Here is a 115,343-nt window from a genome sequence, read left to right as displayed (position 1 = left end):
GGTAAATGGGTCGCTTCTTCAAATAGTTTCGAAATAGCCTTAAAGCCGGATACTTACTTTTTTCAGTTTTACGATCCGATGACTCGCACTTTTGATATAGGAGGAAAGAAATATGGAAGCTATGATTATTGGCCTGCTTGGCCTCTCAAGGAGGGAACGCCATTTCCCTGCATCTCAGCCTCACCAAATTATGAGTTTTGCTTGAAGCGCCAGCCTTAGAAAAATTAAACAGAAAAGATTGAATCGAGGATATCAATTATGAAAGGGCACCAAAAACAAACACTCAAACTATGGGCGCTCACCTCATTGTAACTCCAATTCATTGATTTTATGCTGTTACATCTCTACCTGCGAAACAAAATAGTTTACCTTCCAACAGTGGCTCAGACCGAAGCCGGTTTCTACATTGATATCGAGCCGGTTAAGGTCGTTCCTGCCGCAGAATCTCAAGCCTTGCAAAACGCAATCCTGGAAATTATGGCCAAAGGAAATCCTGTGGTTCCGACGCCCACGCGTGCGGCATTTTCAAAGCCAGTATTGCTCAACTATGCAAAAGTTAAATCATGGTCTGCTTTCGAGAAAAATACATCGGTTTGGACAATAGATAAAAAAGGTGGGAAATATTACATAACACCGGGACGATCTCGTGCAGACAAGGGGTGGGAAGACGATTTACCACAAATGGAGTCGTTGCCTCTAAACGCTCCACTCGATACGGTTGCTCAAAGAGTTGCTTATCTAGTATTGGACCGTTCGAGGAAATTAAAGAGGACAGGAGGGGCGCAGTCCTGATATTGACATGCTTTGGCGGGTCAATAGTCTTTTCATATACCGAGGCAGTTGCGGACGGAATATCCGAGAACCATTTTTCACAAGTATGACTAACTGTGCGTGTTTACCATGATCACGTCCGTCGCGTTGTTCTGCGGCTGCCGCACGCATTCAAGCCTCGCGAACCAAAGCTACACGACCAGCTTTTCAACCTTGGAAGCAACCATTAACTCAAGAGATTCTGACAGAACCAGAGCTGAGTTGCAACTGGCATCCGACCTGAGAGGAAGCCCCCGCGATGCCACCCAAGCCTCTATTCAGGAAGACTATCCGAAATTTTTTGTACCGGACAGGCAGGCGAATCGTTCCAAAAAGAATTTGATGCCTATTGTCAAACCCCGATCGAGCGCCACCAAAGCCTCTTCCCAATCTGTGTTTGATCCCCGTCCATCCATGGCCCCTATTTCCCACTAAAATCCCCTTGCATCCCGCCCCATTTAAGCTATTCTACCCCTTGCCTGAACGCCGTTTTGCGGCTGTTCATTATAGGCTGAGAAAAAAAAGTTAACCGGTAACCTAACCCTCAACCTCCGTTGCCACGCAACGTCTGGTCAGTTAGGCAATGGAGTCTTCGCCAGCGCTCACGCGCTCACAAGCCTCCCTCTGTTAGTTCAACGTACATATTATGCTCACCATGGAAGAAGCCATGAAGCAAAGCGAAATGCGCTTTGCCGCTGGCGAAATTGTCAAAGGCACCATCATCGAAGTCCGTCCCAAGGAAGTCCTCGTGGACATCGGCTACAAAAGCGAAGGTGTCATCCCCGCCAATGAATTCGACGACGTCAAAACCCTGAAGATCGGCGACGAAATTGACGTCCTCATCGAGAAGCTCGAAGACAAGGACGGCATGGTCGTCCTCTCCAAGGAAAAAGCCGAATTCAAGCAGAACTGGGACAAGATCCTCACCATCTGCAATGAAGGCGGAACCATCATGGGCAAAGTCAAAGCCGTGGTCAAAGGCGGCCTGCTCGTCAACATCGGCGTCGAGGCCTTCCTGCCCGCGTCGCAGATTGACGTCACCACCACCAAGAATCTCGCCGCGTTCGTCGGTAATTCCTACGAATTTAAAGTCGTCAAGATCAACCAGGAACGCCAGAACATCGTGCTTTCCCGCCGCGAACTCATCGAGCAGGAACGCAACGATCGCCGCTCCAAACTCCTCGGCGAAATGACCCCGGGCGATATCCGCAAAGGCACCGTCAAGAACATCACCGACTTCGGCGCATTCATTGACCTCAATGGCATTGATGGCTTGCTCCACATCACCGACATGAGCTGGGGCCGCATCGGTCATCCCTCGGAAATCCTCAAAGTCGGCCAGGACCTCGACGTCGTTGTCCTCGACATCAACAAGGAAAAAGAGCGCGTCAGCCTCGGCCTCAAGCAGAAGCTCGCCAACCCCTGGGACACCATCGAAGCCAAGTACCCCATCGGCGCCAAGGTCAAAGGCAAAGTCGTCAACCTCGTGCCCTACGGCGCGTTTGTGGAACTCGAACCCGGCGTCGAAGGCCTCGTGCACGTCACCGAACTTTCCTGGACCAAGCGCATCGCCAAACCGAGCGATGTCCTCAAGCCGGAGCAGGAACTCGAAGCCGTCGTGCTCGGCATCAACCGCGAGGAGCAGAAAATCTCCCTCGGCGTCCGCCAGCTCGAGACCAATCCGTGGGACAAAGCCATGGAGAAATATCCTCCCGGAACTAAGGTCAAAGGCAAGATTCGCAACCTCACCAGCTACGGCGCTTTCATCGAACTGGAAGAAGGCCTGGACGGCATGATCCACGTCTCGGACATCTCCTGGACGCGCAAAATCAACCATCCTTCCGAAGTCCTCAAAAAGGGCGACGAAGTCGAGGCGGTTGTGCTCGAAATTGACAAGTCCAACCAGCGCATCGCCGTCGGCATCAAGCAACTCAGCGTGGATCCCTGGAGCAACATTGATCAGTACTACAAAGTCGGCGACCTCGTCACCGGCAACGTCACCAAGCTCGCAAGCTTCGGTGCGTTCATCGGATTGCAGCATGAAATTGACGGCCTCGTGCACATCTCGCAAGTCAGCGAAGAGCGCATCGAGAAAATCAAGAACGTGCTCAAGGTCGGCCAGGAAGTCACCGCGCGCGTCATCAAGATTGACAAGTCGGATCGCCGCATCGGTCTCTCCATCAAAGCCGCGACCTACTCGCCGGAACAACTCCAGGCCGAGCAGGCCGTTCTCGACGCGTTGAAACCCGGCGAAGACCTCGTCGCGCTCCAACACGCCTTCGACGCCGCCGACGAATCCAAGCAGGACTAATCGCGCCTCGAAAATCGAACAACTTCACCAGACGGGCGGACCTAAAAAGTCCGCCCGTTTTTTTGCAGTCCCTCTTTTCCAAAAATTTATTTCCAATTCCTCTCTGCGTCTCTGCGCCTCTGCGTCAAAAAAAATTCAACTCCAAAGCGCCATCCCATCCGCAGTTCTTTCTCCCCGTGGCCGTCCGCAAGGACCTCCGCAGTTTAACCTCGCCACGATAACTTGCATTCCTCCGCCAGTTGACTTAAAAGGTTCACAGGAACTTCAGACACGACCACCATGTATAAAATAATTGGAGCGAATCAAGTTGAGTACGGCCCGGTAACCGCCGAGCAGTTGCGCCAGTGGATTTCCGAAGGCCGCGTCAATGCGCAAACCCAGGCCCAGGCCATCGGCGAAACCAATTGGAGACCCATCTCCACCTTTCCCGAATTCGCCACCAGCTTTCCCGGCAACGCCACGCCGCCGCCATTATCTTCCTCCCCGCCCGTGCCGCCGCTGTCCACGCCGCCCTCACCGCCTTCATTCGGCGCCGGCCTGCCGAACGATGCCGGTCGCGCCGTCGCCCTGAGCGAAGTCAGCGGCCCCGCCATCGGCCTGATGGTCACCGCCATTCTCGGCGCCTTCGCCGCCCTCTGCCGTATCTTTGCCAACGCAGTCGGTTTTCCCATGAATGGATTCAACAATTTCAATAACTTCAACAACATGCCGCCGGAAGCCCAACAGTGGATGCGCATGATGCAATCCACCAGCGGCACGGTGGGCATTTTTTTTTCCATTCTGGGAATCGCGATCGCGATCTTCATTTTTTTCGGCGCGTTGAAAATGAAAAAGCTTGAGAACCACACCTTCTGCGTGATCGCAAGCATCATCGCCATGATCCCCTGCATCTCGCCGTGCTGCTGCGTGGGCTTGCCGCTCGGCATCTGGGCGCTCGTCGTCCTCAACAAATCCGAAGTCCGCGCTTACTTCAGTTAATTCATGGAAGCCCCGCCCATTATCGCGCCCGCGCCATCACCGTCCCGTTCGTGGTGGTGGCTCGCGCTCGCATTTCCCGCGCTCGCCGTGGCAGGGGTGCTGTTTTATTTCAACCCGTCGCAAAATAGTTTCTATCCCCGCTGCTCGCTCTACGTGACCACGGGAATTTTTTGCCCCGGCTGCGGTTCCTCCCGCGCCGCGTTCGCACTTCTGCATGGTCATCTGCTCACCGCTATGCACGACAATCTCCTGTTCGTGCTCGCCATGCCGATCATCGCCGCTTATCTGTTCCTATCCGCAAAACGCTGGCTGAAATACGAGCCATTGCCGCGCCTCATCCTTTCACCGCTCATGTTAAAACTTCTGATCGCCATCACCGTGCTCTTCACCGTCCTGCGAAATATTCCCGCCGCGCCGTTCAACTGGCTCGCTCCCTTGTGAGTATGTTCATCATCATCGGAGCCGACCAAAAGGAATACGGCCCCTCCACCGCCGACGAAATCCGTGAATGGATCCAGGCTGGCCGCGCCGATGGCCGCACGCTCGCCAAGCTCGAAGGCACCAGCGAATGGAAACCGCTCGCCGCCTTCCCCGAATTTGCCGGAGCCGGCGTCGTCGGTTCCGCGCCGCCCAGAATTTCACCGAACTATTCCAACGATCCCAACACCCCCGTCCTCGCGCTCGAACCGAATTTAAACATCGGCGAATGCCTGCGCCGCGGCGTTTCATTGCTCGGCAATAATTTCGGCACGCTCTTTACCGGCACTTTTTTGATCTGGCTGATTGGCCTGTTGCGCTACGCACCGCCCGGCGTGGATTTTATTTATATCATTATTGAAGGCGTGTTTTACGGCGGCCTGTACATGCTTTTTCTCAAGTGCCTTCGCGGACAACCGGCGCGCGTCACCGAAATCTTCAGCGGCTTCGGCGTGCCGTTCGTGCAGTTGCTCCTCACTGGTTTCCTGACCATGTTCATCAGCGGGCTCGGCTACTTTGCCTGCGTCCTGCCCTACATCTATTTGAAAATCGCATGGATATTTGCGCTGCCGCTAGTGATTGACAAGCGGCTCGAATTTTGGACCGCCATGCAACTCAGCCGCCGCGTCGTTACCCGCGTTTGGTTCAAGGTTTTCATCCTCACCCTCGTCGCATTCGCGCCCTATATTCTTTTTGAAACCTTTCTCTATCTCAAATTGTGGCTTTCGCTCTACGTCAAATTCCAGGCCATCATCGGCCCCGGCGTGATTGATTACACAAAATTCATGGCCGCCATGACGGACTTTCAAAAAGTCGTGGAGGAAGCTTCGAAGACGCCCGCGTTCTTGAAGCTTCAGGGCGCCGCCGAAATTATTCTCCTGTTGAACCTCCCTTTCGCCACGGCCGTGCTAATGTATGCCTATGAAGCTCTCTTTGGCCCTCGGCCCGCGCCGGCCGCCTAGCCGCGAAACCGCTTGGGGTTGCCTCACGACCAACCTCGCGATGCCCGGCTTCGGCACGATCCTCGCCGGACGCAAAGTCGGTTACCTCCAGATTGTGGTCACGGCGGCGGGATTCGCACTCACGCTCATAGGCGGCGTCCCCGCGATCAAATGGGGCTTCGCGCACATGGCCAACATGTCGGACGCGGAAGACCCCACAGAAAATCTGCGCCAACTCTGGATTCACATGCGCTGGCCGCTCGTCGGCATTGCCCTCTTTGTGTTTGCGATTTTATGGGCCTTGACCAGCAGCCTGAGCATCCTCGCCGAAGCCCGCAAAGCCGAAGTCATGCGCCCCCTCCCGCCCAAAATAAATCCCGGCGCGTAAATTTCGCAAGTATAGGTAGCAGGGCGGAGTTGCCGCTCCGCCGCAGTCCCGCCAGGGACGGCAGAAATTTGCCCAGCCATTTATGGCTGGGTTTAGGCCCTCGTAAACCAAGTCCCGCAGGGACGAAAGAATTCCCCATCTGTAACCAGCACTCACGCTCTCGCCCACCACTTCTCATTGACCTCCAACTTCAACCAGGAGAAAACTCGGCGCGTGACCGAGAAACGATTTTCAACCGTTTCTTAAATATGTGTAGAGTGGAGGACACTCTCGAAATCAAGTCATGGCGAGACGGTCATCACACCGTCCGCATCTGCACCGCATCCACAATCTGATTCGTCGCCTGAATGGAACTCACCACCACCACATTATTTCCCGGCTTCAACATTTTTTTCTCAACCAAAGTCTTCAACGCCAATTCGATATTCCCGTCCAAATCAAACGGATCGAACGGAATCACCACCGGCGTCACCGCCCAGTTCAGCGTCAGTTGTTCCGCGATGTCCTGCCGCGGCCCCAGCGCGTAGATCAGCGAATATTTTGGCCGCAACCACGACAGATAACGCGTCATGCTCCCGCCGCGGATCATCGAAATAATCGCCTGCGCGCGCAATTCATTCGCCATCACCACCGCGCTCTTGGCCATCTTTTCGCGCGGGTCCGTCAGGTCCGCGTTCTCCCAATAATTCGCGCCGCCACTCTGCTCGATTCGTTGCGCGATGCGGTCGAACACTTCCATGCATTTCAACGGATATTTTCCCACTGTGGTTTCGCCGCTCAACATGATCGCATCCGCCTGCTCGAACACCGCATTCGCCACATCCGTCACCTCGGCGCGCGTCGGCACCGGTGAGTGGATCATGCTCTCGAGCATGTGCGTCGCCACGATCACTGGACGCCCGATGCGCAAACATATCTTCACGATGCGCCGCTGAATGATCGGCAATTCTTCGTACGGCACTTCAATACCCAAATCCCCGCGCGCCACCATGATCGCATCCGCGTCGTGAATGATCGCCTCGATATTTTTAACGGCTTGCTGGTCCTCGATCTTCGCCACGATCAATGGGCGACGCCGATTTTCCCGCGTCACCAGCTTTTTCAATTCCCGGATGTCCCGCGCCGCGCGCACGAACGACAACGCGATAAAATCCACGCCCAATTCCATCCCCAGCTCGATGTCGGCCAGATCTTTTTCCGTCAGCGCCGGCAAACTCACCTTCACACCTGGCAAATTGATGTGTCGGCGGCTGCCAAGATCGCCTTCCGTCAGGACTTCGCATTCCACCTCGTCACCCGCCTTCTTAAGCACCTTCATGTGCATCGCGCCGTTGTCCACGAGCACGGTGTTGCCTTCCGTGATGTCGTCAATGAACTCGGGATAATTCACGCTCGTCGAATACGCCGCCGAACTTTTCGCGCCGCGCACGGTGAAGGTGAATCGGTCGCCCACTTTCAGGCGGATCGTCGCGGGCAAATCTCCCGTGCGGATCGCCGGCCCCTGGGTGTCCATCAAAATGCCGACCGTGACGCCACGCTTGGCGGCCTCGGCGCGAATATCCTTCACCACGCGACGCGTCCAGTCGTGCGGCGCATGAGACATGTTCAACCGAAAAATATTAAGGCCCGAATCAATGAGCCGCCCGAGCATTTCGGGTGAATCAGTGGCCGGCCCGAGAGTGGCGATGATTTTCGTTTTACGCATGGCAGGGGAGCCGCGGGAATTGCGGCAAGCCCATGATAAGATAGATTATCTTTTCGCGTAAAGAAAAGAAGCCGCGATGAAATGCAGATAAATGCTCTTGATATTTCGCTCCACCGGTAGCATATATTTAACCCTATGGCAGACATGGCAAACAGATACGCAGAAAACGTAGCCGGTAAATTTTACGTGGATAATCAGTGCATTGATTGTGACCTGTGCCGCGAAACGGCCCCGGACAATTTCACCCGCAGCGATGACGGCGGATATTCCTACGTCTATAAGCAGCCTGGCACACCGGAAGAAGAAGCCCGTTGCAAGGAGGCCATGGAAGGCTGCCCCGTCGAAGCCATCGGCAACAACGGCGAATAGTCGCGCCCCGATATTTTCCAGCCCGCCAGCGCAAGCTCGCGGGTTTTTTATTTCTTCACCGCCGCTGCCAGCAACGCACGACGCAACAATTCCAGCGCCTGCCGGCACGTAATATCTTTGAATGTCGGCCGATCGTACCGATTGATCGCTTTCATCGAAAAGGAATGGTGGTTCATCGCCAGCGCCATGAAGACCGTTCCCACCGGTTTTTCCGTCGTCCCGCCGGACGGCCCCGCGATGCCCGTGATCGAAATCGCGTAGTCCGCCATATAACGCATCCGCGCGCCCTCCGCCATTTCGCGCGCCGTTTCCTGGCTCACCGCCCCATGCTTCGCCAGCGTCTCCGCCTTCACGCCGAGCAGTTGACGCTTCGCCTCGTTTGAATAAGTCACCAGTCCGCATAAAAAAACCGCCGACGCGCCCGGCACGTCCGTGATGCGATTCGCCACATACCCGCCCGTGCACGATTCCGCTAGCACCAGCGTCTCCTTCCGCTCCGTCAACAGGCGCACGACCACATCGCTGAGTTCCTCGTCGCCCGTGCCGAAAACATGCGCATCCAGTTTCTCGCGAATGATGGCTTCGCCATCGCTCACCATCGTATTCGCATTCGTGCCCCGCGCCACGAGCCGCACATCCACCGCCCCGTGATGCGCGCAATAACCCAACCCAAGTCCGTCTACCATCAGCGGCTTGAGCGCGTCCGCAATTTTTTCTTCAACAAACGATTCCCCCATGCCCGTTGTGCGCAACGTGCGGCAAACAAAAATATCGCTCAGCGGAAGTTTCTCGCGCAGCAACGGCAGCGCTTGGTCTGTGAACATTGGCCGCAACTCGCGCGGCGGCCCCGGCAGCATCACCAACCAGCTCGCCTTGCCGTCAGCGCGAAATGGATTCGGGCTGATCTCCATTGCCAGCCCCGGCGCCGTGCCATGCGCATTCGGCAGCACGATCGCGCCCTCGGGAACTTGTGCCTGCACTTTGGTGTTTGCGGGCATCGGACGTTTGCGCTCCGCGAAAAAATTTTCCAGTTTTGTGAGAATATCCGCATCAAGCTGCAACTTTTTACCGAGCAATTCCGCGATTAAATCCCGCGTGATATCATCCGAAGTCGGCCCCAGTCCGCCCGTTACAATCGCAAAATCCGCGCGTCCCAAAGCTTCACGCACCGCCTGTTGAATCGCCCTGCCCGTGTCCGCAATCGCCACCTGCCGCGTGACATCATAACCCGCGTCAGAAAGCTTCCGGCAAAGCCACTGCTGATGCGTGTTCAAAACAAACCCCAGCATCAACTCACTCCCCGTATTAATGATCTCAATATTCACGCATCCTAACTTGCTGGCACATCCATAAAATTCCAACCCCATTTTTTGACGGTCCTTGCGGACGGCCACCGGGAAAAACCACGGATGGACACGGTTTAAACACGATTTGAAAAAGTCTTTCAGTATTTAACCCGTGGCTGATTTCTTCTCCTCTCTGCGCCTCCGCGCCTCTGCGTCAAAAAGAACATCTCCAGACACGACTTCACGCCCGGCGAAACCGTTGACTTGCCGCACCGCTGTTTTATACTGACTGGATGTCAGTTGCCGTCAAAAATGCCGCCAAGGAGAAGTTCATGCACTTCCTCGCGCATAAGCATCTCCGCATCACTTCACAGCGGCAGGCGATCGTGGACACCGTTTTCGGCACCGAAGAACATTTCACAGCGGAACAACTTCTCGAATGGTCACGGCGCAAGGACAAATCGGTTTCCCGCGCCACCGTCTATCGCACCCTGCCCCTGCTCACCGAGAGCGGACTCGTGCGCGAAATGGATTTCGGCAAGGACTATAAATTTTACGATCCCAACTACGCCGAGCATCCCAACCACAATCACATCATCTGCAACGATTGTGAAAAAATCGTGGAATTCGAGAGCGACAAGATCGAAAAACTTGAAGGCGAAATCACCCGCCGCCTCGGTTTCTCCATCAAGACCCAGCGCTTGCAGATCACCGGCAGTTGCGAAGAGCTAAAGAAGCTCGGCGCCTGCAAAAAAAAGAGCGGCTGCTGATTTCGCACGCCGCCGTTTCAAACTCAGCTATCCCGTTTGCGCCGTCTCGGCGGCTCACCCGGCGCCGCCGCCGCGCCCGGCTGGCCCGCGGCCTTCTTCGATCCGATTTCAAAAGTTCCCGCGACAAAACTTTGTTCCGTGTCCGGCAATGCGAGATAAATTTTGCCAGGAATGCTTCCATCCGGCGTCGCCGTGCCGAATTCCAATTTCATCGCATATCCCTTCGTGAAGGTTTGCGCGCCCGGGGGCTGCCCCGAATCCGATTTCCAATTCAACCCGATTCGCGGTTGTGAAATAGTGTTCGTCGAATAAACTTCAAGCGATTTTCCCGGCAGCATCTCACCCGATTTGAGTGGAACTGAAATGACGAACTGCCGCGCCAGCCCCGAGTCCTGCCGCAGCGTCAGAAAATCATTCTGAAACAAAACCATCTCCGCCTTGAAATCCACCCCGTGCAGTTTGCCCTTCGCTGGCGCATCGGGAATGACCGCTTCCGCCAGATTTAATTTCCAGACCGCCTTGGGCCGCGCGGCTTCCTCGGCGGCCAATCGTTGGGCTTCTTCCTGGGCTTTCGCCTGTGCTGCCGCTTCTGCATCCGCTTGTTTTTTCTTCTCGGCCTGCGCCTTGAAATAAGGCGCGCCGAAAGCGAACCACGCAATCGCCCCCGCGACCGCCAATGCGAAGATTGACCCCAGCGCCGGTCCAAAATTAAATTTCCGCTTCTTTTTTTGCGGCGGCGGTTTTGTGCCCCATGCCGCCGGTTGCTGCGGCGCGGAAGCCCCACCGGCAGGAGGAGTGGCCGCGGGTTTGTGATGCACCGCCTTATTGATGGAAAGTTTGCCGGGCGCGGCGGGCGGCGGTGGCGGTGGCGGTGGAACGGTTAAAGTTGTCTGACAGGCCGGGCAGGCGATTTGCATGCCTGCGTTGCTGGCGTCGCAGAGGATGTTCTGCCCGCATTTCGGGCACGGAAATTTAAATTCGCTCATGTGCTTTGCTTGCCTATTCTTTCTAGTATGTGAAATGGAACCGGCCCATTTGGCACTAGGCGAAATGTTACGTCAAGTCGCGGTGTTTTCGGCCGAAACCACCACGCGCGCCGTTGTGGCATTATTTAACGCAACTTCGCCGCTAAAAACATTCTGCGAACTGAACTTGAACCCGCCCCGTATTGTCAATTTTTGGCAGTGTTTCAGGGACGGCACGCCCTCCACGAGCGCGGCATCCAACTGATCCACCATCTTATAATTGTCATCCAGATCAATCGTCGGCGGCACACCATTGCAACTCGGCGAGAGCACCAAACGCCAGTCTTCCGTGATTTCATAAGCATCCGACCGCAATGCCAGCAGATCTGCGGTGGTCTTCACCGGCGCAAATCGCGTGCGCGGCACGACAATGGCTCCCGTCCGCTCGAAACATTCAATCGCCGCGCCCATCGCCGTTTCCAGTTGAAAAACTTTCGGCGAAGTCTTGTCGCGCGGGTCCACCGTCTTCGCATTCTTGATGATCGGCAGCGGAATAAAACCGCCGCTGACATCGAGTAATTTCTTGAGCCGGTCGAGCCGCACCCAAAGATTGTTCGTGTTGAAAAACCGATGCCTCCCGATGTCCTGGAACGATGCCGCATCTGCTTCCGGACATTGCGCGGATTCGCGCAAAAGCAATTTCCCGCCGCGTTGCGCCAGATGCCCGCCCTTGCGGTCCGACGCCGTGCGTTCGCACACTTCCATGAGAAAATCCTGATCGCTCGTCGCGAAATAATTCAGCAGCTTTAAATCCAAACTCGCGCCGAGATTATCGGAATTGGAAACGAACAAATATTTCACGCCCACGCCGAGCAGTTGCTCCAGCAACCCCGAACCGAGCAGCGACGGATACAAATCCCCATGCCCCGGCGGACACCATTCCATTTCAGGATGCCTCGGCCAGACAATCGGGCGAAGCGATTGCGCATCCACCTTCGGCACCGCGCTCTGCATCAACTCAAGCTGCGCGGACTCGCCCAGCGCGGGATATTTCTTCAAAAAATCCAGCGTGTCCCGGCTCGTGCTGAAACTGTTCATCAACAAAAAGCGCAACGGCGATTTGTGTTTCTCGCGCAAATGTAAAATCTGCCGCGCGATGAAATCCAGAAATGTCAGGTCGTCTTTGATGCGCAACAGCGACTTGGCTTTCTCCAAACCCATGCCCGTGCCCAGGCCGCCGTTCAGTTTCAAAACCACCACTTGCGCGAGCAACGCACCATCCGAAGAAGTGGAATCCAATTTTTCAAAACTCGGCAAACTCGCGACGGGTTCGATTTCTGATTCGGGCAGCAATCCGGTTTTGCCCGCGGCAAGATTTTCGTAGCTGTGGCGAAACGCGCGAATGGCCGCCTCGCTCACGCGGGCTGCGCGCATTTTATTTTCAAACTCAGCAATGGCATTGGCTTGGCTCATAAATAACGACGTCAGGATTCTTCACGCGAAGCCCGCGTTTGTCCATAGGCCAAAACCGATTGGCAAATTACTCGCGCCTAACATGGGTTTCTGCTACATTGCCCGCATGAGTGCCATAGCCAGTTCGACAGTGCCCGACGCCCAGGGACATTTCGGTCCTTACGGCGGGCGTTACGTGCCCGAGACTTTGATGCATCCACTCCAGGAGTTGGAGCAGGAATATTTTCGCTCGCAGCATGACCCGGAATTCCAGCGCGAATTGCAATATTACCTGCGCGAATTTTGCGGACGCCCCACCCCGCTCTACTTTGCCGAACGCCTCACGCGCGAACTCGGCGGCGCGAAAATTTATCTCAAGCGCGAAGACTTGCTGCATACCGGCGCGCACAAGATCAACAACGCTATGGGCCAAATCCTTTTGGCCAAGCGCATGGGCAAAACCCGCATCATCGCCGAGACCGGCGCAGGCCAGCATGGCGTGGCCACCGCGACCGTTAGCGCCATGTTCGGCTTGAAGTGCGTCATCTACATGGGCGAAGTGGATTGCCAGCGTCAATCGCTCAATGTCTATCGCATGAAAATGCTCGGCGCGGAAGTCGTCTCAGTGAAGGCCGGGCAAAAAACTTTAAAGGAAGCCGTCAACGAAGCCATGCGCGACTGGGTTACGAATGTGCGCTCGACGCATTACATTCTCGGCACGGCGTATGGCGCGCATCCCTATCCGGTGATGGTGCGAAATTTTCAGCGCGTCATCGGCGACGAAGCACGCCGGCAAATCCTCGAACAGGAAGAGCGCTTGCCGGACTTGCTCATCGCGTGCGTCGGTGGCGGCTCGAATGCCATCGGCCTTTTCTATCCGTTCCTCGACGACGCTTCCGTTAAAATGGTTGGCGTGGAGGCGGGCGGCCTCGGTATCCAACCGGAAAAACACGCGGCCAGATTTCAAGGGGGTTCGCTCGGCGTCCTTCAAGGCACGCGCTCGTATATTTTGCAGGATGAAAACGGCCAAATCCAACTCACCCACAGCGTTTCCGCCGGCTTGGATTACGCCGCCGTCGGCCCTGAACACGCCTGGCTGCGCGATGCCAACCGCGTTGAATACACTTACGCCACCGACGCCAAAGCGCTCGAAGCTTTTCAAAAATTGGCGCGACTCGAAGGCATCATTCCCGCGCTCGAATCCTCCCACGCCGTTGCCGAAGTCATCGCGCGCGCGCCAAAGATGCGTCCCGACAATTTGATCATCGTCAACCTCTCCGGCCGCGGCGACAAAGATGTTGCCCAAGCGGCGGATAAGATTGGTTTGAAGATGCCGGAGTGATTGGCTAGGATGTTTTCTATGTTAGCGCAAACGACACATCGTTTCAGCGTGACGAATTACCACCGCATGGCGGAAATAGGCGTCTTGTCGCCAGAGGCGCGAGTCGAATTGATTGAGGGAGAAATCATTGATATGTCACCAATAGGCCAATTTCATCGCGGTATCGTTGCCAGAATGGCTCACTTGTTCATGAAGCTATCGAGTGACCGCTGGCTGGTTTGGCCTCAAAATTCGATTCGTTTGGATGAATACTCCGAACCTGAGCCGGATATTGCATTACTTTAACCTTCGCTAAACTACTATACCACCAGCGATCCCACTCCCAGCGAAGTTTTTTTGATCGTCGAAGTCGCGGATAGCTCACTCAATTTTGATCGCAGCACGAAACTTCCCTTGTATGGCCGCGCCGGCATCAATGAAGTCTGGATTATAAATCTAATCGAATCCGTCGTTGAAATTTATCGCGAACCCAATTTCACCGGCTACGGCAGCAAAACTATTTTGCGTGCTGGCGGCAAAGCCACTGTGCTGGCCTTCCCCGATGTCAGCGTGGACGTCGGCGATTTGTTGAGGCGCTAATTTCTCCCGGCCGTGACCGTCGAGTGATAGGGCCTTTCCCTTGGCGCATCATACACCGCCGCCGAGGATGGCGATTCCGCTGCTCTGCCGTTCTAACCATGATGCCCTCCGATCAGATCCACGACTTGCGCACGAGAAACGTCTTGATGACCTGAGTGAGCGCCACGTAGCAGACCAGCGTCAATGCGAGGAACGGCCAGAACTGCCACGGCAGCGGCACGAAGCCCAAGTATCTCGCCAGCGGCGAAAACGGCAGCGCCGCGCCGACGCCCATGATGGTCACGGTCGTCAAAGTGAGTTGCCAGCTCGCGCGCGATTGGATGAATGGAATCAAGTTCGTGCGGATGACGTGGACGATGAGCGTTTGCGTCATCAATGATTCCACGAACCAGCCGGTGCTGAACAGCGCGGCGGCATAAGTATGATCGGCGTCGGGTGCATGCGCAAAACGCGCGGCCAATTCCGGCGGAGCCGCGAGCGCAAGATTCCCGCACTTGAAAAAGAACCACATCAAAAAATACGTCGTGTAATCGAAGATCGAACTGATCGGCCCGATGAAAATAATGAACTTCGCGATTTCGCCCATGTGCCATGGACGCGGCTTGGCCGTGAATTGTTCGCCGACGTTGTCCGTCGGAATCGGCACCTGCGAAAAATCATAGAGCAGATTGTTCGTGAGCACCTGGATCGGTTGCATCGGCAAAAACGGCAGCCACGCGCTCGCGCCGAGCACGCTGAACATATTGCCGAAATTCGAACTGGCGCCCATGCGGATGTATTTCAAAATATTCGCGAACACCTTGCGTCCCTCGATCACGCCTTCTTCGAGCACCATCAAATTTTTTTCCAGCAGGATCATGTCCGCCGATTCCTTCGCGATGTCCACGGCGTTGTCCACTGAGAGTCCGACATCCGCCGCGCGCAACGCCGGCGCGTCATTAATGCCATCGCCCATGAAACCCACGACGTGCTTGTTCCGTTGCAACGCCTGGACAACGCGTTTTTTGTGCGCGGGCGAGAGGCGCGCGAAAACGTCCGTGGACTCAACTTCCTTCGCCAACTGTTCGTCGGTTAAATTCTCAACCTGGCTGCCGAGCAAAATCTTTTCCGCGTGAATGCCCACTTCACTGCAAACTTTTCGCGTGACCAAATCATTATCCCCCGTAAGCACTTTCACAGTGACACCGTGTTGGCGCAGCGCTTCGATGGCCTTGGACGCGCTCTCTTTCGGCGGGTCGAGAAACGCGAGATACCCCGTGAGGCACAAATCGCACTCATCGGATTTGGCAAAAGTCGTCTGGCTCGCGCCCAATTTTTTCGTCGCCACGGCGAGCACGCGAAAACCGTCTTCACTCAGCGAATTCACTTGCTCGATCAAATCGCCGACGAGGATGGGTTCCATCGGAAACATTTCATCGTCGCTCAAAAAATGCGTGCACTTGGCAAACACCGCCTCGGGGGCGCCCTTGGTGAGCAACTGCCGGTCGCCGTTCGGGCATCCGATCGCGACGGACATCATGCGGCGCGAAAAATCGAACGGGATTTCGTCCACCATTTTGTATTTCTCGATGCCATGTTCGCCGTGCAATTCCTTGTGATGAAGCACTGCGCGGTCGAGCACGTTTTTCAATCCCGTCTGGAAATGGCTGATGAGATACGCGTCGCGCAACACCGCTTCGCTCTCGTTTTTGAAAACATCGCAATGCAATTCCAGGATGACGCGGTCAATGGTGAGCGTGCCGGTCTTGTCGGTGCACAGCACGTCCATCGCGCCGAAGTTCTGGATCGAATTAAGTTTTTTGACGATGACTTTTTTCTTCGACATCGCGAGCGCGCCCTTGGAGAGGCAGACGGAAACAATCATCGGCAGCATTTCCGGCGTGAGTCCCACCGCGACGGCCATCGCGAAGAAAAAGGCGTCCCTCCAGTTATGCTTCATGATGCCGTTGATGAGAAACACCATCGGTACCATTATCAGCATGAACGTGAGCATCAGCCACACGAAGCGTTTCACGCCCTTGTCGAACGCGGTATCGGGATGCTGCCCGGCAAGGCTGCTGGCCATCTTGCCGAAATAAGTTTGCGTGCCGGTCGCCACGATGACGCCCGTCGCCGCGCCGCTCTCCACGCTCGTGCCGAGAAAGCAAAGGTTCGTGCGCTCGATATTGGAAATATTTTCGCGCGCGTCGCGGGCATCGGTTTTTTCCACCGGCAACGATTCGCCGGTGAGCGTCGCCTGGATGATGAACAAATCCTTCGCCGTCACGAGCCGCACGTCGCCGGGGATCATGTCGCCGGCGGAGAGTTTGATGATGTCGCCCGGAACGAGTTGTTGCAGCGGAATTTCCTTTTGCTTGCCGTCGCGCAAAACCGTGGCGGTGACGGTGATCATCGCCTTGAGTTTCGCCGCTGCGTTGCCTGCCTTGGTTTCCTGGATGAAACGCAGCGAAACGCCAAGGATCACCATCACCATCATCACCGTGCCGCCGGCGATGTCATCCGTGAGAAAAGAAAGCGTGGCCAGCACCGTCAGCAAAATCACCAGCGGATTGCGCACCGCCACCCACAAGCGATGCAGCCATTCGTGCTTCCGCTCCTGTGCGACTTCGTTGGGGCCAAAAACTTCCAACCGCTCCGCCGCCTCCTCTTCGCTCAAGCCTTCCACCGCCGTGCCGAGCCGTTGCAAAGTCTCGGAAACGTCCTTCATGGCCGCGTCGCGCACGAGATCCGCAGTGCGCTGGGCATTGAGATTTTCGGCTGGCATAACGGATTGGACTAAGCGACGTAGCGTTCCAGAACGGTGAGCAACGATCGCAGGCTGGCGCGCCCTTCAGTTGGGCTGGCCGCCTGTTCAATGCACGAGTGCATGTGCGATTCGAGAATTTCCTCGCTGAACGATTTCAACGCCCGCCGCGCGGCGACGACTTGCATCAGCAAATCGGAACAATCAGTGTCGGCTTCGACCATTTTTTCAATGGCTTCAATCTGCCCCTTGATTCTTCGCAGACGGACCACGAGAGCCCTCTTTTCCAATCCCGGACGGTTATGCGTGCGTTTCATAAAAATTTGAGTCTATCATCGCATCAAATGATCAGCGCATAGGGTGAGGGGGTATGCGCCGGGTTGTCAAGCGCTGCCGCATCCAGTTTTGCGCCACGTCGGATTATTTGTTTGCGCGGCGCAAACTCCAGGATTGATAAAATGCGCCGTCCGGCTAGCCTCTAAGCGTTCCATCAAGCCCCTTGTCAAAGAGCGGAACAATAGTAAAAAACGAACGCGCCATGGAAGTCATTCATCCTTGAGCTATGAAACAATGTACTTATTGCGGCCGGGAATATCCCGATGACGCGGTTGTTTGCGCCATTGATGGCTACGCGCTTCGCAACCCGGCAACTGCGCCCCTGTCTCAACCCATTGCACCATTGAATGACCGGCAGCAAATCATAGACGGCGAACATATCCGACTGCTCTCCTTTTTTCATTTTATCGTCGCCGGACTGGCGTTGGTCGGCATGGGGTTTTTGTGTTTGCACTTCCTCTTCATACGCACCTTTTTCGCAAATCCGCAACTTTGGGCTCCTTCGAGAAATGCGCCTCCGCCGATGCCGGCAAACATCATGGTCTTTCTCAATGGATTTTATCTATTTTTTGGATTTGTTCTGGCGACCGCTTGCGTCCTCAATGTGTTTGCGGGCCTGTTTCTTCGCCAAAGAAACCATCGCATTTTTTGCATGGTGGTGGCCGGGTTGAACTGTCTTCAAATTCCTTTTGGCACCGCGCTCGGGATTTTCACGCTAATGGTTTTATCCCGCAACTCCGTTCGCGAAAGCTTTCCGGACTGAGGCCGTGCTGGAAAATTGGAGACGCCGCGGTTGATGCGCCAGATGATTCACTAGCGAAAACTTGCGCGATCGCGGACTTGGTTATTCTCACGCGATGCCCGCAAACTCAACGACTCTGCTCTCCCCGCGACAATGCGGGGAGAGCCGGAGCGGTTCCGGCGTGAACCCTCGAAACGCCCTTACTTCTTTGGCTTCGCTGACGACGCCGCGGTATTCTGCTTTTTCTTTTGGTTCGCCGCGCTGGTTTTCAAGGCGTGCTGTGAGGTCTTTTTCTGATTTGCTTTGGGGGATTTATCGCCCATGATTTTTTCTTTCGCTGAATGGTTGACTCGCTCTCGGTATGTTGGTTTCCCCGCAAGCGTTACGCAAGGTAGGCGCACGCCCCGTTTACGTAAACAACCAAAGTGATGTGAGATCACAGTCCGGCAAATCGAATGCTTTTGACACGGCGCGAAATTGCGTCTTGGCTCACTTCAATATGAATCAAATCCCAGGGCTCCTCAAATGCCGCGCTGTGGCGCTATTGATAATATTTTCGATGACGTTACTTACCTTCACGGTAAACGGCCAGACCGAAGAGGCTGGCGATCGCACGCTTAAAAATTGGATTGAGCAGGGAAGAAAATTGCGCCGGGACTACGTCATCGAATCGGCGGTCATGAACGTCAAACTGGACCCGGTCGTTTCCACGAACATCCCCAGGGTCGTTGATGTTCAGGTCACCTATACGATCTTCGCACTGAATCTCACCACAAATTTTGACGAAGAATATAATAGCGTGCCGGGCGCGAATGCCGAGGTCATGCGCATTCCCGGCTCGCATCCCGAATCAGCTTACACCGAAAATGCCTATGGCCGCAAAGCCTGGAATGTCCTGATTCATGTCGCTCCGGGCGAACGCGAGACCATCGTCACCGAGGCGAAATATTTTTATAAATCCGGCGTGGCGCAAACTCGCACCATCCGCGATTTTACCAACCTTCGCTCAAATGAAGATGTTTATTGTTACCCCAACACCGAGGACGTGATCGGAGAATTGATTCTCCGAATCGAATCACCGATTCCAATTCACCCGCCCCGGGATGGCGATGCCTTGTTGGTCACTAAAAGTGGTGCTTCTTCCGATTCTGTCCAGCGTTCGACACCTTCGTTATTTGCGGCGGATAAAAACTTTTCATCATCGTCCGTAATCGTTGCGAAATGGAAAAACCTCACGCCCGGCATGGCTGTGGAATTAAAGTTGGCTAGGTAAGCAAAATTAATTTGGCCGGGCGGCAGTTCGTCCCGGCGGTTTCCGGGGATGCTTGTTTCTTTCCTCCCTAAAAAAGATTGGCTGGCGCGGGGACATTCCCCATAGTGTGCCGACGCATGAAATCCATGACAGGTTACGGGCGTGGCGAATGCGCCCGCGACGGCATCAAAATCACGGTCGAACTTAGCTCGGTTAATCGCAAGCAAAGCGAAATTTCCGTGGTCCTGCCGCGCGAACTCGAAGTGCTCGAGGCCCAGATTCGCGACCTCATCAACCGCTCCATCGCCCGTGGCCGCCTCACGGCGCGCATCGCCATTCATGCCGGTGAGAGCCGCGGCTCCAGCCATGTGCGCGTCAATATTCCGCTCGCCAAGGCTTATCTGCGCGAACTCAATCACCTCGCCAAGGATCTGAAATTGGCCGGCCCGGTCACGATTGATTTGATCGCGCGCGTTCCCGGCGTTCTGCAAACCGACGAGGAACCCGCCGACGCCGAAGATTTCTGGCCCGCAGTTGAAAAGGCCTTGCAACAGGCGCTCACCACCCTGCTCAAGATGCGTGAACGCGAAGGCGCACACCTCGCCAAAGATTTGGCCGCGCGCATCGGCATCATGCGCAAGTCCGCCGCCCAAGTGCTCAAGCAGGCGCCCGAAGTGCAGCTTCGCTATCGCGACCAGCTCATCCAGCGCATCAAAAATGCCGGCGTGGAAACGCCCGGCGTCGAGGACGAACGCCTGTTGAAAGAAGTCGTTTACTTTGCGGATCGCTCCGACATTTCCGAAGAACTGACCCGTCTTCAAAGTCATTTCCAACAGTTCGACGATTGTCTAAATTCCAAGGAACCGGTCGGCCGCACCTTGGATTTTTTGGCGCAGGAAATGAATCGCGAAATCAATACCATCGGCTCGAAGGCCAACGACAGCGTCATCTCGCGCGCCGTGGTGACGCTCAAGGCCGAGTTGGAAAAATTTCGCGAACAGGCGCAGAACGTCGAATAATTTTCGCATGTCCGAAACCACCGCACATTCCAATCCGCTGTTGATCGTCATCTCCGCGCCGTCGGGCGGCGGCAAGACCACGTTGTGCAAGCAGCTGCTCGCCGCCAATCCACAGATGGCCCGCGCCGTCACCTGCACAACGCGCCTGCCGCGCGAGACGGAACACGATGGTGTGGATTATTATTTTCTCGATGCCACGTCATTTCTCAAACGCGTTCAGGCCGGGAATTTTCTCGAGCACGCCACCGTCTTCGGCAATAGCTATGGCATCCTAAAGTCGGAAGTCCTGAGCAAGCTGCGCCAGGGTCGCGATGTTTTGCTGAACGTGGATGTGCAAGGCGCGGCGACTATCCGTGAGCGGGCGAAGGAAGACCCCGAGTTGCGGCAGGCGCTCGTGCAGGTATTTCTCACGCCGCCATCGCTGGCCATTCTCGAAGAGCGCTTGAAGCGGCGCGGGACGGATTTGCCGCAAATCATCGCCAAGCGATTGAGCGTGGCGCGGCAGGAAATCGCCCAGTGGAAAAATTTCGATTATCTCATCATCAGCACCACCATCGCCGAGGATTTGCGTCGCATGCAATCCGTCCTCGAAGCGGAAAAAATGCGCGTGGTGCGGTCGCATCCGCCAGAGATTTAATTCTCTTTTTTTCACGTATTTCTAGTGACCCCGCGTCGCTGTCTCAGTGGAATAGACACAATCCACCCCGCTTAATCTCTTTGCATAAATGCCAATTTTAGAGTAACTAAGCGTGGCAGCCGGAAATCGAAATAAATGAAAGCGACGCCAAATATTGTTCTGGGAGTGACCGGCTCGATTGCGGCTTACAAGGCGGCCGACTTGACCAGCCAACTCACCAAGCAGGAATGCGCCGTCCACGTCGTCATGACCGCCGATGCCCAGCGTTTCATCACGCCGCTCGCTTTCAAAACTTTATCGCGCCATCCGGTCGTGACCGATTTGTATGACGAAGAGGAAGGCTGGAAACCCACGCACATCAAACTCGCCGATGAAGCCGACTTGATGCTCATCGCGCCCGCCACGGCGAATGCGCTCGCCAAACTCGCCCACGGCATCGCTGATGACGCGCTCTCGTGCATCGCGCTCGCCCTGAATCCCAAGGCAAAACTTTTGATCGCGCCCGCCATGAACGGCAAGATGTGGCTGCATCCCGCGACCCAGCAAAATGTGGTCACGCTCAAATCGCGCGGCGCGCAATTCATCGGCCCCGAAGAGGGAATGCTTTCGTGCGGCTACGAAGGCATCGGGCGACTGTGGCCGGTTACAGACATCGCCCAACGCGCGCTTGAATTGGTGAGATAGATTTTTGACGGCTCCGCTATGAATCCCATCCGCTGGCAAAAGCCAAAATGGTTGCCCCGGTTTTTGGCGATGCCCGTTCCCGAGCCCGCGCAGCAGGCCTCGCGCATCCTCTCGATGCAGCGCAACATCATCCTGCCCGCGCGCATCATCGTCAGCATCATCGTTTTTTATTATGTGTTCTACGGGCCTGGTTTGCTCGTCGAATCGCCCACCTGGGAAATCGTCGGTGAAACCGTCCGGCGCTTTTTCATCTTTTACATCATCTTCACGACCATCGCCGCGGCCGCGCTGTTGCTGCGGCGGTTTCCTCCGCGACTGGTGCAGTGGGTGGTCTTCGCCGTGGGATTGGTGGATGGGATTTTGCTCGCGGGATTGACGCTGGAGACAAACGGTTTTGAAAGCACACTGTTCTGGGTTTTCCCTGGCCTGATCGTTGTCAACGCCCTCAGTATTCCCCTCGCCACGCCGCAAATCGTCCTCAACCTTTCCTTGAGCGGGCTTTATCTCGCGGCGGGGTTGCTCTACATCACAGTCACCGAAAGTCCCGGGACTATTTATACCACGCCCGCGCTGAAACATTATATCGGCCCGGCGAAATTCGGCACCAGCGATATTCTCGACCTGAAATCCCTGGCCGCCAAATTGAAACAACCCACCAGAGATGATGGCGTGTCCCAATTCCTCGACCGGCAGCTCTCCCCAGAAACCTTGAACCTGCTTGCCGGTTATAACGGCGGCACGAATGTCATGCTCCAGCAATCGCTGGTGGATGACCTCAATCGCATCGTCGGCGGCGGCCCGATTTATAACCCCGAACGATTTGCCGGCGTCAAACTTTCGTCGGAGTCAATCAAATGGCTGGCGCAATCGCCGCAGGACACGGAACAGTTGCGGCTCAATCGCAAACTATTGCAGGACGCCTATCCGCACGAAATTTCCACCAAGAAACAATTCATGCTGTCCGAAGAAAGGAAATCGCTCGCCAACGAATCCATCCTCGAAGGCATGGTGGTTGAAGGCGGCACCGAGTCCTTCATCCTGCGGCTGATCATTCTCTGGCTGATGACGGCCTCGTGTTATGGCGTGCAGTTGCTTTTGTTTCGCGAGCGGGTTTCCGAGGAGGAGGAACGCAAATCAGCCGCGCGCAACGATGAACTCAAAGCCGCGGGTCGCCTCGCCGCCGAGATTGCCCACCAACTCAAGAATCCCCTCGGCATCATCAACAACGCCGTCTTTTCCCTGCAACGCGGGTTGAAGGAAGGCAAAAAAGATTTCACCCAGCAGATCACCATCATCCGCGAGGAGATCGAACGCTCCGATCGCATTCTCACGCAGCTTATGGGTTACGCGCAGTTGAGCGAAGGGCGCGTCGAGAAATTAAATATCGCCGAAGAATTGGACCGCGCCGTGGCCGATGTTTTCCCACCCGGAACCAGCTACGACACTCAGGTTCATCGTGATTATGGCGGCAGCTTGCCGGCTTTGCTCATGCAGCGAACCCATTTGTCCGTCGTCCTCGTCAATCTCCTGCAAAATGCCCGCGAAGCTTTGAACGGGCGCGGAAACATCGAAGTCCATGCGCATTATGGCGATAATAATACCCTGCACATCGTCATCGGCGACGATGGTCCGGGCATTCCCTTCAACAAGCTTGATAAAATTTTTGAAGCCTACGTCACCACCAAGGAAAAAGGCACCGGTCTTGGCCTCGCCATCGTGAAGCACAACGTCGAACTGTATGGGGGCGCCGTGCGGGCTGAATCTGAGCTTGGAAAGGGCGCGCGATTCATATTATTATTTCCGGCGAAAACTTTTATCGTGCCCGGTCCATGAGTGCCTCGATGCCGCCAGTGCTGGTTGTTGATGACGAGAAGAACATGCGTCTCTCGTTGACGACGGTCCTTGCCGACGAGGGCTACAGTGTCCGGTCGGCGGAATCCGCCGAAGAGGCGCTGGTGATGCTGGGGCAGGAGGAGTTTTTCATGGTCATCACCGATGCGCGCCTCGGCGGCATGAGCGGCTATGAATTGCTCAGCAAGGTTCACGCGCGCTGGCCGCAGTTGCCGATCCTGATGATCACGGCCTATGCCACGCCGAAACTTGCGGTCGAAGCCATCAAAAACGGCGCGTTCGATTATCTCGCCAAACCTTTCGCACCCGAGGAATTGCTGCACGCGGTCGAACGCTGTTCCGAACGGCATCGCCTGTTGCATCAAAACGCCGCGTTGCGCGCGCGCGCTAATGAAACGTATCAGCTCGAACAGATTGTCGGCGATTCGCCGAGCGTGCGTGAAATGCGGCAGATGATCCAAACGGTTTCGCCGACGGACGCCCGCGTGTTGATCCTTGGCGAAAGCGGCACCGGCAAGGAACTCGTCGCCGGCGCGCTGCATTGCCTGAGCCAGCGCCGCCAGGCCAGTTACGTGCGAATCAACTGCGCGGCCATCCCCGAAACCTTGCTCGAAAGTGAATTGTTCGGCCACGAGAAGGGCGCTTTCACCGGCGCGTTGAAACAGAAAATGGGCCGCGTCGAAGAAGCCGATGGCGGCAGCATTTTTCTCGACGAAATCGCGGACATGAGTCGTCCGCTGCAAGCGAAGCTGCTGCGCTTTCTCGAAGACGGCACTTTCACCCGAGTGGGTGGAACTCAGGAATTGCGCGTGGACGTGCGGCTCATCGCGGCCACCAATCGTGATATTATTGAAGCCATTCGCGAAAATGAATTCCGCGAGGATTTATTCCACCGCCTCAACGTCGTGCAATTCCGCCTGCCGCCGTTGCGCGAACGCCATCAGGACGTGCTCCTGCTCGCGAACCATTTCCTTAAGCACTTCGCTCCGAGCATCAAAAAGCCCGCGCGAAAGTTTTCCCGCGCGGCGCAGCAAAAATTATTGTCGCATCATTGGCCCGGCAACGTGCGCGAACTGCGCAACGTCATCGAACGCGCGCTGATCCTCGAGACGACCGACGAAATCCAGCCCGGCAACCTGCCGGATTTCCAGATCGAAACCGGCTTGCGCAAAGCCACGACCGCGCACAAGGCCGTGCCCGGCCAGTCGCTCGACGAGATGATGGCGAATTTCGAGCGCGACCTCGTTACTTCGGTGCTCGAACAAAACCATTTCAGCCTCACTCGCACCGCGGAACAATTGAAAATCAGCCGCCATGCGCTACGTTACCGCATGCAACGCCTGAATATCACCGCCGATGCGGAGGGTGAAGAAGAACCGGCGGCTGCCGGATCAAAGGAAGAACCGTCATGAATAAATTTGTCGTAATGCTCGCCGAAATGGATGACCTGCTGGGAGGAGGCCCAAAACCGGGAGGTGCCGGTTCCAGCATGTACGAGGTGCTGATCATGGCCGGCGGATTATTTGTGGCGATTTTGATCGGCACTTTGTGGGCCGTCTATTATTCCAAGAAGAAGAAAAACAACCGCCCGCCGCGCCCGCGCCACAACAAAAGCAAGGACCGCCCGTTGCAATTTCGCGATCCGAACGAACCCCCGCCGGAAGACTCGGAGCGGCGAAAATATCGCAAACAACGCCGCCCGCATCGCCCCATGAACCCCACCCTCGCGGAAACGCGCGGCCTGCCGCCGATGCGCGATAAGGACACGCCGTTGCCGCCCATGCCATGACGCTCACCCACAGCCACGCGCCTCAAATTTTTTCCGGGAAGAACCATTCATTCCGGCGGTAAACTCATTGCCCATGCAAGACAGCCGGACGATCACGCGAAAAAGCGCTTCCAATTTGGCGCTGGCTTTTGTCCTGCTCCCCCGGGAAAAGCGCGACGGCATGTCCGCGCTCTACGCTTTTTGCCGCGAGGTGGATGATGTCGCCGACGACGAATCCGTGCCCACCGAAAAACGCCGCGCCGATCTCGCTGCCTGGCGCGAGGACATCCGCCGCGCCTGCACCGGCGAAGCACCGGAATTTTCCGTCAACCGCGAGTTGCAGCCGTTCATCCAGCGCCATCATTTGCGCTACGAACTGTTTGACGAACTGATCAAGGGCGTCGAGATGGATCTCGACATCAAGCGCTATGCCGGTTACGCCGAACTGGAGGAATATTGCTACCGAGTGGCGTCGGTGGTCGGGCTGTTGAGCATCGAGATTTTCGGCTACAGCAACCCCGCCTGCCGCGATTACGCCATCTATCTCGGCAAGGCGCTCCAACTCACGAATATTTTGCGCGATGTGCGCACCGACGCCGAACGCGGCCGGATTTATTTGCCCATGTCGGAGTTGAATCGTTGCGGTGTGACGCCGGAGGAAATTCTGCGCGGCGAATATTCTCCGCGCTTTCGCGAGGTCGCGGCCAGTGTGGATGAGCGTGCCCGCCATTTTTATTTGCAGGCGCGCCTCACGTTGCCCCCGGCGGATCGCCGCTCGATGGTCGCCGCTGAACTCATGGGATCGGTATATTGGCGGCTGCTGCGGAAATTGGAGCGCAGCGAATTCGATGTCTTCGGCCCCAAGCCCACGCGGTTGAACAAAGGCCAGAAAATTTTGTTGATTCTGCGCACCGGCTTGCGCATCGCGTCCGGCGCCATGACTCCCAACTATGGCACGCCCTGAGACTGTCCGCCGTCTCATCGTCAACGCCGACGATTTTGGCGCTTCCGAGAGCATCAACCAGGCGGTCATTCGTGCGCATCGCGACGGCATCCTCACCACCGCGAGTTTGATGGTGAACGAACCCGCATTCACCGACGCAGTCGCGCTGGCGCGTGAAAATCCGCGCCTTGGCGTCGGACTGCATCTCACGCTCTCCCACGGCCACTCGGCCCTGGCGCATGAAAAAATTCCCGGCCTCGTCAATGCGCGCGGAGAATTCAGCCATGATCCTGTAGCCACCGGCATGCGCTATTTTATGAAGCGAAATCTCCGCGAACAGTTGCGTGCGGAGATCCGGGCGCAATTTGAAAAATTTCGCGCCACGGGCTTGGCGTTCGATCACGTCAACGGCCACCTGCATTTTCATTTACATCCCACCGTGTTTCCACGGGTCATGAAATTCGCGGATGAATTTAAAATCCAACGAGTGCGCCTGACGCGCGATCCGTTTTGGCTGAACGCGCGGATTGCCTCCGGGCAATGGTTTTATCGCGCGAGCCACGCCTTCATTTATTTGTGCCTCTCGGCGAAAGCCCGCGGCGCGTTGTCACGGCGAAACCTCCGCCACACCGATCGTGTTTTCGGTTTGCTGCAAAACGCGCGCGTGGACGAAGCCTACATCGCGGCCCTCCTGCCGCAGTTGCCGCCGGGCGATTCCGAGCTTTACTCGCATCCTTCGCTCGACGAATTTAAGCATGAGTTTGACGCCCTGGTTAGTGAGCGCGTGAAAGAAACCGTGCAGCGCGAAAATATCCAACTCATTCGTTACCAGGATTTGTAAATCGTATGACTAAACTGCTGATCATTTTAATTGTGGGCCTTTTTTGCGAGGCTGTGGGCGTCGTGTATCTCAAAAAAGGCCTCACCGAAATTGGCACAGTCAAAAAAATCAGCGTCAGCGAAGTCTTGCGCGTCATCAAGACCGGCGCGGCCAATCAGCGCATCTGGCTTGGGCTGGCGTTCGAGACAGCTTTCTTCGTCGCCCTGTTGATCATGATGTCCAAGGGTTCGGTAAGCTTTGTCTGGCCGCTGACTTCGTTGAGTTTTGTCTTCACCACGTTTGCGGCGAAGATTTATCTGCACGAACCGGTTTCACCGTTGCGCTGGAGCGGCGTGATGTTGATCATGCTCGGCGCGGGACTCATCAGTTACTCGGAAAAATTGCTGGAACAAAAACCAATGGCCGCGCCGGTCACTCAATCAGAATCCGCGCAGTGATTTTTCAAGAGCTTCACCCAAACGCTGCGAGGCGGCCAGCGTCTGCTTTTGAAAACGCATCAGTTCAGGAATCTTCGCGGGCTGGCTGGCGATACGCAGCGCAAGCTTGACGAAATTGATCCGGTATTTCGCCGTCATCAACTCGTTAAAATCCAACGGAAGATTTTCCTGGGCGGCATCGGAGATCACCCGCACCGTAGCGCTGGGAATTTTATGTTCGCGGCACACTTCACGAATCACCGCCGATTCCATCTCCACCGCATCCGCGCCGGTCAACTGCCAGAGCACTTGTTTTTCGGAGGCGTTCACCGCCACGCAATCGGCGCAATGAAATTTTACCGGTATCGCATCGGCCGCCAAAAGTTTTGTTCCAAGAGTTGATTCAAGTTCGCTGTCGGTGTCGAAGACGATCGTTCCATTCGCAAGCTCAGGATTTAAACCTCCCGCATACCCCGCCGTGATGACCAGCCTCGGATGCAATGCGGCGATAGCCTTGCGAATGCCGTCGGTGGCATTCTGCCCGCCCATGCCGGTGATTCTTTTCTCACAACCGCCGCGCGTGGTTGGCGCAGAAAAATATTTCGCCTCTTCCTTGAGAGCGAAGCATACGAGAATCGGCGCGTCTTTCATTTGATCCCCGCGAGACGTTCTTTCCAAAGTTGGTAAAGCAGCACCGTCGCCTGCACGTCGCGCAAACAGTATTCGGCAATTTCGCGATATTGCCCGGCGGCCAGCATGTCATTGACGTCAAGCCCGCTCACCCCGTGACTTTTGGGCGATTCGATGCCAAATGCCTTGCAATAAAAATCCAGGTTGAAACGGCGACCCGCGCCTTCGCGCCCGCTGACGCCGTAAAAAGTCAGTTGCTCCGCAAGATCACAGTGCGGCTCAGTTTGATAGCGATAGCCCAGCCAGTTCTTTTTTGAGATCGGCACATTCAACAACGCCGACCGCAAATAGAGAAACGGCACGTCGAATCCGCGCCCGTTGAAGGTGACGATGGCATCGTAATGCTGCGCCACATCCCAGAATGCCGTGAGCATTTCCACTTCATCGGCGCAGGGAACAAATTCCACCGGCCCCGCTTCGGCAGTTTCCTCGTCGTAATCTTCGGCGGTAAAGAGCACCTGCCCGCGAACCGTATCGGCATTGAGCATGGCAATGCAGACGATTTGCGCGGTGAAGGGCCAAAGGTTGAATTGCTGGCGGATTTCGGCGCGGCGTGTCTCGCGCGCGGTGTCATCGGGAATTTTTTGAAGCTCTCGAAAGAGATATTCCTGTTGCGCCTCGTCGAAGTTTTCGAGCGGCAGCGAGGAGGTTTCAATGTCAAAAACCAAAGTGGCCATGGGACAAAGAAGGGGGGAACATGGATCAGGAGGGAAAACCCGTCTCACAGACCAGGTTTTCCGTCCTGATGAATCAGGGTGGTGCTATTTCTTTTTCGCTTTCTTAGCTTTTTTCTTGGCTGCCATGAAAATCACCCCCGATCAGGTTTGGTGTTGGATACACTGAAAGTGATTTAAGCGATTAATATCGTGACTGACTAGCATTATTTAAAAAAATTTAAAATGAAAATTTCAAAAAATTATTTTCCGCCGCGCTTTTAAATTTTTTTTATGCGCCGAATTTGTCGAACATTTTTGCGTTCGCCTGCATCAACCGCATCAAAAATTTCGCTTCAAAAATTCCCAGCGAACCGGTGTTCGCACCGGTCTCGGTGAAGCGTTCGAGCTTGTCCCAACCCGACAGCGCGGAGATCAGCAACACCGGTTGCGGATGCCACGAATGGCCTTTCGCCGGACAGGGTGTGGAATGATCGCCGGTGATGGCGAGCACTTCGGGCATCTTACCGGTCAGGATCGGCAGGGCGGCGTCGAGGTCTTCAATCGCTTTTTTCTTCGCCGCGAAATTTCCGTCTTCGCCGTACATGTCAGTGTATTTGTAATGGATGAAAAAATAATCGTAGTTGTCGTACTCGGCCACGTAACGCTGGAATTGCTCGGCGATGGTCTGCGGGCCTTCGAGCTTCGTCATGCCCACGAGTTGCGCGAGGCCTTTATACATTGGGTAAACCGCAATGCAACCGGGCTTGAGCAGATAGCGCTCTTCAAACGTCGGGATATGCGGCTGATGCGCAATGCCGCGCATAAGAAAACCATTCGCCGGTTTTTTCTTCGCAAGGAGCGGAAGTGCGACTTTGTAAAAAGCCTTGATCAATGTGGCGGCTTTGGCGGCTTTGGTTGACTTCGCGTTCACTGGTTTGACCACGGGAATCGGCGCGCCTTCATGATGCGGATCGGCATCGGTGAGCGGACCTTCCAATCCCTTGCCGCGAAACACGACGACGAAACGGTGGCCTTTGCCAGCTTTGATGATGACCTGGGTATCGCCAATCTTTTTAATTTTGCTCGCGAGCAAGGCGCAAAGTTCTTCGCATACTTCGGTCTCGATGCGGCCCGCGCGACGGTCGGTGACGATGCCCTTGGCGTCCAGCGTGCAAAAATTCGCGCGAGCAGCGACATCGCCGCCCTTGAGTTCAATGCCCAGACCGAGCGCCTCGATCACACCGCGACCGACTTGAAATTGCAATGGATCGTAACCGAACAACGCCAAATGACCGGGGCCGCTGCCGGGCGTGATGCCAGGAGCCACGGGAACCATGCGGCCTTGCGCGCCGGAACGGGCGAGCTGGTCGAGGTTCGGCGTGTGCGCGGCTTCAAGCGGCGTCATGTGCCCCTGCTCCGGCGTGGCCAGATCGCCGAGCCCGTCGAGGACGAGCAGCACCATTTTGGTTTTGGTTTTTAAAGTCAGTTCCGAATAAAGCGAATCGAGGTTCATAAATAATTTTCAGTCAAATTGTAAACGACACAGTGAAGCATCGCGCCAAAGCGCAATCACGAAATTATATTGTGAGTAAGCCGCCGCCAGCGTCAACGGGATAATCCACACTCGACATCGGCGGCGGGACGTTGAAAAATTCGGGATGGCACTCGTTGTTGTCGAGAATTTGTCGAAGATTTTCAAAGGCCCGCGCGGAGAAACGATTTCCGCAGTCACCGATGCGAACCTTACCGTGAACGATGGCGAATTGCTGGTGCTGGTCGGGCCGTCGGGTTGCGGCAAATCCACGACGTTGCGGATGATCGCGGGGCTGGAAGAAATTTCTTCGGGAACGATTTCGATTGATGGGCGCGCGGTGAATGGCGTTCCGCCGAAAGACCGCGACATCGCGATGGTGTTCCAAAATTTTGCGCTGTATCCACACATGACGGTGAGGGAGAACCTGGCGTTTGGATTGATGCTGCGTAAAGTGGGAAGCGTAGAAATCCAAGAGAGGGTGAACCGTGCGGCGGAAATGCTTGGATTAAATGCCTGTCTGGACCGGCATCCACAGGAGCTTTCGGGCGGCGAACGGCAACGGGTTTCCTTGGGGCGCGCTATTGTGCGACAGCCAAAATTATTTTTGTTCGACGAACCGTTATCGAATTTGGATGCCCAGATGCGCGTGCAGATGCGGCGGGAGATTGCCACGCTGCACCATCAACTCTCAGCGACGATGGTTTATGTGACGCACGATCAGGTGGAGGCGATGACGCTCGGCGATCGTATCGCGGTGATGCGCGCGGGCGTGATTCAACAAATCGCGGAACCGATGGCGCTTTATCACCAGCCCGCAAATATTTTCGTGGCGGGATTTATTGGTTCGCCGGCGATGAATTTTTTCCAAGGTACGCTCGTAAAAAAAGAAGGGGCGTTTTTATTTCAAGCGGATGCTTTTACGGCGCGCGTGGATGCGGCGATGGAAACCTCGCTGAGTCATTTCAACGACAAAAAAATTGTGCTGGGCCTGCGGCCGGAAAATATTTCGGATGTTCCCGATGGGAGGACAGCGAATGAAAAAGTTTCAGTCGTTGCTGAGATGACCGAACCGTTGGGCGCTGAAACTTATCTTTACGCAAAGACCGGCGGTCACGCATTGGTGGCGCGAATTCATGAACAACAGCGAATCGCCGCCAAAGAGACGATGCCGCTTTATTTTGATATGAAGCACGCGCATTTTTTTGATCCCGTTACGGAAAAGGCGATCGCGTCGCAGTCCGGGGGCTAAATTTTTCTTTGTGTCGCGTGGCGTTGTCGGTGACATTGCGGCGATGACATTGGCATTGCATGAATTTCACGAAGGGTTGAACGCGCGGTTCGCGGAAGTGAACGGCTGCGAAGTGGTGAATGATTATGGCGACTGGCTGGCTGAGCACACGGCGTTGCGCTCGGCGGCGGGAGTGATGGATTTAAGTTTTCGCAGCCGGATTTGTCTGACGGGCGCGGACCGCGTGCGACTTCTCAATGGCCAGGTTACCAATGACGTAAAGCGTTTGCAGGCTGGCGAAGGTTGTTATGCCGCGCTTGTGACGGCCAAGGGGAAACTTCAAAGTGATCTAAATATTTTTGCGCTGGCGGACGAGTTGCTGCTGGATTTCGAGCCCGGCTTTTCGGCGGCGATCGCGGAGCGGTTGGAGAAATATATCATCGCGGATGACGTGCAGGTCGTGGATGCGAGCAGCGCGTATGGATTGCTGAGCGTCCAGGGGCCGAAGGCGGAGACGGTCGTGCGTGGCGTGGGCCTCACTGCGGACATTCCGGCGAAGGCGATGGGTTTTGCCACGATCAAGGACGCGACACTCGGCGAAATTTATTTGGCGAATCACGCGCGAACCGGGAGCGCTGGATTCGATTTGTTTGCGCCGGTGGGTTCGCTGGGTGCGGTGATGGATAAATTAATCGCGGCGGCGAAGGAAATCGGCGGACGCGCGTGCGGCTGGCAGGCTTTGGAGACAGCGCGGATTGAAGCAGGCGTGCCACGATTTGGCGCGGACATGGATGAAACGAACCTTGCGCCCGAAGCGGGAATTGAGGCGCGCGCGATTAGTTATTCCAAGGGTTGTTATATCGGGCAGGAAGTGATTGCGCGGGTGCGGACGTACGGGCAAGTGACGAAGGCGTTGCGCGGACTAAAATTGCCGGACGATCTAAAAAGTTTGCCCGCGCGCGGCGATAAATTATTTCACGACGGCAAGGAGGTCGGTTATGTGACGAGCGCGGCGACTTCGCCCGTGCTGAAGAATATTGCGCTGGGTTATGTTCGCAAAGAGGTGAATCAAATCGGGACCAAGTTGACGGTGCGCGCGGTGGATGGAGAATTGGCAGCGGAAATTGTCGAAACGCCGTTTCGCTAATCAATCCAGCTTGAGAAAATAGCGCGAGCGCGAATGCAGTTGAAAGCCGTGGCGGCGATAGAGCGAGGCGACACGTTGGTGATCTTCGGTAACTTCAAGGTCGAGCGCGCGCCAGCCGCGAGCGCGTGCCAAACGAATGACTTCCTCAATTAGTTTGGAACCCAGTCCTTGCCCACGCCATTCCGGCGTCACGAACAGTTCTTCCAGCCATCCACTCTCGCCGCCGTGTTCGACTCCGAGATACGAGCAGCCCAGCGCGATACCAACCAACATCCCACCGCTGCTCACAACAAGAACAAAACCGCGAGTCTCATCAGCGATGAGTTGTTTTACGACCGCGCGGATTTCGACGGCGTTATTGGGGAGATGATGTTCGCTAAGTTGCGCGCAGAAAAGCGCGACGGCAGCGTCAATCTGTTCGGGCTTGAGCAACGAAATGATGGGCGCGGGAGTTTTCATTTCGTGGTGGCGGGCTCAATGTTTGAAGAGGCGTTGGCGGTTTTGGAAAAGATACCACAACATGAAGATATTCAGCACGAGAATGGCAAAAACGATCCAGGTAAAATCGTGCATCAACTCGGCGATTTCGATGGGGATGAAAAATGCGGATTCACCGATGGTCATCCAGCCAATCCAGGTGACGCGAAAGATCAAACCGATGCCTTCAACCAACGCGAACAAACTGTAGAGAAAAATTCCCAGCGCGGCGCGGAGCATGCCAGCTTCCGTGACCGCGTTGATCTTCCCCGCAAGATCCACCCAAAAACGCCGCTCTGGATCAAGGTGCGTGTAGTGCTTCATCTCCAGCAGGAAACTTTTATATTCCTGCGGAAGATTATTGTCCGACAGGACATACGCCGTCAGCGCGAGGCCCGCGAAGAAAAGACCCTTCGCGAGCTTCATGAAAATGATGACGTACAGCGTGGGCGCGGATTTGACGGGCGCCGGTTTGTGGGAGGACGCGGACATTAACGAATTTTGTCACACAACAATCCCACCAGCTCCGAGATTTTCACGCGGGTCTGCTGCATGGAATCGCGCTCACGCAAGGTGACGGTGTCCAACAACTCCGGTTTTTCGCCGAGCGTATCGAAATCAATCGTCACACAAAACGGCGTGCCCGCTTCGTCCTGGCGGCGATATCGGCGGCCGATGGCCCCGGCTTCGTCGTAAAACATTGTCATGTGTGGGCGCAACATCTCCCGAACTTCATGCGCCTTTTTCACAAGCTCCGGTTTGTTCTTGAGCAGCGGAAACACCGCGACCTTGGTCGGCGCGATGCGCGGATGAAAACGCATGACGATGCGCGTTTCGACTTTGCCTTTTTCGTCGGTGACTTGTTCCTCGGCGTAGGCATTGGAAATAAGCGCGAGGATGAGGCGGTCCACACCGGCAGACGGCTCAATGACATGTGGAATATATTGGCCCTTCGCCAAGCCTTCGGCATCTTCCTTCGCGTCCTGCTCGGCTTGCTCGGGTGCGACGCCGGATTTGACGAGATAATTTTTGCGATGCTCGAAATAGCGCGTGGACAAATCTTTTTTCCTGGCGTCGTCAAGCTTGCCCCACGCGGCGCGAAGTTCTTCGTCGAACACGCTCATCGGTTTGCCCGAGAAACGCTCGTGCTGGCTGAGATCGAAATCGCCACGCGCGGCGATGCCTTCCAATTCGTCGCCGATCAATTCGCCGTTTGCATCGCGTTTGCTGAAAGGGAATTTGTAGAGAATATCCACGCAGGCGCGGGCGTAGTGCGCGAGTTCAGCCGCGGTCTGTCGGTGGAACCCTAGCGTGGTGCGCGAGAGACCGATGCCTTCGTAAAAGCGGACACGTTCCTCAACCCAATAAGTATGCCACGCCTGCCAGCCCCAACTGGAGTGCGGAGCGGGAAGTGGGGAGTGCGGAGTAATTTCGTCCAGCACCGTTACGTGGCCATTGACGGCTTCCACGACTTCATCGGGCTTGATGAAGAACTCGAGTTCCATCTGCTCGAATTCACGCGAGCGAAAAGTGAAATTGCGCGGCGTGACTTCGTTGCGGAAGGCCTTGCCGATTTGCGCGATGCCGAACGGCGGCATCTGGCGTGAAGTCTCGAGGACATTTTTGTATTGCGCAAAAATCGCTTGAGCAGTTTCAGGACGGAGGTACGCGACGCTGTCGGCGCTTTCGAGCGGCCCGACGTAGGTCTTGAACATCAAATTGAACGGGCGGGCTTCGGTAAGCTCAATATTGCTTTCAGGATGAAAATCCACGGAATTTTCCACGCGTTCGCTGCGCTCGCCGAGCAGCACGGGGTTTTTCATGCCGAGTTGGCGATAAAATTCTTCAGCGGTCTTGATGGCGCTTTCGCGAGGTTTGCCCGGCGCGAGCAGGATGCCGAAGGATTGCCATTTGATGGCGGGAGATTCCTTGGTGAGTTCAACCCGAGTCTTGTCACCGGTGAAAGTGGAAAGAAAATGTTTTTGGATGGCTTCGTCGTAGGTTTTATCGCAGCCGATTTTGGGGGCAAAATCAGAAATAAATTTATTGAGTTCCGGCAGATCGGTCGGTTGAAACGCACCGTCGAAACGGATGGCGAGCCCGGATTGCGATTCGACCTGGTCGGCGCGCACGCGTTTTTTGGTCATGGGACATTCGCGCATCAGGTCGGCAAATGTCGCGACGTGGCCGGATGCTTCCCAGATTTTGGGATGCATGATGATGGTGGCTTCGAGGCCCACGACATCATCGCGGAAACGGGTCATGGCGTTCCACCAGAGATATTTGACGTTGCGCTTGAGTTCGGCGCCGAGTGGGCCGTAATCCCAGAAGCCGTTGATGCCGCCGTAAATCTCCGAGGATTGAAAAACGAAGCCCTTGCGCTTGCACAGCGATACGATTTTTTCCATCAACTCATTGACTTTCTGTTCGGCCATAGGGGTGGATTTTTCTTCAAGCGGGGTCGGAAGTCAAGCGGAGCGGCGCAGGGAAACGGCCTGATAGCGCTGGTTTCCAAGGAAAGACCGGATGCCACTCAAAAAAATCAACCGCGCGGGAACAAAAGGAAAGCTGGGGAGTCATAAAGCAGTCAACGACCAAAAACCATAGGAATTTAAGATGAGAAAGACAATTAAAGCCCGTTTGCAGATGTGCCTCGCGCTGGCGGCATCAACCTTGTTCGCCGCCGGGATTTCCCACGCCCAGGATTTTAATGTTTCCACGCCTAACGAAGAGTTCGCTTTTCTGATCAATGGCGTTGATGGCAGTCCCACGATCACTTTGATGCGTGGACATACCTATACCTTCGCCATCAGCACGACCCCGGGGTTTCACCCGTTTGCTCTGGGCACCTCTTTGTTCGGTCCGACACCAGCCGGCGTGGTCAATAATAATATTTCCACCGGGACCATAACCTATACTGTCCCTATCAACGCCCCGAATTGCGTTTATTATTGCTCGATTCACGGGTTCAGCGGACAGGTAGTAATGGTTGATCCCACGCCGCCGCCCACCCCGCCCGCGACGACGATTGTCAATCTGTCCGTTGGAACCAATGTGCAATTCACCGTCCAGCAGTCAACCACCAATGGCTTCGCATTCATTCCCGAGGCCAACACGAATCTCCCCTCGACGAATTGGTTCGCGCTCACGGTTCAGAGCAATGTGTTCGCCAATGGCACCAATAATATATGGTGCGGGAAGCCGGCGGGCAGCAATGTGTTCTTCCGCATTCACGCCAAATAAGCGTTTGGTTGCAGCCTGCAAATGGGTTTGATGCGAAGACGAAAGAATAGCGCCTACTGACCGTCAAACTCCCAGTTGATGTCGGAATCTTTGGGATCAATAACTTTGCCCGCGGCCAGGCCGACCACGTAGCCGTATTTGAAATTGGCCACATGAGCATCGCCGAAAACGATGTTGCCCGTGCCACTGTGGCGGCCGGAAAAACGGTTGCACCAATTATAAGTGCTGCTCAAGTCCGCCGGGCTGGTGCCGTAATAGGGCGTTTCACTGGCATGCACCCGTTGTTCTGAAAACACCACGAATGCGGAGGGATTCGCAGCCTGGGTGATCTTGAACGGAGTTTCAGGCACATTGGCGGGAGCGGGAAGATTAAAGTTGATGCGCTGGTTCATCCCATAATTGAAAGTTGGTCCGGGTCCGACGCCCGGTTGAATCCCCGTCACCGGATCAGGATCGGGCGGAACTGTGCGTATGGCCGCAGCCGTGGGGCAGATGTAGATGGATCGGGAGGAAGTAAAAACATTGTTGCTGATGCTGCTCGCTCCGTATTGCCAGAGTGGAGCGCCGGATACATAAGGCGGCAACGCATTATACCAATCGGAAAGCCCGATGGCGGGTGTAGCGGTGGCGTCCGCATACATCTCAGTCCATACGGGATTGTTGTCGGGCGTGGCGACATAAAGCAGATCGCGCGAGGCCGGATAAAATTGGCTGTTGTCGTCCGCATACATGGACATCGCGAGTCCCCACTGCTTCTGGTTATTTATACAATAGATGCGGCTGGCCTTGGCTTTTGCACTCGCGAGCGCGGGCAAAAGCAAACCCGCCAAAATTGCGATGATGGCAATCACGACGAGCAATTCAATCAGTGTGAATCCAAGATTCGGTTGGTGAGATCGAGAACCCCGCGAAGCGTGCTTGGCGTGAAAATCTTTCATAAAGCAATAACTTAAAATTGCAGGAGTAACTAAGCCCGCTTCGCTTTTTTGGGTCAAGCCTATTGCCGGTTGTCACCAATTTGTCACGGGCCTGTTTCTGATCGGGGGGAGCAGCCCGAACCAACAACGATTTTTGCACGCTATATTTTCCTTCGCTTCTGCGCTGCCCCATCCAATGAATCAACTGGATTATCGAGAAAACGTGGCATATATATATGCAACTATGTTCGAGACGATTAAATCGCAGTTGGTCACGGTGGCGGAGAAGCTGGTCCATTTACGGAGGTTTCTTTGACGTCCCGGGCGCGCAGAAACGCATGGCGGAACTTGACGCCTTGATGGCGGGCGAATCGTTTTGGAACAATCGCGAGCAGGCGCAAAAACTGATTGATGAGTCGAACACTTTTCGCAAGAAGGTGGACCCGCTGCTGAAGGCGGAAGCGCAACTGGACGATTTTCGCGTGATGGTCGAACTCAGCGAAGCCGAGCCGGAAGCTGAACAAATCAAGCAGGAGCAACAACTGACGCGCGACCTGGCGCAATTCTCCAAGGATCTCGAAAATCTCGAACTGAAAGTTTTTCTCAACGGTCTGCACGACAAGAATAATTGCATCCTCAGCATCAACGCCGGCGCGGGCGGCACGGAATCGTGCGACTGGGCAAACATGCTTTTGCGGATGTATCAGCGGTGGGTCGAGAGCCGCGGCTGGACGGCGGAAATCAATGACGCGTTGCCGGGCGAAACCGCGGGCATCAAGAGCGTGACGATGTTGATCACGGGCGAGAACGCCTACGGCTTTTGCAAGGCGGAGCGCGGGGTGCATCGGCTGGTGCGGATTTCGCCATTCGATTCAAACAAGCGGCGGCACACGAGTTTTGCGAGTGTGGATACGATCGCGGAAATTGAGGAGACCGAGGAGATCGCGATTCCACCGGATGAATTTTCCGTGGACACGTTCCGCTCGGGCGGCAAAGGCGGCCAGAACGTGAACAAGGTCGAAACCGCGGTGCGCATCACGCACATCCCGACGGGCTTGGTGGTGGCATCGCAAAGCCAGCGGTCGCAGCATCAAAATCGCGCGACGGCGATGAAGCTGTTGCTCTCGCGTATTTACGCGCAACGACTGGACGCGGCGAAGCAGGAGATGGAACGGTTTTACGGCGAGAAAGGCAGCGTGTCGTGGGGCAACCAGATTCGCAGTTATGTGTTCCAGCCGTATCGCATGGTAAAAGATTTGCGCACGGGCGTGGAGACGAGCGATGTTCAAGGCGTGATGGACGGCGACCTGGATCCGTTCGTGAACGGGTGGCTGCGCGCCGGTTGCCCAATGAAGCGCATGCAAGGCGTGAAAGATGACGAGGAATAAATTTGAATATTCTCGATAAAATTGTAGCGCAGAAAAAAATTGAAATCGCGAAGTTGCCGCCACGCGCAGTATCGCCGGGGGATCTGCAGCATGCGACGCTGGCGCGGGGTGGGATGCTGGATTTTGAAACGGCGTTGCGCAATCCGCGTCAGGGCGGGATGGGATTGATCGCGGAGGTCAAGAAGGCGTCGCCATCGGCAGGAGTCATCTGCGCGGATTTTGATCCGGTGCGAATTGCGCGAACGTATGAAATCGCGGGAGCGGATTGTCTTTCAGTTTTGACGGATGAACAATTTTTTCAAGGGTCGCTGGAATATCTAAAACAAATTCGCGCGGCGGTGCGGCTGCCTTTGTTGCGAAAAGATTTCATCATTGATGAGCGGCAGATTCTCGAAGCGATTGAGTGGGGCGCGGACGCGATTTTATTGATCGTAGCGATTTTGGATGACGCGCGGCTGAAACACTTTCACGAATTGGCGACCGAGGGCGGACTGACCGCGTTGGTGGAGGTACATGACGAAGCGGAACTGGATCGCGCGCTGGCCATCGGCGCGAATGTCATCGGCGTGAATAATCGTGATCTGAAAATTTTCAAGACCGACCTCGGCACGACCGAGCGGCTTGGAGCGAAGTTGCGCGCGGCGAATGATGGCCGGGACAAATTGCTGGTCGCGGAGAGTGGAATTCATTCGCGCGCGGACGTGGAGCGGGTAGCGCAAGGAACGGCCAACGCGATTCTGGTGGGTGAATCACTGATGCGCGAAAAGGATATTCGCGCGAAGGTCGGTGAGTTGCTGGGCGCGCCTCAATGACGTTTTCTTTGAGCACGAACTTGCGTCATTCGTGAAACGCTTTTCCGGATTGATATAGCGCGATCCGCTGTGAGGCTTTGTCGGCGAAATCTTTTTGGTTTTGCGCGGTCGCAAGTTGTCGAACTTGCTGGGCAGTTTTTATCGCATCCTCGAATCTTCCCGCTTCGGCATACGCCACGTCCAGGGTCATCAGGTTCAATAATTGTTTTTGGCCGCTCAAATCGTTGGCGTGCTCGGCGAGTTTGACGGCTTCCGCGCCATTGCGAAATTGCGCGTTGTTGCTCGCCGCCAAAATCCACGCGAGCCCTTGCAAGGCTTTCACCGAATCGGGACGCAGTTGCAAAGCCTTGCGGTAATTCTGGATGGCGGCATCCGTTTTTCCATCGCTTTGCAAAACACCCGCCAGACGGGCATAGGTTTGCGCATCCGGGTTGAGACAGAGCGATTCGCCGAACGCCTGCTCAGCTTCGCCATAGCGTTTCAATGCGGTGTATGCGGCGGCGAGATTGAAGTAGGCGTCGTCGTTAGTCGGCTCAAGTTTGATCGCGGTTTGGAAGCGCGGGATGGCTTCCTGGATATAGTTTTGTTCGGCGAGCGCGAGGCCAAGTTGGAGTTGCGCGTGGGCAAAATCGGGCTTGAGGCGAATGGCAGCTTCGTAATGCAGTTGCGCGACTTCGGGATGGCCGAGCTTCAGAAAAACGCTGCCGAGTTGGTCTTGTGCTTCGGGATAATCCGGTTGAAGACGCAGCGCTTCCTTGAATTGATCGAGCGCCTCAGTCAATCGGCCCAGGCGCAACAGCACCGCGCCGTAATTATTATGCGCGTCCGGCGAGTCGGGCTTCGAGCGGAGCGCTTGTTGATATTGGTCGGCGGCTTCGACGAGCTTGCCTTCGCCGGCGAGAACATTGCCGAGATTATAATGGGCATCGCTTAGGGAGGGGTCTTCGGAAAGAGCATTATTATAAAAAACGGCGGCATTGGTCATCTCCCCTTGCTGCGCATAATGAAGTCCCACGGCGGAAAGCACGAGGCCGGAATGCGGTTGCAAATTCAGCGCGGCGGTAAATTCTCTTTCGGCCTCTTTGGGTTTGTGCGTGTGATCGTAGTAAACGCCCAGGTTCATGTGCGCCGTGGAATTATCGCGAACGACTTCGAGATTGCGGCGAAACAATGTCTCGGTGTTTTTCCAATAGGGAAGATTGTGCGCGGTCAGAACTACACAAGCGGTTAGTGCCGGGATAAGAATTGCCCACGCCGCATTCAGCCGATTAAGGCGTCCGTTGCCCAGCAAATCGGCGAGGCCCCAAACGATGATGATGAAAATGCCGACCAGTGACATGTAGGAATACCGGTCGGCCATGGATTGCGAACCGACCTGCACGAGCCCAATCACCGGCACCAAAACCCCCAGAAACCAGAGCCAACCGAAAAGAAAATAGGGACGCTGGCGAACGAGATAGACGGCAGCCACACTGATTCCAAGCAGGATCAGCACTGCGGCCACAATCTGCGCAACCGGCCGGGCACCGCCGGTCAGTGGATAAAAAATGGTCAAGCCGCTCGGCCAGATCATTTTCTCCAGATAACCGAGGTACGCAAACATCGCGTTGACGATGCGGAAGCTCATCGGAAATTTTTCCACTTCCAAAACCGCGCCGCCCTTTTTTTGCACGAGGTAGGTCACGATGCAGGATCCCAACGTCAGGCAAAACATGGGAATTTTTTCACGCAGCAGTTTCAGCCAGTCCAGTTTGCGAAATGGCGAGGCGGTTGGGATTTCCGCGAAACGCCCGAGTGGCCAATAATCCAGCAGCAGTAAAACGAATGGCAACGTCACCAGCATGGGTTTGGACATCAGGCCGCATGCAAATAAAATGAGTGTTCTCGCGTAATATTTTTTTGCCTGCGGGGATTGCGCGGAAGATTCCTTCACGTAACGATGGTAGGCTAGCAATGTGAGCAGCCAAAAAAATGTGCTCAGGACATCCTTGCGTTCCGCGATCCACGCGACTGATTCGATGTGAATCGGATGCCACGCGAACAGCGCCGCCACGACCGCGCTTCGCCACAGCGCGCCGGTAAAACGCCGCAGCACCACAAAAAGCAGCAGCGCATTGACGATGTGAAACAACACACTGGTCAGGTGATGACCGCCGGGATGCGCTACGCCGTAGATCTGGACGTCGAGCATTCCCGAAAGCCACGCCAGCGGATGCCAGTTGCTGGCTTCACCCGTCGTGAACGCCCAGACCATTCCCGAAGGAGTGAGGCCTTGCAGGACATGGGGATTTTCAGTGATGTACGCCGGATCGTCGAACAGGATGAAATCGTAACCGACGACGGGAAGATAGAGCGCGAGCGTAACCAGCGCGAGGACCACACAGATGATCCGGGCGTGACGTGGCTCTGCCGTGCGTTGCATTTCAGCTTGCTTCAATGCCAGAAATCAACCGGGCATCAAAGAAAAATGCGCGGTGCGTGGGTATTATAACACACGCCGCGCATTGCGAAACGCGGTCAGATTTTTTTCGGCATCGCCGTCCACGCGCCTTTTTTCGCGCTGCTCTTGAGGCAGGTTTCGAGAAAAGCCATGCCGGTCCAGCCGTCTTCAATCGTCGCGTATTTGGAACCGTCGGCCTTGAACTTGCCCGTTGCCTGCCAGTGGCGGACGTCCGCCTCGAAATGGCGATGCAACCGCGCGAAGGCATCGTGGAACGCTTCGGGATGGCCGGGGGGAATCGTCGGCTCGGATAAAAGTTCCGCCGGCGTGTCTTTAGGCAAGAAGCCATCGCCCGCGCTGACCGCGCCGCGCCAGTACGTGCGCTCCGGTTGATCGGGCAAAAGAATTGTCACGCTCTCGGGCTCCTCCGCGCGCCATTTCAAGGTGCCTTTCGTGCCCGCGACGGTGATGCCCAGATCGTTCTTCGAGCCGATGCAAATTTGCGACGCGCGCACGAGCGCTTTCCCGCCATTGCTGAGATTGCAATAAATCGTGAAATGGTCGTCGAGCTTGCGCCCGACGACAAAAGTCTCGAGATGCGCTGAAACCTGCGTGACTTCGAGCCCGGTGACAAAACGCAGTTGCTGAAGCGCGTGCGTGCCGATATCCCCGCCGCAGCCGGAGCCGCCGGCCAATTTCGGATTCGTGCGCCACGTCGCCTGCGTCTGGCCGGTGGCTTCGAGTTTCGTCGCGAGCCAGCCCTGAATGTAAGCCGAATCCACCCAGCGAATTTCACCAAGCAAACCGCTGCGCACGATGTAACGCGAAAGCCAGCTTGTCCAGTTGCCGATATAAGTATGCGCGACGGCAAAAGGCACATTCAATTTGCGCACGGCTTTCACGAGGTCAGCGGCTTCTTTGGTCGTGAGACAAAGCGGCTTCTCGCAGAAAACCGGGATGCCCGCCTTGAGCGCCTTCATCGCCGGGTCGTAATGCGCGAAGTTCGGAGTGACGATGAGGATGTAATCCAGTTGCTGTTCGCGCGGGAGATTTTTTTGCGCGCTGATCATCGCATCGTAGGATGGATAACCCGTGATCGGGAAAGGCCAATTCTCGGCGGATTCCATCGCCGTCTTCGGGTCTGACGACAACGCGCCCGCGACGACTCGCCGCGTGCCATCCATGAAAATTGCCCGCTGTTGGGAATGCACGATAAACGCGCCCTTGCCGCCGCCGATCAAACCGACATTCAATGGTCTTGGAGACATAAAATATTTGATTGATTCAATATGTTGCCGCACCTCTGCCCGCATAACCGCGTGCCAAAAAAATCATGGACGCGCGCGAGATTAATTGTGCAGGAGGTTAAACGATGGCGATGGTGGTTCAAGACTTTTTGCGCTTCGCGCACGACCTATTTGCAAAACTTCAGAAGCGGAGTAACTTCATCGCATGGGTGAATCAAAGAAAAAGTCCTCGTCGCCTTCGAAGGCCGAAAACCCTGCTCCCGAATCCGTCCCGCCGTTGGGCGACATCCTTTCGCACGAGGAGATGGAATCCCTTTCCGCGCTGCAACTGGTGGACCTGATCGCCGGCAAATTGCCGCCGCATCACACGTCCCTCATGGATCTGATTTACCTGCGCGAACGCATCTCCGCCATTGAGGAGATGAATGACCAGGCGCGGCAGGCGCTGGAGAAGCTGGATGAGATCGTCGAGAAACTTCGCTCGCCGGCGTTTCGCGTGGGCACATTTTTGATGGCGGTGGAAAATGACAAGGCACACGTCTGCCTTGGCGGCACGGATTACGTTTGCCGCGTGGACCCGAAGATTCCACTGAACAGTTTGCAGATGGGCCAGCGCGTTTTGTGCAACGAAGCGTTTGCCGTGGTGCAAGGCCTGGGCTTCGACAAGAACGGCCCGATCGTGCGCATTGATGAATTGCTTTCCGACGGACGCCTGCGCATCGGCCAGGAAGCCGGCATGACTTCGCTCGTGTTGCTGCGTTCGGCGCTGCTCGTGAAGGAAAAATTGAAGCCCGGCATGGAAGTCCGTCTCGATGTCAATCAGCGCGTGGCCCTCGAAGTCATCGGCATGGGAAAACGCATCGAGCGTTCGCTGGAATCGGTCACTGAGTTGCCGTGGTCATCCATTGGCGGCCAGGCCGACGCCGTGCAAGCCATTCGCGACACCATCGAACTTCCATTTCTTCATCGCGATCTATTTAAGCGCTTTGAGCACACAGTCCCAAAAGGTTTTCTGCTCTACGGCCCGCCCGGTTGCGGCAAGACGCTGCTCGGCAAAGCCACCGCCTATAATTTGCGCCAGCAGATCAAGGCGCAGACGGGCGTGGATCACCCGGAATTTTTCCTGCACGTCAAAGGCCCGGAAATCCTGAACATGTGGGTCGGCGAATCGGAACGCCAGGTGCGCGATCTGTTTACTCAATGCCGCGAACGCGCGAAAGACGGCGCGCTCGCATTTCTGTTCATTGACGAGGCGGAATCCATTTTGGGCACGCGCCGCTCGGGACGTTTTAACAGCATCTTGAGCACGCTCGTGCCGATGTTCTGCACGGAAATGGATGGCATTGAGCCGCTGCAAAATGTGGTCGTGATTTTGGCCTCCAACCGCGCGGACTTAATTGACCCCGCGATTTTGCGCCCAGGCCGTATTGACCGCAAAATTCGCGTGAAACGTCCCGACCAGATTGGCGCGAAAGCCATCTATGAAATTTATTTGAAGGAATCGCTGCCGCTCGCCGAGCCGCGAACGGAATTGGCCCAGGCGGTCGCCGATGCCCATTACGCGCGCACTCCTGAAAACCAGTTTTTGGAAATCGTGTATCGCAGCGGCAAAAAAGATTTTCTGTATCGTGGCGATCTTGCGAGCGGCGCGATCATCGCGGCGATTGTCGAGCGCGCAAAAAGTTTTGCCATCAAACGCACGATCGAGACCGGCCAGGAAACGCATTTACAACGCGCCGATCTGTTGCTGGCGTTGCAGCGCGAGTATGAAGAAAACGATCTCTTTCCGCCGACCGATGTGACCGAGGATTGGTTGAAGCTGACCGATTTCGATCCCGAAAACGTCATTAAACTCGGCCCTGTGCGTCCTGTCCGCAAAGATGCCACGCACAGCGGAGTTGTTTGACAGGAGACATTTCCTGCGAATTTAGCGTCGCTTCCGTCGCTCTCGCCTTACTTCAAGCCCATCGCCGCAAATTGCGAATGACGCGCCCGGACTTTCGCAAATTGCAATAAAATTCCTTCCACACAATTTTTTCGCTGCGCAAGATTTTTGCATTGCTGCGGCAAAACTCGCGATTGCGCGTTTGCATCGTTTTGGAATTCCAAATGCTAAAGAGATTCGTCGCTGCTCTGAAGCAACGGAGAAACCATTATCCGGCAGAAAACTGAGCCACAGCATTTTAGCTGCTCTTTGCGGTTTTCTAAGATCGCGGCAGGAAAGGCTCGATGCCTCAGATTTTTCACCGACGCACAAATACGATCGCGCGCGCCAGCATCCTCGGGGCGGCGGGACTTTTGTGCTTCAGTGGCTGGCTGCTGCACGCGGTTTATTGGTCGCCCTATACCACGCTTGTGAAAGTGCCCATTCCGCAACCGGTTCCCTTCAGCCATAAACATCATGTCGGCGACATCGGCATTGACTGTCGCTACTGCCATACGTCGGTCGAGAAATCCGCGTTCGCCGGTTTGCCGCCCAGCGAAACCTGCATGACCTGTCACTCGCAACTGTTCACCACCGCGCCTTTGCTCGAACCGGTTCGCCAAAGCCTCGCCACCAGCACGCCGATTCATTGGAAACGCGTCAATTATGTTCCTGATTTTGTGTTCTTCAATCACAGCATTCACGTCAATAAAGGAATCGGTTGCGCCACCTGCCACGGCGCGGTGGATGAGATGCCGCTCACTTGGAAAAATGAAACGCTCTACATGCGCTGGTGCCTGAACTGCCATCGCGATCCGGCGAAGTTCATTCGTCCGCGGACGGAAGTTTTCAATCTTCATTGGCAGCCGCCGGCCAACGAACCCGCTCGCGGCCAATCGCTCGTCGCCGCTTATCACGTGAACACCACGCAAATGACGGATTGCAGCTTGTGTCACCGATGAAACCGCGCGCGACATCTGCTCACGACCTTGCCGCCCTGCGCACGCGCCTGACCGCTGCGCGCGGCTCGGAATATTGGCGAAGCCTCGATGAACTGGCACACACGCCGGAGTTTCAAAACTATCTTCATCGCGAATTTCCCGCGCAAGCGTCCGAATGGCCGGATGGCGCGAGCCGGCGGCAATTTTTGAAATTGATGGGCGCGTCATTTGCCCTCGCCGGACTCACCGCCTGCACGCGCCAGCCGATCAACGAAATCGTGCCTTACGTCAAACAGCCGGAGGAAATCGTTCCCGGCAAACCTTTGTTTTTTGCGACTGCGATTGAGCACGATGGTTTCGCGACCGGCCTGCTCGTCGAAAGCCATGAAGGTCATCCGACCAAAATCGAAGGCAACCCGGATCATCCCACGAGTCTTGGTGCAGCCGGGATTTTTGAGCAGGCTTCCATTCTCGATCTTTACGATCCCGATCGTTCGCAAGCCATTCTCAACGCCGGTGAGATCAGCACGTGGGACGCATTTCTCGGCGCAATCAATTCCGCGCTCGCGGCGCAAAAAACAAACCAGGGCGCGGGTATTCGTGTGCTCACAGAAACGATCACGTCCCCCACCCTCGCCGCACAAATTCAAACGCTGCTGAAAAAGTTTCCTCGCGCCCAATGGCATCAGCATCAAGCCATCTCCCGCGATAATGTGCGCGCTGGTTCGCAACTTGCCTTTGGCGAAATCGTCGAACCGCAATATCACTTTGAAAAGGCCCGCATCATTGTTTCGCTCGATTCCGATTTCCTTTTTTCGCATCCCCAAAAACTTCGCCATGCCCGCGACTTTGCCGCTTCTCGCCGAATAAAAGATGGCCGCGCGGAAATGAGCCGGTTTTATGCTGCCGAAAGTTCGCCGACGATCACCGGTGCCGCCGCAGATCATCGGCTTCCGATCAATTCGTCCGAAATCGAAAATCTCGCACGTCATCTTTTCGCTCAAATCCAAAATCAATCCACGCCCTCATCGCTCGACTCGTCAGCGACACGCTGGCTCAACGCCGTTGCGTCCGACCTCAAACAAAATTCCGGCGCAAACATCATCATCGCTGGCGAGTCTCAACCGCCCGTCGTCCATGCCATCGCCCAAGCGCTTAATGAAGCTCTTGGCAATGTTGGAAACACCATTACTTATACCGCTTCAGCCGAAGCCGCGCCGATTGATCAGCTTGCCTCGCTGAAACAACTTTCGCAGGAAATGTTGGCGGGTCAGGTCGAATTGCTCGTCATCCTCGGCGGAAATCCGGTTTATACCGCGCCCGCAGACATCGCGTTTGTGAATGCGCTCACGCATGTCAAAACCGCGATTCATCTGAGCCCGGATGTCAACGAGACTTCCACGCTCTGCCACTGGCATATTCCGCAAACGCATTTTCTCGAAGCCTGGAGCGACACGCGCGCCAGCGATGGCACCATTTCCATCGTCCAGCCGCTCATCCAGCCGCTTTATGCGGGCCGTTCGGCGCATGAAGTTCTCGCCGCGCTGATTGCGCAACCGGTTACGTCTAACTACGAAATCGTTCGTGAGCATTGGCGGCAGCAAAATATTTGGGGCGACTTTGAAATCGGTTGGCGCAAATCCGTTCATGACGGAGTCATCGCGGATTCTCAGTCGCCGCCGAAATCGGTTCGATTGAAATTTGAATTGCCACCCGCGACGGTTCCTGCGGGAAATTCCGACGCCCTCGAAATTTCTTTCCGCCCCGATCCTTCTTTGTGGGACGGACGTTTCGCGAACAACGGCTGGCTTCAGGAACTGCCCAAGCCCATTACGAAACTTTCGTGGGACAACGCCGCGCTCATCAGTCCCGCGCTGGCCCAAAAGGAAAAACTCGCGAATGGCGATGTTATCGAACTTCTTTTGAACGGACGCACTTTGCGCGCTCCTGTTCTCGTGCAACCTGGCCAGGCGGAAAATTCCATCGCCGTTTATCTGGGTCACGGGCGCGCGCGCGTTGGCCACGTCGGCCAAGGCTCGGGGTTCAATGTGTATCCGCTGCGCGCTTCGACTGCGATGTGGTTTTCGCGAGGTCTGGAGATTTCCAAAACGGGTGAGACGTACGTGCCGGCAACCACGCAACTGCAAAATTCGGTTGAAGGCCGCGATATTTTATTCACGGGCACGGTGGATGACTTGCGCCGCGATTCCCATTTCGTTGAAGCGAAAATCAAATCGGAAGGCTCCGACATTCCCGCGCGCGACGACACGCTCTACCACCCGCACGAGCACGACTACAATGGTTATCGCTGGGGCATGGCGATTGACCTGAACACGTGTATCGGCTGCAACGCCTGTGCCATCGCCTGCCAATCGGAAAATAATATTCCGGTGGTCGGCCGCGAGCAGGTGCGCATCGGCCGCAACATGCTTTGGATTCGCGTGGATAATTATTTCCGCGGCGCGCCGGAAAATCCCGAGGTCAACAACATGCCCGTGCCTTGCATGCATTGTGAGAATGCGCCGTGCGAGTTGGTCTGCCCGGTTGGCGCAACGGTTCACGATCACGAGGGCCTCAATCTCATGGTTTACAACCGGTGCGTCGGCACGCGTTATTGTTCGAATAATTGTCCCTACAAAGTTCGCCGGTTCAACTTCCTGCAATTTTCCGATTACCACACGCCGAGCTTGAAGCTGATGCGCAATCCGAACGTGACCGTCCGTTCGCGCGGCGTGATGGAAAAATGCAGCTACTGTGTGCAACGTATCAGCGCGGCGCGCATCAACGCGGAAATTCAAAATCGTCCCCTGCGCGATGGCGAAGTTGTCACCGCATGCCAGCAGGCTTGCCCCGCCGAGGCCATTGTCTTCGGCAACATTGCCGATCCCAACAGCGCCGTTTCCAAAACCAAGGCGAGCGCGCTGGATTATCAAATGCTCGGCACGTTGAACACGCGCCCGCGCACGACTTACGGCGCGAAATTGCGCAATCCGAATCCGCAACTCGAATCACCCGCGTAATTTCATGCCCGACGAAGAACTTCAACCCAGCCATGTCACCGAGCGCCGGCCCGCGGTCGCGCTGTTGGGTTATCCCACGCAGATCCTCGCGCCGGGCCAGACCTATGCCTCGGTCACGGAGGAAATCAGCTCGATCGTGCTCACGCGAAAACATCCACGCAGTTGGTGGTTCGGTTTCGCCATCGCGTTTGGATTGCTGATGATGTTTTTATTCGCGGTGACGGTGCTGCTGTTTCGCGGCGTTGGCATCTGGGGGATCAATATTCCTGTGGCGTGGGGTTTTGCCATCGTCAATTTCGTGTGGTGGGTCGGTATCGGTCACGCCGGAACTTTCATCTCCGCCATTTTGCTTTTGCTGCTGCAAAAATGGCGCACTGCCATCAATCGCCTGACCGAAGCGATGACTCTTTTCGCCGTGGCTTGCGCCGGTTTATTTCCGCTGCTTCACCTCGGACGTCCCTTCGTTTTCTTCTGGCTGTTTCCGTATCCCGACACGATGGATTTGTGGCCGCAATTTCGCAGTCCGCTGGTCTGGGATGTTTTCGCCGTCAGCACCTATTTCACGGTCTCGTTGATTTTCTGGTATGTCGGTTTGCTTCCCGATCTCGCGACTTTGCGCGACCGCGCTACTACGCGGCCAAAGCAATGGATTTACGGGATGCTCGCGTTGGGCTGGCGCGGCAGCGCGGTCCACTGGCAGCGCCATCAATCGCTTTATCTTTTGCTCGCGGGACTTGCGACGCCGCTGGTGCTTTCCGTGCATAGCGTGGTGAGTTTTGATTTCGCCGTTGCGATGGTTCCGGGATGGCACTCGACGATTTTTCCACCGTACTTTGTGGCAGGCGCGATTTATTCCGGCTTTGCGATGGTACTGAATATTCTCATTCCGATTCGCAAACTTTACGGACTGGAAGGGCTCATCCCCATGCGTTATCTGAACAACATGGCGAACGTCATGCTCGCTACGGGATGGATGGTCACTTACGGCTACATCATGGAGGCGTTCATGGCGTGGTACAGCGGCGATGTCTTTGAACGCTCGATGATGTGGAACCGCGCGTTCGGCCCGTATGGCTGGGTGTTCTGGATGCTGATTCTTTTCAACTGCGTCATCCCGCAACTGCTCTGGTCGCGCCGCGTGCGGACGAATCTGGTTGGCCTTTTCTGCGTGGCGCTTTTCATCAACGTGGGCATGTGGATTGAGCGGTTCGTCATTGTCATTTCCTCGTTGAGCCGCGATTTCACGCCTTCGGCGTGGCATATTTTCATTCCGACGAAGTGGGACTTGATGACGTTGTTCGGCAGCATGGGATTATTTTTCACGCTGCTCTTTTTGTTCATTCGCTTTCTGCCGCTGATGAGCATCAGCGAAGTGCGCAAGCTGGTCTCCGAAGAAAAGGAGGCCAAGCCATGAAGCAGCGCTACGAACTTTATGGCTTGATGGCTGAATTCACCGAGGCGGATGAAGTCCTCGCCGCCGCGCAACGCTGCCGTGAAGCGGGCTATCGGCGCATGGATGCCTTTACTCCGTTTCCTATCGAAGGGCTGGCCGAGGCTGTTGGTCAATCGCGTACGAGGGTTCCGCTGATCGTGCTGCTTTGCGGCATCATTGGCGGGGCGGGTGGATATTTCATGCAATGGTACGCCACGGTGGTTGATTATCCGCTCAATATTGGCGGACGGCCGTTTCATAGCTGGCCTTCCTATATCCCCATCACGTTTGAACTTACGATTCTTTGCGCTTCGATTGGCGGACTTATCGGCATGATCCTGTTGAACCGTTTGCCGCAGCCGTATCATCCCGCTTTCAATGCGCCGGATTTCAACCGCGCGTCGCAGGACCGCTTTTTTCTTTGTGTCGAAGCGGCCGATCCCAAATTTGATTTGCCGGCCACGAAAAGCTTTTTACTGACGCTGCATCCGGAAAGAGTTTCAGAGGTGGAGAAATGAAACGGGTTGCGATCACATTTCTTTTGCTTTCGCTCGGTCTCACCGCCTGCCGCCGCGACATGTTCAATCAACCCCGCAGCAATCCGCTCGCGAGCAGTGATTTCTTTGCCGATGGCGCAGCATCGCGTCCGCTCGTTCCCGGAACTATTCCGCGCGGACATCTGGAAGCTGACGAAGCTTTTTATACCGGCAAAATCGGCACGAATCTGGTGAATCAATTTCCCGTGGCCGTCACGCGCGAATTACTCGAACGCGGGCAGCAGCGTTACGATATTTATTGCGCCGTTTGCCACGATGCCAATGGCGAAGGCCATGGCGTGGTGGTGCAACGCGGTTTTCCCGCGCCGCCTTCGTATCACATTGATCGCTTGCGCCAGGCGCCGCCGGGATATTTTTTCAATGTCATCACGCACGGTTACGGCGTGATGTATAGCTATGCCGCGCGCGTCGAGCCGCCGGATCGCTGGGCCATCGCCGCCTACATCCGCGCGTTGCAACTCAGCCACGACGCCCGACTAAATGATGTTCCGTCGAACGAACGCGCCAATTTATCGGAGGAACACCGATGAACTCAACGCTCGCGGCTCAACTCAATCGCGCGCAGCTTGCCGCCATCGTCGTCGGCTTGATTGGCTTCGCGCTGTGCATTCCGGGTTTCATCGGCGGTTCAACGCAATTTTTTGTTTCGTATCTCTTCGGTTATATTTTTTGGCTTGGGCTTTCCCTTGGCTGCTTGGTCGTGACGATGATTCACGTGCTCGCGGGCGGACGCTGGGGAAATATCACGCGGCGTTTTCTCGAAGCGGGTTTCATGACGCTGCCGGCGATGGCGATTCTTTTTCTCCCGATCTTTGCCGGCATTAAAAAACTTTATCCCTGGGCTTGTTCGCCGATTGTCGCCGCGGACAAGACGCTTCAGAACAAGGCGGCGTATTTGAATATCCCCGGCTTCGTTACGCGCATGGTGATCATATTCGCCATTTGGAGCATCCTTGGATTTCTTTTGCGCAAATGGTCGCTGCAACAGGACACCACCACGGATGTCACTCCGACGAAGCGGATGCGCAAACTGGCGGGGCCGGCAGTCATCATTTATACGCTCACCGTGACGTTCGCGTTCATTGATTGGGTGATGTCGCTTGAACCGGATTGGGATTCCACGATGTTTGCGATCATCATTTGCATCGGACAAATCCTTGTCGCCATCACGTTCGCGGTGCTCATGCTCGCGTGGCTGAAAAATTTCCCGCCCTTCGATTCAGTGGTGACGACGACTCAATTTCACCAATTCGGCAATCTGATGCTGGCGTTTGTGATGTTCTGGACGTACGTCATGTTCGGCCAATTCCTCATCAACTGGTCCGGCAACACGCCCAAGGAAATCATTTGGTATCACCACCGCATCGCGGGCGGTTGGAAATGGCTTATCGCCGCGCTGCTGGCGTTTCATTTCGTGATGCCGTTTTTTCTGCTGCTGTTCCGTTCATCGAAACGCAAACTGCCGCCACTCACCGCGCTCGCCGCGATGATTTTTGCCGCGCACATTCTCGCCGATTACTGGATCGTGGTTCCGGCGATTCACTCCACCGGCCCTCATATTAGCTGGTTTGACTTCACGGCATTTTTTGGCGTCGGCGGCGTTTGGTTCGCCATCTTTATCGCTTTGTTGAAACGCCACGAACTTCTGCCGCGCAACGACCCGCGCATCGAATACGCATGAAACCAGGCAACGATTCGACTTCGGCCAAGCAAGCCGCGCCGGTTCGCTATAACCCGCTGGAGGTGAGCCTCCCGGGAATCGCGCTGTTCGCGGGCCTCGTGGTGTTGATGCTGGTGCTGGTTTTTCCGGCGTCGAAATGGATGTTGCGCCACTTTGAAATGAAGGCTGAACGGGCTGATACAACGGGCTCGCAAGTTTCACCCGCCATTGCCGCGTCGCGCGCCAATTTTCCCGCGCCGCGCGACCAGCTTAAAGCGCCTGAAGATCTCGCTATCTTCAATATGCGCGAACAGGAGGAACTGAATTCCTATGGCTGGGTTGATAAGCGGGCGGGCGTGGTGCGGATTCCGATTTCGCGGGCGATGGATTTATTGGTTGAACGTGAGGCTTCCGCGAGCACCAACATTACGGGGCCGTCCGTGCTCCAAATACAACAACGGCGTCCGCTTGAAACCAATTCGATCACCGGAGGCAGCCAATGAAACGAATTATCTTTGTCATTTTAATTTTTGTGTGCTTCGCCGTTGGAATCACCCGCGCCCAAAATGTGACTGATGATACACTGAAGCGCATTACGTTTACTCAAAAACCGGGTGCGCAAATTTCCCTCGATACCACATTCCGCGATGAAAACGGCAATGCCATCAAGCTCGCCGATTGCTTCCACAAAAAGCCGGTCATTCTCGTGATGGGTTATTACGGCTGCCCGATGCTTTGCACATTTGTCCTGAACGGCCTGATCGGCAGCCTGCAAAATCTCGACCTTAAAATCGGCGATGAATTTGACGTCGTGGATGTGAGCATTGATCCCGGTGAAACGCCCGCGCTCGCGGCTGCCAAGAAAAAATCCTACCTCCGGCGTTATGGCCGCCCGGATGCCGCCGCAAGCTGGCATTTCCTCACCGGTGATGAACCCGCGATCCGCAAACTCGCGGGCGAAGTCGGATTCAATTATGCCTACGATGCGCGCATCCATCAATACGCGCATCCGAGCGGGCTGGTCATTCTCACGCCGGATGGGAAAGTTTCGCATTATCTGTCAGGCGTCATTTATTCGCCGGAGCGGTTAAAGAACGCCCTGGCCGATGCCTCGGTCAAAAAAATCGGCTCACCGGTGCGCGATCTTTTTCTGCTGTGTTTTCATTACAGTCCGATCACCGGTAAATATGGCGCGCTCATCATGGGCACGGTTCGGGTTTGCGGCGTTGCGGTGCTTGCCGCGCTTGCCATCAGCATCGTCATGATGATCCGGCGCGAAAATAAAACTGCCAAAGCGGCCGGCGACAAAACTGTCTGACATGAAACTGCCCTTCTTCCCCATCGCAGCCTCGCACATGGCGGAGCGGGTGGACCGGCTGTACCTCGGCCTGTTGCTCATCAGCGCATTTTTTCTCGCGCTCATTTTCCTGCCGATGCTTTATTTTCTTTTCAAATATCGCCGCGGCAAGATGCTTTCGCATCGCAAACTTAAATTTGCGACTTGGAAACTTGAAGTCATCTGGACGCTTATTCCCCTTTTCATGCTGCTCTGTTTGTTCGGCTGGGCGGCAACGATTTATTATGACGAAGAACGGCCGCCCGCCCGCACCCTGGAAGCCTTCGTCGTCGCGAAACAATGGATGTGGAAAATCCAGCACGCCGAGGGCAATCGCGAAATCAACGAGCTTCACGTGCCCACCGGCCAAGCCGTCAAACTCACGATGACCTCGGAGGATGTCATCCACAGTTTTTATATTCCCGCGATGCGATTGAAGCAGGACGTCGTGCCGGGGCGTTACGTGACGGAGTGGTTCGAGCCGACGCGGCCCGGCACGTATCATTTGTTCTGCGCGGAATTTTGCGGCGCCGACCATTCGCTGATGGGCGGCAATATTGTGGTGATGAAACCCGCCGATTATCAGGCGTGGCTGAACGCGGGCCGGCCGGTGGATAATCTGGCCGCCACAGGCGAACATCTTTTTCGCGAGTTTGGTTGCAGCGGCTGTCATCAGAACAGCACGGTCGTTCACGCGCCGAGACTGGAGGGAGTTTTCGGAAAGCCGGTGCCGTTGCAGGGCGGCGCGATTACCACCGCTGATGAACAATACATTCGCGATTCGATTCTTTTGCCCGCCTCGCAAATCGCCGTGGGTTATTCGAATGTCATGCCCTCCTATACGGGCCGCGTTTCCGAGGAGCAACTGATTCAACTCATCGCTTACATCAAAAGCCTCGGCAACCAGACGCCGCCGGAGGAAACCAAATGAACGAACTCGCCCCCGCAACTCACACTCACACAAGCGCCCCGGCTGAATCGTATCTGGACGAACATACGGTGCGCTCGTGGTTGTTGACCACCGACCACAAACGCATCGGCGTGTTGTATCTCATTTCCATCGTGTTTTATTTTCTCGTGGCGGCGGTGGCGGTGGGAATCATGCGCATCGAATTGCTGCATCCGCATGGCACGCTTTTGCTCAACGAAACTTATAATAAACTTTTCACGCTTCACGGCGTCCTGATGGTTTGGTTTTTTCTCATTCCGTCCATTCCTTCCGCGTTGGGAAATTTCATCATCCCGATCATGATCGGGGCGCGCGACGTCGCGTTTCCAAAACTCAATCTGCTGAGCTGGTATTTATTCATGATCGGCGGCGGGTTCGTGCTTTACTCGATCATGATCGGCGGGGTGGATACGGGCTGGACTTTTTACACGCCGTTCAGCAGCACGTATTCGAACACGCACGTGCTGACGATGGTCTTCGGCGTTTTCATCGCGGGCTTCAGTTCCATTCTCACGGGCCTGAATTTCATCATCACGATTCACAAAATGCGCGCGCCGGGAATGCGCTGGTTTCGCATGCCGCTGTTTTTATGGTCGCTTTATTCGACGAGCATCATTCTTGTTCTCGCGACGCCTGTGCTCGCGATCACGCTTTTGCTGATGGCGGTCGAACGCGTTTGGGGCATCGGTATTTTTGATCCGCGACTCGGCGGCGATCCAATTTTATTTCAACACTTGTTTTGGTTTTATTCGCATCCGGCGGTTTACATCATGGTGCTGCCGTCCATGGGGGTGGTGAGCGAATTGATGGCGGCGTTCACACGCAAGGAGGTTTTTGGATACGAATGGGTCGCGGGCGCGAGCGTGGCCATCGCAGTGGTCGGCTTTCTCGTGTGGGGCCATCACATGTTCGTAAGCAGCCAATCCATTTATGCGGGCATGGTGTTTTCCATTTTGAGTTTTATCGTGGCGGTGCCTTCGGGGATCAAGGTCTTCAACTGGACCGCCACGCTTTATCAAGGCTCGATTTCGTTTGAGACACCGATGATTTATGCGCTGGGTTTTATTGGGCTGTTCGCCATCGGCGGATTGACGGGACTTTTTCTCGCGGCGCTGGCGGTGGATGTACATGTGACGGACACCTATTTCGTCGTAGCGCATTTTCATTACATCATGGTCGGCGGGGCGGTGATGGGCTTCATGGGCGGGCTGCATTATTGGTGGCCGAAAATCACCGGGCGGCTTTATCCCGAGGCGTTTGGGCGGCTCGCGGCGATCGTGACGTTCATCGGTTTCAATTTCACTTTCTTTCCGCAATTCGTCATGGGCTATCTCGGCATGCCGCGGCGCTATCACAATTATGCGCCGGAATTTCAAGTGTATCACGTGCTCTCCACCGCCGGCGCGTCCATCCTGGGCATCGGATATTTATTGCCGGTGATTTATTTGCTGTGGTCGTTGCGCTACGGAAAAAAAGCGCCGGCGAATCCCTGGCACGCGACGGGTCTCGAATGGCAAACCACTTCGCCGCCGCCCAAGCATAATTTTGACGAGACGCCGGTGGTCACGGGACCGCCGTACGATTACACCGAAGATTTTGAACCGAAACCGTCGGGGGTGCTCCATGCCTGACGCCCGGCAACCGCTCGCGGAACAGTTCGCGACGCTTCCGCAACAGGCCGAAGCTTCGCGCCTGGGCATGTGGGCGTTTCTGTGCTCGGAGGTGATGTTCTTTGGCGGATTATTTTTAGGTTACATCATTTATCGGCATGCGTACCCGCACGCCTTCGCCGTGGCCAGCCGTGAGACCGATGTGCTTTATGGCACGCTCAACACGGCGATTCTGCTTACGAGCAGCCTGACGATGGCGCTGGCAGTTTTCGCTTCAAAGGAGGGACAGTTCAAGGAAGTCCGACACTTTCTTATCGCCACGATTTTGCTCGCGATTGCATTTCTTGGAGTGAAGGCGCTGGAATACACGGACGATTTTCACAAGCACCTTTTTCCGGGACCGATGTTTGCCGATGCGGGCGAGCCGAAGACACAATTATTTTTTATGTTCTATTGGATGATGACGTCGCTGCACGCGCTACATGTCATCATCGGCATTGGCCTGCTCTCGGCGATGACGGTGCGTTCCGCGAAGAATCATTTTTCCGCCGAGTATCATAATCCCATCGAAATCACCGGCCTGTATTGGCACTTCGTGGACATCGTTTGGATTTTTCTCTATCCGCTTTTGTATCTCATCAATCGCCATTCGTGATATGAACTCAAAAGAATCTCGCAAACCGTTGTTCATCGTTTGGGCCGCGCTGATGCTGCTGCTCTTTTTGACGTGGGGATTTGCGCGCTTCGATTTGGGCGCGGCCAATACGCCTATCGCGCTTATGATTTCCGGCCTGAAGATGTCGCTGGTGATTCTTATTTTCATGGAGGTGCGCAAGCACAGTCATTCGGTATGGATCTTTGCGGCTGCGGGATTTTTTTGGTTTCTCATCATGGTCGCGCTGACTAGCAGCGATTACATCACCCGCGGACGCGTGCGTTCGGCCTCGCCGCCGACCGCCGATTATCCCGCTCAACCACTGGTTAAATGAATGAACACCTTGCTTAAATCCGCGCTGACTTTTTTATTGTCCTGCGCCTGCCTGGAAAATGCTTTTGCACAATCCAATCTGCGGCTTGACGATTTTGCCTACCCGTTTCCCGTCCACGAATTTTCATTCATGAGCCAGGGTGAGAGTTATGAAATGGCCTACATGGACGTGCCGGCGAACACGAACGAAGCAGGAACGATCGTGCTGCTGCACGGGAAAAATTTTTCGGGGGCGTATTGGGGCGACACGGCGAAGGCGCTTGCCGATGCGGGTTATCATGTGATCATTCCTGACCAGCTTGGCTTCGGCAAATCCGCCAAGCCGCGGCATTATCAATTCAGCTTCGAGCAACTGGCGCTGAACACCCACGCGTTGTTGGAACATTTGGGCATTACAAATGTGAATGTTTTTGGCCACTCGATGGGCGGGATGCTGGCCGTTCGTTACGCGCTGATGTATCCCGGCGCTACGCGCAATCTTTTGCTGGTGGACCCGCTCGGATTGGAAGATTGGCAGGCCAAAGGTGTGCCCTATGTGTCCGTGGATTTTCAATATGCAAAAGAATTGAAACAAACGGCGGAAAAACTTCATCAATACGAACAGGAAAATTATTATCACGGCACGTGGAAACACGATTACGACCGCTGGGTGGATATGCTGGACCGGTTTATTAGAAACCCGGATTACCCGGTCATGGCGTGGGATCAGGCGCTTACCTCGGACATGATTTTCACGCAGCCGGTTTGCCGCGAATTTGCGGATTTGAAAATGCCGGTTCTGTTGATTGTGGGTTCGGAGGATCGCACGGCGATTGGCAGGGATTTGGCCACGCCGGAAAATGCGCAGCAGCTTGGCCATTATCCTGAACTCGCGCGCGCCGCCGTGGCGCAGATTAAAAATGCGAAGCTGGTCATCGTTCCCGGCTCGGGACATTTGCCGCAGCTTGAGGATTTTCCGCACTTCATCCAGCCGGTAAAAGAATTTTTGCGCACGCATCAACCGACCATGCCTTGATCCACTCAAACATTTTAAAAAATATGAACGTCATCTCTCTCACCACCGGGACCAAAAATATTCGCCTCGCGCAACGTGACGAACCCAAGCTTACCATTCCGGACGGCGTCAAATTGCGCGTCATCCGCGTGGGTATTTGCGGGACTGACCGCGAAGAAGCGGAAGGCGGGCGTTGCAAGCCGCCGGCGGGGCAAACGGAGTTAGTCATTGGGCATGAGATGTTTGGGCAGGTCGTGGAAATCGGAAGCGCGGTGGTGCGCGTGAATGTGGGCGATTATGCGGTGTTTACGGTGCGGCGCGGCTGCGGCAAATGTGTTCCTTGCGAAATGAATCGTCCCGACATGTGTCACACGGGAGAATTCACCGAGCGCGGCATTTGGGGCGCGGATGGTTATCAGGCGGAGTTCGTCGTGGACAAGGAACAATATATCGTGCGCGTGCCGCCGGAATTGGAATCCGTCGGCGTGCTGGCTGAGCCATTGTCGGTCGCGGAAAAAGCGGTGGACGAAGCCGTGCGCATTCAGGTCGCGCGTTTGCCCGACGCGCCGGCGACGCCGAACTGGTTGTTTGGGCGGCGTTGTCTCGTGGCGGGGATTGGGCCCATCGGTTTGCTGGGCGCGCTGGTGTTGCGTTTGCGCGGCGCAGAGGTGTTCGGATTGGATATCGTTGACGCCGGCACAGCGCGTCCGGCGTGGCTCGAGAAAATCGGCGGCAAATATATTAATTCGAAACAACTTTCACCGGACAAGATCGTCAGCACCTTGGGACCGATGGATTTGCTTTTTGAATCCACGGGCGTAGCGGGCCTAGCGTTCAATCTGCTTGATGTGCTTGGGTGGAATGGGGTTTATGTGCTCACCGGAATTCCGGGTGGAGATCGTCCGCTGGAAATTCCCGGCGCGCAACTGATCCGCCAGCTGGTGTTGGATAATCAGGCGATGGTGGGCAGCGTGAATGCCGCGCGGGACCATTATCAAATGGGCGTGGATGATCTCAGGCAAGCCCATGCGCTTTGGCCGGGCCATATTGACAAATTGATCACCAATCGTTTTCCGGCGAAAGATTTCATGAAGGCGTTCGATGCGCATCCGGTGAATGACATTAAATCTGTGATCGAATGGAAGTAGAGAGCGGCCCTTTACTTAATGTTCAAACTCGACGGCAGGTTAGTCATCATCGTCTGTTCAGCTTTTTTCGGCAGGTTCAATTTGATGTTAGGCTGCCATGACTTCCATTTTTCTTCGGACTTCTCGTTCAGGACAAAGACGGCGCCGTTCGTTACCGGGTCTCCTTGATAATCCGGCGGTGTGGCGAATTCGACACCACCGCTCAACAGTGTCTTGGGAGATTCCGCGCTGATCTGCGCGCCTTTGAAAAGTCCGAAGTGAAAATCTATTCCGCCGGCGTTCCAGAATTTCGTGTCCGCGCGCACGAGCGGCGCGTAATCGGGGTGTATGCGCGCATGAATGATCACGTCGCGCGAATCCTCGCCGAGTTGAAAATAAAGCGTCTCGCCCACTTGAATGCCGCGATAAAAGATCGGCGAGAGTTCCTGGAGCGAACTTAAATTCGGCGCGCGCAATATAATATGGAGTGCGCCTGGTTCCGGCGTGATGGGTTCTTTTTCCGCGCCAATAAATATATTCGTGGCCGGGCCATTGCCAGGTTTTACGCCGATGTATTCGCCGGAAACAATCGTGCCGAGCCCGCTTACGTTGCCCACGCTCAATTCCGGTTGCACGATCCAAAAGATGGAACCTTGTTTTGCAATTTTGGAAGCCGAGCCCGTCAGCCGCGCGGTGACTTTGACCCATTGCTGGTCTTTGGTCAGTTCGAGTCCACGCACTTCACCGATGACCGCGCCGCGATATTTTATCGTCGTGTTCTTTTCCTGCAAACCGTCAGCATCCTTGAACAAAATTGAAATCGTCGGGCCGGAAGCGATGACATCGCGATAAAAAAACCAGCCGCAGATTCCCAGCGCGGCCACCGGGAACAGCCAATAAAGCCACGCCCAACGTCCGGTCTTTTGGATTTTCGCCTGCGGCAATCCATTTCGGGTTTTCCGTTCCTCGACGATTCTATTCATAATATTATATGTCATCCCAAAGAAGACGCGGGTCAAAACTCAAGGTCGCCAGAAGTGTCAGCACGACGACGGCCGCGAAAGAAAAAACTCCCGGCCCCGGATGCACGGTCGCGATGCGCCCGAGTTCCGCCATGGAAACGACGATGGCGAGCAGGAAAACCTCGAGCATATTCCAAGGGTCTATGATGCGGATGATTTGATAAGTCCACGTGCGTACTTTTTTTCCACGGCTCCAATTCAGCGTGAGCGGAATAAAAAGCAACGCGACGATTTTGATCGCAGGCGTCAGCAAACTCGTGACGAACACGAGGCAGCCGATGAAATATTGATGATGCGTAAACAAACCTTTAATGCCTTCAAAGATAGTCGTCTCGGTGCGCTGGCCGTGATATTCGGCGGTGATGACGGGATAATAATTGGACGGGATGTAAAGAATCAGCGCGGCGAGAGAAAAGGCGAGCGTCCGCACGCGGCTGTTTGGTCGGCGTCCGAATAATTTAAAATTGCAGCGCGCGCAAACCGCTTTGGCATTTTGGGGCACGTGCCCGACATGCTGGACGAGCCCGCAAGTCTCGCAGGCCACAATCGTATTCGCGTCGAGTTCCATAAGGTTCAGAAGCGGAACCTTTTGAGCTAGAGCGAGGCCAAACGGGATGGATTGCGTAAATGGCTAATAGAACGGTGAGTCGGCCGGATAAAAGACGTGAGAATGTTGCAAAGTGCAAGTGGCGTGGATGACCGAGTTGCAAGTTGCGGGTGTGGCTTTGGACTTGGTTTTACAGTGAGTTGGCCAACTCTTTCAATTTCTTTTGCGCGAGACCGCTTTGCAAAATCTCGGTGGCGAGGTCCCAGCCTTCGCTGACGGATTTGGTTTGGTTGGCGACGAACAGGGCGGCACCGGCATTGAGGAGGACGGCATCGCGCTTGGGGCCGCGGTCTTCATTGCGAAGAAGGCGGCGGATGATTTCGGCGTTGGCGTCGCGATTGCCGCCGCCGAGGTCGGCGAGCACGGCGGGTTGAACGGGGAAATGCGCGGGAGAAATCACGGACGCGGTAAATCCCCGATCATGATAAAATTCGGCGACGGTGTTCTCGCCTAGGGTGGAAAGCTCGTCGAGCCAGGCATCGCCAACGCGCCCACTCACGACCATGCCGCGGCGCACGCCAAGACTTTGCAGAACATTGGCGAGAGTTTCGCACAATTCAGGACGCGCGACGCCGACGAGCTGGGCGGTGGGACGCGCGGGGTTGAGCAGCGGGCCGAGGAAATTGAAGATGGTCCGCTGGCCGCGCTGGGCGCAAATCTTTCGCGCGGCGGCGAGATGCCGAAACGCGGGATGAAAGTGCGGGGCGAAGAAAAACGCGAACTGATGGTCGCGAAGGGAATCTGAGGCAGCCTGGGGCGAAAGCTCAACGGGAATGCCGAGCGCCTCGAGAACATCCGCACTGCCGGCTTGCGAAGTTACCGCGCGATTGCCATGCTTGGCGACTGTGACTCCCGCCGCGGCACAAATCAGCGCCACGGTTGTCGAGATGTTGAAGGTATTGAGGCGATCCCCGCCAGTGCCGCAAACATCGAGGATCTCGCGCGAGCGGGTCTGGGCATCGAGCGGCGGAGTGATGGAATGAGCGCGAAGTTCGCGCGCGAAGGCGGCAATTTCCGTCGGCGTCTCGATTTTTTGGGCTAGACTGCAAAGAAAATCGGCTTTGAGTTCTGCCGGGACTGACTCGTCAAGGAGTTGTCCCACGGCGGTGGCGGTTTGTTCGTCACTCAAAGGAACGCATTTTGCGAGTTGATTTTTAAATAAATTCAACACGAACGCAGTCTAATCGCGGATTGGCCAGAGGCCAATGTGGAAAGTGCAATATATTATGGTAAAAGAAAAAGGATTCAGCGTAGTGGCGTTGATCATCGTAATCATGTTGATCGGTGCGGCTGCGGCGGGCGTATGGTATTGGAAACATCCCCGGGAAAAGGCCCCGGAATATAAAACGGCCGAGATCACGCGGGGAGATTTGATCCAACTGGTGACGGCCACCGGCCAGGTGAATCCCAAGACCAACGTGGATGTGGGCAGTCAGGTTTCGGGTATCATCAGCAAATTGCTGGTGGATTATAATTCGCCCGTGACCAATGGCCAGATCATCGCCCAGCTTGACCCGGCCACCTATAAAGCCATCGTGGCGGGCGCTTCCGCAGATGTCGCCAATGCCAAGGCCGGGCTCGAACTCGCGCAAGCGGAGGAGGAGCGGTCGAGCGCACTCTACAACAGCAAGATCGTGGCACAATCCGATTATGATACGGCGGTCGCGGCATTTCATCAGGCGCAAGCGCAAGTCCTGATAAAAGAAGCGGCATTGCAGCAGGCGCAAGTGAATCTTGCCTACACCACTATTTATGCGCCGGTGGACGGCGTGGTGATTTCGCGCAACGTGGATGTCGGGCAAACCGTGGCGGCGAGCCTCAGCGCCCCGACGATTTACATGATCGCCAACGATTTGACCAAAATGCAGATTGACGCGCTCGTTTCCGAGGCGGACATCGGCGGCGTCGAGACAAACCAAAATGTGAATTTCACGGTGGACGCATTTCCATCGCGCATCTTCCAAGGCGTCGTTGTGCAAATCCGCAATGCGCCGCAGACCAATCAAAACGTCATTACTTACGACACGGTGATTGGCGTGGACAATTCCGATTTGAAATTGCGGCCCGGCATGACGGCGAATGTTTCCATCATCACGGCGCAACGGACCAATGTCCTGAGAATCCCGAATAGCGCATTGCGATTCCACCCGCCGGAACCCGAGGAACTGCGCAAGGAAAAAGCCGTGGCGGCGGTGAGCAATAATTACCCGGTGGTGACCGGCACGGCGGCCAAGAGCAGCGGTGGGGCGGCCAAATCGGGCGGACATTCGCATGAGCCAAAACCGACGCATACGATTTATGTTTTAGCCAAGGGCGCGGATGGCAAAGAAGACGTGCTCAAGCCGGTGCAGATCCGCACGGGCATTAACGATGGCGTTTACACGCAAGTCGTGGAAGGTTTGAACGAAGGCGACGAAGTCGTGGCCGGCCAAAATATCACGGGTGATACCCGGACTGCCGAGTCGAATCCGTTTAACGGCGGCGGCCGCCGGCGGTATTAATGCGATGAGTGCGATCGTTCAACTGCAAAATATCCACAAGATTTATCACACCGGCGAGGTGGACGTCCACGCCGTGCGCGATGTCTCGCTGGAAATTCACCGCGGCGAATTCGTCGCGCTCATGGGCGCGAGCGGTTCGGGCAAGTCCACGATGATGAACACGCTCGGCTGCCTTGACCGGCCGACGAAAGGGCTTTACCTGCTCGATGGCGTGGATGTTTCCAAATTGAACCGCGACGAATTGGCGACAATCCGAAATGAAAAAATCGGGTTCGTGTTTCAGGGATTCAATTTGTTGTCGCGCACGTCGGCCCGTGAAAATGTTGAATTGCCAATGATGTACAAGCAGAAATCGAACAGCTCCCGCGACCAGCACGAGCGCGCCATGCGGGCACTGACGACGGTCGGGCTTGCAGAGCGCGCGGGGCATCATCCCAACCAACTTTCCGGCGGACAGCAACAACGCGTAGCCATCGCGCGCGCGCTGGTCAACGAACCCGCGATCCTGCTCGCGGACGAACCGACGGGGAATTTGGACACGCAAACGAGCATTGAGATCATGGGCGTGTTTCAGAAATTGAACGACCAGGGCATCACCATCGTCATGGTCACACATGAGCTGGACATCGCGACTTACACCCGCCGCAACATCATTATGCGCGACGGAAAAGTGGTCAGCGATCAGCCGGTGGCAAACCGGTTGATGGCCACGGAGGAATTGGAGAAATTAAAAGCGGCGCAGGAAGCCGTGCAACTGGTACCATGAAAATTTTTATCATCTTGCGGGTCGCCTTGCGCGCGCTGCGACGCAACAAATTACGGACCATTCTCACGATGCTGGGCATGATCATCGGCGTGGGCGCGGTGATCGCGACCGTCAGCCTGGGCGACGGCGCGAAATATCAGGTCGAAAAACAGATCGCGAGCCTGGGACAGAATGTGATCCTGATTTACTCCGGCAGCTTCACGCGCGGCGGCGTCAAAAGCGGCTGGAACAATGCGGGCACGTTGACGGTGGACGATGCCTTCGCCATTGAGCGCGAGATTCAGGACGTGACGGTTATCAGCCCGGAATTGCGGTCGGGCGCGCAGATCGCCTCGGGCAATGAAAATTGGTCCACGACCATCCTGGGCGAAGGGCAAGACTATTTGGACATCCGCCAATGGCCGCTCGAAGAAGGCAGCATGTTCACGGCGATGGATGTGCGTTCGGCGGGCAAGGTCGCGGTTATCGGAAAAACCATCGCCGACCAGATCTACCCGGACGGCAATGTTGTCGGGCAGGTTTTGCGCATCAAGAATGTGCCGTTCATCGTGACGGGCGAGTTGATCCCCAAAGGGCTTTCGGTGATGGGTTCGGACCAGGACGATGTAGTGATCGTGCCTTACACGAGCGCAATGAAACGCCTGTTCGGCACTCCGAACATTCGCAGCATCACCGTGCAGGCATCCAGCACGAAGACGCTCGCGGACGTGCAGCAACAAATCGTTGACCTCATGCGCCAGCGGCATCGGATTCGACCGGGACATGACGACGACTTCACCGTGCGCACGCAGGAGGAAATCGCGCAGGCGGCAGACGACGCTTCAGAAACCATGCGCGCGCTGCTGCTGGCGATCGCTTGCGTATCGCTCTTGATCGGCGGCATCGGCATCATGAATATCATGCTGGTGAGTGTGACCGAACGCACGCGGGAGATTGGCATCCGCATGGCGGTGGGCGCGCATGGCAAAGATATTCTGTTGCAATTTTTGACGGAGGCGGTGGCGTTGAGCTTCGTCGGCGGTGGGTTGGGAATTTTGGCGGGCACAGGCGGGTCAAAATTGGTGGCAAGCCTCAATAACTGGCCAGCACTCACGTCGCCATTCTGGATTTTGGCCGCGTTCGCATTCAGCGGATTGGTGGGCGTGTTCTTTGGATTTTATCCGGCGTGGAAGGCTTCGAAGCTGGATCCGATTGATGCGTTGAGATATGAGTAAGGCAGCTTAAATCGCGGAGACGCCGAGGGAGCTGAAGGAAAATTTAAGGACCTGATTCGGTTGGAAGTGATTCTGAAGTTGTGCGCGAAGACTTTTACCGCAATTTGCCATTCGCGCGCGCACAAAAAAAACCGGCGCCACTCGGCGCCGGTCAAACCACGTTAAGTCAACTAACCAACCAACTGTAAATAGCTTAATTCATCCCGAAAATTTGGCATGTCGGCAGTTTATGTGAACGAGTGTCGGCAACCGTCCTACGGTGAAAAACTGCGCAATTTTTATTCGAAAAAAAATTGCGCGAAAAAAATTTTCCGGGGCGATTCCGCTTGTCACAGTGTCGCATGAGAATTAGATTCACTTCGTGTTGGCGGTAACCGTTCCTAATTATATTTTTTTGGCGTTTAAACGGAAACGATAATCATGGTTGAATTGATCCAGTTTCCGTGGAGCCCGTATTGCCTCGTTCAACGCCGCATCCTCGAATTTTCCGGCGCGCCCTTCAAGTTGGTGGATATTCCCGCAAATGACCGCACGCTCGTATGGAAATTGACGCGGGAACGCTACTACGGCGTGCCGATCCTGAAGGATGGCCGCAAGGTGATTTTTGAGACGGACGAGCATTCGCAAGTCGTCGCGAAATATTTGGATTACCACTTCGGCCTGGAGCTTTTTCCGGCGCAACTCGAGGGTGTGCAATCCTTGGTCTGGCGTTTCATCGAGAACGAAGTCGAGGAGATGACCTTCAAGCTTAACGATATTTACTGGCGCGAAAATGTCCCGGCGGCGTCACAGGTTTTTTACATCCGGCACAAGGAACGGAAATTCGGGCGCGGCTGCCTGGATCAATGGCGTCACAATCAAAAGTCGCTCGTGGCGGAATTGACGCGGCGATTGCTGCCCTTCGAGGAGATGCTGCTGGGCCAGCCGTTTTTGCTGGGCGCGAAGCCGCATTTTGTGGATTTCGACCTCCTCGGCATGCTCGAAAATTTTCTTTATTCCGGTCATTATCAGCTTCCGGCGGTTCACACTCGGTTGCGGCAATGGCACCGCCGCATGGCAAAAATCAAATTTCAAAATACTCGTGAAAAATTACGTTCTTGATACCAATGTTCTCCTGCACGATCCCAACAGCGTCACCAGTTTCCAGAAGAACAATGTTCTGATTCCCATTGAGGTCATCGAGGAGGTTGACCGTTTCAAACGCGAGTCGAGTGAACTCGGACAGAATGCGCGCAACGTCTCGCGCAAGCTGGACGGCCTGCGCGCGCAGGGAAGCTTGAGCGAAGGCGTGGAACTCGAAAATGGCGGGCGTCTGCGGATTATTTTCCACAAGAAAGGCAAGCCCGGCAGCAATGGCGAATCCCTCCTCGGCGAAAACACGGTGGACAATCGCATCGTCGCGCTGGCGCTTGAAGTGCAAAAAGGCCAGCCGAAAACGGCGACCATTTTGGTAAGCAAAGACATCAACCTGCGCATCAAGGCGGACGCGCTTGGTTTGCAGGCCGAGGATTACGAGACGGACCGCGTGCTCATCAAGGATCTTTACACCGGCATGCTGGAGATGACGGTCAGCGCGGAAAAAATGGCCGCGTTTCGCACGAACAGCGAATTGGAATTGAACGGCGAGGCGCAATATTTTCCGAATGAGTATTGCACGCTGGTCGAGGCGACGAACCCGAAACGCACGGCGCTGACAAAGGTGGACGCCACCGGCAAAAAACTGGTGCCGATCATTGATTGCCGCGAAGGCGTGTGGGGCATCAAGCCACGCAATCGCGAACAACATTTCGCCTTTGATGCCTTGCTGGATGACCGCATCAAATTGGTGACACTCATGGGCAAAGCGGGCACAGGCAAAACCCTCATGGCGATGGCGGCCGGTTTGAAGAAGACCGTGCTCGACCGCGAGTTTCGCCGACTGGTCGTCGCGCGTCCGACTATTTCAATGGGCAAGGAGCTTGGCTTTTTGCCGGGTTCGCTGGACGAAAAACTCGCGCCCTGGATGCAGCCGATCCATGACGCGCTGGAGATGTTGAGCGACCTCAACATGGGCCATGAACATCGCCGCAGCAACGACTTGATGCGCTCCGGCAGCATCGTGGTCGAGGCGTTAAGCTACATTCGCGGACGCAGCATCGCGCATCAGTTCATGGTGATTGATGAGGCGCAAAATCTCACGCCACTCGAAGTGAAAACGATCATCACGCGCGTTGGCCACGGCACGAAGATCGTGTTCACCGGCGATCCCTATCAAATTGACAATCCCTACGTGGATTCCTCCTCGAACGGTTTCAATTATATCATCAGCAAATTCCGTTCGGAATCCGTCGCCGCGCACATCGAATTGCAAAAGGGCGAACGCTCGGAACTCGCCGAACTCGCGGCGAACCTGCTGTAATAAAAAAAATTCGCGCGCAAACAAAACGATGCTTGCGCGCGCGTCCGCAAGACTTAGCATCAACCTGTGAGCGGTTTTCTTAGATTCATCAACATCATCAACGCGGCGATTTGGTTTGGCGCGGGGATTTTTTTCACGGCGGGAATTCTGCCCGCCGTATTTTCCCACGACCTGCACGTGCTTTTTGGCGAATCGGGTTATCCTTATTTTTCGGGCGCGGTGGCGCTGATTTTGTTCAAACGATTTTTTGCGCTGCAATATATCTGCGGCGGCGTGGCGCTGTTCCTGTTGCTCGCGGAAAAATTTTATACTGGCCGCAAATTGCCCGGCGCCGGAACAACGCTTGTGCTGGTGATGTTTGGGTTCGGCCTCATCGGCGGCTTGTGGTTGCAGCCAAAGATGCAAACGCTCCGCGGCACGATGTATTCCAGCCAGCCAGCCGAAGTGCGCGAGAAGGCGCGGCATTCATTTGGGATTTGGCACGGCACATCGCTGCTCGCGAATTTTGTCGTGCTCGGCGGGCTGCTCGCGCATCTCGTTCGCGTCACGCGGCCGCCGGAGCAAAGCCGCTACGGGACGTTTTACCAAATTCCGTAGTTGACAAAATTTTATTCTGGCGAAAATTGGTATAGGTCGCTCGATGTTTGGGTGGCCGGTAATTCTTATAAATGATATGATTTCAAATGACAGCTCACCTTATGGGAACCGTTCGTACGGTGGTTTCCCGCCGAAACCTCCCGTAAACGAAGACACTCTGAAGACCGATAAGGTCCAGATCGAACGCAAGACCTTTGTATTTACCCTCAAGGAAAATCCGCGCGGCCGGTTTTTGCGCATCACCGAAGATGTCGGTGGCCGCCGCGATACCATCATTATTCCCGCCCCCGGTTTGGAAGAATTCAAGCGCCTGCTCGATGATATGGTGAAGGCCTCGGCCGATGCTCCCGGCAAAGCCGACGAGAGCACGAATAATTAACTAAGCGAAACCGGAAAAAGGCCAGCGAGCTTTTTGAACGGCGGAACCTTGCGTTCCGCCTTCTTTTTTTTCAAAGCGTTCGCCGAAATTGTCTTGCATGCGGAAGCGAATGCGCCGCCAATAACTACATGCGAGAATTGCCTCACACAGCGGCGTGCTTTGTCTGTGGCGAATCCAATGCCAGCGGCCTGAAACTTCGTTTTGAAACTGATGGCCGGATCGTGCGCACAAAGTTTATGCCCCGGCCGGAACACATCGGTTTCCGCAACACCGTCCACGGTGGCATCAGCGCCACGCTGCTTGACGAAATCATGGTGTGGGCTTGCGCGGTGCAGACCAAGCGTTTCGCCTATTGCGCGGAACTCAACGTGCGTTTCCTGAATCCCGCGCGCCCGGGCGAAGAAGTTTTTGCCACGGCGGAACTCGTTGAGAACCGGCGCAACAAAATTTTCGAGGCGAAGGGTGAATTGCGCGATGCCGCCGGACTTCTGATCGCCACCGGCACGGGAAAATATTTGCCGCTCAAGCCTTCCGAGCACGACGGCATGCTCGGCGATTTTATCGGCGACGCCCGCGAGTGGATTGACCTCAAGGGCTGACCGAATTATTTCTTCGCGAAAATCCGGTTCGCCTCTTCAAGCGTCTCTTTCGAGCCGATGTCGAACCACAAGCCCGGCACTTGCCACGTGTAAACGGGCAGGCGCGTGTAGAGCCATTGGATCAACCGCCCCGGCTGGTCGGGATTATTTCCGTCGGCGATATATTGATGGATCATGGGCAGCACCATCTTGGGATAATAATAAAGCGCGATGCCCGTCAAGGTGCTTGCGGGCGACTTGGCTTTTTCTTCAAAAAACGTGATGTGTCCGTCCGCCGCCACGGTGATCGAATTATATTTTTTGACTTCTTCGAGATCGCCCACGTCATAAACGGCGAGCACGGGCGCATTGCGTTTGCGCGCGAGCGTGGCGAACCCGTCGAGTTTCTGGTCGAATAAATTGTCTCCAGCGACGACGATGATGTCGTCCTCCACCTTTTCGCGCGTTAAAACCAAATGCAAATCGCCGATGGCGCCGAGCTTATTTTTATCGTCGGTCGAGCCGTCGTTGATGATGGTGAAATTCAATTTCGATTTCGTCGCGCGATACGCCTCGCTCCAGCGCTGAAAATGATCGGCGAATTTCGCATTGGTCACCACATAAACGCGGTCAATGCCTGGCGAACCCGCCAGATTATCAAGGACATGCTCGATCATCGGCTTGCCCGCGACGGGCAGGAGCGGTTTCGGCTGAGTCAGCGTCAGGGGATAAAGCCGCGTGGCATAGCCCGCGGCCAGAATGATTACCTTCATCGTGGTTAAGCTTTATTTTCAAACAGGCTGGGAGCGACATCGCCCGCCAAGGCCTGGCATTGCTGGAGAATTTCAGAACTTGATTCGCAATTCAAAGCAAATTCCGCCAGCCGCCGCGCTTCTTCGATCTTCAACCGGCGCACCATGAACTTCACCGTGGGCACCAGCGGTGCCGCCACGCTCAATTCATCCACGCCCAGTCCGAGCAACAGCGGCGTCAAGACCGGGTCGCCGGCCATTTCCCCACACACACCGACCCAAATATTATTGCGATGCGCTGCCTCGACGGTTTCCTTGATCATCCGCACGATGGCCGGATGGGTGGGATCGTAAAGATGCGCCACGCGCTCGTTCATCCGGTCCACGGCCAGCGTATACTGGATCAAGTCATTCGTGCCGAGGCTGAAAAACTTCAAGCGCTTCGCCAGGGCATCGGCCACAAGCACCGCCGATGGAATTTCGATCATCGCGCCCACTTCCAAATTTTCGTCGAACGGAATATTTTCCGCGCGCAGTTCCGCTTTGATCGCCGCGAGTTGCGCGTTGGCCTGTTCAAGTTCGTCCAAGCCGGAAATCATGGGGTACATCATCTTGACGTTGCCCACCGCGCTCGCGCGTAAAATCGCGCGGAGCTGCGAACGAAATAAATCTTTTTCCTGAAGGCAATACCGGATCGCGCGCCAGCCCAGGAACGGGTTCACTTCCGCCGGCATTTTCAGATGCGTGAGCGCCTTGTCGCCGCCGATGTCCAGCGTGCGGATCACGACCGGATCGGGTTTCAACGCCGTCGCCGCCTTATGATATTCCTGAAATTGCTCTTCCTCGCTCGGCACCTCGCCGCGATTGATGAACAAATATTCCGTGCGAAATAATCCCACGCCTTCCGCACCATTGGCGCGGACGTTCTCCGAATCGGCCGCCACTTCCATGTTCGCGGACAGGATGATGCGGCGGTTATCAATGGTGACCGCCGGCTTGTCCTGGATGTCGCGAAGTTTTTCCTCAAGGCTTGCCTGGTTACGCTCGATCTGGCCGTATTCAAAAAGTGTTTTGTCCGTCGGATTGAGAATGATGATGCCATTGAAACCATCCAGCAGCGCGTATTGGCCGGTTTCCAGGTCGCAACTCAAACTCTTCATCCCTACGACGGCGGGAATGCGCAACGACCGCGCCATGATCGCCGTATGCGAGGTCTTGCCGCCGACGTCAGTCGCGAATCCAATCACCGTCTTGCGATCAAATTGCGCCGTGACCGAAGGCGTCAAGTCGTAGCTGATGATGATGCATGGCTCGGTGATTTTCTTCAGGTCAATCTGTTCGCGGCGGCCCGTGATGTTTTCCATGATGCGAGCCGTGACGTCGCGCATGTCGGTCGCGCGCTCGCGCAAATAATCGTCATCAATCGCCGCCAGCGTGGCCGCGTATTTTTCCGCGACGATGTGAAAAGCGTACTCCGCGTTGAAATGTTTTTCGGTGATGTTGCGGATGACTTCTTCGAGTAGCGTGGGATCTTCCAAAACGAGCAAGTGCGCGTCAAAAATGCCGCCCTCGTCCGCGCCCATGCCGGCGCTGACTTTTCGCTGCACTTCCAGTATGTCCGTACGCGTTTGCGCCAGAGCGCGCTCCAAACGGTTCAGTTCATTGGCCAATTCGCTTTCAGCCAATTCGCGTTTGGGAACAATGGTGGGGGCCCGGTCGAGTACAAGAATTTTTCCCCGGCAAACTCCCGCTGAAACGGGTATGCCGCGAAAAATTCTTTCACCCTGTGGCACAAGCTCTGGCATGGGCCATCCTTGCACGGAAAGCGCGAATTTGAAAAGAGTTTCTTGGCATTAAAATGGATAAGCTGCCATTCGTGCAAATTGCAAGCCGTTCGACCGGTTACGCTCCGGTGAAATAATTGCGCTGCTTCTCGCTGATGGGCATGGCGAGCTTTTCCATCACGGCGAGCATGTCTTCCCAAACGCGGCGTTTCTCGCTCATCGCCTGATTGCGCAGAAGATATGCCGGGTGATAAGTGGGCATGAGTGGAATGCCGCGATAGGTTTGCCAGTTGCCGCGCAATTTCATGATACCCATTGTCTTGCCCAGCAAACCTTCCACGGCCGTGCCGCCCAGTGCGACCAGCACCTTGGGCTTAATCAGGTCAATTTGCTCATGCAAATATGGGATGCACGTGGCCATTTCTTCAGGCGTCGGCTTGCGATTTCCCGACGCTTGGCCCGGCGTGTCGGGACGGCATTTCAAAATATTCGCGATATAAACCGTGTCACGGCTCAAGCCCATTGTCTGGATAATCTTCGTCAATAATTGCCCGGCTTTGCCGACAAATGGTTCGCCTTCTGCATCTTCATCCGCACCGGGGGCTTCGCCCACAAACATCAATTCCGTTTCGATATTGCCCACGCCGAATACGACATTTTTTCGCGATGACGCCAAATTGGGACAGCGCACACATACCAGCGCTCGCGACCGCAATTCCGCAAATGCCGCCGCTTTCGTCGGATCCGTGGTCGCAAGAGCTTGCGCGCGCAGCAGTGGCGGCGTGACTTGGGTCGCCGGCATTTTTGCTGAAGTGGAAACAGAAGCCGCTGGCGCAGCAATTTTTTGCGGCGCTTGCGACAGCGCGGCCAGGCTTTCCGGCGATACCGTCACATATCGCACGCCGCGCGCTTTCAACTCTTCGACATGTTGAATCGCCGCGTCGAGTAATTGGTGATACGCATCCGACATGGCTTCATCGTAAGGCGGCGCTCGCGAAGTGCACGAAAAATTTCGCGCGCTTTCTCCTGCGTACCGGTCTTGACATAAAGGCGCTGATGGAAATATTTTTGAATCACGCAAATTTTCCCAACGTCCAAAGGCCATCCTATGAACCAACCTCCGCAGCCCAACCGTCGCGAATTTATCAAAACCACCGGGCGGTTCGCCGCCATTTCCGCGCTGGCGGGCACGGCGATTCCCCATGTCTATGGCGCGGAGACCAATACGATTCAGATCGCGCTGATCGGCTGCGGCGGTCGCGGCGGCGGTGCGGCGAGCAACGCGCTTTCGGTCAAGCAATGTCCGATGAAACTCGTCGCGATGGCGGATGTTTTTGAGAATCGCTTGGCGAGCACTTACAGCGCCTTGAGCCAGCAGCATGGAAAATCTGTGGACGTGCCGCCCGACCGCCGTTTCATCGGCTTCGACGGTTATCAAAAAGCGATGGACTGTCTCAAGCCGGGCGACATCGCCATCTTCACGACGCCGCTGGCATTTCGCTGGGTGCATTTCACTTACGCCATTCAAAAGGGGTTGCATGTCTTCATGGAAAAGCCGCTCACGGCGGACGGGCCTTCGTCTCGCCGCATGTTGAAGCTTGCCGATGATGCGTCCGCGAAAAACTTGAAGGTCGGTGTCGGCCTCATGTCGCGCCACAGCCGTCCGATGCAGGAATTACAAAAGCGCATTCAGGACGGCGAGATCGGTGAAATCAACCTGATGCGGGGTTATCGCATGGCGGGGCCACTGGCTTCGGCGTTCTCCGAGAAATGGCCCGGCCAGCCTAGCGAATTGCTCTGGCAGATTTCGCGGTTTCACAGCTTCATCTGGGCCAGTGGCGGTTGCTACAACGATTTTTATATCCACCACATTGATCATCTCTGCTGGATGAAAAATGCCTGGCCGATCAAAGCGCAGGCGCTTGGCGGCCGTCATTACCGGCATTCACGCGCCGGTGATTTGTATGTGGACCAAAATTTCGATACGTATTCGGTCGAATATACTTTTGCCGATGGCGCGAAACTTTATCTGGACGGACGCTGCATGCTTGGCTGCAACGACATTTATTCCAGTTACGCGCACGGGAGCAAGGGCATGGCCGTTGTTTCCAAATACGCCGATTGCGGCATGCCTTCCAGCACTCACAGCGGCCAAGCTCCGTTGTCCAATAATACGATCTGGACTTCCAAGGTGAAACCCGCCGAGGAAGATCCTTACTTGAACGAATGGAACGATCTGGTTGAAGCGATTCTCCACGACAAGCCTTACAGCGAGGTCAAACGCGGCGTCCAAGCCAGTGTGACCTGTTCGCTTGGCCGCAAGGCTGCCCACACCGGCAAGGAAATCACCTACGACGAAATGCTCAACTCGGACATTGAACTCGCGCCGGGCGTGGCCAAACTGACACTCAATTCTCCGCCGCCGGTCGCTTCGGATGCCGAAGGCCGTTATCCGGTTCCGCAACCGGGCATCGTGACCGACCGCGAATATTGAATTAATCCGGCAGCACGGGAAACAAGCCGCATCTCGTGGTCGCTGCGCTTGTTTCAGGCAAAACGATCTCGCACACTTCAACCGCGTGAAGCTCGATGCCGATTCTATCCGCGTGCGGCTGCACCAGGGATAATAGCCGGAACGAAATGTTCCAACGATGATCCAACAAGTCATCTATCGCCGTGAGAGCAATCAATCCGCGTAATTCCGCCTGAGCCGCCGCGCACAAATGCAGTTGGTAATCCTGCACCTGATGAATCGCCGTTTCCGCCTGGATGATCTGATACGTCAGCACGGAACTCAACTTGACCGGCACATGATCCGCGCTCACCAAATCCTGCGCGCCGATGTTCAAGGTTGTTTTCCGCATGTCCACCAGCCGCACGCTATGGCCGCGCGCCCAGAAATAATGCCGGCCCGGGCTGATTCTATGCAGCGATTCCCCATGCCGATAGAGCAGCCCGTAAAAACCTTCCGGCACATCAAAACAAGATCGCCGCGCCAAAAAAAACAACGCCACGGCCAGCAAAACCCAGACTATCCCCACATAGACTTCCGCATTCATAGTTAATTTCCTTCCGAGTAACCGATTAAAGCTTTTGTTTATCTATCGCTTCTCATTAACGAGAGTTTGCCCTTCATCGTAATCGCGTCACTTCACTTGATAAAAATAGCAACCTCCCGGCCGGTCTCTTCCACCGGCTCGCATCCGGCTTTCGCCGGACCGCTCGATCTACTTCGCGTTCGAGAGTTGCCAAAATTTGTTCTGCGCATTTGAAATTAAAGTGCGGCGCGAGAGTGGAGTTGAACCACTGCGATCAGGCCTGTGAGGTCCTGACCGGCACCGGTGCTCGCGTCGCACAAAGCAAAGCGGCGTCCACTCGTTACAAGCGAACGCCGCTTACGGACTTCCCCAAGCCCACACCGTCAATGCTCCCTGGCGTCAAAGATATTTTGCCTCCGCATGGCCTAGACTGATTTCACGATGGCTTCGCCTTCGATGCCCGGAGGCGGTTCATTTTGATTGCCGGCAATTACGGGCGGCAGCCGCAACGACGTTGGGCGAAAAGTAATTCCTTTCGCGCGACGATAAGCCCGCACCGGCTTATAACTGCGGCGAATCAACAGACGGCTTTGGAAACGAATGGGATTTTTCATATAGTCATCCTTTGGTTGAAGGTTTGAGACAGAAGCAAGCAGGCGAAGAATGGGCAACGCGATTTAACCTCGCACCGCCGCCGCTCGTTTTCCTGCTTGCGTCCAGCTCCAAGTAGAACCTGGGACTAAAACAAACAGGCCCGGAGACTTTCGCCGCCGGGCCTGCAATTACGATAAAGAACAAACACCTTACGGTTGGTTGATCCGCAGCCACAGGTATTTCACGGTGGACGTTTCGGTGTTTAGGGGCACACCTCCTCCGAAGCCCTTAAATTGTAAACTCAAGTGCGTTGCTTCTGGCGCCTGGCGTTGTCGCTCATGGGCACACCCCATCGGTGGCCAGCAGACGCCCGCCTTCGCCAGACTATGTTTCGCGCTGATAGACATCATTTAGACGTCGCGTATTTATGACTCACAGTTACTCAGCCTTTCGTTGCTGCGGTTAACTTCAGCAGTCGTATCAACAAAACAAAAAACCCTGCTTCCATTTCGGCAAGCAGGGTTTAGAAAATTCGGTTTAGTCTATTACCTGCCTGCCTCCAATCGAGCCTTATTACCACGAGCCATCGGAGCAACGTGCGCGATGGCCGGATTGGAATAAAACGCGCAACCACGGCCCAGCCAGCCGCAATCCATCGCTTGCGCGACAGTCGCAACCGGCGAACTCTTGGTTGAAATGTTTATGTTGGCAGTCATTTAACTTCGACAGAGTATCTATACCAGGCTAAGAGACTATGCAACTACTTTTTGGAATTATTTTCATTTGAGTTATCGTGATGGCTTATGAACTTATCTACAGCTATAGGTATGAGCTACTTGCCGAATAATACGGCACAACTGCCGCTCTGCCGTACAGCGGCTGGACGCCGCCGTCTTTCCATTGATGCCTCTCGAAACAAACGAACATTGCCAGCCGCTCCATCTTGTGTTTGCATCATCGAATTCAAAATCGAATTACAAATATGGAAGCTGCCATGCCGCTGATGATTTTGCTGATTGTGGTTGGACTGGGTATGGGACTGATGGGTTGCGCCTCGCCAGGCAGCAACCCCACCCCCCAAAGCTCGCCCGGCCCGATTGAGAAATCCTCTTTTGGCGAACTGCCGGATGGCACGGCGATTGATATTTATACTTTGCGCAACGCTCACGGCGTCGAGGCACGCATCATGACTTACGGCGGCATCGTGGTTTCGCTGCGCACGCCGGATCGCAATGGCACGTTCGGCGATGTCGTGCTTGGCTACGAGACGCTCGACGGTTATCTCGGTTACAGCCCTTACTTCGGCGCATTGATTGGCCGCTACGGAAATCGCATCGCCAAGGGAAAATTCACGCTCGACGGGCACGAATATTCTCTCGCGTTGAACAACGGCCCGAACCTGCTGCATGGCGGCAATAAAGGTTTCGATAAAGTTGTGTGGCGTGCCACACCCAAAGTCACCACCAACGGCCCCGCGCTCCAACTCGATTATCTTTCCAAGGATGGCGAAGAAGGTTTCCCGGGCAACCTTTCCGTGACGGCGATTTATACGCTCACTGAGGATAATTCGTTGCGCATTGATTTTACCGCCACGACGGACAAGGACACGATTTGCAATCTCACGCAGCATTCCTATTTCAATTTGCGCCACAGCAGCGACATCCTTGGCCACGAATATTATTTCAACGCGGATAAATTCACGCCTGTGGATGCCACGCTGATACCGACCGGCGAGTTGCGCCCGGTGGACGGCACGCCATTCGATTTCCGCCAACCGACGCCGATTCGGGAACGCATTAAATTGACGGACGAACAACTTAAGATCGCCAGGGGTTACGATCAAAATTTCGTGCTCAACAAACCGCCCGGACAACTCGGCCTTGCCGCGCGCGTCTATGATCCTGAGACGGGCCGCGTGCTGGAAGTCTCCACCACCGAGCCCGGCATACAATTCTATACCGGCAATTTTCTCGACGGCCACATCATCGGCAAAGGCGGATGGACTTACGAAAAGCACAACGGCTTCTGCATCGAGCCCCAGCATTTTCCCGATTCGCCGAACCATCCGGAATTCCCTTCCGTCGTGCTGCGTGTGGGCGACACCTACAAGCAAACGACCATCTATCATTTTTCTACTCGATAGGCAGCGTTGGGTTTTCTTCTTTTGACGCAAAGGCGCAGAGAAAAACAAAAAAACGGACCACGAATTAAACACTGATTAAAAATAAATTTCCCGTGTTCGTCCGTGTTCCATCTGTGGCTAATTTTTGGTTTTTCTCTGCGCCTCTGCGCTAAAATAGGCCTCTCCGAAGGCATAAAATTTCCCAAAGATTTCCTGTCACCTTTCCTGCTTTTGTCACCACTCCATTATAGCTATGATTACTATTGCTATGAATTCGAGTAGCGACATGGAGTTGGTTGCCAGAAGTTTATCGGGCAATCGCGATGCCTTCGGGCTAATCGTGTCGCGCTACCAAAACCTCATTTGCTCGCTGGCTTACAGTGCCACGGGCAATTTATCGCAGAGCGAAGACCTTGCTCAGGAAACCTTTTTCACCGCGTGGAAGCAGCTTGCCGAATTGCGTGAACCAGCGAAGTTGCGCGCCTGGCTTTGCGGCATTGCCCGCAATCTTATCAATAGCGCCTTGCGCCGGCAAGGCCGCGAACCGGTGCATCGCGCGGAGACGCTCGAAGCCGCCGATGATTCTCCCGCGCCCGAACGCCTGCCCGCCGAGCAAACCATTTCGAACGAAGAACAGGCGATTCTGTGGCGTTCGCTTGAACGCATCCCGGATATTTATCGCGAGCCGCTCGTGTTGTTTTATCGCGAGCATCAATCCATTGAAGCGGTCGCGCAAAGTTTGGACCTGACCGAAGACGCCGTGAAACAGCGGCTCTCGCGCGGGCGCAAATTATTGCAGGAAGAAGTCGCGGCGTTTGTTGAAGGCGCATTGCGCCAGAGCGCGCCGGGCCAGGCGTTCGCGGGTGCGGTGCTTTCGGCATTACCACTCAAGACTGTCACGCTCGCGAGCACGGGCGCAGCCGGGGCGACGGCGGCGAAGAGCGGCGGCATTCTTTCTTTTATCACGCTGCCGTTCATCGGGATTTTTGGTTCCGCGTTCGGTTCCATCTGGGCGATTCGCAACGCGACCAATCCGGTTCAAAAAAGCATGTTGAAACGCGGGCTCGGTGGAATCTGGCTCGCCGTGGCTTATGTGATCGCCGCGCAAATGATCGCTGGGGTCGCACGCCAGCATTGGCACTGGACACCGCATGTTTATGCACTGGTGCAAACCGGGATCTTTTGGCTGTTCGGATTTTTCCTGCTGACCTGCCAGGTGGTGTTTTTCAATCACCATCGCCAAATGCGGCTGCTTCGCGAACACGGCGCTGCGGCCGGAACGGGCGGTGGCGGCTGGCAAATCGCTTCGCAGAAAAATCTTTTTGCCGGGTTGCGAGGCTTGCTGGCGTGGAGCGCGATGATGGTCGGCGGCTTGGCGTGGCTCGTGGGCGTTGCCTATGATGCCGGCGACAGTCTGGCGGTGGGCATCATCATGACGGTTGGCGCGATTTGCGTCGCGTGGCCGGTGCTGCTCAATTCGTGGCTCGGGGAAAACGGCGCAAAATTTTCGCGCCTCTCGTTCGTGCCGGCGACGTTGATGTATGGCGTGATGCTGGTGATGGTCAACTGGCGGCTGGATTTGTGGATAGCCACCGGCAATGGCTCACGCAACGGAATGGGTTTGGCCGCGGCTCACGAACTGCTGCCGATGTGGGTCATTCACGCGGGCACGGCGTTGCTCGTGCTGTGGGTTGCGGTGTTGATCGCCATCATGGCACCTAAAAAATCAGTGACTGAATAGTTGCGCCTGGGAGTGTTAGTCCGGCGGTTGCAGACCGCGGCTACGGTGGGGAAAGTGAGTCGTGCGCGCCGGATTGTTTTTCAAAAATAATCTGGCGCGTTGTTTTTCTTCCACTTGATGTTGCAACCCATACTTGGCTTTTGTTCGCCCATCACGGACTTGCCCACGAGCACGGCATCCAACGCGGCGCGTAAATCTTTGCCGGTCACGGCTGCGTTTTTGCCGGGGCGCGCTTCATCGAATTGACCGCGATAAGTGAGGTGGTGTTGGTGGTCGAACAGGAAAAAGTCGGGCGTGCATGCGGCGCGATAAGCCTTGGCGACGGCTTGCGATTCGTCAAAGAGATATGGAAACACGTAGCCGAAGGCGGCAACTTCCTCTTTCATTTTCGCGGGACTGTCGGCGGGATAATTTTCGGCGTCGTTGGAATTGATGCCGATCAGGGCGACGCCTTTGGAAGCGTAATCGCGGGCAAACTGCGCAAGGCCTTCGCGAATCAATTTCACATAGGGACAATGATTGCACATGAAAACCACGACGAGCGCGGGGGCATTTTTGAAATCGGCCAGCGAGACGATTTTGCCGTTCGTATCCGGCAACTGAAAATCCGGCGCGACGGTGCCGAGTGGCAGCATGGTTGAAGGCGTGAGTGACATAACTTTTTACATTAGCATGGAATTATGAAAACGGAAAATCGGCGCGACGCGTCTTTCCCTACGGACCGCGGTCTATGACCCGCAGCAAGGTTCATAAGGTCAAGCCGTTCTCGAATCAGTCTTGCGCGGCAATCTTACTCGTGCATTGCTGCGGGTCATAGACCCGCGGTCCGCAAGGAGTCTTTAATCCGCGCCGAAGACGCTGTCCAAAATAATCTCTTTGATTTTCCAGATCAGAGCCATTGTCATTGCCAGCGGGAGCAGTCCCAGAAACATCACCAGCCAGCCGCCGCCGGGGCCAAAGATTTCGTCCAGATTGATCGGCAAGTCCACATGCAGCGAAAACCGTTGAAGCACGAAAAACAAAACGTCTATCAAAAGAATACCGAGCAAAAGAAAACGGTTCAGGCTGGTGAAATGCCGCGTCTCCTGTCGCAAACTTTCATCAGGCAGCATGGCGGTGAGACGGCAGAGAACGGCATTTAACGCGCTCAAAAATAACAGGCCGGTCACGCCCAGCACATTGATGATGGCCACAAAAAAAACTTCGCCCGGCCGCTGGTTCCACCAAAAAAGAAATGGCCCCAGGCCCAGGTTCACGAGCGAAAGAATTTTCGCGCGATCCAGCGCCGCGACCCAGATGCGTTCCTGCCGTTGAAAATGACCGAGCAGCCACAAGCCGTAAAAAAGCAGGCTGAGAACGATCATCGGCGGCAGGACGTACAAGCTGTGGAGAATTTGCGTCTGCGCGGTTTGGACGCATACGATCAGCGAAATCGGCAAGCCCCAGAACAACGCCGAAAGTCCGCGCACCAGCTTGCCCAGCGAACGCAGCAATTCAGCCTTGGGAGCGGTGTCCGGCATGCGGATGGGCGGCGGCGCGATCAAAAGGTCAGGTAGGTATAATCCTTCAACCCGCGCTCGTAATCATCCAGCAGGCGCATCGCTTCGGAAGGTTTCATGCGGTCGGATTTGATGGCGTCATCAATCTGTACTTTCATCAAGCGCTTCAATTCATTCTCGTCATATTGCACCGACGCCAACGCCTGACCGATGGTCGTGCCTTCGATAATTTCCTCGACGTAATAACCGGCGGGTTCGTCGGGATCGAGGAACACATGCACTTCATTCACGCGGCCGAAAAGATTATGCAAGTCGCCCATGATGTCCTGATACGCGCCCATCAAAAAAAACCCGACGTAATACGGCTCGATCTGGCCGTTCGCGCCGACGTTCAATTTGTGCAACGGCAGCGTGTCGCGCACATCGCGCAGGTCAATGAACTTATTGATCTGCCCGTCGGAATCGCAAGTGATATCCACCAGCGTCGTCTCCTGCGTTGGCCGCTCGTTCAATTTATTCAACGGCATGATCGGAAACAACTGGCCCAGCGCCCAATGATCCAGCAGCGATTGGAACACCGAAAAATTGCACATGTATTGATCCGCCAAACTGTCTTCGAGCTTGCGAATCTCATCCGGAATGTAAGGCTGGCCGTGAAAACTCTGCGCCACCGCCAGGCCGATTTCCCAATAAAGATTTTCGATCTTCGCCTTGTCCGGCAAATCCATCATCCCCAGCGTGAACATCTGATGCGCATCGTCCTTGCGCTCCAACGCGTCGTGATACGCCTCGAGCTTGTTCAGCTTCGCGAAATTTTTTCGGATGTCCAACAACTCCCGCACCAGTGGATGCTCCGCATCGCCATATTGAAACTGCGACCCCGCCCGAATTTTCTCGATCGCCCCAAACACCTCAGCCACGAGCACGCTATGATGTGCCACAATCGCGCGCCCGCTCTCACTGATGATCCCCGGATGCGGCACCTTCTCCGCGTTGCAAACATCTGCGATGTAATACACTATGTCGTTTGTATACTCCTGAAGCGTATAATTCGTCGAACTATCGAACGCCGACCGGCTCCCGTCATAATCCACCCCCAACCCGCCCCCCACATCCATATATTCAATCGCAAAACCCATCTTATACAACTTCGCGTAAAATCGGGCCGACTCCTGCACCGCCTTCTTCACCGTCAAAATATCCGGCACCTGCGATCCGATGTGAAAATGCAGCAACTTGAAACAATGCCCCAAATTCTCCGCCTTCAACAACTCCGTCGCCGCCAAAAGCTCCGCCGTGCACAACCCAAACTTCGCATTCTCACCCCCGCTCTCCGCCCACTTCCCCGCCCCCTTGCTCATCAACCGCGCCCGAATCCCGATCAACGGCTCCACCCCGATCTGCTTCGACAACGTGATGATATGCCGCAACTCCTCCAACTTCTCCACCACCATGATCACCTTCTTCCCCAACTTCAGCCCCAACATCGCCATCTTGATAAAACCCGCATCCTTATAACCATTGCAAATGATCAAACTCCCCATCGAATTCTGCAACGCCAGCCCCGCGAACAACTCCGGCTTGCTCCCCACCTCCAACCCGAAATTAAACGGCTTCCCCGCATCCAAAATCTCCTCCACCACCTCGCGAAGCTGATTCACCTTGATCGGAAACACCCCCCGATACAGCCCCTGATAATTAAACTCCGCGATCGAATTGCGAAACGCCAGATTGATGGACTCCACCCGATTCCGCAAAATATCCTGAAACCGGATCAGCAACGGAAACTTCAACCCGCGCGCCTTCGCCTCCTCGATCACATCCGTGATATCCACCGCCGCCCCCGCCTCCTGCTGCGGCGTCGCCACCACCCGGCCCGCGTCATTGATATCAAAATATTTTACACCCCAGCGATGGATATTGTACGTGTTGCGCGCGGCCTGGATATCCCAGGGCTGGTCAGCGTCAGTCGGGCTACTCATGTTGATGCGAATGGTTCAAACGAGCGCACTATATGACGGATGTGGAAGAATTCAACAAATGTTAGTGAAAAAGTTTGTCAGGAAGTTTCAAGTTTTCAGTTTCAAGTTTTCCGTGGGAGAAAAACGCGGTTTTTGAACACCATTTTTGCCTGGGAACGAAGCGCTATTTATTCCCGGGGAGCGCACGCGCCCTCGCGTGCAGTGGCTGGCGCCCTCGCCGGCCACATCTTTATCCCTCTCCATAACATCCAAACCCCTACGTCATCGGATGACCCGCGGATTGCCAATGCTTAATCGCTTCAATCGGATAAATCAGCATAATGACATTCAACGTCAGATTATCCCGCACCCAAAACAGACAACCGACCTCCATCGCCAGAACCGCCACCACACTCACCCAAACCGGAACTCGCGCCGCGAACAAATAGCCCAGGCACATCATAAGAATATCGCTGCAGGAGTTGAGGATGCTGTCGCCGGCGTAGCCAAGGGAGATGGTGACGGAGCGGTAGCGGTTGATGATGAGAGGGGAGTTTTCGAGGAGTTCCCAGGTGGCCTCGATGGCGAGGGCGATGAGGAAGGGGCGTTTATCAGGAATCTCAGTGCGGAATGCGGAATTTTTACCGCGGAGTCGCGGAGGGCCGGGAGGTCCTTTGGACGGGAATCGTCTTCAGGGTGAGGGTGGTCTTTGCGGGCTTGCCACCAGGGGGATTTTTTTAAGCGGCCGGTGAGTTGGTGGAGGATGGCGTAGAGGAGGATGCCGTGGACGATGTGGCTGAAGGAGTAGGGATCGGCAAAGCGTTGGGAGTTTTCGCTGCTCCAGATGTCGCTTTCCCAAAGGCCGAATTTGTGGTCGGGACCAAGAGGGAGCCGGCCCATGGCGAATTCGATGGCGGCGACGCTGGCCAGAACGGCGAGGAGGATGGCGAGGGTGGGGTAAAGGGGTTTGGTGCGGTTGTTGGATGAGAGTTCCATTATTATTACTAAGAATGAAATTTAGCCTTTTCGATGTCCTCCCACACTATGGACGAATTACGCTTTAAAATTCGTTCGATACGCGATGTTCGTGATCTTGTTCCGACATGTCTATTGCTTCAAAATGGCCGCATCGGGCGTGATACACTTCTAACGCTTGTGCAAGAAATAGGAATTGACTCGTATAGGCCACATTTCAATATCGTTCATACTCGTTCAAATGTAACCGATTAGAGCATCGGAAAGGCCAAGCTTTGGCTGTTATTGTTTTTCGCATTTGCTCATGTGAATTCCTAAGAACGCAAGATCGGGTGAGAATCTTTCTGTAAGTAAAAGTTTCGTACCTTCAAATTTTGTCAGCCAACTGACGGTCTCTTTTGATTCGTCATTAACATTGTGGAGTTTGCGGGAAAATCTTACGGTGAAATCGTTGTCAATCCACATCAGATGGCGGTCAAAGGCGCGGTCGTGAAGGGCGTTTACCTATTCATCCTATTCCGCAACGCACTTAAACACATTCCCATCCCCATCCACAATCGAACCATCCGACCCCACCGAAACCTCCAACACATAATCCTCCACCCAAATCGCATCCTCAAAATCCCGCTGCCCAGCCAAAAACTCACCCAGCCGCAACCTCAAATCATCCGCGATCTCCCGTTGCGCCTCCAACTTCGATTTAAAAACCACAAACGCCCCGGCACCATCCCGCCACACCGGAACTCGACCTTCACAAACCGAATCAATAAAAATACAAAACCCCTTCGCCACCCGATTGGCATTTCCCCCATTCACGACTGCGCCTCCCTCTGCTCCAAAATCCGCGAAATAATCACCCGATAATGCGCCGCGATCCACTCCGCCTCCTCGGCGTCATCACATTCCTCTGCCACAAAACCCTCCGGCGAATCGCCTGACCGACAAAAAGCCGCCGTGTCCTCCCACGCCCGCGCCCGCACCTCCAACCCATCAATCACCTGCCCAAGATCAAAATCACCCAGCGAAATCGTGTACATTTTTTCGATAGCCATAACTCGCCATATACACCTGGCCAGGTACGGGAGACTTGGCAAGACCAAACTTGCCCAAACCATTCCACTCCGCTTTAATCCACCGAACTTAGCTATGCCTGAGAGAGGTGCAGAAAAATCAACGCAAAGGCACAACCAACCGTGGACGCGCGAGGAACACATCCTCGCCTTTAACCTCTATTGTAAAATCCCCTTCGGCACCATTCACACGGGTAATCCGCAAGTCATTGAACTTGCGCGACTCCTTGGCCGTACTTCCAGTTCGATTGCCTTGAAACTCACAAATTTCGCCCGGCTTGATCCCGCGTTACAATCACGCGGCGTCGGCGGAATGAAACACGGTGCCAAAGGCGAAGAAGAAGTCTGGCAAGAATTCGCCGCGCACCCTGAAGCTCTGGCATTTGAAAGCGAAGAACTACTCGCGCAACGACTCGGAAAACCCATCGAGGAGGTTGCCGATTTAAGCCGAGACGATATTCCCCGCGAAGGCGTCGAACGCGAAGCCATCGTCCGCCTTCGCGTAAACCAGAAATTTTTCCGCGACCGAATTCTATCCGCCTACAACTTCCGCTGCTGCGTCACCGGCCTAACCGTCCGACCTTTGCTTACGGCCAGCCATATAATCCCGTGGTCAGAAGACAAAAAGAATCGTCTCAACCCCAAAAACGGACTCTGCCTAATGGGAGGATGCGGTTTGGGTTCCATGAGCGTCGGGTTTTGGTGAGGCGGTCGCGCACGGATGGAGTATAGCATTTCGTGAGAGGAGCAAAAGTCTCTGAGGGGCGATAGCAGGGGGAATGATGCGACTCACGGGGTGAGTCGCGCTCGCGCATAGATTTTTATTCGGGGTTTGGGGTTATAAACGTGTCGGGTCGATGGCCCCTCCGAGGCGGCTGTCCTTACGGACGGTCACGGGGGGAAGCTGCAAGGAGTGGGTGGGGGTTGAGGCGGTAGCGCGCTTTGGGGCGCGACTCGCTTCGCTCTTTATGGTGGGGGAATTTTTTATGGGTGACCCAAGGGTGTCACCGGTCAATTCAAAACCAGCGAGCCGGGGTGGAATCAAAACCGGCCACCTTGAGGTGCTCAATCCATATTAGTTTTCTTGACGCGGGCAAACTAAAAGCGCGGCAACTACGTTCAGACAAGATTGTTAGCTGATGGCGCCCTCAGGATTTTCGTATGAAGTCAAGGTTAACACCGCCGCCCCATGTGCGGATCGTTTTGAGAGGGTTCGCTTCCCTGGCTTTCAGAAATGTCCATCCGCTCTTTTCCTCTTCAGTAATTTTTGCGTCCATTTCTTTCTCCTTGCCACGATCCCACCCGGAAGCGAAGGCCAAGTAAACCGTCTTCGATTCATGCTGCGGCATCTGTGCCAGGAGCGCTTGCGCCCGTCGCGCCATCTGCATACGACGTGGGATGACGGCTGCCAGCACCACTCCCACCAGCGCCAGAATTGCTGTGAGCATAATCAAGTAACTAGCCATAGTGAGATCCTCGGAATAAGTTAACCTGCAACTTAATATGGACGGTTTCGCGACGAAAAGCAAGTCTTCCATAATCGGTCGGCAGCAAAATAAATCGAGCAGAATCGGAAAGCGAGCCATTCAGTTCGCCGGTTCTGCGGTCGAAAGTTTGTGGGGCTTGGCTTTGGTCTTCTTGTTCTTATCCACTTTCCCAGCAAGGGCGGCGTGGTTTTTAAGTCGGTAGCTCCTGCCGGTAATGGCGATAGTCTGGGCGTGGTGCAGGAAACGACCAGGATCGCGCCCACCGTAGGGATGTCGCCCAATAATCTAAAGGGTTGCGGAGGGACGGGCGGAGCGGCAGTTCGGCCTTACCAGGGAACGGGAGGGATCATTTTAACCAGTGGATCTTGATTTCTTTTTCTACTTCTTTGAATTCGGGGTCGCCGGTGAGGAGTTCGCAGTTTTTTTGTTTGGCGAGGGCGGCGGCGAAGCAATCGGCGTAGGACATTTTGCGGGTGGCTTTGAATTGGGCGGCTTGTTTGGTCAGGGCAAGGTCGGCTTCTATAATTTCTAAGGGTAGCCGGGAGAGGTCTTCGGCGATGGCGTCGGCAGCGGCTTTTCCACCGGCGCGCCACATGGCGTAGTAAATTTCGCCCCAGTTGATGACAGATAGATAGAGGCGCGATTTATCGCCGGTGGCTTTTTTGATGTGGGTCTCGACGGCGGCGGCGGCCGGTTCGCCTTTGAAGAAGGCCATGAGGGCCCATGAATCGAGGACTTTGGCCATAGGTCAATGGGCTTTTTCTTCTTGTTTGATTTGTTTGAGGGTTTCCATGACGGGGAGGTGTTTGTATTTGCCGCGGAGGCTGCTGATGAATTTGTGGGTGACGGGTTGGATGAGGATGCCTTCGGGGGTGGCCTGAACGTGGGCCTGGGTGCCTGCTTCTATCTCAAATTCTTTGCGGAGGTGCCGGGGGATGACGATCTGGCCTTTGACGGAAAAGTAAACGGAATCGGGCTTGGTTTCTACTTTCATGTTTATAGCTTACTTTTTATAAAAGGTAAGTCAATTATATTTTGTTACAACATCCTTGCCATTGCCCGCTCCCGCCCTATGCTCGGATAAAGTGAACCCGGACTTGGAATATTTCCAGCACCTTGCCGACGGCGCGCCCATCATGATCTGGCTCGCCGGAAAGGACATGGGCTGCTTTCATTTTAATCGCGCGTGGCTGGATTTCCGCGGCCGCACTCTGCAACAGGAATTCGGCAATGGCTGGGCCGAAGGCGTGCATCCCGAAGACCTCGAACGCTGCATTCAGCATTATATCGGCTCCTTTGAAAAACGCCTTTCCTTCGCCATGAGTTACCGTCTGCGCCATCATAGCGGCGATTACCGCTGGATCCTCGATCGCGGCGTTCCCCATCACGACGCCGATGGAAATTTTCTCGGCTATTACGGCGGCTGTGCGGAAACCTCCGCCGACGCCACCCTCGGGCGCATCCAGCAACTCCATTCCGCCTTGAATCAACTCCGGGATTTCGCGAACGAGCGCGTCGTGACCGAGACCGGCGCACTTCGCAGCTATGCCGAAGGCGTCGAAAGCCTCCAAGCCGAAACCCACCGCCTCGTCCTCGAACATCGCGCCCGCCAACACGCCGCCGCCCAAATAGGCAAACTCGCCCAGGACATGCTCGCCTACGACCATATCCCCAAAGGCGCCTGTTTGTAATCGTCCTGAGCACTGGACTAAAAACTGGACTTACCCTTGACTTACGGCGTCCTCGCTCGGTTGTTCCTATTTTCCCGGGGAGCGCACGCGCCCTCGCCGGCCACATCTTTATCCCTCGTCAAGATTCACCCCCTCCAAAGCCCAAAACTCTTTTCCCATTTTACATTTCTCGCGCATTTTGTTTCCCTCAACCCATGGCTCACGTATCCCTCTCCGCAATCGTTAAATACTACGCCAGCTTCTGCTACGGCATAGCTACGGCGCGGTCGAGCTACTCATGTTGATGCGAATGGTTCAAACGAGCGCACTATATGACGGATGTGGAAGAATTCAACAAATGTTAGTGAAAAAGTTTGTAAGAGAGTTTTAACTTTTCACCGATTCAGTCATTCCCGGTTTCCGGCAAGCAGAATTGGTCTCGCGGAAGAGATAAAAACATACGGCTGCCAAAATAAAACCAGCGGCCACGTCCACAATATGATGCTGATAGGTCATCACCGTTGAAAGACCAATCAGGAAGAACCAGATGTGGCTGGCTATTCGCAGAACGCCTTTCGTATGGCGCGCAAATAGATTAGCCAGAATGGTTCGGAAGGTGATGTGCAAGGAAGGAGCCAAGTTGTAAGGCTGGTCGAAGCGATGAAGAAAATCGAAAATGACACCCGTCCAACCGGAAGTCGGGGGAACCGGCGTACCCAATTTCAACGGCATCGAGAGAAAGCAAACCCCGGCGATCAGGATCGCAAACGCGACGCGAAGCGCGAACGTGCGCAATTCTTCGCGGCTCCGGCATAAGAACGGGGCGGACACAAAGAACAAGTTGATGGACATATAAGGCACGATCATCACTGGCACAAACGGAATGAGATGTTCCCACGAATAATACCAGGTTCCTACGTCGTTGCGATGAGCCGTAACCCAGTTGCAACTGCCATAGACGATCACAAATAACACCGATAACCCGCCCGTAGTGACGGCTGCCGTGAGCTTTGTTGGCCGGTTCATCGCGTTGTGAGTGCAGCGTGAATTGTTAGTTACCCGCACGCCAGCAAGACGGTGAAGATTTGATCGAACTCCGAGCGGATTTTCTCAAAGCCGCCTTCATGCTCTAAGTTCCAAATCCACCAATGCTCCGTCGGCTGGCTTGGTTGACACGCCTGCCTTCGCTTCCGCTTTTTTATTGACCGCCGTGAACTTGAAAATTTTAACCGCCGCTCCCAAAACCAACCCAACCTCCAACAAACCAAGGTATCTTCCCGGGCAAAAACGCGGTCCGTGCCCGAATCCGAAATGCAGCATGTCCTTGGAGGTAATTCCCTTTTGTGCGAGAACGTCCCAGCGTTTCGGTTCAAACATTTCCGCCGGATAACCCGTCACCGCTTCCCCCCAAAATTCCTCGCGCCGGTTTGCGTGCCACACATCAAGGCGGAGTTGCGTGCCCTTGGGCATAAACATTTTTCGGTGGTCGGCTGTCTCGATCCAGATATCCGCCGTGGCCCGGCGCGGCAGAAAATAAAGTGCGGGAGTCAGTCGCAAGGTCTCTTCCAAAACGCGGTTGAGAGTGACCGCCCGCATCAGATTGTCCGGGTCGTACACGCTCATGTCTTTTACTTCGTCATATATTTGATCCTGAATATCCGAGCGGCGCGACAAATGTGATAACGCCCAGCTCGCAAATGAGGTCGTGGCCTCCATGGCACCGGCCAGGAATACTCTGATGTTACTCCGAAGTGCGTCGTTCGTAGCCTCAGACTTAAACTGGCTCCACAATCCGCGTCCCTCGGCGCGTCCCGCAAGCGCGATGTCCGTCAAGGCTTCAAAATCACCGCTCTTTTCTTTCAGAATCGCGTTGCGGCCGGTTAACATCCTCAAAAGCGCCAGGGTCCTCGGCGCGACCGTATCACTGACCATGTGATCAATGAGCATTCCGATGGCTGGAACGTAGCGATCGCGTAATTCCTCATAGGCAACGTGCCCGCCAAAGAAATTGTTCACCAGCATCTCCAGCATCACGACTTTGACTTCGGACTCGAGTTCCACGCGGACTATTTTCTTGCCTGTGGCCAACTGGCGGGAACGAAGTGCCTCAAGTCTTTTGGCTACCGTCTCGCGGAAGGTTTGCTCGAAGCCATGAAACTTCTCCGGCTGAAACAGATTGGAACGGCTGAACGGCTCGGCGGACAGCCGCTTCTGTCTCCGCCAAATCGAGCCATTTGAATACAGCAACGAATCTTCACCAGTGGCGCGGGCAATCCCCGCGGTGGGGCTTGTATCCCGGTCAAATTGCCCGGGTTTGTCGCCGGTGTTCGCCAGCACCGCTTTGATGACTGCCGGTTCCCGCGTCAATAACACCGGTGGCATTCCCGCCACATAAATATATCGGTTATGTTTCCCAGAACCTTCTTCTTGTTCCGAATCCCAATAAAACGTCTCGAAAATCTTAATCGGAATTTTGTAATTCCACAGATGTGGAAATGGCAGCGTCGGCCGCCCAAAGCCAAACAGCGAAACTCGCGACGGCAGGCAATCCCCGTCAAAAGGGTTCACTCCCCTGATTTGTTTGACGCAGTGCGTTAACCAGGTTTGGTTGGACATTTGATTTCTTTTTTTGTGGGATAAAACTATGATTTCTCCCCGGCATTATTTGCCGCGACGAGTGCGTGCTGCTTTGCGATTTTCTTCCCGCTCTCAGTTTTTACAAGTCATTTTCGCCAGCATCAGTGACATAACATGTTGCGCGGTTGTGAACACCGCAAGCATAGACACGGCTTGGCCACTTGACTAAAAACTGGACTTATACTTGACTTATCAATATTCTTGTCCGGCATGAGTTACGAGCCGCAATACACCGTAACGCCGTCTTTGCTCGCCCAGGTCGAGCAAATCGCCGCCCTGCGCGAGCGCATTCAGGCTGCGACTGTGCAGGTGCCTTGGATTCCGGCTTTGCAGAAGGATACCCGCACCCGCAACACCCATTCGTCAACCGCCATTGAAGGCAATCCGCTGACCTTGGAACAAGTGCGGGCCGTCGAGGAGGGCCGTGAAATCCCTGCCGTGGCCCAGCGCGCCAAACGCGAGGTCACTAACTATTTTGCGGGACTGCGCTTCATTGAAACGAAGGCAAACATTCCTGCTATCACTCATGAGGATATTTTTACCCTTCACCGGATTCTGGCGGAAAAAGTAATGGATCAAGGCACTGCCGGGCGCTACCGCACGATTCAAGTGCGAGTTGGCCGATATATGCCGCCCCCCGCACAAGATGTTTCCGGGCTGATGTTTGAATTGCTCTCCTGGTGGAACCATGAATCTCTCAAAATATCGCCAGTCCTCAGTTCCGCCATTCTTCATTATCGTTTTGAAGCCATCCATCCTTTTGCCGACGGCAACGGACGTTCCGGACGAGCCCTGGCCTTGTGGGAATTGTATCGGCGCGGCTTCGATACCCATCATATTTTCTCGGTGGACGAATTTTATTGGGAAGACCGCCCGAGTTATTACCAGGCGCTCGATGCCGTGCCCAGGGCCGGCGAAGATTTGACCGGTTGGCTGGAATATTCCGCCGGGGGGTTGCTAAAGACCTTGGAGCGAGTCTGGCTGAGGGTGCAAAACCTGTCTGCGCAATCCACAAAAAAGAAATTAGTGCTGCGCCCGAAGCAGGAACAATTACTGCAACTGCTTCGCGACAAAAAAAGCCTGACCCCGCGCGAGTTATGGGCTGCAATGGATATTTCCAAGCAGGGAGCGCTGGATTTGTTGCAACCGCTCATTCAAGCCGGATTGGTAAAACGAGTCGGGTCAAAAAAGAGTGGACGCTACATTCTTGCCTGACTGTTTCTGTAAAAAAATGGTGCCGGGCTTGGTCTCCGCTCTTTTTCCAATTTTACTTTTTCCTCATCTCTCAGGAAAATCGCGGGCACGTGACGCGCATCGCCTCGACTCCTTTCGCAAACACTTGTTAAAGGTTCGACACCACTGGGACATGCATTGGCCGTGGCCCCGGCGCAAAATGGCGGAAAAGAGGTAATAAGTCTAAGAGAGGGTAATGACCACCTGCTCCTACCTAAACTCGTCAAATGCCATTCCTCCAAATTAATTTGTGACCCCGCAAAAGCCGCCCAGGAAAACGGGCCAACAATCCTTGCCATTGCCCGCTCCCGCCCTATGCTTGAACAAAGTGAACCCGGACTTGGAATATTTCCAGCACCTTGCCGACGGCGCGCCCATCATGATCTGGCTCGCCGGAAAGGACATGGGCTGCTTTCATTTTAATCGCGCGTGGCTGGATTTCCGCGGCCGCACCCTCCAACAGGAATTCGGCAATGGCTGGGCCGAAGGCGTGCATCCCGAGGATCTCGAACGCTGCATTCAGCATTATATCGGCTCCTTCGAAAAACGCCTTTCCTTCGCGATGAGTTACCGTCTGCGCCACCATAGCGGCGATTACCGCTGGATCCTTGATCGCGGCGTTCCCCATCACGACGCCGATGGAAATTTTCTCGGCTATTACGGCGGCTGCGCGGAAACCTCCGCCGACGCCACCCTCGGGCGCATCCAGCAACTCCATTCCGCCTTGAATCAACTGCGGGATTTCGCGAACGAGCGCGTCGTGACCGAGACCGGCGCACTTCGCAGCTATGCCGAAGGCGTGGAAAGTCTCCAAGCCGAAACTCACCGCCTCGTCCTGCAACATCGAGCCCGCCAACACGCCGCCGCCCAAATAGGCAAACTCGCCCAGGACATGCTCGCCTACGACCAAATCCCCAAAGGCGCCTGTTTGTAATTGTCCTGAGCACTGGACCAAAAACTGGACTTACCCTTGACTTACGGCGTCCTCGCCCGGTTGTTCCTATTTTCCCGGGGAGCGCACGCGCCCTCGCGTGCAGTGGCCGGCGCCCTCGCCGGCCACATCTTTATCCCTCGTCAAGATTCACCCCCTCCAAAGCCCAAAACCCTTTTCCCATTTTACATTTCCCGCGCATTTTGTTTCCCTCAACCCATGGCTCACGCATCCCTCTCCGCAATCGTTAAATACTGCGACCACACCCTGCGCACCGCCGAAGTCAAAGATTTCGATGGCGCGGTCAACGGTTTGCAGGTCGAAAATCGCGGACGCGTGACCCGCATCGCCGCAACCGTGGACGCCTCCCTCGCCACCGTGCGCCTCGCGATCGCCGCCAAGGCGAATCTCCTCATCATTCATCACGGCCTGTTCTGGTCGCCCTCCCATCCGTGGACCGGCAAGCGCTACAAACTTTTGCGCGAATTGATCGAGCACGACGTCGCCGTTTACAGTTCGCACCTCCCGCTGGACATGCACTTGCGGCTCGGCAACAACGCCCTCCTTTGCCGCGCGCTCGGCCTCAAATCACTCAAGCCCTTCTTCTTCGAGCGCGGACAATTCCTCGGCCTCCAATCGCACACAAACATTTCGCGCGCTGACCTTGCCCGGCGATTGCAACACGCCGTCGGCACCACCCCGATCATCTTGCCCGGCGGCCCAGCCACCTGCCGCAAAATCGGCGTCGTGACCGGCGGCGCCGGCGCGGAAGTGAAACTCGCCGCGAAAGAAGGCGTGGACACGTTCATCACCGGCGAAGGCCCGCACTGGACCTACGCGCTCGCCGAAGAACTCGGCGTGAATGTTCTCTATGGCGGCCACTACGCCACCGAAACCTTCGGCGTAAAAGCCCTCGCGGCGGAATTATCGAAGAAGTTCAAAGTCCCCTGGACTTTTTTGGATCACCCGACGGGCCTGTAAACGATTTACCCCGGCGGCACCGGCGGCTTCGCATTCAGACAATCATAAACCGTCTCCACCAGCTTGCGCGCGTGAAACGGTTTCTGAATAAAATTCAACCCTTCCTTGAGCGGCGTATCGTGCGAAAGTTTTTCCGTGTTGTAACCGCTCGTATAAATCACCTTAAGACTCGGCTTAGAAGCCTGCAAAATCTCCGCCAACTCCGGCCCCGCCATGCCGTCCGGCAAAATCATGTCGGTGAACAGCAAATCAATTTTCTGCCGATACTCCGCCCACAACTCCAGCGCCGTCCGGCCATTCGATGACTCAATCACCTCATAACCGTGGCTCTCCAAAATGTGATGGATGAGCTTCAGCAGCGGCACTTCATCCTCCACCACCAAAATCGTTTCCGTACCGCCGATGACGCGCGGTTCGCCCACCGGCATGCTGACGGAATCGCTCTTCTCATTCGTCGCAGGCAGAAAAATGTTGAACGTCGTCCCGCGATTCAATTCGCTCGTCACCTCGATCCACCCCTGATGCTGCCGCACAATTCCATAAACCGTCGCCAGCCCGAGCCCCGTCCCGCGGTCTAATTCTTTCGTCGTGAAAAATGGCTCGAAGATGCGCGGCAAAATCTCGGGGGCGATGCCGCAGCCATTGTCCGCAAAGACCAGACAGACGAAACGCCCCGGCACCGCCTCGGGGTTTTGTTGCGCGTGCGCCTCGTCCACCATCACGGAAGTCGTGTTGATGCGCAACTGCCCGCCGCGCGGCATGGCATCGCGGGAATTGACCGCGAGATTCAGCAACACCTGTTCGATCATTCCCAGGTCGGCCTTGATGCACGGCAGGCTCGGCGAAAAATTTACCTCGAGCGAAATGTCTTCGCCCAAAATGCGCCGCAACATTTTTCCGACGTTGCTGACCACCTCGTTTAAATCCACCACCTGCAACTGGATCACCTGCTTGCGGCTGAACATCAGCAACTGTCGCGTGAGATCTGCGGCGCGCTTGGCCGCCTCGGAAATTTCCCGCAGCGGATCGGCGATCTGCGGCGGCAATTTTTCCTTCGCCAGCACCAATCCCACGTGGCCGGAAATAACCGTCAGCAAATTATTGAAATCATGCGCGATGCCCCCCGCCAGTTGCCCCACCGATTCCATTTTCTGCGATTGCCGCAGTTGCGCTTCCAGACTAAGCCGCTCGGTCACATCCATCGCCAGCGAGAGAAACGCCGGCTTGCCGTCGAACACCAGCGGATGCGTGGTGATCTCCATTTCGCTCAGCCGCCCGTCTTTTTTGCGATGCCGCCAGATCCCCGTATTCCCGCCCGCCTCGATCAGCGGACGCGAAACTTTTTCGAGAAACGCCGGCACTTCCTCTGGCAATGCGATATCGCGCAATGTCATCCCCGAAAATTCCTCGCGTGTGTAACCGTAATTGCGCACCGCCGCGCCATTGGCCGCGAGGAAACTCAAACGCTCGGCATCGAACACGTAAATCGGTGTCGGATTATTTTCAAACAGCAAACGATAATGATTTTCCGACGAGCGCAACGCCTCCTCCGCGCTCGTGCGCTGGCTGATATCGAGCACGAAGCTCACGCCCTTTTCAATCGCGCCCGGCAGGTTCGTGCTTCCGACCAGCACCGGCGCCCGGCCGCCGTCCTTGCGGAAATATTCCTTCTCCACCGGCGGGCAAAACCCATGCAGGCGCATTTGTTCCGCCGTGCGCTTGTCGAGTTCCTGATATTCCGGCGGCGTCATCTTCCCGGCATCGAGCCCGCCCGCTTGCAGGTCTTCGCGCGAATAACCAACGAGCGAAAGGAACTTGTCGTTCGCATCCACGATGCGCCCGCCCTCCTCCCAAAAAATAATTCCCATCATGTCCGACTCGACCACGCGCCGGAACCGCTCCTCGCTTTCGCGCAAGGCTTTCTCCGCTTCCTTGCGCTCGGTGATGTCCTGGAGAATGCCGATCGAGCCGATGGGTTTGCCGTCCTCATCGCGGTTCGGCACGGACGTATCGGAAATCCAGCGCAACTCGCCGCGCTTGGTGGTGATCAGGCTGTCGCAACGCCAATAACGTATCTTCCCCGCGACGGCGCGCTCCACTGCCTCAGCCTTGGTGATGCCCGCGCACTCGCCCAGCATCGTGGAATACTTCGTGATCTTCGGCCAAAACTCCGGCCGAATTTCGTCCGGCGTATAACCCGTCAAACGCACAATGCCCCCGCCCATGAACACATACGAGCGGCTCACGTAATCATATTGGTACGGAACCGCGCCCACGCCGCTGATCGCGCGACGATACAAATCCTCCGTGCGTTGCAACGCCGTCTCCGCCTGCTTTCGCTCCGTGATGTCATGCGCGATTTTTGAAGCACCGATGACTTTGCCCGCCGCATCCTTGATCGGCGAAATGGTCGCGGAAATATCAATCAACTTTCCGTCCTTGCGCACGCGCACCGTCTCAAACGGACTCACCGTCTCACCGCGCTTGGCCATTTCGAGAATGCGCGTCTCCTCCTCCACGCGGTCTGGCGGCAGGAGCATCGTGATCGAGCAGCCGATGGCTTCCGCCGCGGTGTAACCAAAAACTTTTTCCGCGCCCGCATTCCAACTCGTGATCGTGCCGTCGAGCGATTTTCCCACGATGGCTTCGTTGGAAGATTTCACGATCTCCGCCAACCGCGCGAGCGCTTCCTGCGCGCGGATGCGTTCAAGCGCGCCACCGCCATTATCCGCCAGCGCCTGCAAGGTATTCAGATCGTCGAGCGAATACGCGTTGGGCCGATAACTCTGGATGGAAAGCACGCCGATCACTTCCGCCCCGTGGCGAATGGGAACGAACATCAGCGAGGCCGACGGACGCTCCGCATCGCCAAACGGAACCAACTCGTCGGACAATGAAGGCGCGCCCTCGCGTAAAATCAATTTGGCGCCTTCGCGCACCACCCGTTCGGTAAGCGGGCTCGGTTTCGCGTGAGAGTACGCGGGCGGCACGTTGGCACGTTTGCCCGCCACGATGTCCATGTTGAACACCGGCACGATGACATTTTGCCCCGGCAGATAAATATCCAGCGAACACGAATCCCAACCGATCAACGCATCCGCGGCGTTTGCGATGATTTCCGCCGCTTCATCCGGCGATGCCACCGAGCTAAGCCGCTGGCCGAGTTTTGAAAAAGCCTTGCCGCGGACTTCAGCGCGTTTGCGGATGGTGACGTCCTGCGTAAAACTGCGCGTGCGCATCAACTCGCCATTTTCCCAAAGCGCGTTGGTCTCGATGAACACCGTCTTGATCGAGCCGTCCTTGCAGCGGACGCGCGCCTCGTAACCGCGCACCGATTCGCCCGCTGCCAGCGCCGCGAGCACGGCATAAACCGCGTTGGGATCTTCATGAAATTCCGCCGCGTGATGGCCAACATACTCCGCGCTCGAATAACCGAACAAATCCAGTTCCGCGCGATTGACGCGAAGAATGATGCCGTCCGGCCCCGCCCAATGCAGCCCCACCGGCGCATGCTCAAAAAAATCCGCCAGTTCCTTTTGGCTGCGATCCAGTTCGCGCGCCACCTCGGCCTTTGCCGCTTGTTCGCTGATCTCGCGCAAGGCCCGCCGCGCCACCAGCACCAGCCGGCCCAGGTCGGTCTTGAGCACATAATCCGTTGCCCCCTGCTGAATGCTCCTCACCGCCGCCTCGCCATTCAAAGTGCCCGACACAAATATAAAGGGCACACCCGGCGCCTGTTCCCGCGCGAGCCGCAAAGCTGTGAAGCCGTCATAGCCCGGCATGGAACAATCCGCGATGATCAGATGATAATGGCTTTGAACCGCGCGGGCGAAATCCGGGCCATTATCTACGCGAGTGATTTCTGCGGGAAGATTTTCGGCGGCCAGATGACGCGCGACCAGTTCGGCATCTTCGGCCACATCCTCGAGATGCAGGATGCGCAAGGGGTTGGGAATAAAATTACCGGATTGCACGCCAGGCAAAAGCATCGGCCAAAGACGCTGAATTTCAAGTGAAAATGGCCTTCGAGCTAAAGTATCTGGAAAGGCCGCCGATAACTCCACTGTCGAAAGACAATGGCACTTGGCAGCCAGTTAAAGCCAAAGGGAAGCTGGTGGATGCCCATTTAAAATCCACCCATGGCATGGATGCCGTGCAGAAATAATTCCCCGCAAGGGGTACTCAAGGAAAGAGTTTAGTTATGGTCATTAATACAAACATCACGGCGCTTACCAGTGCCAACAACCTGAATAACTCGACGAACATGCTGAACGCCTCGTTGGCGCGGCTCTCGTCTGGCTCCAAGATCTCGACCCCTGCTGATGATCCCGCTGGTTTGGCGGAATCCATCTCCCTGACGGCCCAGATCAGCCAGGTCGGCGCTGCCAACTCGAACGTCAGCAACGCTGTTTCTTTTGCTCAGACCCAGGATGGTTATTTGCAACAGATCGGCTCCGCTCTTGACCAGATGGCCACATTGGCTGTCGAAGCTCAAGACGGCACCAAGACCGACGCGGAACGCGCCGACTACCAGAAGCAATTTTCCACGCTGTCCGCTTATATCACGGACACCGCGGCGAAGAACTTCAACGGCGTCAGCCTTTTCAGCGCCGGCAGCTTGACCGTCACGACGGACGGCTCGGGAGACACCTTCTCCATGACTGGAGTTGACCTGAGCACCTCGGCTTATTCCGGCGCCACCGCGGCGGACATCACCACCACCACCGGCGCGGCCTCGGCCCTGACGGCGGTCACGGCGGCGATCGTCGAGTTGGCCACTGATCGTGCGACCGTGGGTGCAAACGAACAGCGTTTGAACTACACTGGCCAGCAGTTGAGTGTGTTGCAGACGAACCTCTCCGCCGCGAACAGCCAGATCACCGATGTGGATGTCGCGCAAGAGAGCACCAGCTTCGCCAAGTATCAAATCCTGGTGCAAGCCGGCACGTCCATGCTCGCGCAAGCCAATCAAAGCCCGCAATCAGTCCTGAAACTTCTCCAATAAGAAGCTCAGCCTTCTGATACGGTAATCTAACTCGGGCGGCATTCATGCCGCCCGAGCTTTTTTTATATTTGCGCGGCGAGCAAAAAGTTTTTCAGTTTCAAATTTTCAGTCCGGAAGTGCATAGAGATCACCCAACCCACCACTTCTCATTGACTATCCCGAGCGCAGCGAGGCAAGCCCATAATCCACCCAAAGAAAAAATATCCACCGCTGCATCCACTTCCCCCGCTTGCTGAAAACTTGAAACTTGAAACTGAAAACTCTCCTCTCAAGTTTGATTCTCAAAAGTGCGATAATACCCAGTCGTATCAGGCATTTTTGACTTTCCGCCTGTTAAAATCTTTTCCCAATCTTCACTAAAGTATTTTGAATATCTTCCGATGAATTCAGTGTCGTGTCGTAACGACATCGGTAATTGGCAGCCATAAAAGGCCAAAGGAAACTAGGTGATGCCCGCAATCGAAATTCACCACACGGCAAGGAAGCCGTGACAGAAACCCCGCAAGGGGTGACTCAAGGAAAGAGTTAGTTATGGTAATCAATACAAACATCACGGCGCTTACCAGTGCCAATAACCTCAATACGTCCACGAACATGCTGAACCAGTCTCTGGCTCGCTTGTCTTCTGGATCGAAAATCGTAACTCCTGCTGATGATCCCGCTGGCTTGGCGGAATCTATCTCGCTGACCGCGCAAATCGGTCAGACCGGAGCTGCCAACGCCAACGTGAGCAACGCGGTCTCGTTCGCACAAACCCAGGACGGGTATCTGCAACAGATCGGTTCGGCTCTCGATCAGATGGCCACCCTCGCTGTTGAAGCGCAGGACGGCACGAAGACCGACTCCGAACGCGCCGACTACCAGAAGCAATTCAGCACGCTCTCCGCGTATATCACGGATGCTGCCTCGAAGAACTTCAACGGTGTCAGCTTGTTCAGTTCCTCGGCGTTGACGGTCACCAGCGACGGCGCTGGCGATACGTTCTCGATGACGGGCGTTGACCTGACCGCTTCCGCCTACACCGGCGCGACCGGCGCGGACATCACCACCACCACCGGCGCCTCCTCGGCGTTGACGGCGGTTACCGCGGCGATCGTCCAGTTGGCGACGGACCGTGCCACCGTGGGTGCAAACGAACAGCGTTTGAACTACACCGGCCAGCAGTTGAGCGTTCTGCAGACGAACCTCTCGGCCGCGAACAGCACCATCTCCGATGTGGATGTCGCGCAGGAAAGTACCAACTTCGCCAAGTATCAGATCTTGGTGCAGGCTGGCACGTCCATGCTCGCTCAGGCTAATCAGAGCCCGCAATCGGTCCTGAAACTCCTCCAATAATCCGGAGTTCAGTCACTGATTGGGTAATCAGACTCGGGCGGCATTCGTGCCGCCCGAGTAACGCTTTTTAGATCTCAATTTTTCAGTAAAGCCAGCGCGGAAAAAGGACGATAACAGTTTATGGCTAGTACAACGAATAGCAGTCTGGCGCTCTCAGGGCTGGCTTCCGGCCTCGATTGGACCAACATCGTCAATGAGTTGCTCACGGTGGAAAAAGCGCCGGAGACGCAGATGAACACGCAGATTGCCTCCTACCAGAGCAAAAATACTGCCTATCAGGGCATAGGTTCGCAGTTGACCCAGTTGCAATCCGACATCACCACGCTCAGCGATCCCAGCTTTTTCAACAGCCGCACGACTTCGGTTTCCAATCCCAATGTCGTCAGCGCCACCGCCGCCGCCGCCACTCCGCTCGGCACTTACTCTTTCAATGTGATTCAACTGGCCACGGACGCCGTCCAGCAAGGCGCGACCGCCAGCGCGAAACCATTGAGCGCCACCGATGACGTTACCGGGGTGGTGTTGAGCAGCGCCGGTTTCGCCACGCCGGTTTCCGCCGGCACGTTCACAGTGAATGGCCAGGCCGTCACCATCGCCGCCACGGACACCTTGCAATCCGTCTTCACCAAAATTAACACCGCCACCGGCGGCGCCGTCACGGCCAGCTACAATTCCGCCACCGACGAAATTTCGCTCAACAGCAGCAGCGCCATCGTCCTCGGCAGCGCCACCGACTCCAGCAATTTTCTCCAGGCTGCCCAACTCTATAACAACGGCACGGGCATCATTACCAGCGCCTCGAGCCTCGGCGGCGTCAACCTGAGCAACCCGCTTGGAAACGCCAATCTCGCCACCACCATCACCGATGGCGGCAGCGGCGCCGGCCAATTTCTCATCAACGGCGTCGCGATCAATTACAGCTCGGACACCGACAGCGTCAACGACGTCCTTGAGCGCATTAACGATTCCTCCGCCGGCGTCACCGCCACCTACGATTCGATCAACGACAGTTTCGTCCTGACCAACAAAACCACCGGCGATGTCGGCATCTCCCTGCAGGACGTGACAGGAAATTTTCTGGCGGCGACCGGGCTGACCTCGGGCTCGCTGGTGCGCGGCGCGAACATGCAATACAAGATCAATAACGGCGGCACACAGACCAGCCAGTCGAACACGATTGACGGCACGTCTGCCGGTGTCGCGGGCTTGTCAGTCACGGCCACCGGTACCGGCACGACTTCGATCACCATCGGCAGCGACGTCAATACCATTTCTGCGGCCATCAGTTCGTTTGTGACGGATTACAACGCGGCGCAATCGTATATCACCGGACAGATCACGCCCACGACTTCGACGGACTCCAGTTCGGGAACCACCATCACGGCGGCGCCTTTGACCGGCGATCTGGACACCGAAGACATCGCCACCAAGCTTCGCCAGTTGGCCGGCAATCCCTCCGCTTCAACGAGCGCGATCAAGAGCCTTAATGATCTCGGCATCCTTACCAACGGCAATGACAATACCCTCTCAATTTCGAGCACGGCGCTATTGAACAACGCGATCACGACCAATCTCAGCGGCGTCCAGGACCTGTTCACCAATGCCACCACCGGCCTCGCCACGCAGTTGAACACGTATCTCACCAACGTCAACGGCTCCAATGGCGTGCTCTCCAATGACGAGGCCAACATGACCAAGCAGGTCACCGCCATCAACGACAGCATCACCACGCTCAACGCGCGCATCACCGCCGATGGCACACGCCTGACCAACGAATTCGTGGCCATGGAAACCGCCATCAATTCGATCAATACGCAAAAGCAATATTTGAACACCTACTTCGGTTCATCCACCGCCAGTTCAAATGCGGCTCCCCAGGCGGCCAGTTCTTCGAGTTCATCTTCCGGTTAGTCCGAACGTGCGGACGGAACGTGAAATATTTTTTATTTTGCTTCATCCGCCGCTTTATTTCAGACGCAATCCTGCCGATATAATTGCATGGGCGATGTTGTTCAATCACCGGTCAAAAAGCTTTTCCGCGAAGATCTCGACGCGGAAATTGTCAATTTGCCCGGGCGCAGTCTCGAAGCGATGCTCGGCATGTTCGCGCATCTCGAGAGTCTCGCGTTGCGCCGCGCCAAGATCCCCAGTCTTTTTTCCACCGGTGATTCCAGCAAACATCCCGCCGTCCCCAGGCGCCAGTCGCTCGACGAGGGCAAGATGGAACGCATCTCGTTTCGCGAACTCGGCCGCCAGGTCATCCGCGCCGCGCAGGGGCAGGTGCAGGGCATCGAATTGCGCGCTGTCGAAATGCAGGCCCTCGTGCTGATCAACGAATGGCCCATCGCCGAGAAGCTCTGGGCGGAATTGCTCACCGATTGCAAGACGCCATTGTTCGAGCTAAATTTCCTCGAAGAATTGTGGGGCATCTGCCCGGAACAATTCGAAGCCGTCGGCGGCTCGCTCATCCGGCACTGGCAGCAATTTGTCTTGCTTCAGGCGGAGGTTGAAGTTTTGCTCGCGCGCAGGCAAAGTCTGCTCCGGCTATCCGACACCTTGGACGGCCATCTGTCGCCCTGGCTCAAACAATTCAGTGATATTTTGGAGAAGCTTGATGAAAAAAGTCTGGCGTGATGCCTCACAAAAAACGCTGCGGATGAAATTGCGCCTCGCCTGCGTCCTGCTCGCCGCTCTCGCGTTTACCGGTTGCAAAGCGCTGCCGCCGATGCCCGTGCCCATCCAGGACCTCGGCCCCAGTTACAAGCCCACGAATGTTTATCGCAATTCCGACGTCCTCCCCGCCAGCGTGCGCCGGGTCGCCGTGCTGCCGCTGACCATGACCCATTCAGCCTCAGATTTGGAAGCCGGCGTCGAAACCCTGGAACCAGTTTTGTATTCGGAATTGGAAAAGTTGAAACGCTTCGAAGTGATCCCGGTCACTCGCATCAACCTCCAGCAATGGACCGGCCAAAACGGCTGGCGTTCGGACGAGCAACTGCCACCCGACCTTTTCAAGCGCGTCAGTGAAATGACTGGTTGCGATGCCGTGCTGTTTTGCCAGTTAACCCGTTATCAGCCGTATCAGCCGCTGGCGGTGGGCTGGAAATTCACCCTCGTGGAGACCCACAACCCCGGAATCATGACCCCCAGCGATGTCCGCGCGAAAATCCTTTGGTCCGCCGATGAATTGATGGATGCCGGTGATCCGCCGGTCACCACTGGCGCGCGGGCCTATTATACGCAACATTTACGTAATGACGCGGCCTCGGCCGACCCGGCCACGGTGCTGGCTTCACCCGCGCGTTTCGGCCAATACACGCTGGCCACGGTGCTGGCGACGATTCCAAACCGCTTTGGAGAAAAACATTGAGCCGCTAAAGTTTTTTCGAAGTCTGCCCGATAATAAGGCAGCGAGTGTATAAATGGCGGATATTATTCCGCCGAACGATATGGAAATTAACTCTAATATGAAAGTCGGTGCTGTAAACGGCGTGGCAACCGCCAGGCGTTCCTCGGCGGCCTCCGGCGCCAGCGAGGCGGCGGACCCTTTTGCAAATTCGACCGCGCTCGACGGCGCGCTCAAGAGCGTTCCCGACGTCCGCCCCGAGGCGGTTGAACGGGCCAAACAGTTGATCAACGACCCGGGTTATCCCTCGGCGGGCACGATCAAAACTCTTTCCAATTTTCTGGCGGACAAATTGACCTCCGCCCAGGAATAAAATTTCCCACCCATGATCCAGCGCAATAATCCCTGGCAATCCTATCGCAAAGTCGCCACCCAGACGGCCACCCCTGGCCAGTTGGTCCTCATGCTTTATGAGGGCGCGATCAGCTTTCTGGAAAAGGGATTGACCGGGTTCAATCACACCGACCCGCTGGATTTCAACCAGACCATCAGCAACAATGTGCTGCGCGCTCAGGCGATCATCTTTGAGATGAACGCCCGCCTCGACATGAAACAAGGCGGTGACGTCGCGGAAAATTTTCGCCGGCTTTACACTTACTTTTACCGCCGTCTTCAGGAAGCCAACGTCAAAAAGAAAAAAGAACCGATCGAGGAAGTCATCATGCGCCTGCGCGTTCTCCGCGATAGCTGGGCGGAGATGTTGCAACGCGGTCCCGCCGTGGACAACGCTTCCGCCGGTTCCCTGAATCTCCAGGCCGCGTGACATGACCGCGCCGGAAAACATAGCTTCCCTCCTCGAAGAGTGGCGTGCGCTGAGTCAGGACGAAGCCGTCGCCATCCGGTCCGCCAAATGGACCTCCGTCCGCGAGATTCAGGCTCGCAAGACCGAATTGCAAAAAACCCTCGCCGCCGCCGATGCCAATTGGTCCGCGCAAAATCCCGCCGCCGCTGCCAAACCTTTTCGCAAGGAAGTCGGACACTTGATTTCGCTCGAGGCCCGCAACGCCGAACTGCTCGCCGCGCAAATGCGCCGCGCCCGCCTCGAACAGCAAACCTTTGAACAAGCCGGCCGCAACCTGCGCAAAATCCAGCGCTCCTACACCCGCCGCGCCGCCTTCGCCGCGTGGCAATGCTATTCGTGATCGTCTGTAGCGGCGGTCATAGCTGACGCTAAAACGGAAAATCAATTTCGTCGCCTCGATTTTACGGTTGAGTTCGGGAGGGTTATCCACCATTTTAAATCGTCATTACACAAAATCGTTGTGCCAACGAATTTTCAACCGTCCCGCCCCGCGTCGGATGGTCCGGCCACCGCACCGCCGTCCGAACCTTTCATTCCGCATAGCTGGCTCGAAGGGGGCCTCGCGATTCTCGACGCCGCCGGCCGCGTGACGGAGGTCAACGAATCTTTGCTCAACTGGCTTGAACAACCGTCCACCGCCCTCGTCGGCCGGTCCTTTTGGGAAATTCTCATAAACGTCGTCCCGCAATGGCAGGAACCGCTCGCGACCATTACCCAAGGCAAATCTCCTTTCGCCCGGCTGTCGCTCAAACTCGGCGGCGATGCCCAATCCGCCCAGTGGTTCATGCTCGAATCCGCCCGCAGCGCGGACAGTTCTTTCGTTCGCCTCAATTCCACCTTGCCCCCGCTTTCCGAACTCGAAGAAGCCATCTGGGATGAACATCTGCACAGCGAATCGGCGCGGCGCGATATGTTCGTGCGCCTGCTTCGCGCCGAGGCGCAACTCGACCGTCTCATGCGTCGCTGGCCCTGCGTCATCTTCAGTCAGCGTCCGGATTTCAGCCTCGAATTTGTCAGCCCGAACATTGAGGAACTCACCGGCATCTCGGCGGAGAATTGGTCCAGCCAGCCGCGGCGTTTTTGGGAACTGGTGCATGAGATGGACGCCGGAGAATTGCAACAGCAATTCAAACGCGCGGCGCAAACCGGCGCGGATTCCACGAGCACCTATCGCATCCGCCATGCCTTGACCGGGCGCGTCACTTACGTGCTCGAACATCGCCAGCCCGCCATCACGCAAAACGGACTTTTGCTCGGTTACGAAGTTGCCTGGCTTGATGTCACGCGCCAAACCATCGCCGAAAAACGCCTTTCCACCGCCGCGTGGAAGGAGACGCTTGCCGTGCTCACGCTGGGCATGGCGCACGATTTTCGCAACATCATGGCGGGCATCCATTCCTTGAGCGAATCGTTCCTCACGCAAATCAACGAGCAACATCCTTTCGAGGAAGGCCTTTCGCTCATCAAGAAAAGTTCCATGCAGGCGAGCCAGCTCGTGCAGCGAATGATCAACCTGCATCTCGGACAGACCGGCGAACGCAATTACCATGACCTGAACGAAATCGCCAAGGACCTGCTCGAATTGCTCAGCAAGATTTTGCCGCGCCGCATCCGCGTCGGCACGGAATTGGCGACAGAATCGTTGCCGGTCTATGTGGACCTCGTCGAGCTTCGCCAGGTGGTTATCAATCTTTTGCTCAATGCCGCCGACGCCATGCCGCAGGGCGGCAGTCTGACCTTGCGCACGTCGCGCCATGAAACCATGCCCGCGCTCACGAATATGAAAGGCGTGATTCCGCGCACGCCGAGCGTTTGCCTGACGATTCAGGATACCGGTTGCGGCATTAAGGAACGCCATCTCGCTTCCATCTTCGATCCGTTTTTCACCACCAAGTCCAAAGGCTCGGGACTCGGACTCTACAATGCCGGCATCGCGGTCGAGAAACATCAGGGCGCAATTTCTGTCGAATCAAAGGAAGGCGTGGGTACGACCTTTCATATCTGGCTGCCGCAAACCGATTTTTCCGAACCGGACTCGATGGCTTCCAGCCCGGACGCCAAACGCATCGTGCGCCGGAGCCTTTTGCTGCTCGGCCAGAGCGGCGAGTTGCTCGACAAGACCGCGGAATTTTTGCGCTCGCATAATTATCATATTGTCGTCGCGACCGCGCCGGAAAGTTTGCCGGAATTATTGCAGTCGAGTGATTATCAATTCGCCGGCGTCATGTTGCTCGTCGAGCCGAATGACCGCGCGCTGGACGCCCTGCTCGCCGAAGTGCGCCAGCAGAAAGAGGAATTGAAAGTGGTGCTTAAACTAGCCGGTTGCAGCCAGGACGATTTGAACACGCAAGTTTTACAAAAGGTAAATCTGGTCCTCAGCCCGGACTTGTCCGAGGCGGACCTGCTCGCGAAACTCGAGCGGCTTTTGAACTAAAATAAAACCATGCCAGCGGAAGAAACAGGTTTGAGGGAATCGGGCCACCCGATTTTGATCGTGGACGATGAGGAAATCGTGCTCGTGGCGTTGCGCGACACTTTGTTGCGCGAGGGATATAACGTCGTCGCGTCGCCCCACGCCGTGCATGCGTTGAGCGTGTTGAAGGAGCGGACGTTTTCCGTCGTCATCACCGACCAGCAAATGCCGCTGGTGACGGGCCTGGAATTTCTCGCGCAGGTGAAACAGATCCAGCCGAACGCCACGCGCATTTTGATCACCGCCGTGTTGAGTTTGAGCACGGTGATTGACGCGATCAACAAGGGCGAAATTTATCGTTTCATCGTCAAGCCGTGGTTGCGCGAAGAATTGCTGGCCACCGTGAAGAACGCGGTGCAGCGCTTTGAACTCATCAGCCACAACGCGCGCCTGCACGCCGAAGCGCTGGCGGTCAATGAAAAGCTCAAGCTCTTGAACCAGGAACTTGAGACGCAGATGGCAACCGTCGCCGAGCAGAATCATCAACTGGCCAAACACGCCGCCGCGCAGGAGGAAAATCTGCGCCAATCCGTCCAGCTTTGCGTTCAGATGATGCAGACTTTTTATCCGACGCTCGGCAACCAGGCGCGGCGCGTTTTTGAATTGTGCAAGGCGATGGCGAACGAACTGGAATTGCCGTCCGACCAATGGCAGACGCTGGAAATCGCCGCGTGGATTCACGACCTCGGCCTCGTCGGCGTGCCGCGCTCGCTCATCAAACGCTGGGAGGAAACGCCTGAAACTCTCACCGAAGACGAGCGTGCCCTGGTGCAACATCATCCCGTGCTCGGCGCAGAACTCGCCCACTTCGCCCATCATCTTGAACAGGTCAGCCCGACGATTGCCGCGCATCACGAATGTTTCGATGGCAGCGGTTATCCGAACCATTTGAAAGGCGAAGACATTCCCTGGCTCGCCCGCGTTCTCACAGTGGCCGTCGCGTATGCCGAGAGCAATCTCGTTGGCCAGGCCGCTGCCGACCACATCAGCAGTGAGAGCGGTTCGGCCTTCGATCCCGAAGCCGTGCGCGTGTTTTTGCGCTCACTGCCCAAGAGCGTCGTGCCGGGAAAACAACGCGAAGTGCGCCTCGTGGATTTGAAACCGGGGATGGTGCTCGCGCAGGGAATTTACACCGCGAACGGCGTGCTCCTCATTCCCGACGGCCAGAAATTAACGCCCACCTACATTGACAAAGTGATCAATTACAATCGCATCAACCCGATTTCCCAATCGTTGCTGGTGTATTGCTAGCTAAACGCTCAATTCTTCTCCCGCTCCGCCGCTCGCGGGGGAGAGGTGATTTCCGCTCCCGACTCACAGCACGAACCGATTCAAGTTGAATCTCCCGCCGCCTTGGCGATATTATATCCATGCGGTAACAACGGCAAAATTTCATGAACGAGTGGAACATTCAATCACGCGCGCACACTTGCGAAGCTTGCGGCAAAAACTTCACCGACAAGGAGCATTATCACACGATGCTTTTTGACGAACGGCACGGTTTTCGCCGTTCGGACGTGTGCGTGGCCTGCTGGCAAAAACAGTTCAGCGAAGGCGCGCGCGAACGCAAAGGCTTCGTCTCCTATTGGCATGGCATCTACGAAGCGCCCGCGCCCGCACCCGAAGCGATTCAGAAGGACACCGCGGAATCGTTGTTGCGCAAGCTCATTGATTTGAACGACCCGAAATTCATTCCGGCGGGTTACATCCTCGCCGTGATGCTCGAGCGCAAACGCCTGCTCAAAGTGAAGGAACAAATCACTCGCGACGGCCACCGTATCTTCATCTACGAACATCCCAAGACCGGCGACCTGTTCACCATTGTTGACCCGGACCTTCAACTCAACCAACTCGAACAAGTCCAGCGCGACGTCGCCGACTTGCTGGAACACGGCCTCAATCCGCCACCAACCGAAGCCGCCGCTGAAGCATCCGCTTCCACAAACACCGAAACCGATTCCACTGCTGTCCCCGCTGAGGTGGCCACAACCTAAATTTTTTTCCATGCGCGCGCACCTGAGAATCGAAGTCCATCCGTTCTTCTCCGCGCCCTCCCTGCTCTGCAAAAGCGTTTCTCTAATTCAGTTCTCCGCGCCTCCGCGCCTCCGCGGTAAAACTCCGGCCGAAATCTTTGCGCAATCGCCCACCTTCACTGCAACTCATTCCGCGCGTGCCCACTCCCGCAGCTAACGCTCTCGAAACCCGCCTCGGCCACGTCTTTCGCGATGGCGCGCTGCTTCGTCTCGCGCTCACTCATCCTTCGATCGCGCACGAGCAGGGCACGCCTGTCCCGCACAACCAGCGCCTTGAGTTTCTCGGCGACGCCGTGTTGCAACTCATTCTCACGCGCGAGTTGTATCTGAAATTTCCCGATGTCGGCGAAGGTCCGTTGACGAAGGCGCGCGCCAAACTCGTGAATCGCCGCTCGCTCGCCGAAAAAGGCCGCGCTTTGCGTCTGGGTGAAGAATTGATTCTCAGCCGTGGCGAAGAGGCATCGGGCGGACGCGAGCGTCCTTCGGCCTTGGCGGATACTTTTGAGGCGGTGCTCGGCGCAATTTTTCTCGATGGCGGATTGGGCGCGGCGGAGCGATTTGTCGAACGCCATTTTCACGAAGCCTTCGGCGAACTCACCGTGATTCCGATGATTGAAAATCCCAAGGGCGAGTTACAGGAGTTATTGCAATCGCGCTCCGGCGCCGCCCCGGAATATCAAGTGGCCTCCGTGAGCGGTCCTGACCATGACCGCTTGTTTGAATGTATCGTTCAATACGAAGGCGCGGAACTCGCGCGCGGGCGCGGAAAAACCAAGAAAGCCGCCGAGAGCGAAGCTGCAATGACCGCGCTGGCAAAATTAAAATCCGCCGCGAGTTAGTCTGCAACTTCAGACGCTAAATTATTTCGCCGCCTCCACGTGGCGAATCAGCAAATCGTCGAACTGAATCGGCGTTGTGGAAAACGGGCTGCCCCAGATGGACGCGCGACCGGCGGTGGGCTCGGTTTTTTCTTCGAAGGTCACCAATGGTTGCGCGGGTTCGGTTGAACCTTGCGCCCACGCTTTGCCTTCGACTTTCCAGACTTCGCCCGACTTGACGACTTGCAACGAAAGCATCGTCCACTCGCCGGATTTCCATTGATACGGCACGTTCGCCACCGACTCATCGCCCTTAAATATTTCCAGCGCGTCCTTCGCGGGCGAAACCTGCAACCGATACCCGCCCTGCCCGTTTAAGCCCACCGCAAACGTCGGAAACCGGCGGCCTTTTTTCGTGCCATTGATGCGCGCGGAAACGGACACGCCCGCCTTTTGCGTCGGCCCGAACAAAGTGCCGTAGCTATCCAGTGGCGCGCCGGGCAGTTCGAGAAATTTGTTTCCATCGGCGACTTGCACCGCGAAAGCGCCGTCGAGCACGAGAAAATCATCCGGCACTTTGCCGACCTCGGCTTGCTCGAAATTATTTTGATAAACCGGCTTCGCGTCATCCGCTGCCCGCGCGCTCGCGATGCACATTGCCGCCGCCATCATCATCGCCGCAATTTTTCGATTTAATATTTTCATGTTCGCTTCCTAAAATATAAAAAATTTCTCGCCCAATCATTCGTTCCGCAACGCATCCAACAGCCGTCCGCGCAAGGCCAGCCGTGTCGCAATCCACGTCCACAAAAGTCCGTTCGTCAGCACGGCGGCGAGCGTCAGGGCGAGTGAGGTGTATGGTATTTGCGAGCCCGGCGAAAGCAAGGCTGGCAACACCCCCAACACTGCCGCAGCCATCCCCACAATCAATCCGAGCGCCAGCAACGCGCCGTGCTCGCTCATCACCAGCCGAAACAAATCGCGCCGCCGAAAACCGACCGCCAGCAGCAACGCCAATTCACCGCGCCGCTCCTGCACGTTTCGCAATACGACCACGCCCAATCCCACACTGCCGAGCAGCAAACCGAGCCCGCCTAAAATCTGGAATGTGCTCAAGTAAGTATTTTGCACGGCGTTGTAGGCGTTCAGGCGTTGCACCGCGGGTGTCAATTCGAGCCCCTGGTCTTGCAGGGCGCGGGTGAGCAGCGCGGAGATTTCTTTTGCCTGGTTCGACGGCGCATCGAGCAGAAACATTCGATACCCGCTCTCGCCGGGAAATTTTTTTACGAAGTCCGCTTCGTCAATGATGAGATTTCCCTGCAACACAGAATTCGCCAGCGCGCCCACCAACCGCACTTTGAATGGACGGCCGTGTTCATCAGTATAATCCACGGTGTCGCCAACTTTTTTCCCCATCGCCCACACGATGGAATTTTCATCGCCGATGGCGGGGATTTCATCCGCGGCCTTCGCCGAATTATCCGCGCCAGCATACAGCAAACCCCACGCGGCATTTTGCTGCAAGCCCTTCATCACTTCGGCAAAAGTGAACGCGCCGCGCGTTTGCATCCGGGCGGCATTGACTCCCAGCAAACGCGGCTGCACGGCGCGATTCAAATTCAGGCAGCTTGCTTCGTCGCCGTCATGGACGCGAAACGAAATCGCGCGCACGTTTTTCATCAGCGGCACATCCAGACCGTAAAATTCGCGTCCCGTATGCGAGTTAAGATCGTAAGTCACGGGAAACGCGCTCTCGCCGATGAATTCAAAACCCCCCGTGCCCGAAGCGTGGTCTTGCGCATCGGCGCGGGCATCCACGCGAAACGCGCCGATAGCGACGATCAGGAAAACCCCGCACGCGAGCAGGCCGATCGTCGCGAGACTGCGTTTGCGGCGGCGTCCGCAGGCGCGCAAACCAAGATCACGCAATGAAAACAAAACGCTTTTTGCCTGGCGGCGCGCAAGGCCGGCGAGCCACACCGCGCAAAACGCCAGCCCCCCAATGAGCAACAAACTCCCCGCGCTGAAAAAAGTGTCTGGCGTAATTTTCACTCCACGAGCCGCGTCCGGCAAAATCATCGCTGCCGCGCCGATGACCGCCAGCGGCCCGATCCAGATGCCCCAGCTTCGTTTGCGTTTGCCGGACAAAAGATTTTCCTCCGCGCCCTGCGCCAGCAATTCACGCGCGGGACGCCGCGCCTGTTTTCGCAGCGTCAGCCAGATCGTGATGATGCTGACGATGGTTCCCGACGCCATGCCGATGATGAGCGTTTGCGCGGTGGCATGATATTGCAACGCGGAAGTGCCGACCGCGCCGCGCCAAATCGTGGACAACCCCAGCAGCATCGCGCGCGCATAAATAATTCCGCCAAGCGCGCCGATGATGCCGCCCGCGAGCGCCAGCAGCGCGCCTTCGCCGAGAAATAATCGGCGCACCTGGCGCGGACGAAAACCGAGCGCGAGCAGCGTCCCGATTTCCGTGGCGCGTTGCTCAAGACCGAATTGAAAGAGCAATCCCATCAGCAGCAACGCCGCAGCGATGAGGAAAAAACTGAAGCCGATAAAGAGCCCGCCGAAATCCACCGCCTGCGAACTTGCCACCAACGCCTGTTCACGCACCGGCTGAAACACGAATCCCAAACTCGCGGGACTGATCTTTTGCAGCAACGCGCGGCGGATGGTTTCGACCGAACCGGCGGACGGCGGAAAACGCATCGCCGTGTATTTGCCAAACCGATTTGTCCACATATTTTTCCCGGCGGCGAGCGTGATGAAGGCCTTGGGCGTGCCGCGAAATTGTTTCCAGTATTGTTCGTCCTTCGGACGGATGCGCTTGAGTTGAATCGGAAATCCCGCATCCCAATCACTCGAACTGTCGGCCTCCGCGATGCCCGGAAAATCCGGCATGAGCCCGCGATCCGCCGCGGCACCGGTCATCGGCACGACGCCCCGCACGTGAAATTCCTCCTGGCGTTCCTCCAGCGCGCGGCCATTGCCGATCACGTAATAAGTGAGCGTGAGCGGGTCGCCCGGTTTGGCGCTCAAGTCGTCGGCGAGCCAGCTATTGACGAGAATTTCATCGTCGCGCATGTCCGCGGGAACAACCGGTGCGCCCATCGCGGCAACCATCGAGTAAGGTGTGGCGAACGGCGGCGAACGCAGTTCGTTCACGAAGTAGGTGAGAACGGGTTGCGCATTGGAGGAAATTTCCTGCGCCGCCGTGACCGCAGCCGGATCGAGGAACACGCGGCGGCTGCGCAGTTCCACGCCCGCGTTGTCCGGCAACTCGCGCAGCTCAAGCTCAGCATCGTCCAGTTGCCATTGTTTGGCCAGTGATTGATTCACCGCGTTGGTATCCGCCGCAGGTTTCTGACCGGAACTATTTTGTACTAGCAATAAATTCGCGCGATTTGTCTGGCCAATTTTTTCCGCCAGTTCGGAAACATTAACGAAAGCATTGAACGGAGCAACCTGACTGGCTTGCAATCCGAAGCGGCCCAACTGTTCGTCCGAAATGATGGCGTGGATTTTTACGCGCCACGCGACCGATAAATCGTTCTGCGGCGAAATAACCGCGTCGCGGGAAAGCAAACTCGGTTTTTGCACGCGCAATAAAACATCGTCGCCGACGCGCGCACGAAGCTGTTGCGCAAGCTCTGAATTCAACACCACTGTATCCGCCGGCACCACGCCAACTCCGGCAGGCTGATTCGCCAGCGGCCAAAATTTTTCGTTTACACCGAGAATTTGAACATGATTCGCGCGCGCGGAACCGTCGCTGGTGGAAGCGATGCCCGGCAGTTCAAGAACTCCAACTCCTCCAGGAATATCTGCTGCAAGCTGCTCGCGAAACAACCGGTCATTCGACGCCATCGCAAATTCCACCTTCCCCAGCCGGGCGAGCGCAAGGTCATGCAAACTGATGCGCACGGAATCGCCGACAATGAGCGCACCCACCAGCGCCGCGCTGCCGACAATCGCGCCGAGCAGCACGCCAAGATGCGCGCGGGCGTGAAAGCGGAGGCTGCGGAGGATGAGGCTGAAGTTCGTCACGCGCGTGGGAAATTATTTTTGCACTAGAACGCCGTCCTGCAATTCAAGCACGCGCCCAAGCCGATGTGCCAGGTCCAGCGCGTGGGTGACTACGATGAGCGTGACGCCTTCCTCGCGATTCAGTTCGAGCAGAAGCTGGGCGAGTTGATCGGCCGACGCGCGGTCGAGCGCGCCGGTGGGTTCATCCGCGAGGAGCAGTTGTGGCTGGTTGATAAGCGCGCGCACGACCGCGACGCGTTGGCGTTCACCGCCGGAAAGTTGCCCGGGACGATGATCGAGCCGTGCCGCGAGGCCGACGCGTTGCAATAAACGCTCGGCGCGCGCCGGCGCTTCCTTGCGGGCGGCGTCCGCAGTCACCAGCGTGGGCACGAGCACATTTTCGAGCACCGTGCATTGCGGCAGGAGATGATGCGCCTGAAAAACAAAACCGATCTGGCGATTGCGCACCTCGGCAAGTTGAGTGTCGTTCAGTCGCGCCAATTCCTGACCCGCGAGCAAAACCTCACCGCTCGAAGGCCGGTCAAGCGTCCCGATGATATTGAGCAGCGTACTTTTGCCGGAACCGGACGGGCCGATGATCGCGAGCGATTCGCCGCGCGCGACTTCGAGCGAAACATCCTTGAGCACGTTCACGGCGCCGGCCCCGGAATCAAAATGATGCGCGACGTGGGAGAGTTTTAAAATCGTTTCAGGCATGGCGTGACTTTCGAGCATTCACCGCAAGATGGATAATAAATATATGACCGGCTTCGGGAAGGAGAATTTTTATCTTACGACTGCTGGATATACCTGCACCGCATGGCAGACGAAGCTGCTGCGGTGATCGGCCGCCAAGGGATGACGATCAACGCGATCCGGTCGTTGTTGCTGGCGGGGAGCGCGAAGAAGGGTTTGCGTTGCAGCCTGGAGATTGTCGAGGAGCAGGCGGGGCGTTAGTGCGCGTGCCGGAGTGCGGGGGA

The 115,343-nt window shown here is 55.8% G+C and carries 109 protein-coding genes and 2 pseudogenes (1 of these 111 running past the window's edge); 71 read left to right on the top strand and 40 right to left on the bottom strand.

The genetic code is table 11. The features are described from left to right. The 7 genes from VH413_10565 to VH413_10535 form a co-directional block, all read left to right on the top strand. Positions 1 to 219, top strand: partial view of a hypothetical protein gene (locus VH413_10565; GenBank protein HEX3799132.1) — the 3' portion only. 219 nt of this gene lie to the left of the window's left edge; only the last 219 of its 438 coding nucleotides appear in the window; its start codon lies off the left edge, out of view; its stop codon occupies positions 217 to 219. Between the two features lie 111 nt (positions 220 to 330). Next, on the top strand, positions 331 to 792 hold the full coding sequence (locus tag VH413_10560; protein HEX3799131.1) for a hypothetical protein: 462 nt from the start codon (positions 331 to 333) through the stop codon (positions 790 to 792). 664 nt (positions 793 to 1,456) lie between these two features. Then, positions 1,457 to 3,121: a 30S ribosomal protein S1 gene (locus VH413_10555; protein ID HEX3799130.1), complete on the top strand. Its 1,665-nt coding sequence runs from the start codon at positions 1,457 to 1,459 to the stop codon at positions 3,119 to 3,121. Between the two features lie 279 nt (positions 3,122 to 3,400). After that, the gene (locus VH413_10550) at positions 3,401 to 4,099 is read left to right on the top strand and encodes a DUF4339 domain-containing protein (GenBank protein HEX3799129.1); all 699 of its coding nucleotides are present in this window, start codon (positions 3,401 to 3,403) and stop codon (positions 4,097 to 4,099) included. A 3-nt stretch (positions 4,100 to 4,102) separates the two neighbouring features. Further along, a complete protein-coding gene (locus tag VH413_10545; GenBank protein ID HEX3799128.1) occupies positions 4,103 to 4,540 on the top strand; it encodes a DUF2752 domain-containing protein in 438 nt (145 codons plus the stop codon). A gap of 2 nt (positions 4,541 to 4,542) precedes the next feature. Further along, complete coding sequence (locus tag VH413_10540; GenBank protein HEX3799127.1) at positions 4,543 to 5,538, top strand: DUF4339 domain-containing protein; 996 nt, start codon at positions 4,543 to 4,545, stop codon at positions 5,536 to 5,538. Next, complete coding sequence (locus tag VH413_10535; protein HEX3799126.1) at positions 5,498 to 5,905, top strand: hypothetical protein; 408 nt, start codon at positions 5,498 to 5,500, stop codon at positions 5,903 to 5,905. The genes VH413_10540 and VH413_10535 overlap by 41 nt, the downstream gene beginning before the upstream one ends. Positions 5,906 to 6,203: 298 nt before the next feature. Here VH413_10535 and pyk read toward each other — a convergent pair whose 3' ends face one another. Further along, positions 6,204 to 7,610 (bottom strand): pyruvate kinase, encoded by a 1,407-nt coding sequence (gene pyk, locus VH413_10530; GenBank protein ID HEX3799125.1) that lies wholly within the window; start codon positions 7,608 to 7,610, stop codon positions 6,204 to 6,206. Between the two features lie 135 nt (positions 7,611 to 7,745). Here pyk and VH413_10525 point away from each other — a divergent pair, with 135 nt between their 5' ends. Next, the gene (locus VH413_10525) at positions 7,746 to 7,979 is read left to right on the top strand and encodes a ferredoxin (protein ID HEX3799124.1); all 234 of its coding nucleotides are present in this window, start codon (positions 7,746 to 7,748) and stop codon (positions 7,977 to 7,979) included. Between the two features lie 47 nt (positions 7,980 to 8,026). On the opposite strand, the gene VH413_10520 is transcribed toward VH413_10525, so the two are convergent. After that, positions 8,027 to 9,304, bottom strand: coding sequence for a competence/damage-inducible protein A (locus tag VH413_10520; GenBank protein ID HEX3799123.1), 1,278 nt, complete (start codon positions 9,302 to 9,304; stop codon positions 8,027 to 8,029). A gap of 254 nt (positions 9,305 to 9,558) precedes the next feature. Here VH413_10520 and VH413_10515 point away from each other — a divergent pair, with 254 nt between their 5' ends. Continuing rightward, positions 9,559 to 10,035 carry a transcriptional repressor gene (locus VH413_10515; GenBank protein ID HEX3799122.1) on the top strand — a complete coding sequence of 159 codons (477 nt, stop codon included), beginning with the start codon at positions 9,559 to 9,561 and terminating at the stop codon, positions 10,033 to 10,035. A 23-nt stretch (positions 10,036 to 10,058) separates the two neighbouring features. Here VH413_10515 and VH413_10510 read toward each other — a convergent pair whose 3' ends face one another. Then, a complete protein-coding gene (locus VH413_10510) occupies positions 10,059 to 11,021 on the bottom strand; it encodes a hypothetical protein (protein ID HEX3799121.1) in 963 nt (320 codons plus the stop codon). Positions 11,022 to 11,093: 72 nt separating this feature from the next. Then, complete coding sequence (locus tag VH413_10505) at positions 11,094 to 12,473, bottom strand: UTP--glucose-1-phosphate uridylyltransferase (protein HEX3799120.1); 1,380 nt, start codon at positions 12,471 to 12,473, stop codon at positions 11,094 to 11,096. Positions 12,474 to 12,579: 106 nt separating this feature from the next. Between VH413_10505 and trpB the strand changes: the two genes are divergently transcribed. Continuing rightward, positions 12,580 to 13,794, top strand: coding sequence for a tryptophan synthase subunit beta (gene trpB, locus VH413_10500; protein ID HEX3799119.1), 1,215 nt, complete (start codon positions 12,580 to 12,582; stop codon positions 13,792 to 13,794). Positions 13,795 to 13,803: 9 nt separating this feature from the next. Then, positions 13,804 to 14,373: pseudogene (locus VH413_10495) on the top strand (Uma2 family endonuclease). A 112-nt stretch (positions 14,374 to 14,485) separates the two neighbouring features. Here the strand turns inward: VH413_10495 and mgtA are convergent. The 3 genes from mgtA to VH413_10480 all read right to left on the bottom strand — a co-directional run bounded on the left by mgtA (position 14,486) and on the right by VH413_10480 (position 17,906). Continuing rightward, positions 14,486 to 17,137 carry a magnesium-translocating P-type ATPase gene (gene mgtA, locus VH413_10490; protein ID HEX3799118.1) on the bottom strand — a complete coding sequence of 884 codons (2,652 nt, stop codon included), beginning with the start codon at positions 17,135 to 17,137 and terminating at the stop codon, positions 14,486 to 14,488. An 11-nt stretch (positions 17,138 to 17,148) separates the two neighbouring features. After that, entirely contained in the window at positions 17,149 to 17,433 is a 285-nt protein-coding gene (locus tag VH413_10485) for a metal-sensitive transcriptional regulator (protein HEX3799117.1), read from the bottom strand. Between the two features lie 185 nt (positions 17,434 to 17,618). After that, on the bottom strand, positions 17,619 to 17,906 hold the full coding sequence (locus VH413_10480; GenBank protein HEX3799116.1) for a hypothetical protein: 288 nt from the start codon (positions 17,904 to 17,906) through the stop codon (positions 17,619 to 17,621). A gap of 847 nt (positions 17,907 to 18,753) precedes the next feature. On the opposite strand from VH413_10480, the gene VH413_10475 reads away from it, so the two are divergent. The 10 genes from VH413_10475 (at position 18,754) to VH413_10430 (ending at position 27,626) form a co-directional block, all read left to right on the top strand. After that, positions 18,754 to 19,467, top strand: coding sequence for a hypothetical protein (locus tag VH413_10475; protein ID HEX3799115.1), 714 nt, complete (start codon positions 18,754 to 18,756; stop codon positions 19,465 to 19,467). A gap of 116 nt (positions 19,468 to 19,583) precedes the next feature. Then, positions 19,584 to 20,465 (top strand): YicC/YloC family endoribonuclease, encoded by an 882-nt coding sequence (locus VH413_10470; GenBank protein HEX3799114.1) that lies wholly within the window; start codon positions 19,584 to 19,586, stop codon positions 20,463 to 20,465. Between the two features lie 7 nt (positions 20,466 to 20,472). After that, positions 20,473 to 21,102, top strand: a complete 630-nt coding sequence (gene gmk, locus VH413_10465; GenBank protein HEX3799113.1) for a guanylate kinase — start codon at positions 20,473 to 20,475, stop codon at positions 21,100 to 21,102. A 135-nt stretch (positions 21,103 to 21,237) separates the two neighbouring features. Next, positions 21,238 to 21,786: a flavoprotein gene (locus VH413_10460; GenBank protein HEX3799112.1), complete on the top strand. Its 549-nt coding sequence runs from the start codon at positions 21,238 to 21,240 to the stop codon at positions 21,784 to 21,786. An 18-nt stretch (positions 21,787 to 21,804) separates the two neighbouring features. Continuing rightward, positions 21,805 to 23,619, top strand: a complete 1,815-nt coding sequence (locus VH413_10455) for an ATP-binding protein (protein ID HEX3799111.1) — start codon at positions 21,805 to 21,807, stop codon at positions 23,617 to 23,619. Further along, entirely contained in the window at positions 23,616 to 25,049 is a 1,434-nt protein-coding gene (locus tag VH413_10450) for a sigma-54 dependent transcriptional regulator (GenBank protein ID HEX3799110.1), read from the top strand. Before VH413_10455 ends, VH413_10450 begins: the two co-directional genes overlap by 4 nt. Beyond that, on the top strand, positions 25,046 to 25,426 hold the full coding sequence (locus tag VH413_10445) for a hypothetical protein (protein HEX3799109.1): 381 nt from the start codon (positions 25,046 to 25,048) through the stop codon (positions 25,424 to 25,426). Before VH413_10450 ends, VH413_10445 begins: the two co-directional genes overlap by 4 nt. A 73-nt stretch (positions 25,427 to 25,499) precedes the next feature. Next, entirely contained in the window at positions 25,500 to 26,369 is an 870-nt protein-coding gene (hpnD, locus tag VH413_10440) for a presqualene diphosphate synthase HpnD (protein HEX3799108.1), read from the top strand. Next, on the top strand, positions 26,356 to 27,189 hold the full coding sequence (hpnK, locus tag VH413_10435) for a hopanoid biosynthesis-associated protein HpnK (GenBank protein HEX3799107.1): 834 nt from the start codon (positions 26,356 to 26,358) through the stop codon (positions 27,187 to 27,189). The genes hpnD and hpnK overlap by 14 nt, the downstream gene beginning before the upstream one ends. A gap of 5 nt (positions 27,190 to 27,194) precedes the next feature. Continuing rightward, positions 27,195 to 27,626: an EamA family transporter gene (locus VH413_10430; protein ID HEX3799106.1), complete on the top strand. Its 432-nt coding sequence runs from the start codon at positions 27,195 to 27,197 to the stop codon at positions 27,624 to 27,626. Here VH413_10430 and VH413_10425 read toward each other — a convergent pair. From VH413_10425 to VH413_10415, 3 genes are all read right to left on the bottom strand, one after another. Then, positions 27,609 to 28,256: a hypothetical protein gene (locus VH413_10425; protein ID HEX3799105.1), complete on the bottom strand. Its 648-nt coding sequence runs from the start codon at positions 28,254 to 28,256 to the stop codon at positions 27,609 to 27,611. The genes VH413_10430 and VH413_10425 overlap by 18 nt on opposite strands. Next, a complete protein-coding gene (locus VH413_10420) occupies positions 28,253 to 28,972 on the bottom strand; it encodes a 3'-5' exonuclease (protein ID HEX3799104.1) in 720 nt (239 codons plus the stop codon). Before VH413_10420 ends, VH413_10425 begins: the two co-directional genes overlap by 4 nt. Before the next feature lie 268 nt (positions 28,973 to 29,240). Further along, positions 29,241 to 30,464 carry a 2,3-bisphosphoglycerate-independent phosphoglycerate mutase gene (locus VH413_10415; protein HEX3799103.1) on the bottom strand — a complete coding sequence of 408 codons (1,224 nt, stop codon included), beginning with the start codon at positions 30,462 to 30,464 and terminating at the stop codon, positions 29,241 to 29,243. A gap of 145 nt (positions 30,465 to 30,609) precedes the next feature. Between VH413_10415 and ugpC the strand changes: the two genes are divergently transcribed. Both ugpC and VH413_10405 read left to right on the top strand, forming a co-directional pair. After that, on the top strand, positions 30,610 to 31,734 hold the full coding sequence (ugpC, locus tag VH413_10410; protein ID HEX3799102.1) for a sn-glycerol-3-phosphate ABC transporter ATP-binding protein UgpC: 1,125 nt from the start codon (positions 30,610 to 30,612) through the stop codon (positions 31,732 to 31,734). Positions 31,735 to 31,744: 10 nt separating this feature from the next. Beyond that, positions 31,745 to 32,860, top strand: a complete 1,116-nt coding sequence (locus VH413_10405; protein ID HEX3799101.1) for an aminomethyltransferase family protein — start codon at positions 31,745 to 31,747, stop codon at positions 32,858 to 32,860. Here VH413_10405 and VH413_10400 read toward each other — a convergent pair whose 3' ends face one another. From VH413_10400 to VH413_10390, 3 genes are read right to left on the bottom strand one after another with little or no spacing between them, the layout of a single operon-like run. Further along, entirely contained in the window at positions 32,861 to 33,319 is a 459-nt protein-coding gene (locus VH413_10400) for a GNAT family N-acetyltransferase (GenBank protein ID HEX3799100.1), read from the bottom strand. Positions 33,320 to 33,334: 15 nt separating this feature from the next. Beyond that, entirely contained in the window at positions 33,335 to 33,829 is a 495-nt protein-coding gene (locus tag VH413_10395; protein HEX3799099.1) for a DUF2127 domain-containing protein, read from the bottom strand. Continuing rightward, positions 33,829 to 35,772 (bottom strand): glycine--tRNA ligase, encoded by a 1,944-nt coding sequence (locus VH413_10390; protein ID HEX3799098.1) that lies wholly within the window; start codon positions 35,770 to 35,772, stop codon positions 33,829 to 33,831. The genes VH413_10395 and VH413_10390 overlap by 1 nt, the downstream gene beginning before the upstream one ends. 181 nt (positions 35,773 to 35,953) lie before the next feature. On the opposite strand from VH413_10390, the gene VH413_10385 reads away from it, so the two are divergent. After that, the gene (locus tag VH413_10385) at positions 35,954 to 36,580 is read left to right on the top strand and encodes a hypothetical protein (protein HEX3799097.1); all 627 of its coding nucleotides are present in this window, start codon (positions 35,954 to 35,956) and stop codon (positions 36,578 to 36,580) included. Positions 36,581 to 36,633: 53 nt separating this feature from the next. Here VH413_10385 and VH413_10380 read toward each other — a convergent pair whose 3' ends face one another. Further along, on the bottom strand, positions 36,634 to 37,518 hold the full coding sequence (locus tag VH413_10380) for a prepilin-type N-terminal cleavage/methylation domain-containing protein (GenBank protein ID HEX3799096.1): 885 nt from the start codon (positions 37,516 to 37,518) through the stop codon (positions 36,634 to 36,636). A gap of 223 nt (positions 37,519 to 37,741) precedes the next feature. Here VH413_10380 and prfB point away from each other — a divergent pair. Together prfB and trpC are read left to right on the top strand one after the other, a co-directional pair. Then, positions 37,742 to 38,885 (top strand): peptide chain release factor 2 gene (gene prfB / locus VH413_10375; GenBank protein ID HEX3799095.1). Its coding sequence is split into 2 segments (ribosomal slippage): positions 37,742 to 37,810 and positions 37,812 to 38,885, totalling 1,143 coding nucleotides; the frame shifts between segments, so codons are not numbered across the junction. A gap of 2 nt (positions 38,886 to 38,887) precedes the next feature. Beyond that, the gene (trpC, locus tag VH413_10370) at positions 38,888 to 39,697 is read left to right on the top strand and encodes an indole-3-glycerol phosphate synthase TrpC (protein ID HEX3799094.1); all 810 of its coding nucleotides are present in this window, start codon (positions 38,888 to 38,890) and stop codon (positions 39,695 to 39,697) included. A 25-nt stretch (positions 39,698 to 39,722) separates the two neighbouring features. Here trpC and VH413_10365 read toward each other — a convergent pair whose 3' ends face one another. Beyond that, positions 39,723 to 42,134: a tetratricopeptide repeat protein gene (locus tag VH413_10365; GenBank protein ID HEX3799093.1), complete on the bottom strand. Its 2,412-nt coding sequence runs from the start codon at positions 42,132 to 42,134 to the stop codon at positions 39,723 to 39,725. 80 nt (positions 42,135 to 42,214) lie between these two features. Continuing rightward, positions 42,215 to 43,405, bottom strand: a complete 1,191-nt coding sequence (locus VH413_10360; protein ID HEX3799092.1) for a Gfo/Idh/MocA family oxidoreductase — start codon at positions 43,403 to 43,405, stop codon at positions 42,215 to 42,217. A gap of 184 nt (positions 43,406 to 43,589) precedes the next feature. Here VH413_10360 and VH413_10355 point away from each other — a divergent pair, with 184 nt between their 5' ends. From VH413_10355 to VH413_10285, 15 genes are all read left to right on the top strand, one after another. Beyond that, on the top strand, positions 43,590 to 45,290 hold the full coding sequence (locus VH413_10355) for an AAA family ATPase (protein ID HEX3799091.1): 1,701 nt from the start codon (positions 43,590 to 43,592) through the stop codon (positions 45,288 to 45,290). A gap of 323 nt (positions 45,291 to 45,613) precedes the next feature. After that, positions 45,614 to 46,270 (top strand): cytochrome c3 family protein, encoded by a 657-nt coding sequence (locus VH413_10350; GenBank protein HEX3799090.1) that lies wholly within the window; start codon positions 45,614 to 45,616, stop codon positions 46,268 to 46,270. Then, positions 46,267 to 49,269 (top strand): TAT-variant-translocated molybdopterin oxidoreductase, encoded by a 3,003-nt coding sequence (locus VH413_10345; GenBank protein ID HEX3799089.1) that lies wholly within the window; start codon positions 46,267 to 46,269, stop codon positions 49,267 to 49,269. Before VH413_10350 ends, VH413_10345 begins: the two co-directional genes overlap by 4 nt. 4 nt (positions 49,270 to 49,273) lie before the next feature. Further along, complete coding sequence (nrfD, locus tag VH413_10340; protein HEX3799088.1) at positions 49,274 to 50,683, top strand: NrfD/PsrC family molybdoenzyme membrane anchor subunit; 1,410 nt, start codon at positions 49,274 to 49,276, stop codon at positions 50,681 to 50,683. After that, positions 50,680 to 51,219, top strand: coding sequence for a DUF3341 domain-containing protein (locus VH413_10335; GenBank protein ID HEX3799087.1), 540 nt, complete (start codon positions 50,680 to 50,682; stop codon positions 51,217 to 51,219). The genes nrfD and VH413_10335 overlap by 4 nt, the downstream gene beginning before the upstream one ends. Further along, positions 51,216 to 51,788, top strand: a complete 573-nt coding sequence (locus tag VH413_10330; protein ID HEX3799086.1) for a cytochrome c — start codon at positions 51,216 to 51,218, stop codon at positions 51,786 to 51,788. The genes VH413_10335 and VH413_10330 overlap by 4 nt, the downstream gene beginning before the upstream one ends. Continuing rightward, positions 51,785 to 52,939, top strand: coding sequence for a hypothetical protein (locus VH413_10325; GenBank protein ID HEX3799085.1), 1,155 nt, complete (start codon positions 51,785 to 51,787; stop codon positions 52,937 to 52,939). The genes VH413_10330 and VH413_10325 overlap by 4 nt, the downstream gene beginning before the upstream one ends. Next, the gene (locus tag VH413_10320) at positions 52,936 to 53,421 is read left to right on the top strand and encodes a hypothetical protein (GenBank protein HEX3799084.1); all 486 of its coding nucleotides are present in this window, start codon (positions 52,936 to 52,938) and stop codon (positions 53,419 to 53,421) included. The genes VH413_10325 and VH413_10320 overlap by 4 nt, the downstream gene beginning before the upstream one ends. A gap of 65 nt (positions 53,422 to 53,486) precedes the next feature. Then, a complete protein-coding gene (locus tag VH413_10315) occupies positions 53,487 to 54,236 on the top strand; it encodes an SCO family protein (GenBank protein HEX3799083.1) in 750 nt (249 codons plus the stop codon). A 1-nt stretch (position 54,237) separates the two neighbouring features. Further along, the gene (gene coxB, locus VH413_10310; GenBank protein HEX3799082.1) at positions 54,238 to 55,185 is read left to right on the top strand and encodes a cytochrome c oxidase subunit II; all 948 of its coding nucleotides are present in this window, start codon (positions 54,238 to 54,240) and stop codon (positions 55,183 to 55,185) included. Further along, the gene (gene ctaD / locus VH413_10305) at positions 55,182 to 56,834 is read left to right on the top strand and encodes a cytochrome c oxidase subunit I (protein ID HEX3799081.1); all 1,653 of its coding nucleotides are present in this window, start codon (positions 55,182 to 55,184) and stop codon (positions 56,832 to 56,834) included. Before coxB ends, ctaD begins: the two co-directional genes overlap by 4 nt. Further along, entirely contained in the window at positions 56,827 to 57,468 is a 642-nt protein-coding gene (locus VH413_10300; GenBank protein HEX3799080.1) for a cytochrome c oxidase subunit 3 family protein, read from the top strand. Before ctaD ends, VH413_10300 begins: the two co-directional genes overlap by 8 nt. A gap of 1 nt (position 57,469) precedes the next feature. Beyond that, on the top strand, positions 57,470 to 57,802 hold the full coding sequence (locus tag VH413_10295; GenBank protein ID HEX3799079.1) for a cytochrome C oxidase subunit IV family protein: 333 nt from the start codon (positions 57,470 to 57,472) through the stop codon (positions 57,800 to 57,802). Further along, entirely contained in the window at positions 57,803 to 58,816 is a 1,014-nt protein-coding gene (locus VH413_10290; protein ID HEX3799078.1) for an alpha/beta hydrolase, read from the top strand. 23 nt (positions 58,817 to 58,839) lie between these two features. Next, on the top strand, positions 58,840 to 59,943 hold the full coding sequence (locus VH413_10285) for a glucose 1-dehydrogenase (protein HEX3799077.1): 1,104 nt from the start codon (positions 58,840 to 58,842) through the stop codon (positions 59,941 to 59,943). Positions 59,944 to 59,954: 11 nt separating this feature from the next. On the opposite strand, the gene VH413_10280 is transcribed toward VH413_10285, so the two are convergent. The 3 genes from VH413_10280 to trpD form a co-directional block, all read right to left on the bottom strand. Beyond that, positions 59,955 to 60,905 (bottom strand): MlaD family protein, encoded by a 951-nt coding sequence (locus VH413_10280; GenBank protein HEX3799076.1) that lies wholly within the window; start codon positions 60,903 to 60,905, stop codon positions 59,955 to 59,957. Between the two features lie 4 nt (positions 60,906 to 60,909). Then, positions 60,910 to 61,512, bottom strand: a complete 603-nt coding sequence (locus VH413_10275; GenBank protein ID HEX3799075.1) for a paraquat-inducible protein A — start codon at positions 61,510 to 61,512, stop codon at positions 60,910 to 60,912. Between the two features lie 169 nt (positions 61,513 to 61,681). Next, positions 61,682 to 62,722, bottom strand: a complete 1,041-nt coding sequence (gene trpD / locus VH413_10270; GenBank protein ID HEX3799074.1) for an anthranilate phosphoribosyltransferase — start codon at positions 62,720 to 62,722, stop codon at positions 61,682 to 61,684. 55 nt (positions 62,723 to 62,777) lie between these two features. On the opposite strand from trpD, the gene VH413_10265 reads away from it, so the two are divergent. From VH413_10265 to VH413_10230, 8 genes are all read left to right on the top strand, one after another. After that, complete coding sequence (locus tag VH413_10265; protein HEX3799073.1) at positions 62,778 to 64,052, top strand: efflux RND transporter periplasmic adaptor subunit; 1,275 nt, start codon at positions 62,778 to 62,780, stop codon at positions 64,050 to 64,052. A gap of 4 nt (positions 64,053 to 64,056) precedes the next feature. After that, positions 64,057 to 64,818 (top strand): ABC transporter ATP-binding protein, encoded by a 762-nt coding sequence (locus VH413_10260; protein HEX3799072.1) that lies wholly within the window; start codon positions 64,057 to 64,059, stop codon positions 64,816 to 64,818. Continuing rightward, positions 64,815 to 66,032 (top strand): ABC transporter permease, encoded by a 1,218-nt coding sequence (locus VH413_10255; protein HEX3799071.1) that lies wholly within the window; start codon positions 64,815 to 64,817, stop codon positions 66,030 to 66,032. Before VH413_10260 ends, VH413_10255 begins: the two co-directional genes overlap by 4 nt. A 420-nt stretch (positions 66,033 to 66,452) precedes the next feature. Continuing rightward, positions 66,453 to 67,133: a glutathione S-transferase family protein gene (locus tag VH413_10250; GenBank protein HEX3799070.1), complete on the top strand. Its 681-nt coding sequence runs from the start codon at positions 66,453 to 66,455 to the stop codon at positions 67,131 to 67,133. Then, positions 67,114 to 68,430 carry a PhoH family protein gene (locus VH413_10245; protein ID HEX3799069.1) on the top strand — a complete coding sequence of 439 codons (1,317 nt, stop codon included), beginning with the start codon at positions 67,114 to 67,116 and terminating at the stop codon, positions 68,428 to 68,430. The genes VH413_10250 and VH413_10245 overlap by 20 nt, the downstream gene beginning before the upstream one ends. Positions 68,431 to 68,496: 66 nt before the next feature. Then, the gene (locus VH413_10240) at positions 68,497 to 69,027 is read left to right on the top strand and encodes a DUF4149 domain-containing protein (protein HEX3799068.1); all 531 of its coding nucleotides are present in this window, start codon (positions 68,497 to 68,499) and stop codon (positions 69,025 to 69,027) included. Positions 69,028 to 69,103: 76 nt separating this feature from the next. Beyond that, complete coding sequence (locus tag VH413_10235) at positions 69,104 to 69,406, top strand: PUR family DNA/RNA-binding protein (protein HEX3799067.1); 303 nt, start codon at positions 69,104 to 69,106, stop codon at positions 69,404 to 69,406. A 128-nt stretch (positions 69,407 to 69,534) separates the two neighbouring features. Continuing rightward, positions 69,535 to 70,005, top strand: a complete 471-nt coding sequence (locus tag VH413_10230; protein ID HEX3799066.1) for a PaaI family thioesterase — start codon at positions 69,535 to 69,537, stop codon at positions 70,003 to 70,005. 5 nt (positions 70,006 to 70,010) lie between these two features. On the opposite strand, the gene VH413_10225 is transcribed toward VH413_10230, so the two are convergent. From VH413_10225 to VH413_10215, 3 genes are all read right to left on the bottom strand, one after another. Next, positions 70,011 to 70,757, bottom strand: coding sequence for a nucleotidyltransferase family protein (locus VH413_10225; protein ID HEX3799065.1), 747 nt, complete (start codon positions 70,755 to 70,757; stop codon positions 70,011 to 70,013). Positions 70,758 to 70,762: 5 nt separating this feature from the next. Next, positions 70,763 to 72,541 carry a phosphoenolpyruvate--protein phosphotransferase gene (gene ptsP / locus VH413_10220; protein ID HEX3799064.1) on the bottom strand — a complete coding sequence of 593 codons (1,779 nt, stop codon included), beginning with the start codon at positions 72,539 to 72,541 and terminating at the stop codon, positions 70,763 to 70,765. 97 nt (positions 72,542 to 72,638) lie between these two features. Further along, entirely contained in the window at positions 72,639 to 73,490 is an 852-nt protein-coding gene (locus tag VH413_10215; GenBank protein ID HEX3799063.1) for a uracil-DNA glycosylase, read from the bottom strand. Positions 73,491 to 73,628: 138 nt separating this feature from the next. Here VH413_10215 and VH413_10210 point away from each other — a divergent pair, with 138 nt between their 5' ends. Further along, positions 73,629 to 75,014 carry a gfo/Idh/MocA family oxidoreductase gene (locus VH413_10210; GenBank protein ID HEX3799062.1) on the top strand — a complete coding sequence of 462 codons (1,386 nt, stop codon included), beginning with the start codon at positions 73,629 to 73,631 and terminating at the stop codon, positions 75,012 to 75,014. 1 nt (position 75,015) lies between these two features. On the opposite strand, the gene VH413_10205 is transcribed toward VH413_10210, so the two are convergent. Next, on the bottom strand, positions 75,016 to 75,579 hold the full coding sequence (locus tag VH413_10205) for an SPFH domain-containing protein (GenBank protein ID HEX3799061.1): 564 nt from the start codon (positions 75,577 to 75,579) through the stop codon (positions 75,016 to 75,018). A 404-nt stretch (positions 75,580 to 75,983) separates the two neighbouring features. Further along, on the bottom strand, positions 75,984 to 76,172 hold the full coding sequence (locus tag VH413_10200; GenBank protein HEX3799060.1) for a hypothetical protein: 189 nt from the start codon (positions 76,170 to 76,172) through the stop codon (positions 75,984 to 75,986). A gap of 962 nt (positions 76,173 to 77,134) precedes the next feature. Between VH413_10200 and VH413_10195 the strand changes: the two genes are divergently transcribed. Both VH413_10195 and VH413_10190 read left to right on the top strand, forming a co-directional pair. After that, a complete protein-coding gene (locus VH413_10195; protein ID HEX3799059.1) occupies positions 77,135 to 78,295 on the top strand; it encodes an aldose epimerase family protein in 1,161 nt (386 codons plus the stop codon). 247 nt (positions 78,296 to 78,542) lie between these two features. After that, positions 78,543 to 80,015 carry an RNA polymerase sigma factor gene (locus VH413_10190; protein ID HEX3799058.1) on the top strand — a complete coding sequence of 491 codons (1,473 nt, stop codon included), beginning with the start codon at positions 78,543 to 78,545 and terminating at the stop codon, positions 80,013 to 80,015. Between the two features lie 80 nt (positions 80,016 to 80,095). Here the strand turns inward: VH413_10190 and VH413_10185 are convergent, their stop codons facing one another. The 7 genes and pseudogenes from VH413_10185 to VH413_10155 form a co-directional block, all read right to left on the bottom strand. Beyond that, positions 80,096 to 80,671, bottom strand: a complete 576-nt coding sequence (locus tag VH413_10185; protein ID HEX3799057.1) for a thioredoxin family protein — start codon at positions 80,669 to 80,671, stop codon at positions 80,096 to 80,098. Positions 80,672 to 80,854: 183 nt separating this feature from the next. After that, positions 80,855 to 81,559: a hypothetical protein gene (locus VH413_10180; GenBank protein HEX3799056.1), complete on the bottom strand. Its 705-nt coding sequence runs from the start codon at positions 81,557 to 81,559 to the stop codon at positions 80,855 to 80,857. Next, complete coding sequence (gene speA, locus VH413_10175; GenBank protein ID HEX3799055.1) at positions 81,556 to 83,496, bottom strand: biosynthetic arginine decarboxylase; 1,941 nt, start codon at positions 83,494 to 83,496, stop codon at positions 81,556 to 81,558. Before speA ends, VH413_10180 begins: the two co-directional genes overlap by 4 nt. A gap of 256 nt (positions 83,497 to 83,752) precedes the next feature. Next, complete coding sequence (locus tag VH413_10170) at positions 83,753 to 84,058, bottom strand: DUF2585 family protein (GenBank protein ID HEX3799054.1); 306 nt, start codon at positions 84,056 to 84,058, stop codon at positions 83,753 to 83,755. A 167-nt stretch (positions 84,059 to 84,225) separates the two neighbouring features. Next, positions 84,226 to 84,375, bottom strand: a pseudogene (locus VH413_10165) (DUF2585 family protein). Between the two features lie 588 nt (positions 84,376 to 84,963). Further along, on the bottom strand, positions 84,964 to 85,161 hold the full coding sequence (locus VH413_10160; protein HEX3799053.1) for a hypothetical protein: 198 nt from the start codon (positions 85,159 to 85,161) through the stop codon (positions 84,964 to 84,966). Between the two features lie 101 nt (positions 85,162 to 85,262). Beyond that, positions 85,263 to 85,502, bottom strand: coding sequence for a hypothetical protein (locus VH413_10155; protein HEX3799052.1), 240 nt, complete (start codon positions 85,500 to 85,502; stop codon positions 85,263 to 85,265). Between VH413_10155 and VH413_10150 the strand changes: the two genes are divergently transcribed. Then, entirely contained in the window at positions 85,480 to 86,226 is a 747-nt protein-coding gene (locus VH413_10150; protein ID HEX3799051.1) for an HNH endonuclease signature motif containing protein, read from the top strand. The two genes, VH413_10155 and VH413_10150, sit on opposite strands and share 23 nt — an antisense overlap. Before the next feature lie 442 nt (positions 86,227 to 86,668). Here VH413_10150 and VH413_10145 read toward each other — a convergent pair whose 3' ends face one another. The 3 genes from VH413_10145 to VH413_10135 all read right to left on the bottom strand — a co-directional run bounded on the left by VH413_10145 (position 86,669) and on the right by VH413_10135 (position 88,001). Then, positions 86,669 to 86,968: a hypothetical protein gene (locus tag VH413_10145; GenBank protein ID HEX3799050.1), complete on the bottom strand. Its 300-nt coding sequence runs from the start codon at positions 86,966 to 86,968 to the stop codon at positions 86,669 to 86,671. Between the two features lie 385 nt (positions 86,969 to 87,353). Then, entirely contained in the window at positions 87,354 to 87,752 is a 399-nt protein-coding gene (locus tag VH413_10140) for a type II toxin-antitoxin system VapC family toxin (GenBank protein HEX3799049.1), read from the bottom strand. A gap of 3 nt (positions 87,753 to 87,755) precedes the next feature. After that, positions 87,756 to 88,001 (bottom strand): AbrB/MazE/SpoVT family DNA-binding domain-containing protein, encoded by a 246-nt coding sequence (locus VH413_10135; GenBank protein HEX3799048.1) that lies wholly within the window; start codon positions 87,999 to 88,001, stop codon positions 87,756 to 87,758. 91 nt (positions 88,002 to 88,092) lie between these two features. Between VH413_10135 and VH413_10130 the strand changes: the two genes are divergently transcribed. Next, a complete protein-coding gene (locus VH413_10130) occupies positions 88,093 to 88,698 on the top strand; it encodes a PAS domain-containing protein (protein HEX3799047.1) in 606 nt (201 codons plus the stop codon). A gap of 366 nt (positions 88,699 to 89,064) precedes the next feature. On the opposite strand, the gene VH413_10125 is transcribed toward VH413_10130, so the two are convergent. Both VH413_10125 and VH413_10120 read right to left on the bottom strand, forming a co-directional pair. Further along, positions 89,065 to 89,703, bottom strand: coding sequence for a phosphatase PAP2 family protein (locus tag VH413_10125; protein ID HEX3799046.1), 639 nt, complete (start codon positions 89,701 to 89,703; stop codon positions 89,065 to 89,067). Positions 89,704 to 89,799: 96 nt separating this feature from the next. Continuing rightward, complete coding sequence (locus tag VH413_10120; GenBank protein HEX3799045.1) at positions 89,800 to 91,245, bottom strand: cytochrome P450; 1,446 nt, start codon at positions 91,243 to 91,245, stop codon at positions 89,800 to 89,802. A gap of 279 nt (positions 91,246 to 91,524) precedes the next feature. Here VH413_10120 and VH413_10115 point away from each other — a divergent pair, with 279 nt between their 5' ends. From VH413_10115 to VH413_10105, 3 genes are all read left to right on the top strand, one after another. Further along, positions 91,525 to 92,529, top strand: a complete 1,005-nt coding sequence (locus tag VH413_10115) for a Fic family protein (protein HEX3799044.1) — start codon at positions 91,525 to 91,527, stop codon at positions 92,527 to 92,529. 346 nt (positions 92,530 to 92,875) lie between these two features. Next, positions 92,876 to 93,481: a PAS domain-containing protein gene (locus tag VH413_10110; GenBank protein ID HEX3799043.1), complete on the top strand. Its 606-nt coding sequence runs from the start codon at positions 92,876 to 92,878 to the stop codon at positions 93,479 to 93,481. Positions 93,482 to 93,697: 216 nt separating this feature from the next. Then, entirely contained in the window at positions 93,698 to 94,459 is a 762-nt protein-coding gene (locus VH413_10105; GenBank protein HEX3799042.1) for a Nif3-like dinuclear metal center hexameric protein, read from the top strand. A gap of 5 nt (positions 94,460 to 94,464) precedes the next feature. Here the strand turns inward: VH413_10105 and VH413_10100 are convergent, their stop codons facing one another. Next, positions 94,465 to 98,448, bottom strand: coding sequence for a PAS domain S-box protein (locus VH413_10100; protein HEX3799041.1), 3,984 nt, complete (start codon positions 98,446 to 98,448; stop codon positions 94,465 to 94,467). Between the two features lie 23 nt (positions 98,449 to 98,471). Between VH413_10100 and VH413_10095 the strand changes: the two genes are divergently transcribed. From VH413_10095 to rnc, 13 genes are all read left to right on the top strand, one after another. Beyond that, positions 98,472 to 98,624: a hypothetical protein gene (locus VH413_10095; GenBank protein ID HEX3799040.1), complete on the top strand. Its 153-nt coding sequence runs from the start codon at positions 98,472 to 98,474 to the stop codon at positions 98,622 to 98,624. A gap of 36 nt (positions 98,625 to 98,660) precedes the next feature. Further along, positions 98,661 to 99,464 (top strand): flagellin, encoded by an 804-nt coding sequence (locus VH413_10090; GenBank protein HEX3799039.1) that lies wholly within the window; start codon positions 98,661 to 98,663, stop codon positions 99,462 to 99,464. A gap of 531 nt (positions 99,465 to 99,995) precedes the next feature. Next, complete coding sequence (locus VH413_10085; GenBank protein ID HEX3799038.1) at positions 99,996 to 100,799, top strand: flagellin; 804 nt, start codon at positions 99,996 to 99,998, stop codon at positions 100,797 to 100,799. A gap of 120 nt (positions 100,800 to 100,919) precedes the next feature. After that, positions 100,920 to 102,710, top strand: coding sequence for a flagellar filament capping protein FliD (gene fliD, locus VH413_10080; protein HEX3799037.1), 1,791 nt, complete (start codon positions 100,920 to 100,922; stop codon positions 102,708 to 102,710). Between the two features lie 87 nt (positions 102,711 to 102,797). Then, positions 102,798 to 103,433, top strand: a complete 636-nt coding sequence (locus VH413_10075) for a hypothetical protein (protein HEX3799036.1) — start codon at positions 102,798 to 102,800, stop codon at positions 103,431 to 103,433. Then, entirely contained in the window at positions 103,414 to 104,169 is a 756-nt protein-coding gene (locus tag VH413_10070; GenBank protein HEX3799035.1) for a hypothetical protein, read from the top strand. The genes VH413_10075 and VH413_10070 overlap by 20 nt, the downstream gene beginning before the upstream one ends. Before the next feature lie 97 nt (positions 104,170 to 104,266). Then, the gene (locus tag VH413_10065) at positions 104,267 to 104,518 is read left to right on the top strand and encodes a hypothetical protein (GenBank protein ID HEX3799034.1); all 252 of its coding nucleotides are present in this window, start codon (positions 104,267 to 104,269) and stop codon (positions 104,516 to 104,518) included. Positions 104,519 to 104,530: 12 nt separating this feature from the next. Beyond that, a complete protein-coding gene (gene fliS, locus VH413_10060; protein HEX3799033.1) occupies positions 104,531 to 104,968 on the top strand; it encodes a flagellar export chaperone FliS in 438 nt (145 codons plus the stop codon). A gap of 1 nt (position 104,969) precedes the next feature. Continuing rightward, positions 104,970 to 105,347 (top strand): hypothetical protein, encoded by a 378-nt coding sequence (locus VH413_10055; protein HEX3799032.1) that lies wholly within the window; start codon positions 104,970 to 104,972, stop codon positions 105,345 to 105,347. Between the two features lie 120 nt (positions 105,348 to 105,467). Further along, positions 105,468 to 107,441: an ATP-binding protein gene (locus VH413_10050; protein HEX3799031.1), complete on the top strand. Its 1,974-nt coding sequence runs from the start codon at positions 105,468 to 105,470 to the stop codon at positions 107,439 to 107,441. Positions 107,442 to 107,450: 9 nt separating this feature from the next. Next, positions 107,451 to 108,731 (top strand): HD domain-containing phosphohydrolase, encoded by a 1,281-nt coding sequence (locus VH413_10045; GenBank protein ID HEX3799030.1) that lies wholly within the window; start codon positions 107,451 to 107,453, stop codon positions 108,729 to 108,731. Positions 108,732 to 108,874: 143 nt separating this feature from the next. Next, positions 108,875 to 109,474, top strand: a complete 600-nt coding sequence (locus VH413_10040; GenBank protein HEX3799029.1) for a hypothetical protein — start codon at positions 108,875 to 108,877, stop codon at positions 109,472 to 109,474. Between the two features lie 137 nt (positions 109,475 to 109,611). Continuing rightward, positions 109,612 to 110,352: a ribonuclease III gene (gene rnc / locus VH413_10035; protein ID HEX3799028.1), complete on the top strand. Its 741-nt coding sequence runs from the start codon at positions 109,612 to 109,614 to the stop codon at positions 110,350 to 110,352. Between the two features lie 21 nt (positions 110,353 to 110,373). On the opposite strand, the gene VH413_10030 is transcribed toward rnc, so the two are convergent. The 3 genes from VH413_10030 to VH413_10020 are packed head-to-tail and all read right to left on the bottom strand — an operon-like array spanning position 110,374 to position 115,080. After that, positions 110,374 to 111,036: a hypothetical protein gene (locus VH413_10030; GenBank protein HEX3799027.1), complete on the bottom strand. Its 663-nt coding sequence runs from the start codon at positions 111,034 to 111,036 to the stop codon at positions 110,374 to 110,376. Positions 111,037 to 111,072: 36 nt separating this feature from the next. Further along, complete coding sequence (locus VH413_10025; protein ID HEX3799026.1) at positions 111,073 to 114,384, bottom strand: ABC transporter permease; 3,312 nt, start codon at positions 114,382 to 114,384, stop codon at positions 111,073 to 111,075. 12 nt (positions 114,385 to 114,396) lie between these two features. After that, a complete protein-coding gene (locus tag VH413_10020; protein HEX3799025.1) occupies positions 114,397 to 115,080 on the bottom strand; it encodes an ABC transporter ATP-binding protein in 684 nt (227 codons plus the stop codon). 102 nt (positions 115,081 to 115,182) lie between these two features. Here VH413_10020 and VH413_10015 point away from each other — a divergent pair, with 102 nt between their 5' ends. Beyond that, positions 115,183 to 115,320 (top strand): hypothetical protein, encoded by a 138-nt coding sequence (locus VH413_10015; protein HEX3799024.1) that lies wholly within the window; start codon positions 115,183 to 115,185, stop codon positions 115,318 to 115,320. Positions 115,321 to 115,343 lie beyond the last annotated feature (23 nt).

The organism is Verrucomicrobiia bacterium (assembly GCA_036268055.1).
GTDB lineage: Bacteria > Verrucomicrobiota > Verrucomicrobiia > Limisphaerales > Pedosphaeraceae > DATAUW01.
The sequence above is the reverse complement of the archived record's forward strand: the minus strand, read 5'-3'. Positions and strand labels throughout refer to the sequence as shown.

What these genes read in the sequence shown, in the direction of transcription:
- VH413_10560 (HEX3799131.1), top strand. Translation starts at nt 331, where the DNA reads ATGCTGTTACATCTCTACCTGCGAAACAAAATAGTTTACCTTCCAACA.
- VH413_10555 (HEX3799130.1), top strand. Translation starts at nt 1,457, where the DNA reads ATGCTCACCATGGAAGAAGCCATGAAGCAAAGCGAAATGCGCTTTGCC.
- VH413_10550 (HEX3799129.1), top strand. Translation starts at nt 3,401, where the DNA reads ATGTATAAAATAATTGGAGCGAATCAAGTTGAGTACGGCCCGGTAACC.
- VH413_10545 (HEX3799128.1), top strand. Translation starts at nt 4,103, where the DNA reads ATGGAAGCCCCGCCCATTATCGCGCCCGCGCCATCACCGTCCCGTTCG.
- VH413_10540 (HEX3799127.1), top strand. Translation starts at nt 4,543, where the DNA reads ATGTTCATCATCATCGGAGCCGACCAAAAGGAATACGGCCCCTCCACC.
- VH413_10535 (HEX3799126.1), top strand. Translation starts at nt 5,498, where the DNA reads ATGAAGCTCTCTTTGGCCCTCGGCCCGCGCCGGCCGCCTAGCCGCGAA.
- pyk (HEX3799125.1), bottom strand. Translation starts at nt 7,610, where the DNA reads ATGCGTAAAACGAAAATCATCGCCACTCTCGGGCCGGCCACTGATTCA.
- VH413_10525 (HEX3799124.1), top strand. Translation starts at nt 7,746, where the DNA reads ATGGCAGACATGGCAAACAGATACGCAGAAAACGTAGCCGGTAAATTT.
- VH413_10515 (HEX3799122.1), top strand. Translation starts at nt 9,559, where the DNA reads ATGTCAGTTGCCGTCAAAAATGCCGCCAAGGAGAAGTTCATGCACTTC.
- VH413_10510 (HEX3799121.1), bottom strand. Translation starts at nt 11,021, where the DNA reads ATGAGCGAATTTAAATTTCCGTGCCCGAAATGCGGGCAGAACATCCTC.
- VH413_10505 (HEX3799120.1), bottom strand. Translation starts at nt 12,473, where the DNA reads ATGAGCCAAGCCAATGCCATTGCTGAGTTTGAAAATAAAATGCGCGCA.
- trpB (HEX3799119.1), top strand. Translation starts at nt 12,580, where the DNA reads ATGAGTGCCATAGCCAGTTCGACAGTGCCCGACGCCCAGGGACATTTC.
- mgtA (HEX3799118.1), bottom strand. Translation starts at nt 17,137, where the DNA reads ATGCCAGCCGAAAATCTCAATGCCCAGCGCACTGCGGATCTCGTGCGC.
- VH413_10485 (HEX3799117.1), bottom strand. Translation starts at nt 17,433, where the DNA reads ATGAAACGCACGCATAACCGTCCGGGATTGGAAAAGAGGGCTCTCGTG.
- VH413_10475 (HEX3799115.1), top strand. Translation starts at nt 18,754, where the DNA reads ATGACGTTACTTACCTTCACGGTAAACGGCCAGACCGAAGAGGCTGGC.
- VH413_10470 (HEX3799114.1), top strand. Translation starts at nt 19,584, where the DNA reads ATGAAATCCATGACAGGTTACGGGCGTGGCGAATGCGCCCGCGACGGC.
- gmk (HEX3799113.1), top strand. Translation starts at nt 20,473, where the DNA reads ATGTCCGAAACCACCGCACATTCCAATCCGCTGTTGATCGTCATCTCC.
- VH413_10460 (HEX3799112.1), top strand. Translation starts at nt 21,238, where the DNA reads ATGAAAGCGACGCCAAATATTGTTCTGGGAGTGACCGGCTCGATTGCG.
- VH413_10455 (HEX3799111.1), top strand. Translation starts at nt 21,805, where the DNA reads ATGAATCCCATCCGCTGGCAAAAGCCAAAATGGTTGCCCCGGTTTTTG.
- VH413_10450 (HEX3799110.1), top strand. Translation starts at nt 23,616, where the DNA reads ATGAGTGCCTCGATGCCGCCAGTGCTGGTTGTTGATGACGAGAAGAAC.
- VH413_10445 (HEX3799109.1), top strand. Translation starts at nt 25,046, where the DNA reads ATGAATAAATTTGTCGTAATGCTCGCCGAAATGGATGACCTGCTGGGA.
- hpnD (HEX3799108.1), top strand. Translation starts at nt 25,500, where the DNA reads ATGCAAGACAGCCGGACGATCACGCGAAAAAGCGCTTCCAATTTGGCG.
- hpnK (HEX3799107.1), top strand. Translation starts at nt 26,356, where the DNA reads ATGGCACGCCCTGAGACTGTCCGCCGTCTCATCGTCAACGCCGACGAT.
- VH413_10430 (HEX3799106.1), top strand. Translation starts at nt 27,195, where the DNA reads ATGACTAAACTGCTGATCATTTTAATTGTGGGCCTTTTTTGCGAGGCT.
- VH413_10425 (HEX3799105.1), bottom strand. Translation starts at nt 28,256, where the DNA reads ATGAAAGACGCGCCGATTCTCGTATGCTTCGCTCTCAAGGAAGAGGCG.
- VH413_10420 (HEX3799104.1), bottom strand. Translation starts at nt 28,972, where the DNA reads ATGGCCACTTTGGTTTTTGACATTGAAACCTCCTCGCTGCCGCTCGAA.
- VH413_10415 (HEX3799103.1), bottom strand. Translation starts at nt 30,464, where the DNA reads ATGAACCTCGATTCGCTTTATTCGGAACTGACTTTAAAAACCAAAACC.
- ugpC (HEX3799102.1), top strand. Translation starts at nt 30,610, where the DNA reads ATGGCACTCGTTGTTGTCGAGAATTTGTCGAAGATTTTCAAAGGCCCG.
- VH413_10400 (HEX3799100.1), bottom strand. Translation starts at nt 33,319, where the DNA reads ATGAAAACTCCCGCGCCCATCATTTCGTTGCTCAAGCCCGAACAGATT.
- VH413_10395 (HEX3799099.1), bottom strand. Translation starts at nt 33,829, where the DNA reads ATGTCCGCGTCCTCCCACAAACCGGCGCCCGTCAAATCCGCGCCCACG.
- VH413_10390 (HEX3799098.1), bottom strand. Translation starts at nt 35,772, where the DNA reads ATGGCCGAACAGAAAGTCAATGAGTTGATGGAAAAAATCGTATCGCTG.
- VH413_10385 (HEX3799097.1), top strand. Translation starts at nt 35,954, where the DNA reads ATGAGAAAGACAATTAAAGCCCGTTTGCAGATGTGCCTCGCGCTGGCG.
- VH413_10380 (HEX3799096.1), bottom strand. Translation starts at nt 37,518, where the DNA reads ATGAAAGATTTTCACGCCAAGCACGCTTCGCGGGGTTCTCGATCTCAC.
- VH413_10360 (HEX3799092.1), bottom strand. Translation starts at nt 43,405, where the DNA reads ATGTCTCCAAGACCATTGAATGTCGGTTTGATCGGCGGCGGCAAGGGC.
- VH413_10355 (HEX3799091.1), top strand. Translation starts at nt 43,590, where the DNA reads ATGGGTGAATCAAAGAAAAAGTCCTCGTCGCCTTCGAAGGCCGAAAAC.
- VH413_10350 (HEX3799090.1), top strand. Translation starts at nt 45,614, where the DNA reads ATGCCTCAGATTTTTCACCGACGCACAAATACGATCGCGCGCGCCAGC.
- VH413_10345 (HEX3799089.1), top strand. Translation starts at nt 46,267, where the DNA reads ATGAAACCGCGCGCGACATCTGCTCACGACCTTGCCGCCCTGCGCACG.
- nrfD (HEX3799088.1), top strand. Translation starts at nt 49,274, where the DNA reads ATGCCCGACGAAGAACTTCAACCCAGCCATGTCACCGAGCGCCGGCCC.
- VH413_10335 (HEX3799087.1), top strand. Translation starts at nt 50,680, where the DNA reads ATGAAGCAGCGCTACGAACTTTATGGCTTGATGGCTGAATTCACCGAG.
- VH413_10330 (HEX3799086.1), top strand. Translation starts at nt 51,216, where the DNA reads ATGAAACGGGTTGCGATCACATTTCTTTTGCTTTCGCTCGGTCTCACC.
- VH413_10325 (HEX3799085.1), top strand. Translation starts at nt 51,785, where the DNA reads ATGAACTCAACGCTCGCGGCTCAACTCAATCGCGCGCAGCTTGCCGCC.
- VH413_10320 (HEX3799084.1), top strand. Translation starts at nt 52,936, where the DNA reads ATGAAACCAGGCAACGATTCGACTTCGGCCAAGCAAGCCGCGCCGGTT.
- coxB (HEX3799082.1), top strand. Translation starts at nt 54,238, where the DNA reads ATGAAACTGCCCTTCTTCCCCATCGCAGCCTCGCACATGGCGGAGCGG.
- ctaD (HEX3799081.1), top strand. Translation starts at nt 55,182, where the DNA reads ATGAACGAACTCGCCCCCGCAACTCACACTCACACAAGCGCCCCGGCT.
- VH413_10300 (HEX3799080.1), top strand. Translation starts at nt 56,827, where the DNA reads ATGCCTGACGCCCGGCAACCGCTCGCGGAACAGTTCGCGACGCTTCCG.
- VH413_10295 (HEX3799079.1), top strand. Translation starts at nt 57,470, where the DNA reads ATGAACTCAAAAGAATCTCGCAAACCGTTGTTCATCGTTTGGGCCGCG.
- VH413_10290 (HEX3799078.1), top strand. Translation starts at nt 57,803, where the DNA reads ATGAACACCTTGCTTAAATCCGCGCTGACTTTTTTATTGTCCTGCGCC.
- VH413_10285 (HEX3799077.1), top strand. Translation starts at nt 58,840, where the DNA reads ATGAACGTCATCTCTCTCACCACCGGGACCAAAAATATTCGCCTCGCG.
- VH413_10280 (HEX3799076.1), bottom strand. Translation starts at nt 60,905, where the DNA reads ATGAATAGAATCGTCGAGGAACGGAAAACCCGAAATGGATTGCCGCAG.
- VH413_10275 (HEX3799075.1), bottom strand. Translation starts at nt 61,512, where the DNA reads ATGGAACTCGACGCGAATACGATTGTGGCCTGCGAGACTTGCGGGCTC.
- VH413_10265 (HEX3799073.1), top strand. Translation starts at nt 62,778, where the DNA reads ATGGTAAAAGAAAAAGGATTCAGCGTAGTGGCGTTGATCATCGTAATC.
- VH413_10260 (HEX3799072.1), top strand. Translation starts at nt 64,057, where the DNA reads ATGAGTGCGATCGTTCAACTGCAAAATATCCACAAGATTTATCACACC.
- VH413_10255 (HEX3799071.1), top strand. Translation starts at nt 64,815, where the DNA reads ATGAAAATTTTTATCATCTTGCGGGTCGCCTTGCGCGCGCTGCGACGC.
- VH413_10250 (HEX3799070.1), top strand. Translation starts at nt 66,453, where the DNA reads ATGGTTGAATTGATCCAGTTTCCGTGGAGCCCGTATTGCCTCGTTCAA.
- VH413_10235 (HEX3799067.1), top strand. Translation starts at nt 69,104, where the DNA reads ATGATTTCAAATGACAGCTCACCTTATGGGAACCGTTCGTACGGTGGT.
- VH413_10230 (HEX3799066.1), top strand. Translation starts at nt 69,535, where the DNA reads ATGCGAGAATTGCCTCACACAGCGGCGTGCTTTGTCTGTGGCGAATCC.
- VH413_10225 (HEX3799065.1), bottom strand. Translation starts at nt 70,757, where the DNA reads ATGAAGGTAATCATTCTGGCCGCGGGCTATGCCACGCGGCTTTATCCC.
- ptsP (HEX3799064.1), bottom strand. Translation starts at nt 72,541, where the DNA reads ATGCCAGAGCTTGTGCCACAGGGTGAAAGAATTTTTCGCGGCATACCC.
- VH413_10215 (HEX3799063.1), bottom strand. Translation starts at nt 73,490, where the DNA reads ATGTCGGATGCGTATCACCAATTACTCGACGCGGCGATTCAACATGTC.
- VH413_10210 (HEX3799062.1), top strand. Translation starts at nt 73,629, where the DNA reads ATGAACCAACCTCCGCAGCCCAACCGTCGCGAATTTATCAAAACCACC.
- VH413_10205 (HEX3799061.1), bottom strand. Translation starts at nt 75,579, where the DNA reads ATGAATGCGGAAGTCTATGTGGGGATAGTCTGGGTTTTGCTGGCCGTG.
- VH413_10200 (HEX3799060.1), bottom strand. Translation starts at nt 76,172, where the DNA reads ATGAAAAATCCCATTCGTTTCCAAAGCCGTCTGTTGATTCGCCGCAGT.
- VH413_10195 (HEX3799059.1), top strand. Translation starts at nt 77,135, where the DNA reads ATGGAAGCTGCCATGCCGCTGATGATTTTGCTGATTGTGGTTGGACTG.
- VH413_10190 (HEX3799058.1), top strand. Translation starts at nt 78,543, where the DNA reads ATGAATTCGAGTAGCGACATGGAGTTGGTTGCCAGAAGTTTATCGGGC.
- VH413_10185 (HEX3799057.1), bottom strand. Translation starts at nt 80,671, where the DNA reads ATGTCACTCACGCCTTCAACCATGCTGCCACTCGGCACCGTCGCGCCG.
- speA (HEX3799055.1), bottom strand. Translation starts at nt 83,496, where the DNA reads ATGAGTAGCCCGACTGACGCTGACCAGCCCTGGGATATCCAGGCCGCG.
- VH413_10155 (HEX3799052.1), bottom strand. Translation starts at nt 85,502, where the DNA reads ATGGCTATCGAAAAAATGTACACGATTTCGCTGGGTGATTTTGATCTT.
- VH413_10145 (HEX3799050.1), bottom strand. Translation starts at nt 86,968, where the DNA reads ATGCTCACAGCAATTCTGGCGCTGGTGGGAGTGGTGCTGGCAGCCGTC.
- VH413_10140 (HEX3799049.1), bottom strand. Translation starts at nt 87,752, where the DNA reads ATGGCCAAAGTCCTCGATTCATGGGCCCTCATGGCCTTCTTCAAAGGC.
- VH413_10135 (HEX3799048.1), bottom strand. Translation starts at nt 88,001, where the DNA reads ATGAAAGTAGAAACCAAGCCCGATTCCGTTTACTTTTCCGTCAAAGGC.
- VH413_10125 (HEX3799046.1), bottom strand. Translation starts at nt 89,703, where the DNA reads ATGAACCGGCCAACAAAGCTCACGGCAGCCGTCACTACGGGCGGGTTA.
- VH413_10115 (HEX3799044.1), top strand. Translation starts at nt 91,525, where the DNA reads ATGAGTTACGAGCCGCAATACACCGTAACGCCGTCTTTGCTCGCCCAG.
- VH413_10105 (HEX3799042.1), top strand. Translation starts at nt 93,698, where the DNA reads ATGGCTCACGCATCCCTCTCCGCAATCGTTAAATACTGCGACCACACC.
- VH413_10100 (HEX3799041.1), bottom strand. Translation starts at nt 98,448, where the DNA reads ATGCTTTTGCCTGGCGTGCAATCCGGTAATTTTATTCCCAACCCCTTG.
- VH413_10090 (HEX3799039.1), top strand. Translation starts at nt 98,661, where the DNA reads ATGGTCATTAATACAAACATCACGGCGCTTACCAGTGCCAACAACCTG.
- VH413_10085 (HEX3799038.1), top strand. Translation starts at nt 99,996, where the DNA reads ATGGTAATCAATACAAACATCACGGCGCTTACCAGTGCCAATAACCTC.
- fliD (HEX3799037.1), top strand. Translation starts at nt 100,920, where the DNA reads ATGGCTAGTACAACGAATAGCAGTCTGGCGCTCTCAGGGCTGGCTTCC.
- VH413_10075 (HEX3799036.1), top strand. Translation starts at nt 102,798, where the DNA reads ATGGGCGATGTTGTTCAATCACCGGTCAAAAAGCTTTTCCGCGAAGAT.
- VH413_10070 (HEX3799035.1), top strand. Translation starts at nt 103,414, where the DNA reads ATGAAAAAAGTCTGGCGTGATGCCTCACAAAAAACGCTGCGGATGAAA.
- VH413_10065 (HEX3799034.1), top strand. Translation starts at nt 104,267, where the DNA reads ATGAAAGTCGGTGCTGTAAACGGCGTGGCAACCGCCAGGCGTTCCTCG.
- fliS (HEX3799033.1), top strand. Translation starts at nt 104,531, where the DNA reads ATGATCCAGCGCAATAATCCCTGGCAATCCTATCGCAAAGTCGCCACC.
- VH413_10055 (HEX3799032.1), top strand. Translation starts at nt 104,970, where the DNA reads ATGACCGCGCCGGAAAACATAGCTTCCCTCCTCGAAGAGTGGCGTGCG.
- VH413_10045 (HEX3799030.1), top strand. Translation starts at nt 107,451, where the DNA reads ATGCCAGCGGAAGAAACAGGTTTGAGGGAATCGGGCCACCCGATTTTG.
- VH413_10040 (HEX3799029.1), top strand. Translation starts at nt 108,875, where the DNA reads ATGAACGAGTGGAACATTCAATCACGCGCGCACACTTGCGAAGCTTGC.
- VH413_10030 (HEX3799027.1), bottom strand. Translation starts at nt 111,036, where the DNA reads ATGAAAATATTAAATCGAAAAATTGCGGCGATGATGATGGCGGCGGCA.
- VH413_10020 (HEX3799025.1), bottom strand. Translation starts at nt 115,080, where the DNA reads ATGCCTGAAACGATTTTAAAACTCTCCCACGTCGCGCATCATTTTGAT.
- VH413_10015 (HEX3799024.1), top strand. Translation starts at nt 115,183, where the DNA reads ATGGCAGACGAAGCTGCTGCGGTGATCGGCCGCCAAGGGATGACGATC.